Raw genomic sequence first — 115,343 nt, forward strand, 5'->3', positions numbered from 1 at the left:
AAAAAGATTTCGACGTTGTCTATGCAAAGGACGGAACGGGAGTGGTTGAAATGGGTTTTGGTAGCGGTGTAAAATTATTGCAGTACGACGGTATGTATGTTTTTAAAGAAAAACCACTAGATGTTTTGAAGCATATCGTAGGGTTGGGAAACAAGCCTTATGAAAGTCTTGGATTCTTAATTTTTTTTTAATGTTGGTATCACCTTCACGGGATTTCATGATTTGGATGAAGATGATGAAGACGACGATAATGGCGAGAAAGCGGTAACGGTATTCAAGCTCGGTAGATGGGATGATGCGCGGTATCCAGGAGGGTACATGGTATAAGCATAAAAAAGGTTTGGGCCGCTAGGTAAACCGACAAGCAATCGGGCTTTCACATACTTTTTTCAGAAAAAAAATATTTTTTTGGGAGTTTGCTCCTGTTCTGCGACATATACATAACGATCGCCTATAAATTGATGTATATGTCTTCACCTAAAAACAAAGTAAGATCAATATTGCAATCTGCATTTTTGCGATACCTGCGTCGTGAATCGAATCCGGATGAGCGAAACTTGATTGATCAATTTTACGAGAATGTACCTCAGAAGCTCATTTCCGATCATGATTTGCGTCGTATTGGGTCCGAAATGGAACAGGAAATAGCTTCACAAATCCAAAGCCAACCACAGAAGGCAAAACGCAAATACAAATTATATATACCTACAGCGGCGTGTATTGCCCTATCATTTACGTTCCTGACAATCTATGTACTTCGTTATAAGGGTGATGATGCTCTACCCCAACAACGGTCTAGAACCATAGTGGGCGCGACACTTCGCATCGGAGACGATCGTTTTAATATTCAAGACAGTTTGCCGAAAGGTGGTTCACTGGAAACCTCAGGAGGGGAAACGGTATTGAACCTCGCAAATATTCAACCGCAGTATTTGAAGGATACCATCACGGTGAGCAACCCCTCTAATGAAATTTGTACTGTGATATTGCAGGATGGAAGTGTCGTAAAGCTTGCGCCGATGGCACTTGTCCAGTATGTATCCGCCGTTGATGGACATGAGCGACGCGTGTTGGCGAAAGGCATTGCTTCTTTTGCCGTTAAAAAGCTGTTGAGAAATGGCCAGCGCATTCCATTCATTGTAGAAACTCGCCTCCAGACCATAGAAGTACTGGGAACCCGTTTTAACGTTGATGCTACTGCCGAAGCAGAAGAGCATATTCATCTTGAGGAAGGAAGTGTCCGCCTGACGCACAATCTCAGCAAAAATGAAGTTTTACTTGTCCCGGGGCAAGAGGCCTTTTTGGCAACAGGGGAAAGTAGAATTTATGTAGCTAACAATGGACATGATGGAAAAGTTAACGCTTGGAGAAAGGGCCTATTTATCTTCGATGAGGAGAAATTAGAGGATGTAATGCATGAATTGGCTAACTGGTATGGTCATCGTATTCGTGTGATGGGATCCGCCAAAGATTTGCCTATTACCGGCACGGTTAGTCGATATCAACAGATAGACGATGTATTAGACATCATAGAAATGACAAATAAGGTGCATTATTATAAAAAGAAAGGAGTGATATATGTGACAGCACGGTGACAAAAGTAAGGGATGCTGTAACACCCCTTACGACGAGCCTTAGAAGGCGCTAACAAATTAATTATCTGACTAATCAATTTATCTCAAATGTATGCATTAATTATTAAAAATTGTAGGCGTTCGCTGCTTGCAGGAAGGCCTCTTTTGTTTCTTTTTGCGCTATCCTTAACGGTAACCACTGCCCGAGGAACGCCTTCCAAACGGTTACAAGAAAGGGTAACCATCACCTTCAGCGATGTATCATTGAAGCAGGCGTTTAAAAACCTAAACGCAAAAACGGGATTGAAATTTATGTATTCGCCGGAAGATCTAGATGATAACAAGAAAGTGTCTGCTCGTTTTACTGATGCGTCCCTTGCAAACGTGCTGCAACATCTACTTCCGAAATCGGTTTCGTATACCATAAAGGATAATACCATTATTTTAAGGAAAATACCTGTACATGTGGCCGATCAGCAGGAACGCATGGTTAACGGTGAGGTTATGGATGAACGAGGTAAGCATCTTTCAAACGCGACGATCGTAAGCGGAGTGAGTAAAAATCAGGTGTTTAGCGATGATGAAGGACGCTTCACTATTGCGGTAACTCCGCAAGATCTTGATTTGCGTATAACGCTATTAGGGTATGTTGAAGAGCGATTGGTTTTGACGAATCGGGCGAACTACAGAGTCGTGTTAAAGGATAGTACGAATGCGCTGGATGAAGTGGTCGTTGTCGGCTTTGGTACCCAGCGAAGCGCCTCGGTAGTTGGTGCGATAACAACCATACAGCCCCAGTTACTTAAACTCGGTACCTCGCGATCTTTGAGTAACAACTTGGCGGGGCAGCTGGCTGGTGTCATCGCTGTACAACGGACAGGAGAACCAGGCTTCGATAACTCAACCTTCTGGATCCGGGGGGTGAGTACGTTTGGACAAAATCGACAACCATTGATCTTGGTAGATGGTGTAGAAAGATCATTAAACAATATGGATCCGGAAGAGATTGAATCATTTTCCATTCTTAAAGATGCTGCCGCAAGCGCCGTGTATGGCGTGCGTGGAGCAAATGGTGTTATTTTGATTAATACCAAAATGGGGAAGGTTGGAAAGCCGACTGTGACCACGCGTTTTGAACAGGGGATAACTTCGCCGGTGCAATTGCCAAAATTTATCGGTGCAGCGGATTACTTGGAGGTGTTGAACAGCATTCAGCGCGAAAGTGGTCGGAATCCGGCATATAGCCAAGAGCGTATTGATAACATTCGAAATGGAGTAGACCCTGATCTGTATCCGGATGTGAACTGGCTAGACGCTATCCTACGTGACCAAGCAGCGAATACGAGAGCGAATGTCAGTGTGAACGGTGGCTCAGATATTTTACGGTATTCCTTAGTAACATCCTTTTACCAAGAGCAGGGCTTGATCGAACGCGATAGAGCACAAGCCTGGGACTCCTCATCCAAGCTATCTCGCTATAATGTGAGGTCGAATGTTGATGTTAACGTTAGTCCGACAACCCTCTTTAGATTAAATATAGGAGGCTATCTGCAAAATAGGAGCCGTGCACCACAGCGAGTTGATGAGCTGTTTCAGGAAGCTTTCATAATTCCACCTTTCGTCCACCCTACTATCTATTCCAGTGGGCAAATCCCACGTACATCGCAACGAACAAATCCCTGGGCACTGGCGACGCAGCGCGGTTATGAGCGCTTTAGTGACAGCCAAATCGAATCCCTATTCGCGGTAGAACAGGATTTAGCTTTTTTTTTAAAGGGTTTAAAGGTAAGAGGTTTATTTTCTTTCGATCGGTTTTCGGGCAACTCGGTTGTGCGTAGCAAAAGTCCCGATTACTACAATCCTGCTATAGGTCGTTTACCTGATGGAAGTTTAGATTTAGTTATTGATACCTATGGGCAGGAATTTTTAGGTTACGATAGAGGCTCCGAATGGGGGAGCAATAGTATGTACCTGGAGGGCGCCATCAATTATGCCCGTATTTTTGGCAAGCATAATGTGGAGGGGATGATCCTTTACAACCAACGAAATTTAGATACGGGGGATTTATTGCCATTCCGTAATCAGGGTATCGCATCGCGGTTTTCGTATAACTATGGTAACCGCTACATAGCTGAATTTAATTTCGGATATAATGGGTCAGAAAATTTTGCGCGTGGGAAGCGATTCGGTTTCTTTCCGTCTTTTGCAGTAGGCTGGTATCTCTCCGAAGAACCATTTATGTCGAATATGCGTCATGTGTTTTCCAAGATTAAGTTCCGTGGATCATATGGACTTGTGGGCAACGATCGCCTAGATGGTCGTCGGTTTGCGTATATCACGACGATTAATCAGGGTAATGGCTACACGTGGGGTCTTGAAAATAATTTTTTCAGGGCTGGGCGCTGGGAGGGAGATCAGGGTAATCCAAATTTAACATGGGAAACGGTGGCCAAAACAAATCTGGGCCTAGAACTAGGGCTTTGGAATGCTGTGGATTTGCAGCTTGATCTATTCTCGGAGAAGCGTACGGATATTTTCATGCAGCGACGATCTATTCCCGGCTCGAGTGGTTTTACGACCATGCCCTGGGCGAATTTTGGACAAGTAAATAATAGGGGAGTAGATATTTCGCTGGATGCTAAAAAAGCTTTAAGCGAACACTTTTTTCTATCCGTTCGTGGAACATTTACCTATGCAGCGAATAAAATAGTCGAGCAGGATGAGCCAAGTGCTGTAATTGGAACACCGCGTTCGTCAACGGGCAGACCAATAGGGCAGTTATTCGGCTATATTGCGGAGGGCTTATTTACCGAGGGAGACTTTGCTGATGTGGCGAACGGCGTACTGCGCGAGGGAATCCCAAGGCATACATTTGGTGTGGTTCGACCGGGAGACATACGCTATCGTGATCTGAACAACGATGGCGTCGTTGATGCCTTGGACTTAACCGCTATTGGCAAGACGGTTGACCCACAGATCGTGTATGGCTTTGGAGCGAACGCACGATATAAATCTTTAGATTTTGGATTTTTCTTTCAGGGCTTGGCTAACACCTCCAGAATTATTGGTGGGCCAAACTTTATCCCGGGTAGTGCCAATGGGGCTTTGGGAAATATATTTGATAATGTAGCCGATAGATGGACGGTAGATAATCCCCGGCAAGACGTTTTTTATCCACGGTTATCCGATTATCAAAGCGCCAATAACAATGTACCTTCTACTTGGTGGTTGCGGGACATGAGCTTCTTGCGCTTGCGGAATGTAGAGCTTGGCTATAGCTTCCCATCAAGCTGGCTTGACCGGGTGCAGGTAGCTTCTTTACGCCTTTTTGCACGGGGCAACAATTTATTGACATTCTCTGGCTTTAAACTTTGGGATCCCGAGCTGTCTGTCACTAACGGGATGCACTACCCGATCATGAAATCGGTATCATTTGGATTGGAATTAAATTTTAAATAGTAAAGCTTATTCGATATGAACGCAATTAAAATAAAGATACTGGCTGGCTTAGTGGGTGGATTGACCACTTTGGTGTCTTGTAGCAAATTCTTGGATCGTATGCCAGATGATCAGTTGACATTAGAAATGGTTTTTAACGATAAAACACGTACAGAGGATTGGTTGGCAGGTGTTTATAGCAATGTCCCGGATCCCTATTTTGGTTATGCAAATGTGTTGGAGGTGGATCCATTATCGGATGACATGGCGCCGTCACCGGGTCTGGAACAATTTGGATGGGCGGTAATCGCGAAGCAAGTTGGTAATTGGAACCCCAGCACACCTTGGGCAGCCAATTACTGGGTGGAGCTACCCCGACGAATCCGATCGGCCTATATATTTATAGACAATGTAAGGCCAAACGATGCCCAGCTTGTGCCCGAAAGTGAGGTGGCGCTTATGAAAGCAGAAGCCCGTTTCATGATTGCCTATTATTATTCGCTGCTATTGGAAACCTATGGAGCCATTCCTTTCCAACTTGGCATCACGAATTCGCAAGCGAGCGAAGACGAGCTTATGATTGGACAGACACCTTTTGATCAAGTTGTGCAATGGATAGACCAGGAACTATTGGATGTTTCGGCACTACTGCCTGCCCGGTACGCCGCTGCGCAAAAATATGGCAGAGCCACATCCATCATGTGCCTCGCTGTTCGGGCGCGGCTTTTGCTCTTTGCCGCTAGCCCCTTAGTGAATGGCAATACCGAATACATAGGCTTCGTGAACAATAACGGGGAGGAAATATATAACAGCACCTACGATGCAAATAAATGGGTGAAAGCGGTAGACGCTTCGAAACTGCTGCTCGATGAAGCTGCGGCTGCCGGACATCGTCTTTACTACGAATACAACGATGATGGCACTATTGATCCTTTTCTTTCCTATCAAAACATGATGTTTCGTCGGCCGCAAGATGGAAATAATGAGATTCTTTTTGCGCGACCACAATCCGATGTACAGAATTACGATCGGTTTGCGCAGCCTAGGGGGACGGGTGGGAATGGGAATTATGGCGTTACACAATCGTTGGTCGACGCTTTTTTTATGGAAAATGGAAGATCGATTGATGACCCGCAATCGGGCTATGTGGAGAAGGGATTCTCCACGCAGGATGAGGTACGGAACACAAAATGGGACGAATCTCAAGGGGGCGGCAGGGTGACCCTAGCGGGCACGTATAACATGTATACCCATCGCGAACCCCGGTTCTACATATCGGTACTCTACAATGAAGCATGGTTTAGACGCGAAGGAAGAAAGACACAGTTTTATAGTGGTGCGCAGGATGGCGGTCCGACACATGATGCACCGCAGAATGGCTATTTGATCCGTAAAAAAGTGCACCCAGATCACGACCCGCGAAATGGGATCAATCCCTATCGCCCCGGTATTTTATATAGGCTTGGTGAGGTGTATCTCAACTACGCGGAAGCACTTAATGAGACTGATCCCGGAAATCCAGATATTCTAAATTACCTAAACCAGATCCGTGTACGGGCCGGTGTCCCTCCGTTTGGGGTCGGAGCAGAGGCATTGCCTATACCAACATCTCAGGCAGAAATGCGTGAAGCAATACGCAAAGAGCGCAGGGTGGAGCTAAACAATGAGGGCATCCGGTTCCGGGATATTCGGCGATGGAAAATCGGCGAAACAACATTGAACGGTGACTTTTGGGGAATGAATTTCTCGGGCACCGAAAAAGATGATGATGAAAGTAACCCCTTGGCGTTTTTTAAACGATCGGTTTACCAAAGGCGGATCTTTACGGCCAAAAATTACTGGTATCCTGTGCCACAAACAAAGATCGATAAAAATGCTAATTTGGTGCAAAATCCGTTTTGGAATTAAAACCTTGTTGCAGTAGGGCGTATTCTATTGGTATTCCGACGAGCTGATGATAGAAAAAGCAAACAGAGCTTCTTGAGCGTCTGTTTGCCTTTTTTCTTTTACGCCAATCATGTTTTTAGGGTGAAAAAGAGATGCTGAAAACTTTTGCGGTTTTCGAAAGTTATTAAAAAGACCGCAGACATAGTCTTAGGGACTTTGCAATTTTTCATATTATACTAAAAGATAAACATGCTCAAGGGATATTTTACGCCATGCTACATTCGGATTGTTTCAGCAATCGCAATTTTTTATGCATCAGTCTTCGCATCATACGCACAAACAGACTCATCGGCCTACGCCTATCGCGCATTGATCGACGTCGGATATAAACCATCGTCGGGTGTAGACTCCACACGATTGGATCTTTTTTTGCCTGGCGTTGCGCAAACGACAAAAGTTCCGTTGGTTATTGTTATACATGGGGGTGGCTGGGCTTTTGGCGATAAAGAGATGGAAAGCATTTACTACATGCGAAAGCTGAAAGAAGAACTTCTTCGAAACGGATTTGCCGTCGCGAGTATTGGCTATAGCCTGCTTTCTGATAGCGTTCACTTCCCACAACCCCTTGAAGATTGTAAAGATGCAGTACGTTGGCTATATAAACACGCCAGCAATTACAACCTGGATACAACGAATTTCGGAATGTGGGGTGCCTCTGCGGGCGCACATTTAGGTCTGTTGATTGCGTACTCCGGTGACGACGAATATAAGGGAAGGGAGGAGCTAGCTAATTATCCCGTGCGGCTTAATTACATCGTGGACAATTTTGGCCCTACCGACCTTAACGAATTATTTAAGGTGGATCTAAATGGCTTCTCTACCACGATGTTTAAATTGTTTGTACCTAAGCTGCACGATATTCGCGAAAAGCTAACGCTAGCAATGACAGGCACATCCTTTAAGGAAGACAAAGAAAAGGTAAAGGAGGTCAATAAAATCTATTCGCCACGGTATCGCGTCACAGCCAAAGCGATTTCAACCCTCATCATCCATGGCGACAAAGATAAGATCGTCTCTCTTGCACAATCGCAAAAGTTAAAGACATCGCTGGACAGCTGTGGCGTTGCAAATGAAATAGTTGTTGTAGAAGGCGGTGATCATGGTTTTGGTAATATGCCGAAAGAAAAAATCGACGAGGTGGTCCGCTTGACGATAGCGTTCGTGCGGGGTAAAAGTGAGAAGTCAAAAGTAAAAATTGAAAAGTAAAAAGTCAAAATTCAAAATTGAGAAGTGAAAAGTAAAAAGTTAAAAGTCAACATTATCTTCGATGAGCAGGTAAGTCTACCGACACGCAAGATTGCCGCGCCCTCGTTCCTCAGGCTCGCAATGACGTTCGCCTCCATCGCATCACGCACTACGCCATACTCATTACTCACTACTCGACACGCAAGATTGCCGCGCCCTCGTTCCTCAGGCTGCCAATGACGGTCGCTCCATCGCATTACGCACTACTCACTACACAATACCCTCTACATACTAAGTACTATAATCTACATACTAATACTGCACTACCCACTACCCACTACGCACTCCGCAACACCCTCTACATACTAAGTACTATAATCTACATACTAATACTGCACTACCCACTACCCATTACTCACTATGCAATACCCTCTACATACTAAGTACTATAATCTAAATACTAATTCTGCACTCTACCCATTACTCGTTACTCACTACCCATAAAATACTATATGCCAAAAACAGAAGAAGGGCTTATGAAATCAATCATAAGCCCTTCTCTTTAAGAAGCTTAGTTTTTGTACGTGTCTGACTAGAAGCCAAGACCGATACTAAAACCTGTTACCGCCACTGGAATATCGCGCAGCGCTGTTGCTGCTCCTGTAGATGTATTCACTTGGTATAGTTTCGTTGTTGATCCCGTCGTACCGATCATATATGCATTTCCGCTTTTGCTTCCAATGTCAAAGCCGTTTGATGCGGTAAGCGCCACACCGAGGGCCCCAATTTCGGTAAGCTGACCATCGTTCGGTGGTGCTTGCGTATACAATTTGCCCGCAACATGGTCCATAACAAGCAAAGTCGTGGTACTGGTTCCGGCAACATTGTTCGTGTAGGCTGCTGCACTGACCGCTGGACTACCTGGCTTTAAATTCCCGTCTACACCGGCGATCATCCCAGTCGTGGGATTGACACGGAGGTTTTGCCCGGTGTTGCTTACGATGCGGATAAGGTCAACGGCAGGGTTAAAATCAAATCCAAAGCTCGTGCCGGATAGTGAAGGGATTATCGGTACCGTACCGATTCGAGCCGCCGCTCCCGAGCTTAAATTAATGGTGTATATGCGGTTGGTGCTTCCTAACGCGTACAGCTGTCCCGTCGCTGGTCGGAAATCAATCCCTAAAATAGCCTCGCCCGATGTCAAACCTTCGATAGCTTTGGTGACCGAACCGTCTTTCTCTGGGTTCATGATGTGCAGGTTATTGCTTGCATCAACGGCATAGGCAACGGGATGTGTAGGAATAGCAATATCCATCAATTCCAAGGCTAAATTGCCTATTCTACTAGCTTTTCCATTGTCTAGGTTCAACATATATAGCGCATTTGTGTTGCCACTGCGGGCAGCGATAAGTGCAGCTTGATTGTCGGGGCTGATGTCGAAGGCGACTTGTCCTGTAACCGGCATGCCTAGGCTACCTACTTCTACCAATTTTCCGTCATTCGGCGGGTCTTGCTTAAATAGCATACCGGAAGTAGCGTCAATATCGTATAACGTAGTTGACGATGCGCCAGCGACACTATTCGTGTATGCGACGCCCGTAATACTTACAGGACTACTATGGCTGATATCGCCATCCTCCGCTGCCAAGGCACCTGTTTCGGGATGCAGGCGTAAATTTTGTCCTGTGTTCGATACTAGACGGATACGGTCAACGGTAGGATTGAAGTCAATGGATGCTATGGCCCCTTCGATAGCAGGTGCGAAACTAGCAGACCCAACCACCTGCGCCACTGCTGACTCCGTATGCACACGGTATAGTTTAGATGCGCTTGAAAGAGCGTATAGTTCTCCCGTAGCAGGCCTGAAATCAATGCTCATTAACTTTTCGCCCGATCCTAACCCAGTAATCATGATCGTGCTTTCCATATTACCCGGACGATTGGCATTAAATGCGACCAGCTCATTGTTGTTGGTGAGGCCATAAACCATCAAGTCTGGTCCCTGCATGTCGCCGTCGTTCATGCCATTGTCATCCTTACAAGATGAAACCAATGCCACAGCGAACACGGCGAGCATTAATTTAGTAAATGTACGTCTTACATTCATAATTTAAATTTAAATGAATTATATGATAAATAATGTTTAGACATCTAACCGCTAAGATTGTCATTTCGTTTTAAAAAAAATAGATTTAGGTATTTGACCGTATTCTTCTTTGTTGATTCGATGTTGGAAAAAGGTTGGTCTATGCGTGAGCACCGATAGTAGATGATGTATGTGTTTACAAAGGCGGGATCCCGTGCAAACATCAATATAAATCAACTTATGTACCCTTGTTTGAAATTAAATTTGTGCATATCAAATAATCTTACTAAACTTGTACTATACAAGTTGATTAATACAAGATGAGTAGATTGAAACAGGCCGATATAGACGAATTGCTGTCCGCTTGGGAAGAAACCTACAAAAAGGGGCAACTAACGCTTTGGATATTCTTAGCGCTGAAGGAAGGGGAGAAGTATGTAGACGAAATCAGGACATTTGTCGTTGAGCGCTCCAAGGCGACCATGCGTTGCGAAGAGCAAAGTCTGTATCGTGTGTTGCGAAAATTTGAACATGTCGATATTGTGAGCCATGTTTTACGTAAAGGAAACAAAGGTCCCGATCGTAAGTATTATCGTTTAACACCGCTTGGTGTATCGCTTTTCAGCCGTTTTGTAGACAGGAATATCAACCTTTTTTTTCAACCCGATATCAAAAAAATATTATTATCATGAAGACATTAACTCCTTCTTTACGTCGGTTCGCAATCGTTGCGATCTTGTTGACGTTCAGCTTCCGGATAGCGCTAAGTACGCTGCTATGGTCGCGGGACTATAATTTTGTTATGCCGATAGCGATTCTTTTCGCAGTGCTCATGTTCATCGCAGGGCGATACTACGGTCAAAAAGATCAGGCATACTTGCCCATTTTCGATATTGGATTCCGTTTTCATCTTGTTACATTTCTTCAATTCAATCTTGTCTCTTTCGCTTGGCAATTGTTTGGAAATCCGAGTGTCCACGAGCCTATTCGCATTTTGTACTGGACACTTACGTATTGGGGCTTGGTGTTAGCTTGTCATTTTTATTACTATCGGCAGGTGAAGAAAAGCACCATAAAAGATATACACCGAGACGATTTATTCGAGTAGGCTCAGCATTGCCCATGCCGCAAGCTACAGCCATTTACTGACCTGTTCGGCAGGGTCCGCAAACTGCGCCGATAGTGATTTTAGCCGAGCCTGCAACAGTAATCGTCTGCCTGCTATGGAACGTGTAAACAGCAAGCGCGTCTGTCCAACCCGATTTGCCCATTGCTGTTCGAAATACATGGCATTATCCCGGTTTTTGCCGATAACTTCGGGCACGGCGTGGTAGTCAATCCGTTTTTTTTCACGCACCGGACTATGTTCGCGCGTAATCAGGTATCGCGGGCCTTCTATCGGGTCAACTATTTCTTGAAGAGCCTTGATAAAAATAGATTGCTCGAAGGTAGTCCCTCCATTCAGATGGCAATAAACACCGCCATGTTTATCGACATGCGCATCTACGGAAAGCTGTGATGCTTCCAAAATGCATCATAGTTCTAAAAAACACCAAACCCCGTGCACGCTTCGATAACGAGCACGGGGCGTAGCCGATCTCAAAGGTTCGTTCTCGATTACGATGTTATGGATAGGTCGTTACAATTTTACTGACTTTCCAGCCCTCTTCGCCGCGGCTTAAGGTAATGTAGTCTACCCGTACGAAGTCAGGGAAAGTCAGGGTTGCTTTCGCTACGCAGGTTTGTCCGCTTTGATCTAAAATTTCGTAGCCCGTTGTGCAGTCAAATTTAGCACCCGCCCCCTGCTTTAAGAACTTCATATATTCTTTCTTGCCAAAGCTATTGTTGTTCGCCGTGTTGCGGTATTCGAAGTCATCAGCAAAAATATATTTGTTCAAGCTCGGATTGCCCATGGCGGCCGACTCTAGGTAAATGCCGATAATGCTGGTCGAATCAAATTTTTTAATAGGATTGCTGCTGTCGGCAGCGAAAGCACTGCATGATGTAATAAAAATAACGGCAGCGATGATGGTTGTTAATGTCTTTTTCATGGTGATGTGTTTTTTATGTTTTTGTTTTATGTTCTTATTTGATACTTCAAAGGTAGGGGAGGTTTGGCGTTTGGCCGAGAGCAATTAGATCAGTTTGCTCGTTTTCTCGGTGAATAGGGGAAAAGCCTCGGCCAAAATTTTTCTGGCCTATAGAAGCAGGCGAGGGCAGGGGCTAGTAACTGTTCGTCGATAGCGAAGTTGATGATTGCTAGACGCTTGAAAAAAAACCTTTGCAGCGTGTTCCAGGGAATGTATGACGAGGCTCTGGAGATTTTCAAAAGGGGCATATGAGGCCACCCGTGATTTTAACAACGGCTTATGAGAATTACGCTTTAGAAGCCTTTCAGCATCAAGGCTGCGCCTATCTATTGAAATCACGTAACATTGACGATCGGGACATAGCAAACCGTGGCAGAGCTCCTTATTGCATTACCGCTATCAGCGCACAGCTTGCTCCAACACTTCTTTATTACCATCAGCCGCAAGTTCGTAAAGAGTCAATCAAACGCGATGTGCCGACTTTTAGCTTTTTCTAAAGTTAGCTATGTCTGCGCGAGACGTGGTTATCTTGTCGTCTCATGAAAAAAATACTTTTATTTAAAATTTTTTATCAGCAAATACATGTTTACTGTTTAATTATTACCTTTGTGTGTAAAATAATTAAATAGGTAGCGCGTAGAGAATGGTTTTTCGTGACTGCCTGTCGTTAACCTTTATGTTTTACATATCAATATGAAAGAAAAAATTTTGGCAGCAGCCATATTTGTTAGTATCAGTACAGGGGCATGGGCGCAAAGTGCATTTGGTATTCGAGGGGGGCTAAATCTCGCAACGGAGTTTTCGCGGCAGGATAATCGATCTGGTACAACTAAAATCGCACCCTCATTTCATTTTACAGGATATTATGACGCACCAATATCGCAAAGCTTCTCTATTCAGCCCGGCCTTTCTTTGCAAGGAAAAGGGGGAAGGTATGATTTGAATAGGGAATCTTTTACCGATAAGCTCCTATACATTGAAGTTCCCGTTAACTTTCTGGGAAGGATTGAAGCTGGAAATGGCGATATGTTTTTCGGGGGCGGACCTTATTTCGCTTATGGCGTTCGTGCAAGAGTATCATCTCGAGGAAAATCGCAGCGCGTGGATTTTGGACAAGGCCCTCATCAACTCAAGCGTTTTGACACCGGAATAGGATTTTTGGCAGGTTATCGATTTTCAAACAGATTAGTGCTGAGTATAGCCAGCTCGGCCGGGTTCATAAATATTGGCAATACCGACGAGGCGAAATTGCTAAACCGCGTGACGTCTTTTAGTGTGGGGTACGAGTTCGGGAAGCGCTAGCTGACGTTTTTGATCTGCCGTACGTTGTTTGAGAACCTGTTTTTTAAGAAGATGCTTACAAGCTATGGTGTGGCAAAAAACTGTACATGTAGAACGCGGTGCACAGTCTGCTCGCTGCGGCAAAGCGTCACATGATCTGCATAGCATGCTGTGCTATGTAGACGCGCAAATAGATAATAAAGAGTTCAAACGCTGAAAAGATGGGAAAGATAATAATAGGAGTGGCTTTGCTTTACGCCACGATGCTAGGGTCACAATGCACTGTCGTTAAAAACAACGTAGCTGCGAGGCCAAAAGTCAGTACGCCGTTGGGCGTGTTGGAAGGAATCCAGGATGGAGATGTGGAAGCCTTTAAAGGAATCCCTTATGCTGCGGCTCCGGTTGGACCACTACGGTGGCGCGCGCCGCAAGCCGTCACGCCGTGGGCAGGTATCCGGGATGCCAGTAAATTTTGCGACGAATGCGCGCAGGTGACCTGGCCCTATGATGCTGGCAAAATTAAAGCGAATACCTCGGAAGACTGCCTTTATATCAATCTTTGGCGTCCAGCCAAGCGAAGTAGAGGTAAGCGTTTGCCGGTTATGGTTTGGATCCATGGCGGGTCGTTCGTTGGCGGAGGCAGCTCTGATACGGTAACGTCCGGAGCAGCCTTCGCTAGGCAAGGGGTCATACTTGCCAGTATCAACTATCGTTTAGGGAGGTTTGGCCACTTTGCTTTCCCAGCCCTTTCAGCAGAACATCCCGAAGAACCCAAGGGCAGCTATGCGCATATGGATCAGATAGCAGCATTGCAATGGATTAAAAACAATATTGCATCATTCGGTGGCGACCCTAATAATGTTACTATTTTCGGTGAATCTGCAGGGGGTTTATCCATTCATTCGCTGTTAACGATTCCTGCAGCAAAAGGCTTGTTCCACAAAGCGATTATCCAATCGGCCGGGGGGCGGAATGCCGGGCTAACCGGCAGGCCAATACAGGAAGAAAATGCCGACCCGCACCATCCTGTTTCCGCACAAACGATAGGCATTAACTTTGCGCGGAGCCGGGGCATACAAGAAACGGATGCGGCCGCATTAGCGCAACTCCGCGCACTTCCGTTCGAACAGGTGGTAGGGGGAGGCGAAGAAATTTACAGCCCTAAGCCTCATGCTGTAAGCACGTATGCGGGACCTATCGTGGACGGTAAGCTGGTTGTCGAAACTCCGGAGCAGGCATATGCAACCGGGCGCCAGTCAAAAGTTCCACTCTTGATCGGTTTTAATAGCGCAGAGATCCTTGCTGGAGTGGTCAATGCGCAATCTAAGGAGGAACTTTTTTCTAAGTTTGCCCCCTATAGTGAAGAAGCAAAAAAGGCGTATGACCCGGAAGGCAACCGAACATTGGAAGCCTTGTTGCCCATGGTGAACACCGATAAAGGATGGGCGGAACCCTCACGCTTCACGGCAAGATCGTTCACCACAAACGACTCGGATGCGTTTGTTTACCTTTTCGATTACGTTCAAACCGCGTTTAGACCCTATTTTCCTTACGGCGCATTCCACACCACCGAGATACCTTTTGTTTTTAATAATCTTCCTGGTGGGAATGGCGTTAAGCTAACGGAGACCGACAAGCAAGTCGCTGCCATGATGAATACGTATTGGGCAAACTTTGCGAAAAATGGAGACCCTAATAGATCCGGACTTCCAAGATGGGAAAAGCACGATGCAGGAGATGATACGCTGTTGGAAATTCGCAGCGATGGCACAGCGAGCTCTAGACCGGACCCATCAAAGCTGCGCCTTAATGTGATAGAAAATACAATTCCGACCTGGAAATAAGCATGAAAACAAGGGCGACATCAGTTAGCCAAATAGACGAGCTAGAAAGCCCTTTTTCCGGTTCTTAAGTACCCATAGTAATTCATCGGGATGCCGCTGAACAAGTTGGTTTGGGCCAAATTTTCCCCAAGCAAACCCAACGCCATTTTCACCGGCCGTGAGGTCGGCGATTGTCCATTCATCGCCTTCAAACTCCGACAGAAACGCTTCAAATTCAGGTTTGTTTTTTAGGAAGTCGGTTTTCGGAACACAGCTTCCGTTATGCTGCCACACCTCCGAAACGGTATTGATCTGGAAATCGTTGATATAATTTTTGCCGGGGTTTTCGTGGAAATTTAAAAGATGCTCAAGATATTCATGAAGATCTTGAGAATGCACCATAAAAACCGCTGGGTCGTGACAAGCAAAAAACACCTTGCCGAGATTTCCACGGCTGTCGATATCAAGCACCCAGTAGTTTCCGAAACCATCGTGGCCCAAAGTAACAGAGTTTGGTGACAATTCCCAAAATCCAAACTCATCGATCGAGTCAAAATAAACCATGTTGAATGCGGCACTGTCCCAACCACGGGTCACCTGTAAAATTTCTAGCAGTTCGTCAGCGATGTGTTTACCCGGAAACGATTCGCGGAGTTCCCGTATTTCGGCTTCGCTAAGTGGATCCAGGAAATCTAAGGTATAGCTTTCCCCATCTTCGTCTATAAACGAATTGGTTTTCAATGTGTTGATGATTTCGAGGTTCGTCATATCGTTTCGCTATAGGGTCTTCATCATAAACAGACGCATGAATTTGCGATCAGCTTCTAATATACGAAATAGCGGTGTTTTCGCCAAAAACGGACGGTCATCGTCTATTGCTTAAAGCCGCTGAGGCACTTTGCAACGCACATTTACTTTTTCCAGGGGATACGTTCTTATGAAGGTAGACAGGGCGTAGCTGTGAAAATAGATACGATTCTGTTATTTATTGAGACTGTTTAACTAACCAGGGGAGTTGCTTACTCTTAAATTTGTGTCGACATCCAATTTCGCAGTTGCGATATATCTAAATAACAGAAAAAAAATAGTTCAATAGAGCATGAAAAAAAACACACTTATAGTCAGAACTGTGCTAGCGTGTGCACTACTGCTTGCGTCCTGCAATACCCAAAAACGCGATCAGGTCAGTACATTAGCTCTTGCAGATCCCTTTATCTTGCAACATGATAACCGCTATTTTGCTTACGGAACAAGCTCTGACGATGGTTTTGAAGTGTACCAATCCGATAATCTGCAATCGTGGACAAAACACAAGCAGTTGCTGCTGAAGAAGGAAGACTCTTACGGAAACAAGTGGTTTTGGGCTCCTGAAGTCTATTACCATCCTAAAACAGCTAAATTTCACCTTTTTTACTCTGCAGAAGAACATATCTGTGTGGCAATGGCTGATTCGCCGCTAGGCCCTTTTAAGCAAGTTGATAAGAAACCCATGCGAGCCGAGAAGGGCATTGACTCTTCGCTTTTTATCGACGAGGATGGTAAGGCTTATCTGTATTTTGTGCGCTTTACCGATGGGAATGAGATCTGGGTGGCCGAATTGGAAGATGATTGGCAAACGGTGAAAGAAGAAACATTGACGAAATGTATCCAGGCGGCCACACAACCATGGGAGAACGCGTTGGGTAAAGTTGCCGAAGGCGCTTCGGTCATCAAGCGTAAAGGAACGTATTATCTCCTTTATTCCGGTAATGATTTTCGCAGTCCGGAGTATGCTGTTGGTTTTGCTACGGCGAGCGCTCCGACCGGTCCTTGGGTAAAGTCTACGCAAAACCCCATTTTGCATCGACCGGAAAAAACGCTCGTTGGAACGGGGCACGGCGCTTATTTTACAGATAAAAAAGGAAAGTTGAAATACGTTTTCCATGCACATAAGGATAGCTCGAAGGTTAATCCGCGACTTCTTTACATTGTTGATATGGCGATCGAAAACAAAGAGGTAACCATGGATAAGAGCAGTATCATTCGCCCGCAGGTGGTTGAATAAAACGGCCAATGAAATGCGCGCAATGCTGTAATCTTCAAAAGCTGGAGACGCTTTTGTCTTTCCTGTGGTTTTCAGCCGTTGTGTACAAAAAATGTAGCTGGGCGTAATTGTTTTCTGAGCGTAATAAAAATGTTTTAGCTTCCTTTTTGTTGCGTAGTATTTTCTAAATAATATGTACCTTTGCACCATCAATTCAAGCTATGAGTGACGCTATAAAACATGAGTGCGGTATAGCACTTGTTCGACTACTGAAACCCCTATCTTATTATCAGGAAAAATACGGAACGCCCTACTATGGCATTAACAAGTTGTATCTTCTTATGGAGAAGCAGCATAATAGAGGCCAAGATGGAGCGGGTATTGCAACGATCAAATTTGATGTGAAACCGGGCAACCGATACATTTCCCGGTACCGTGCTATGGGGTCTTCTGCTGTCGCCGATATTTTCGAATACGTGCAGAAGAAGTTTGCTGCAGTGAATAAGGCTTATCCGGTGGAATCCAAGGATACCGATTGGTTGAAAGAGCATGTGAGCTTTACGGGAGAAGTCCTTCTGGGGCACCTTCGCTACGGAACACATGGTAAGAACAGTATCGAAAGTTGTCACCCATTCTTACGCCAAAACAATTGGATGACACGTAACCTGGTCGTTGCCGGTAACTTCAATATGACGAATGTTGACGAGCTGTTGCAACAGCTGTATGAATTGGGTCAGCACCCGAAAGAGCAGGCCGATACCGTAACCGTATTAGAGAAAATAGGGCACTTTCTGGATGATGAAAATCAGGAACTTTTCGATCAATTCAAACAAGAAGGCTACTCGAATATAGAAATCAGTGCGCAGATAGCAAAGAACCTCGATGTTGCCAAAATATTGACCCGTTCCGCAAAAACATGGGACGGTGGATATACCATTGCTGGTATCTTCGGTCATGGCGACGCGTTCGTGATGCGCGATCCAGCGGGTATACGTCCGGCATTTTACTATCAGGATGATGAAGTGTTGGTAGTTGCCTCAGAGCGCCCCGTGATTCAAACCGCATTTAACGTGCCTTTGGGAGCCGTACAGGAAATTAAACCAGGACATGCGTTGATCGCTAAAAAAGACGGTACGATAACGCAAGAGATGTTCCGCCAGCCAGCAGAACAAAAATCCTGTTCGTTCGAACGGATCTATTTCTCGCGCGGGTCCGACGCCGATATCTATAAAGAACGTAAAGAATTAGGACGCTTACTATGTCCGCAGATTTTGGAAGCGGTAGGGAGTGATATTAAAAATACGGTCTTTTCTTTTATCCCGAATACAGCAGAAGTTTCATATTACGGTGTGATGGAAGGGATCAATACCTACGTCCGTAAATACCAAAAAGATGTATTATTGAAACGAGCTGATAAGATCTCTGACGCCGAATTGGAAGAGATGATCAATATCACGCCCCGATTTGAGAAGCTCAATGTGAAGGATGCAAAGTTGCGTACCTTCATCACGCAGGATGCCGATCGGACTGATATGGTGCAGCATGTATATGATACCACGTACGGTATTGTGAAAGACCATCAAGATACAATCGTAGCGATTGATGATTCGATCGTGCGGGGTACCACGCTTAAGCAAAGTATCTTAACTATTCTAGATCGTTTGAATCCGAAAAAAATTGTGATTGTCTCTTCAGCACCGCAGATTCGTTACCCAGACTGTTACGGGATTGATATGTCCAGAATGGGCGAATTCGTAGCCTTTGAAGCGGCAATATCCTTACTCAAACAAAATGGTTTAGCCCATATTGTGGATGAAGTATATCAACGCTGTTTGGCCTCGGTTACGAAGCCAAAAGACGAGGTAGAAAACTACGTAAAAGCAATTTACGAGCCCTTTACCGATGTAGAGATCTCTGCAGAAATTGCACGCATCATCCGCCCACATAATTTGAAAGCCGAACTTGAGGTCGTTTATCAAACCTTGGACAACTTGCATAAAGCCTGTCCAAACCATTTGGGCGATTGGTATTTCTCTGGCGATTATCCGACACCTGGTGGTAACAAGGTGGTGAATAAAGCCTTTATGAACTGGGTAGAGGGGAAGAACGTAAGAGCGTATTTTAGTAGTTAAACTATTGTACTTAGATTATAGTACTAGATTATAGTACTTAGAAAAGTGTAGAGCGTATTGAGTATTGCGTATTGAGACATGTGTGTGAATAGATTGCAGTACTTAGATTGTAGTAGTTAGATTATAGTACTTAGAAAAGTGTAGTGCGTATTGAGTATTGCGTATTGAGACATGTGTGTGAATAGATTGTAGTAGTTAGATTATAGTACTTAGAAAAGTGTAGAGCGTATTGAGGTATGTGTATGAATAGATTTTAGTACTTCGTTATGTAGATTTAGTGTGGCGCCAAGTCAGTGATGCCTGATGCATGTTAAAGTGAGATCCTACAAAAGGCGGGAAGGAGCGTCATTGCGAGCCAGAGGAACGAGGGCGCGGCAATCTTGCGTGTCGGGAGACTTATGACCCTTAAATTTTGACTTTTTACTTATCACGTTCGACTTCTTACTTTTTTTACTTTTTACTTTTTCGTTTTTACTTTATTTCATATCTTTGCAGCTCATTAAATATTAACAGATTTATTATATAACAATGTACGCAATAGTAAATATAGCAGGACAGCAATTTAAGGTTGCAAAAGACCAATATCTTTTTGTGCACCGTTTACAAGGAGACGAAGGCGCTAGTATTGAATTTGACAATGTATTGTTAGCAGAAGACGGTGGTAAATTCACTGTAGGTACACCAAGTATTTCAGGTGCTAAAGTTTCGGCTACTATTTTGTCTCATTTGAAAGGTGATAAAGTTATCGTTTTCAAGAAAAAACGTCGTAAAGGCTACAAAAAGAAAAACGGTCACCGTCAACAATTCACTAAAATCCAGATTACTGGTATCAGTTTATAATCGAGTTTTTAATCTGACTGTTTCCAACAGTCATAAATTAGGATAAAGAAATGGCACATAAAAAAGGTGCGGGTAGTTCCAAGAACGGCCGTGAGTCACATAGCAAGAGATTAGGTATTAAGATTTTCGGTGGTCAGCTAGCTATCGCTGGTAACATCATCGTACGTCAACGCGGTACATTGCACAACCCTGATGCTAACGTAGGTGTAGGTAAAGACCACACATTGTACGCACTAGTTGATGGTACTGTTGTTTTTCGTAAGAAAGCAAACAACAAATCTTATGTATCAGTAGTTCCAGTTGCTGCTGCTGAGCAAAACTAATAAGGTTTATACCCATAAAAAAGCCGTGAAGAGTTATTTCTTCACGGCTTTTTTTGTGGGGTATTACGTTGTTATATGAGGTGTGGTGAGCCATGTCGCGGGTTGTTGGATGAATCACCGCTTTTCGAGCAGGAGTGTCAGCGATTTTATTTAGCGTGTGCTCATTCGCTCCCTACGCGATGCAAAGGGCTTACACAGTGCTTTTCGCTCAAAGTAGCTTAGGAAAAAAGTCTTTTCGCCCTGAAATAAAAGTAGAGTCCTAGCGCGAAAACAGGTGCGCTTATCGATAAGTACAGCGCAGCGGGCATCGGTGCATCTGCTACCCCTATAGACTGGCTGTTGAATTGCGATAGATAAATAAACCCAAATACAATTCCTACCATCATTAAAAGTTTTCCAATATTACTCATCTGTACGCATTTAATTGGGTGAATATAATAAATACCGGGCATAACTACCAGATGTTGTGGTCGACGTAACCTTGCAAAGGAACATGCTGCCGCGGTGAGGGCGCTGTATAATCAGCGTGGATGGAAATCGGTGGGGCTTTGTTCGGCGTGTTTCCCCATATACTGAATTTTAGATACAAAAAAACAGGTCATCGTATTATTACCCGTTTTTAAAATCAGCTACTTCTTCCAAATAAAAAAAGGAGTTTTTGACCTACAAAAACTCCTTTTTAACAACTAGTATTATTGTTCGTTTAGACGATTAGCATCGCATCGCCGTACGAATAAAATCTATACTTCTCTTTGACAGCTACTTCGTAAGCATTCATGGTGTTTTCATAACCTGCGAAAGCCGCAATCATCACTAATAACGTAGATTCTGGTGTATGGAAATTCGTAATCATTGAATTTGCAATGCTGAAATCATAAGGCGGATAGATAAACTTACTGGTCCAATCGTTGGCAGCCTTGAGGTGCTTATCTGCGGAAACAGACGATTCAATTGCGCGCATCGACGTCGTTCCGACAGCGCATACGCGTCTTTTCGCATCGATTCCCTTGTTCACCACGCGAGCCGCTTCGTCCGATATGATGAACTGCTCAGAATCCATCTTGTGTTTCGTTAAATCTTCCACTTCAACGGTACGGAAGGTGCCCAAACCAACGTGCAGCGTGACCTCAGCAAAATCAACCCCTTTTAGTTCTAGGCGTTTCATCAGCTCGCGAGAAAAGTGAAGACCCGCTGTTGGAGCCGCTACAGCCCCTTCATTCTTTGCATATATGGTTTGGTAACGGAATTTGTCTTCCGGTGTAGCTTTCCGCTTGATGTATTTAGGTAATGGCGTCTCGCCTAATATTTCGATGTTACGGCGAAACTCTTCGTCCGTACCTTCAAACAAGAAACGGATGGTTCTCCCACGAGACGTCGTATTGTCTACCACTTCAGCGACCAATAAATCGTCATCTCCGAAATAAAGCTTGTTGCCTACACGAATTTTGCGTGCTGGATCTACCAAAACGTCCCAAAGACGCAATTCTTTGTTTAATTCTCTTAATAAAAACACCTCAATGGTAGCACCCGTTTTTTCCTTATTGCCATACATACGAGCAGGAAAGACTTTGGTATTATTCAATATCATGACGTCTTTGTCGTCAAAATAATCCAATACGTCCTTGAAAATTTTGTGTTCTATCTTTCCTGAATCACGGTGCAAAACCATCAAGCGAGATTCATCCCGTTGTTCCGAAGGTTCTGATGCCAATAAAGACTCTGGTAAATTGAATTTAAACTGTGATAATTTCATCTTTTGTATCTATGTTTTGTTCCACTGAAACCGCTAATTAACTGCATGGTTAAGGGTTTCAAAAGCTTACAAAGCTACGTATTATAAATCTAAAAAGTGCTATTTTTCGCGGTATATTCGTTGGCAATCATTAATTCTGCTATATTTATAGGCATATATGTTTTTAGTTTTCACCCTGATTAAAGAGAGTTTCTTGTTTGCGGTATCAGCGTTAAAAGATAACCGCACGAGAACGTTATTGTCTCTGCTGGGGGTGACTATTGGGATCATGACCATCATCGGTGTGCTTTCTGCGGTGGATACGCTGCGAAACAATTTGGAGGAGTCTGTCCGGAAAATAGGTAGCCGCGTGTTGTACATTGAAAAATGGCCGTGGGATGGAGGGCCTGACTTTCCCTGGTGGAAGTATGTAAATCGTCCAGAATCCCGATATGCCGACTTTGAGTCCGTAAAAGCGCGTATGACCACAGCAGAGGAAGTGGCGTATTCGGTAAATATTGGTGATGCGACCGCTAAATACAAAAATAACTCAGCGTCTAATATCAGTGTGGTGGGCGCAACGCACGGCATCTTAAAAATAGGAAACCTCGACATTGTGGATGGCCGCTATTTTACCGAACAAGAATCACGTGCCGGTTCAAACAGCGTGATTTTAGGTGCGACCATTGCCGAAGGATTGTTTCCGGTAGAAGAACCAATCGGTAAATATGTTACCCTGATGGGGCGAAAGCTTCAGGTCATTGGCGTGTTGAAGAAAGAAGGCTCCGGTATATTGATTGATGTTTCTAACGATGATGTGGCATATATCCCGTTCAGCTTGGCCAGAAATTTGGTGAACTACGAAAAGTATTCCCCCAGTATTTCTATTGAAGTAAAACCCCATATCACGCTGGAAGAAGCCGAAAGTGAACTGATAGGCATTATGCGGTCAATAAGACGTTTGCCACCTGCTCGGGAAAACGATTTCTCCGTCAACAAAACTACGCTTATTACGGCGCAGCTCGATCAAATGTTTGCTGTTATCAACCTCGCCGGTTTTTCCATCGGAATCTTTTCTATTTTGGTGGGCGGCTTCGGTATCGCTAATATTATGTTCGTGAGTGTGCGTGAACGAACAAACCTCATCGGTATACAAAAGGCACTTGGTGCAAAGCAATTCTTTATACTCGCTCAATTTCTGATAGAAAGCATATTACTTTGTCTGATCGGTGGCGCTATCGGTTTGCTATGCGTCTATGGCCTAGCAGCCCTCGTGCAGGCACTCTTAGACTTTAAAGTAATCGTGAGCATGCAAATGGTGGTTCTAACGACCACGCTCTCCACTGTAATTGGCCTAGTTGCCGGAATAGTGCCCGCTATCAACGCCGCTTCGATGGATCCTGTGGAAGCTATACGGAGCAAATAAGAAGATTTTTTGATGAAAGCCTAGCTTTTATTTCGCTTTTGCGTTCCGGATTACTCGAAAAAATGTTGTATTTTAATTCCGGTAAATTGCAATGCGAATTTTTAACAAAAGAGTAAATTATGGCTGAATTAGACAAAAAAGAAGAACTTGCTTCAGAAATTCTTACTGAGGAATCATTAGATAATATACACCACGTAAACAATCCCGTCCTTGATGTACCCGCAATAGAAAAGAAGTACTTGGGTGGGCCAATTTCGTATATAAAGGATAGCAATCGATTTCTATTTACAGATGGGAAAGCAAGCGTAGAAATAAAAATATTTTCGGATGAAATCATCCGTGTGCGTTTGGCACCGCAGGGATCTTTTCTGGATGATTTCTCGTATGCGATCCGTAAGGATCTCGATCTGCACCCGACATCTTTTACATTGGAAGAAACGCCAGATGCGTATCTGTTGAAGACTAGCTTGGTCGTTTGTAGGTTGCAGAAGGAAGATTTTCGTGTCGCCTTTGAGGACGTGCAGGGCAAGGTTTTCAACGAAGACCACAAACCGCTGCATTGGGAGGAAAACGTCGATTTCGGTGGATATTATGTGTATTGCACGAAGAAGGCTGCCGAAGATGAAGTATTTTTTGGTCTTGGTGACAAGTCGTCCAACTTAAATTTGCGGGGTCGCCGTTTCAGCAATTGGAATTCCGATACCTACGGTTTTGGTTTTAACCAAGATCCGCTGTACAAAACTATTCCTTTTTATATTGGCGTCACCGGTGGCGACGCTTATGGTATATTTTTCGATAATACCTTTAAAACCTATTTCGATTTTGCAGCCGAAGAGCACGATAGGACAAGTTATTGGTCTGAAGGCGGCGAGATGCAATACTACTATATCCATGGTCCACAGATGATGGATGTGGTAAAACGTTACCACGAGTTGACGGGCACGCACTTTATGCCGCCGCTTTGGGCTATAGGTTACCATCAATGTCGATGGAGCTACTATCCAGAATCCAATGTGCGTGAGGTCGCTGATCAATTTAGAAAAAGACAAATTCCTTGTGACGCCATTTACCTCGATATCGATTACATGGACGGATACCGTTGCTTCACTTGGAATAAGCGCTATTTTCCTGATCCGAAAAAGATGATTGCTGACCTAGCTGCCAATGGATTCAAGACGGTGGTCATGATTGATCCCGGTATCAAGGTCGATGAGGACTATTGGGTATTCCAGGAAGGTAAAGAGAATAGGTATTTTTGCCGGCGGGGCGATGATTATTTTATGGAGGGTTACGTTTGGCCGGGGCGCTGCCAGTTCCCGGATTATACAAACCCAAAAGTAAGAGCATGGTGGGGTACCTTGTACCGTGGGCTCGTGGAAGATGGTGTCGCAGGTGTGTGGAACGACATGAATGAGCCGGCCGTCTTTGGACGGGGCACATTTCCGGGCGATGTTCGCCATTATTATGAGGGATATCGAGGATCTCACCGAAAAGCCCACAACATCTATGGTATGCAAATGGTGCGCTCCACCTATGATGGGCTTAAAAAGCTGCAGCACAATAAACGTCCATTTACCATCACCCGTGCAGCTTATGCCGGCACGCAGCGCTATTCCTCGGTGTGGACGGGTGATAACATAGCTACTTGGGAACACCTTCGCATAGGTATTTTGCAGTTGCAGCGCCTCTCGGTATCTGGACTTTCATTTTGCGGTACAGATATCGGCGGATTTACCGGCGAGCCTGATGGTGAGCTTTACACGCGCTGGATGCAGTTTGGTGTTTTCTCGCCATTTATGCGCGTGCACTCGGCTGGCGACACGCGCGATCGGGAACCCTGGAGCTTCGGCCCGGAATGGGAAGCTATCTGTAAAAGCTTCATCGAGTTACGCTACAAGCTACTTCCCTATATCTATAGTGCTTTCTGGCGTCAGCATAAGTACCGCGAGCCAATATTAAGACCCATCGCCATGCTGGAACAAAAAAAGAAAGAGAATTTACAGCGGGAAGAAGAGTTTGCTTTTGGTCATCATATCCTGGTGTCGCCTGTCCTGCATCCAGGCCAACAATCTAAAATCGTTTACCTTCCCGAAGGCGATTGGTACGATTATTTTGATCATACCCTGTACGCGGGCGGTAAAGAGCATCAGGTTGATACGCCGTTGGATAAAATGCCCATTTTCGTTCGTGGCGGAAGCGTTATCCCCGAGTATCCCGTGATGCAATATACAGGCGAAAAAAACATAGACTGCCTTCGGTTAAACATCTATTACGTAGATGGACGTCAGGATTCGGATGTGTATGTAGACCATGGCGAAACGTTCGCCTACGAGCAAAGTGTGTACAGCGAAAAACATTTCATTGTAGAAGGAAACAAACAAAGTTTGATCGTGACGCAGAATCAACAAGGACTATACAATGAACGGTTTGATACCTATAAAATTTATTTGATTGGACTGCCCTTTGACGTGAACAAAATCGACGTCGATGGTGTTATCATACATATAACGATGGATGAAGATAACTCGCCTTATTTTTCCGTAGAAAAGGAATTCAGAAAATTAACGATTGGATAATAACAAAATATAATGAGCGAAAAGGTAGGAGTTTATTCTTTATTTACGGAGTTCGATATTAGCCTGTTTCGGTCAGGAAAACATTTTAAACTTTATGAGAAGCTGGGCTCGCACAGCTTGGTGGTTGATGGACAGCAGGGCGTATATTTTGCTGTCTGGGCGCCAAATGCAGCCAGCGTCTCTGTCATTGGAAATTTCAACGGCTGGAATGAAGACAGTCATCAGTTGCATGTGCGCTGGGATAGCAGCGGTATTTGGGAAGGTTTTATAGGGGGGCTTGACGCAGGCGAGGTTTATAAATATCATATCATCTCACAGAGCGGAGAAAAGCTACAAAAAGCAGATCCGTTTGCCCTTCGGAATGAGTTGCCTCCGCGAACCGCTTCGGTCGTAGCAAACACTTGGTATCAGTGGGAGGACAGCTCCTGGATGCAACATCGTAAAAAGACGAACGCACTGGATCGCCCTTTTTCGGTCTATGAGATGCATATGGGGTCTTGGGCGCGAGATGCTGATGATCCGGAACGATTTTTAAGTTACCGAGAAATAGCCGATCGCTTAGTACCTTATATCAAGGAAATGGGGTTCACCCATGTGGAGTTCATGCCCGTGATGGAGCATCCCTACTATCCTTCATGGGGGTATCAAATAACCGGATATTTTGCCGCATCTTGTCGGTATGGCAGTGCGCAGGATTTGATGTTTCTCATCGAAAGCCTGCATCAACATGACATCGGTGTTATTCTCGACTGGGTACCGTCACACTTTCCGGGCGATGCGCATGGATTGTATCGCTTCGACGGATCCCATCTTTTCGAACATGAAGATCCGCGAAAAGGCTATCACCCCGATTGGAAATCCTATATTTTTAACTACGGAAGGAATGAAGTACGATCTTTCCTGATATCCAATGCCTTCTTTTGGCTGGATCGGTATCATATCGATGGGTTGCGCGTAGATGCTGTAGCCTCCATGCTGTATCTGGACTATTCGCGTGAGGAAGGACAGTGGGAACCCAATGTATATGGCGGACGCGAAAATCTGGAAGCCGTACACTTTTTTCGGGAATTTAACGAAGCCGTATATAGCCACTTTCCCGATGTACAAACCATTGCAGAAGAGTCAACCTCGTGGCCAGGCGTAACCACGCCTACCTTCGCTAATGGATTAGGGTTTGGCATGAAGTGGATGATGGGCTGGATGCATGACACACTCAATTATTTCAAAGAAGACCCCATCAATCGAAAGTACCACCATCATCATATGACCTTTGCTACGGTGTATGGTTTCTTGGAGAACTTTATGCTACCATTATCGCATGATGAGGTGGTGTACGGCAAGCAGTCTATGATTTACAAAATGCCGGGCGATGATTGGCAAAAATTTGCTAATCTGCGAGCACTCTACCTCTATATGTACACGTTTATCGGTACCAAACTACTTTTTATGGGTGGCGAGTTTGCCCAGACTGCGGAATGGAATGTGAACCAATCGTTAGATTGGCACCTTACCCAATACGCGCCCCATAGCGGCATGCAAAAATTTGTAAAAGCGCTAAATGCACTTTACCGGTCTGAGCCTGCCCTGTATGAAAAAGGGTTCAGTAATGAGGGCTTCCAGTGGATTGAATTAGGAGATCAGGAAAATAGCATATTTGTTTATTTACGTCGTGGGCATGACGAAGAAAACGATATTTTGGTTGTGGTTAATCTCACCCCGATAGTCCGGGAATACCGAATAGGTGTGCCATCCTCTGGAACCTGGCAGGTTATTCTTAACTCGGACGATCTACAATTCTATGGAAGTGGATCGCAGCAAGGAAATGTTGAATCAGACGCTATTTCATGGATGAATTTTGAACAATCTATACCATTGAATTTACCGCCTCTAGGAGGTTTAGTTTTAAAACGAGTTTAACATGCATGTGATACATTTAAGTGTGGAGTGTTTTCCACTTGCCAAAGTTGGCGGTCTGGCCGATGTCGTAGGCGCCTTACCACGTTATCAGCGAAAGTTCGGCGTGGATGCTTGGGTTGTAAGTCCATTCTACGACAAGCCATTTACCAAAGAACGGCAGTTTCAACTTGTGCATGGCGGGACGTTTACACAAGGAGCAGAAACATTAGCCTATGAAGTGCTTAAGGAGGAAAACGATCCATTAGGTTTCCCGCTATACCTTATCCGTATACCCGGTAAACTCGATAGGGAGGAAGTATATTGTTATCCTGATGAAGCCGAGCAGTGGATCGCTTTCCAGCACGCATTTTTACGTTGGATTAGCGACACTGCTATTGTTCCGGATGTGGTCAACTGCCATGACCACCATGTAGGGCTTGTGCCGTTTTTGATGAAGCATGCTACAGATTTTAACCATTTGGCTGATGTGAAGACATTGTTCACCATTCACAACGGTCAATATCAAGGTTGGATGACTTGGGATAAAGGGTCGCTGCTTCCGGCATTCGATACCTGGAAATGGGGACTTTTAGATTGGGATGGGTTGATAAACCCATTTGCTGCTGCGGTAAAGTGTTGCGATGCGTTCTCCACCGTAAGTGAGGGCTATTTAAAAGAACTTTTTGTGCAAGCAAATGGATTGGAAAGATTATTTCAAATGGAAGCTGACAGAGGCTTCGGGATTATAAATGGCATTGACGATGCGTACTGGAACCCCGAGCTCGATACGCAAATTCCAAAAAAGTATAAAAAATCTTCGGTAAAATCTGGCAAAAAATCCAATAAGAAAGAGTTTTGCGACGCTGCCGCACTAGACAGTAATTTGCCGTTATTGGCTTTCATAGGGCGTTTTGCGCAGGAAAAAGGAGCCGATTTGTTACCTGACATAATCACGCATATTTTTTCTACGCTTGAAGATAAAATATGTATATTTATACTGGGCTCTGGCGATGAGGCCGTTGAGGAAGCATTGCAGGAACTGCAAGATCGTTATCCGCAGCGACTAGCAACATTTATCGGTTACAATGAGCAGTTGGCCCATCAGGTGTATGCCGCAGCCGATCTGTTGCTCATGCCGTCGCGGGTAGAGCCATGTGGTTTAAACCAGTTGTATGCCATGAAGTATGGTACAGTCCCTGTCGTACATGCTGTAGGCGGTTTGAAAGATACGGTAATAGACGTTGCAGCAGCGTCTGGTTACGGTTTCCTATTCCAAGCGCCAGAGGCCGAAGCAGCAGCACAAAGCGTCGTGCGCGCGGTTGAAACGCTAAAAGACCCTAGTGTCCTGCAAAAAATTAGGCAAAAAGCAATGTCACTTGATTTTTCTTGGGATAAATCAGCAAACAAGTATATACAATTGTATGACCAATTATAAGTTTTAGCTATGGCACACAAAGTAGTATCCATCGTATTAGGTGGCGGACGTGGAACACGTCTTTCCCCCTTGACAGAACAGCGCTCGAAACCAGCTGTACCTATTGCCGGAAAATATCGTTTGGTCGATATACCCATTTCAAACTGTCTGAACTCAGGCTACAATAAGATATTTGTGCTGACGCAGTTTAACTCCGCGTCTTTGAACAAACATATCAAAAACTCCTACAACTTCAGTATTTTTAGTAAGGGTTTTGTGGATATATTGGCGGCAGAACAGACCGTAGAAGGCGATCGCTGGTTTGAAGGCACGGCAGATGCAGTTCGGCGTACGCAGAAGAATCTCCTCAATGTAGATTACGACTACGTACTGATCTTATCCGGAGATCAGCTTTATCAAATGGATTACTCGCAGCTTATCGATTTTCATGTGGATAGTAAGAGTGATGTAACCATTGCAACAATTCCGGTCAACGCCAAGGATGCTACGGCATTTGGCATTTTGAAAGCTAATGAAGACAATGAAATTGTGTCTTTTACCGAAAAGCCGGATAGCCAAGAGGTACTGAATTGGTCTTCTGAGGTATCCGATGATATGGAGAAACAAGGGCGACGTTATTTAGCCTCCATGGGCATCTATGTATTTTCCAAGGGAGTGCTGAAGAGTATGCTCACCGAAAACCCCGGAATGGATTTCGGAAAAGAGATTATCCCTGATGCTATTGAGTCCAAGAAAGTGTTAAGCTATCAGTTTGATGGATATTGGACAGACATCGGGACGATAAAATCATTTTTTGATGCTAATATCGGGTTGACAGATGATATTCCTGACTTCAACCTATTTAACGAAACTGTTTTTACCCGGGCGCGTATGCTGCCGCCTTCGAAAATATCGGGCACGACCTTAAACAATACTATTGTTTCAGACGGCTGTATTTTGAACGGTGACAAGTTGGAGCGTTCGGTTATAGGAATCCGCTCGCGTATCGGAAAAGGAACGGTCATAAAAGCAACCTACATGATGGGCATTGACTACTATGAGCCGCTAGAGGATGTACTGACCCTCGGAACCACGCAACAACCGCCCCCGGTAGGAGTGGGAGAGCGTTGTTACATCGAAAATGCTATTTTAGACAAAAATTGCCGAATAGGTAATGATGTACGTATTAAAGGTGGACCACATCTGGAAGATGGCGATTACGAAACGCATACTATTCAGGATGGTGTTGTCGTTGTCAAGAAAAATGCCGTCATATCAAATGGAACACGGATTGGCTGTTAGCCTCAAAGCAAGTGCAAACCCCTTCGCATAAAAAATGGCTACTATGATCGAACATAGTAGCCATTTTTTATTGTTAGTTGCCGAACACTTCGGCGATTTATTAAACAAGTTTTCCTAGGGCTTCTTTCATCCGACGCAACGCTTCCTTTAAGTTTTCATCGGAAGCAGCATACGATAAGCGGATATAGTTATCGTTCCCAAAAGAGTCGCCACCAACGGTAGCGATGTGTCCTTCGTTCAGTAGGTACAAGGCTAAATCAGATGAACCTTTGATCGCGTTGCCTTTGCTATCCTTCTTCCCGAAAAACGAACTGATCTCCGGGAAAAAATAAAACGCGCCCTCAGGGAGATTAGTCTTTACGCCGGGGATGTCATTCAAAAGATCATAAACGAGTTGCCGACGGCGTATGAAAGCTTCCTTCATAGTTTGTACACTTTCCAAGCCGTCCTTGTAGGCTACGATACCAGCCCGTTGTGCGATTGAGCAGGTGCCGGAGGTTGTCTGTCCTTGCAACTTATCATTGGCGGCAGCGATCTCTTTGTTCGCAGCAATATAACCTAATCTCCAACCCGTCATCGCAAATGCCTTCGAAAAGCCGTTAACGATAATTACGCGATCTTTAATGCTATCAAACTGTGCAATGGATTCATGCTTGTCCACGAAATTAATATGCTCATAAATTTCATCGGAAAGAATAAAAATATCTGGATGTTTCTCGAAAACCTTCGCCAAGCCTTCTAGCTCTTCTTTGCTATACACTGAACCAGTCGGGTTGCAAGGAGATGAAAACATGAACAACTTCGTTTTCGGCGTGATCGCCGCTTCCAATTGTGCCGGTGTAATCTTGAAATCAGACTCGATATCTGTATTGATGAAGACCGATTTTCCCTCGGCCAATACCACCATTTCCGAGTAGGACACCCAGTATGGCGTAGGAATAATAACTTCATCGCCCGGGTTGATCAACGTCAAAATAACGTTTGAAAGGGATTGTTTCGCACCGGTAGAAACCACGATTTGCGCAGGCTCGTAATCCAGTCCGTTTTCGTTTTTCAATTTATCCACAATGGCTTGACGCAGCTCGGGATACCCCGGCACAGGGGAGTAGCGCGTAAAATTGTCATCCAACGCTTTTTTTGCTGCAGCTTTTACATTATCGGGTGTATTGAAATCGGGTTCACCTACACTAAGACTGATTACGTTGATGCCTTTTGCAGCTAACTCACGGCCTAGCTTTGTCATCTTAAGCGTTGCCGATTCGGATAGATTATTGATCCTATCTGATAAATATGATGTCGTACTCATGATGATACAAATATATTACATACTCTTCATTAATCACATCCAAATATTGATAAAAACGAAATCAAAGACTAAAAAAATATAAATATTATTAACATACCGAAGCTTCGGGTGGGGTGTGGCTTTTTTCCAGTAGATTTGTACCATGAAACTAAAATTCGACGGATTTATACTTGCATTGCTATTTTTTATTGTTCTCGCCTATTTCTTTCCACAGCTTCACCGTTGGGAAAACGGTGAGGTACTGAATTGGATCACATCCATAGGTGTATCGCTTATCTTTTTCTTTTATGGCTTAAAGTTAAGTTTCAAGCAGATCAAAGAGGGTCTTAGCAATTGGAAGCTGCACGTATTTGTGCAACTGGCTACATTTCTTTTGTTTCCCCTGTTGGTTCTGCCGTTCTATCCGCTTGTATCCAATGCAATACAACATGATTTTTGGTTGTCGTTTTTCTTCTTGGCGGCACTGCCCTCAACTGTTTCATCATCCGTTGTGATGGTATCTATTGCTCGAGGAAATGTGCCAGCAGCGATATTTAACGCTAGTATTTCGGGGTTAATCGGCGTTCTCATCACGCCGCTCTGGATGCAGTTGTTTGTGGATTTTGGTCAAATCGATGTATTGGGTGACGTGTACTGGGGCTTGGTAAAAGAAATTCTTATACCCGTGATTCTTGGCCTGCTTCTTCAACCCGTGTTCGGCAAATGGGCATCCAGATATGGTAAACAGTTAAGTTTGTTCGATCGCTCCATTATATTGATGATTGTTTATGGAAGCTTTGCTGAATCTTTTGATAGTGGAGTTTTTGGTACTGTAAGTATCCCGTATATGATCATGGTACTCGTGGTCGTGGTCATTTTGTTTGTGTTGATTTATGCACTTATATATTGGCTATCGAAATCGGTGCTTAAGCTTAATAGAGCCGATACGATTACGGCGCTTTTTTGCGGTTCCAAAAAATCCTTAACACATGGCTCGGTCTTCGGAAAGTTTTTGTTTGTTAATTCAAGCAGTGCGGGCCTTTATTTTCTTCCTTTGATGGTGTTTCATGCGTTCCAAATATTGGTCGTCACGATTATCGCCCAGCGCTACAATACACGTTTTGAAGAGAATAAGTAAGGGCTTGTATCATCTTTTTGTCTGTAGGACATAGACCATGGGAATTTTTCAAATACGTTTCCAGTCGGTTGTTCGAAGGCGTTTTATTTATATAAAGGTAAGGTTAATCGTTCATCAGCTTTGTCGTGTTGCTAAAGTTATCTAAAAGATATAACATGGTTACCACTGCAAAAAAAAACGCGCATAGATCATCAGTCTGTGCGCGTTTTGCGTGTAATGATGATATTAGCTTCCGTAGATCTCGTTAAGCTCTTTCGCTAGGCGGATACCAGCTTTTAGTAAGCAGTCTTCCATGCGATACTTATATTGATAAATATATTCATAGCGCAGGTTAGCATTTTTTGCTACGTCATCGTAAATGATGTTCGCCAGCTGATGAGATTCATACAACCATTCCTCCAAGCTGCTTTCCGTATATTGTCTATAGTGCGCAGCGTTGTATATATCGAGAACGCGTGCGTACTCGGTGTAGCTGTATTTCTCATTATCCACCAAGTCGGAATCCCAAACGCGATGGATATTTGCTTTTCTTCCAAAAAACTCGACCTCAATCTTGTTTCCACCCAAATCTTCTGCCCGACTCACATGCATGGGCTGGTGTGCATCAGCGAGCAAGTGAATGATGAAGTACAGGTTTTGCTGTTGCACTTTGCTGTCGCCGCTTTTTTGTTTAGCCTCTCCTTTGATCCGCAGGTAGGATTTATACAGGTTTTCCGCAGGCGAGGCAGCCAAAGCGGCAGAAAAGGCTTCATAGCTCAGGTTGCCAGCAGTGTTGATAAAGTGAGAATTCCCGGTGCGATTCAAGCCCGGATCAGGGTCTGATTTAATAAAGTCGGCCCAATTTGACCAATAGGCCAATTTCTGGTTGCCGATAAGCTTATGGATGTTTTTCTTTGCCTTTTTATTGAGGTGGTTTTCTGCAATTTCCGCGATGACGCGATGTCCTGTCATGCCCCAAGCGGCGGCCCAATTATGGTGTAAGAAAAGAATGCAAACGATAGCAAGTCTTAAAAAATTCTTCATGCGAGTTGATTTTGAAACGTCGACACAAAGGTAAGGAAAGCTAGTTTATCCCAAGCGATGTCACTTAAAAATTTCGAAGCCATATTTGGCCGTCGACCAAAACTGATCCAGTGCGATGATCCTTGGTTTGAAAAATGAAATGAGAGTCGGCCAGTCGGCTTGATTAAAGATGGATGCTTTTTCTTCCATGGGTTGGCTCACTCGTGCTATTTCTTTTCCATACATATCTTGGTAGGCATCTTCCCATATCCACTCTTCTTCAAGCTCAGTGTGTAACACGGTTTTGTAGGCCAGTAGTTGTTCATACATCAACGATCGTATGCCGGCATCAGGATGAGTGAGTTCGATACCTATGTGGGCAGATTTTCCCTCCGCTTCCATACGGAAATACAGATGCTTCACACCCGTTTTATAGTTTATCCAGTTTATTTTCGTCCCTTCTTCGCCGGGCACCAAGGTCATAAACTGACCAAAGCTGGTCCAAAATTTTTCCTTCAATTTTTTTGCTTCGTCTCGGGTATACAAGGTGTTCTCCTTTGCTTATTTTTTCAAAACTATTAAATTCAGCCCAAACTTTTGCATGGGCTATGCTGTTTACTGAACATGATGGATCGTAAAAAATCATTGTTGCTCCTTACCGCTGTAGCGGCAGGGACAACACTCTATAATCTTTTAAAACCTGTAAGGTCAAATGTTCCTGTCATACAAGGATTTGAGAAGGAAAAATATCTAGGCGATTGGTATGAAATCGCTAGGTTAGATTTTTTCTGGGAAAGGAACCTGAAAAATGTTATGGCTTCTTATGCACTCAACGACGACAGGAGTATTCGCGTCATCAACCAAGGTTATGACGTCGTAAAAGAAAAGTATAAGCAAAGCAGGGGGAAAGCGCTGTTTGTGCGCAATGAAGACGAAGGCGCACTGAAGGTTTCTTTTTTCGGGCCATTTTATGCCGGCTACAATATTGTCATGATCGACGAAGACTACCAACATGCATTGGTTTTCGGTCAGAATCTAGACTATATGTGGTTGCTATCGCGTGAGAAGAGTATGCCCGAGGAAATTAAAACTAATTATCTCGCGTATGCGCAGAAATGCGGCTATGCGATCGAAAAATTGGTGTGGACGAAGCAAGATTAAGAACACTTTCAGCAATAAATCGATCCTGCCAAATGCCACAAAAAAAGCCTGGAGCATACCAGGCTTTTTTGTGGAGAATATCGGAGTCGAACCGATGACCTTTTGGCTGCCAGCCAAACGCTCTAGCCAGCTGAGCTAATCCCCCTTTTTTCTAAAATCAAGCAAATATAGGATTTAAAATGGAATAATCAATTGTGCGATCAGAAATAATTAACGTCGAAATTTCGTCCAAATCATCGGCTGTGATGCGGTTTCCCATGCCGGCGTTAAATGCTTGGCTGAGAATCAGCGCCGTATCTTTTCGTTCTGACTCTTTGATAAGATTAGATCCCTGATAAAAATTGATCAGGGATGTAGAAAAAGAAATAAATATATCGAATGAAAACCCTTGTTCGTGCTGTATAGCATTACGCATAAACTTTTCGAAGTCTTGGATTGCCATGTCCCGTTGGTGTACAGTCATACTACAAAAGTAATTCTTCAGTACGTCAAAAACAGCACTGGCTAATTTTTTTTGATCTTTTTATTGCACAGTTGATGTGTCCGTAGCTGTTTCCGTTGATGATTGTCCGGTACAGCCTCTGCCGAAAACGACCCATAGCGCCACGATAAAAACAAGAATCAGCAACCACCAAATCCCTTTGTTCTTTGTTGCTTTTTTTACAGACTCTGGCGTATGCACGGGCGTTGGTTCTGTCGTGGCATGTTGTGGCGGCGACGTATGCGTTGGATCCACGATGGCATCGGCTGGCGTTGCTGGCGGAACGCTATTGTGCAATCCGGAGTCGCCATCGGTATTGACCACCACAGGCGCAAGATCTGCTGGTACCTGTGCCAAGAAATCGTCCTGATTGTTGTCCAATAAACCCTTTACATAGTCGACATCCCACTGCTGTCCTCCTTTACTGATAGCCGAAAATATGGCCGGAAGCACCGCAATAACAAGCGTGTGAACGTTTGCTCCTTCAATACCCAAATATTGGTGCAGGCTATCGCTTATGTAAGCGGAATTATTTGCCGTGATATCTTCCAGCAGCTCCTGTTCTGCGTTTGCGCTAATAGCAGTTGTATCTATCGAGGTCGTAGAAGGAAGTGGCGGATCCTGCGCCGTAAAGCGTGCTTCGGCTTTCATCAGGATGCTTTGCAACTGATTTTTGTCTTTACGTTGGAGTGCGACAAGTAAGATAGGAATGATGGCATCTAAACTTTGATCCACCCGCAGGGGAGTTTCTCCCATCGTATTTGCAAGTGCGTGTCTCCGGTCTTCTCTGAAAATGCTTTTTACAGCATTGATTAACGAATTATCCATAGTCGTCTCTTTATCGTTTCAAAGAAGGAACAATTCGGTCCACCTTTTGTTTTCGCGTTTGCCGCCCGGAGTTAACACTAAGTTTATATAAAGATTTTATCTTTACGGACACAAACGAGATAAAATGAAGAAGAGCTTATTTTTACTATTTCTATTCATCGCCACATCGAGCGCATTGTATTCCCAACAGAAGCCGAAGTACATTTTTTTTATGATCGGTGACGGAATGGGGCTGAATCAAATTAATTTGACGGAGGTTTTTCTGGCTGCGCAGGCCGATCGAAATACCGTGTTTCCGTTGGTATTCTCTACCTTTCCGCATGCTACCTTCGCCACATCCTATTCACTTTCGCACGGCGTTACCGATTCTGCAGCCGGCGGAACGGCGCTAGCGGTAGGCAAGAAAACAAAAAACGGCGTTCTGGCTATGGATAGTAGCGGTACGATCAGCTATAAAAGTATTGCCTATGCGGCCAAAGAAGCTGGCCTTAAAGTCGGGATTACCACCTCTGTCAGTATAGACCATGCGACACCGGCTTCATTCTATGCAAAACAACCTAACCGCGGTCGCTATTATGAAATAGGTCTCGATCTTGCTGCTTCCAATTTTGATTTCTTTGCTGGCTCAGGCTTCTTAAGTCCAGACAAAAACGTAGATAAGAAGTCGGTACCATCGCTGTTTCCGAAGTTTAAAGAAGCAGGCTATACATTGGCTTATGGCATCGACGATTTCAACAGTATAAAGGGTAAAGCCAATAAGATCATTCTGATGGGTGCAAAAGGTTCGGACAATGAATCGTTGAAATATGCTATTGATCAAACACCCCAGGATTTAACCCTGGAGCAGATCACACAATCGGCGATCGCATCCCTTCAGGATAATGAAAAGGGATTTTTCCTGATGGTTGAAGGCGGAAAGATCGATTGGGCATCGCATGCCAATGATGCGACGACGACGATCCGCGAGATGTTAGACTTTAATAAAGCCGTGAAGCGTGTATATGAGTTCTATAAACAACATCCAGACGAAACTCTTGTTATCGTAACTGCGGATCATGAGACTGGCGGTGTGGCTATTGGAAATGGAGGTAGCAGACTGCAGACGAAATTGCTAGGAAACCAACGTATCTCACAAGGTGAGCTATCAAAACGTATCGCCGCGTTGAGAAATGCCAAACAAAGCGCGAGTTGGGCGGATGTGAAAACACTGTTAAGCGAAAACGTTGGTCTTTTTGATAAAGTTAAGGTTAGTCCTGAAGAAGAGGCTTCGCTGGTTGCTATATACCAAAAGAGTTTCGTCAACCATGAAGAAGAGACCGCAAAAAGTCTTTACGCCACAGACGACAAGTTGGCTAGCGAAGCAATCAAGATTTTGAACAAAGCTGGATCGATCAGCTGGGCATCAGGAAATCATTCGGCAGCCTATATTCCTGTTTTTGCGGTGGGCGTGGGGGCGGAGCGCTTTTCCCATAAAATGGAAAATACCGATATCCCAAAAAAATTAGCAGATATCACTGGTTTTGTTATAGAATAATCATCCTTATCGCCCAAAAAACGCCACCTGTACCATGTTGCTACAGGTGGCATTTTTTTAAAAAGGCAGGTCTTCTTCCTGTTCCGCGCTATCTTCCACGCCTACTTTTTGACCATTATTGTTGTTGTTTAAAGCCATAAACTGGCTTACCCTAATTTCACAAGACTCCCTCTTGATACCATTGACATCCACATACTCTTGGTAGGTTAGTGATCCCTGCACCAGTAAGCGCGTGCCCTTTTTGGCGTGCTTTTCCAGCTTTTCCGTTAGTTTTCCCCAAAACACCAAATTGTGCCAATAGGTGATCTCGAGCCATTCGCCCTGTGCATTTTTCGTATACTCGTTTGTTGCAAAACGAACATTTGAAACCTTCGTCCCCTGATTTGTGGATTTGACCTCGGCATCGGCACCTAGCCGCCCGATTAGCTGTACAGAATTAATTAGCATGTTCATAATTTTAACTTTTTAATTGTAAATATGTATTTCTTATGTTAAATTTATATCGCATCATTCTTAAGCTCACGATGTAAAATTGCAAGGATTGGCTTAGGCTAATCGGTAGTTAATCAATTATAGACGTTTATAAGCGATTGTAAACGGTTAAAACGGGTAATGAATTATGGAAAAGAAATTTTGCTTAGCGTGTAGTGCGCTTATCCGCGGGAGGTCAGACAAAAGGTTTTGCGACGACGGCTGTCGCAATGCACACAACAACAAAATTAATAGCGTACCCAATAATTTTGTTCGGCAAATCAATACCACCCTCCGAAAAAACAGACGTATACTGGAAACGCTTCTCGGTGAGGAGAAGATGCTAAAAATTTCGCGAGAAAATCTACTTAAGACAGGTTTGGATCTGGATTACTTCACCAATCAGCTTTGTAATGCAAAAGGTCAGGTTTATTGTTTCGTCTATGAATTTGGTTATTTGGCTATAGCGGACGACCTCTATTTATTGGTTAAGCAAAAGCTGCCTGTTTCACCCCGCATCGATGTAGCTAAGCCGACTAATCGAATGCCAGACCTGGATCACATCATCCGTTGATGAAGCAACGCCGATAGGTGTTACTCAGAAAGGGCGCTATCGGTGAGCGTTCGATATGTCTGTAGGTGCAACGCAGTCCGCCTGTGCTACGTCATGCATGTGTAGTTTTTGGTTTTGCAGCATTATTTTCGTTGCGTTAAACGTAATTTCTGATGATCTTTGTCTGGAATTCAGCTTTCGGTATAGCCATAGAGCAAACGGACTGGAAGCTATTAGCACTATAAAAATTTATAAGAAATGACATTGATAGACGGTTTAAATTGGAGACATGCAACGAAGGCTTACGATGCAACAAAAAAAGTGAGTCAGGAAGATTTAGACAAAATAATTGAGGCCGCACGGTTAGCGCCTAGCTCTTCGGGCTTACAACCGTTTCGTTTGGCCGTGATCTCCGATCCGGAAACGAAAAATAGGTTGGCCGAGGGGGCATTTAACCCGGAGTGTATGCGGGAGTGTTCGCATGTATTGGTATTTGCTGCGTGGGATGAATACACAGAAGCGCGGATTGATACCATATACAATAAAACCACCGATGAGCGGGATATGCCGCGAGGTAGATTTGATCGCTATACGGACATGATCAAGGAAATGTATGCAGCACAGACCAGTGAGCAACATTTTATTCATGCTTCCAAGCAAGCTTATATCGCTTTCGGCTTGGCTTTGGCGCAGGCCGCCGAGTTGCGCATAGATTCGACACCTGCGGAGGGTTTTGATAACGACGTTGTGGACAAGGTGCTTCAATTGAAGGAGAAGGGCTTGCGTAGTGTTTTGGTAATGTATGTGGGGTACCGCGATGAAGAACGGGATTGGCTGGCGCCGATGAAGAAAGTCCGCAATGATGTAGCAGATTTTGTATTGACTTACTAAACAAAAGGGGAGCCGCTGCTCCCCTTCGCGTATATCCACTTTTAACGATGGTCTTTAGCCTTCAAGTTCCATGATTTCCTCGGCTAGCGTTTCCCATTCCTGTTGGAGTTTTTCTAGCGCGGCTTTATCCGAGTTATAGGCCCTAGTCGTTTCTTGCAGTTTGCTAGCATCGGAATAGATGTCTTCCTGCGCAAGCTGCAATTCGAGATCTTTTAGGCGTAGCGTGCCTTCATTGATTTTCTGTTCCAGGCTTGACAACGCTTTGTGCTTGCGCTGCAGCAAACGATTCGTGTCTTCGCCCAAAGGTGCCTTTTCTTTTTTAGGTTCTTCCTTCACGACTTTCTTCTCCGGCTTCGTCTCATTCTTTACCGGCCGCTTGGCATTCCATAGCTCATACTCTTCGTAGGTGCCGGGATACTGTTTTATCTCTTTATCTTCGATAAACCATATTTTGTTAGCCACATGGTCCAAGAAATAGCGATCGTGGGATACCACAATGAGGGTGCCTTCATACTGTTGCAAGGCTTGGATCAGGATATTTACCGATGCCATATCCAAATGGTTGGTCGGTTCATCCAGTACCAAGAAGTTGGCATCTGCAGTCAAGGCTTTGGCAAGGGCCACCCTCGATTTCTCACCACCGGAAAGCACTTTTATTTTCTTGAATACATCGTCGCCAGTGAATAAGAAACAGCCCAAAATAGACCGCAATTCCGTTTCCGTATGTTTCGGTGCAAAGGCGACCAACTCTTGTAACAAGTTATTCTCCAAGTGGAGCGCTTCCAGCTGGTGCTGCGCAAAAAAGGTTTGTGATACATTATGGCCTTTTGTACTGCTACCGCTGTAGTCTTGGTCGGCATCGGCCACAATACGCAGGAGCGTAGACTTTCCTTTTCCGTTAGCCCCAATAAGTGCTATCTTGTCACCCTTTTCTATAATGGCGCCTGTATCGTGTAGTATGTCGAGATTGGGATACGACTTGGAAAGATGTTCCAAAGTCACGACATGTCGACCCGAGGGCTTAGAGAATTTAAAGCTGAAGTTAACCGATGGATTATCATCATCTACATCATCTATCTTTTCCATTCTGTCTAGCGCTTTAATGCGTGACTGCACCATTTTTGCTTTGCTAGCTTTTGCACGGAAACGCTCGATAAGCTTCTCTTCTTGCTTTATTTTTGCTTGCTGATTTTTAAACTGATTGCCTTGGATCTCCTCCCTTAAGGATTTCTCCTCCAGATAGAAGGAGTAATTGCCGGCATATACCGTTAATTTGCCCTTGCGAGATTCGACCGTCTTATTGATAATTCGGTCAAGGAAATAGCGGTCATGCGATACGATAACAATTGCACCTTCAAAGGCTTGCAGGTAGTTTTCCAACCATTTTATGGACGGAAGATCCAAGTGGTTGGTGGGCTCATCCAAAAGAAGGATATCGGGCGTTTGCAACAGGATGCGCGCTAGCATCACCCGCATACGCCAGCCTCCCGAAAATGTGGCAAGAGGGCGTTGCTGCTCTTCTTCCGAGAAGCCCAGACCCGCTAAGATCTCGTGTGCGCGAAATTCGATGCTGTAGCCATCCAAGGCTTCAAACTCCATTTGTTTGTCGCTCAATTTGTTCAGAATATCATCTGAATAGTCGGTCTCCAATTTCTGCAAAAGAACTTCAATCTCCGCATGGAGCTGGTTTTGACGTTCAAATGCTTCCATGGCTACATGGACAATACTTTTATCCGAGTGGTAGGAGAGCAAATCTTGATTGAGGTAGCCGATCTTTAGATCTTTTGCCATAGAAATGCTTCCAGAAGTAGGCGAGTAGTCACCTACGATTAATTTGAGTAAGGTAGATTTTCCTGCGCCATTTGCACCGATCAAACCCGCCTTATCTCCCGGTTTTATATGCCAATTGGCATCGTCATACAGTGCACGCGATCCAATCTCGAATGTTAAATTGTTAATTGATATCATTTGCTACAAAAGTAATGAATATTTCTGCTTCTTTGGCTACCTTTGCAGATATGTACAAACTAGTCAAACCTTTGTTCTTTTCCATGAATCCTGAACTGGCCCACCACCAGGTAACGGGCGGCTTGCGTAAATTCAATAAGATTTGGGGCTCTAAGACATTGCTCAAGGCGCTCTATCGTGTCGAAGACAAACGTCTTGAACGGGAAGTATTTGGTCTGACCTTTAAAAACCCGGTCGGCCTTGCTGCCGGATTTGATAAGAATGCGGAATATATCGAAGAGATGGCGGGTCTAGGCTTCGGTTTTATAGAAATCGGAACCGTCACGCCGCGTCCGCAGCCCGGTAATGATAAGCCACGTATGTTTCGGCTGGTGCCCGATGAAGCCCTTATTAACCGTATGGGCTTTAACAACCAGGGAGCAGATGTCGCGGCAGGGCGCTTACAAAAGTTGAGCAACCGAAAGGATTTGATCATCGGCGGCAATATCGGTAAAAATAAGCTGACACCTAATGAAGATGCGGTGCAGGACTATATCTATTGTTTTCGCGCGCTGTTTGATTATGTAGACTATTTTGTGGTAAATGTGAGCTCTCCAAACACACCGGGACTTCGTGATTTGCAAGAGAAGGAGCCGCTAAAAAATATTCTCCATACGCTTCAGCAATTGAACGGCGAGAAAACGAATCCTAAGCCTATTTTATTGAAAATAGCACCTGATCTGACAAACGCGCAATTGGATGATATCGTTGAAATAGTAACAGAAACGAAGATAGCTGGTGTGATTGCCACAAACACAACGATTTCTCGCGAAGGCTTGCAAAGTGAAGCCGCGCTCGTCAGCGAGATGGGCGGCGTGAGTGGTAAACCTTTGACCAAGCGTTCAACAGCGGTTATCAAATATTTGGCAGATCGCTCCAATCGGTCATTTCCGATTATTGGCGTGGGCGGCATCCACTCCGCTGAGGATGCGATTGAAAAGTTAAACGCGGGGGCAAGCCTCGTTCAGCTGTATACTGGATTCATTTATGAGGGCCCTGCTTTAGTCAGTAAAATATGTAAAGCGCTGCTGCGCTAGTGTTTTCATCCCTCTATTCGCCATCAAAAAACGATCTGCAAGAAGAAAGCGCTCAATTTAGTATGAAGCGCTTTTATTTTTTTTCCGAAGGATCTTTTAAAAAGAGATTATCTTAAAAGCACTACTTTTAAAGCACTACCCTTGTAGATACCATACATCAGTCTTATTTTAGTTTAACAAGTTCTACTCTTCGGTTTTGCGCTTTGCCCTCCTCCGTACCGTTGTCAGCTATCGGATCTTCTTGTCCGAAACCTTTTGATGTTAGTCGGTCTGCACTTATTCCCGATTTTGTAATTTCATTTTTTACTGCTGTCGCACGGCTCTCGGACAGTTTTTGGTTGTGCTCTTTGGTACCGACATTGTCGGTGTAACCATGAATTGCGATTTTTAATGCTGTGTTTTTCGAAAGCACTTTGATAATTTCCTGTATTGCTTCGGTGCCTTCCGGTTTAAGCGTGGCTTTATCTGTTTCGAAGTTGATGTGCAGAACAGACTTACCGGTTTCTGTAAGGTCGCTTTCGATCTTATCCGATGTTATTTTTTTAATCGTCTGCTCGAAAGGCTTTTCTTGCACAATCTGTATGGAGGTGGAATTGCCTTTGTCTTTGTCAAGGGCTATATAAACGTTCCCATCGTCTCGGCGGATTATATAGGTTGCCATGCTATTATTCCATATATCAATGCTGCCATTGCTTCCGGCATACGTACAAAGTTCGGTATATTTGTCTTTTCGGGCGTCGAGCAAGCGGCCTTCGAATACTTTAACCCCTCCAGCGTTTACGATAGCGTCTTCAAAGCTCTTGGTGAGATAGCGTCCGCTCACTTCGTTCTCACTTTTGTTCTTTCTATCGGGATGTACGTGCGCGCGGAACGTTTTTCCCTCGACTTCGTAAATATCGTCCGGGGTGACGAATACAATGAAATCAAAATTACTAACCTTGGGTTTGTTGATGTATAAAGAACCCTCAGGTGCGGTGAAGAATGGAAAATCACCGATATCAACGGTAGAAACCGGAATCCTGGTTATATCAAAGGCAGCATGTTCTGAGCTAACGCTTGCTGTCGCCGCTTGATCCAAAGCTTCGCTTTGTTCAGTAGAAACGCTGTCGGTATTGTCAGTTTCCGTGGTTTTAACAGGGTTGCAGGCGAACAGCAAATGGGCTGTGACGCATATGATCGATATTCTTTTCATGAGTGCAATGGTTGTTATAATCCGATAAAGAGTTGTTAACAAAACGTTTATTCTTTTCAAATGTATGAAAAATACATGCACGCTTGCTGAAATTCTTCTCAAAAAATTGTGTAATGTTTTATTGGATCATCTTACCTAACCTTAACTAAGTGCTTCCCAAATACCGCTTATTCCGGTCCATGGCGATTCGTAGTATGCAAAAAAAAGCGACCAAACTTACGTCTGATCGCCACTGTTATGGTTTGTTTTAGATAGGTGATTAATCAAACCAAGTAGAGACATCATCTTTGCTAGGCATAGCGATGTCAAGTTTCATCTTTTTGCGTAATCCGCCGAGGTCATTAAATACTTTATTTGGATTGGCTTCCTTTAATAATTCGATCGTTGTTAAGCCCATTTTCTGCAAAACGGGTACCCATTCAGCGGGGACACCCTCTGCTACGAAGTCTTCTACAGATGCCATTTTCGCCACTTTTTCCGGGCGCATTTGCGGAAAGAAGAGTACTTCCTGTATGGATGCATTGTTTGTTAAGAACATAATCAATCGGTCCATTCCTATACCGAGGCCCGAAGTCGGCGGCATACCATACTCGAGTGCTCGTAAGAAATCCTGATCAATAAACATGGCCTCGTCATCGCCTTTTTCAGATAAACGCAGCTGATCCTCAAAACGTTCGCGTTGGTCGATTGGGTCGTTTAATTCGGAGTAGGCGTTGGCGATTTCCTTACCACATACCATCAACTCGAAACGCTCTGTAAGTTCGGGGTTGTCTCGATGCTTTTTTGTCAATGGAGACATTTCAATCGGGTAGTCGGTAATGAAGGTAGGCTGTATATAATTTCCCTCACATTTTTCGCCGAAAATTTCATCGATTAACTTGCCTTTCCCCATTGTTTCATTCACCTCGATGCCCATGCCTTTCGCCGCTGCACGAATTTCATCTTCGGTTTTACCGATGATATCAAAGCCAGTGAAGTCCATAATGGACTGCGCCATCGTGACACGTTTGTAGGGGGCTTTAAAATCAATATGGTGTTCGCCAAAGGTTGCTGCTGTGCTGCCATTAACCGCTAAGGCGCAGTGCTCCAACATGCGTTCGGTGAAACTCATCATCCAGTTGTAGTCTTTGTAGGCTACGTAAATTTCCATGACTGTAAACTCCGGGTTATGGGTTCTATCCATACCCTCGTTACGGAAGTTTTTAGAAAACTCGTATACACCTTCAAATCCGCCAACGATCAGTCGTTTCAGGTACAGCTCATTCGCAATACGCATGTATAGCGGGATGTTCAATGCATTATGGTGCGTTGTAAACGGACGTGCTGTTGCACCTCCCGGGATGGACTGCAGGATCGGCGTTTCTACCTCCATATAGCCTGCGTTATTGAAAAAGTCCCGCATTGCTGTAAACAGCTTAGTACGCTTTATGAATACATCACGGTTTTGCGGATTAACAATAAGGTCTACGTAGCGCATGCGGTAGCGTTGCTCCGGATCAGTAAATGCATCAAACGTTTTGCCTTCCGCTTCCTTCACGATAGGGAGGGGGCGGAGCGATTTCGTTAAGATGGTTAACTTTTCTACGTGAATTGATATCTCTCCCGTTTGCGTGGTAAAAACATAACCTTCAACACCAACAATATCACCGATGTCTAACAGTTTTTTAAATACCGTGTTATAAAGTGTTTTATCTTCGCCTGGGCAGAGGTCGTCACGTTTTACATAGGCTTGCACGCGACCGGTAGCATCCTGAAGTTCCATGAAAGATGCGCTTCCCATCACCCGACGGCTCATGATGCGCCCTGCCAAGCGAATGCTCTTATAATTTAATTTATCTCTGTCGTAATTTTCTAAAATGTCGGCTGCGGATGCATTGACTTCAAATTCGTCTGCCGGATAAGGATTAATTCCTAAATCGAGTATCGCTTGAAGATTCAGTCTGCGCTGTTGTTCCTGTTCGGATAATACAGTACTCATGTATTAATATTTAAAATGCTAGATAAGAACGCAAAAATAATAAAAAAAGCTAATCTTGTACGCTGGCTTCCAAAAAAAGCAATGGGTCTGCTTATTCGCCAGAAGCTATCTCCGCGTTTCAAAAAGCCCTTTTTCAGGGGATATGTAGCTAGAAATACAAGCCCCGATAGCGTTTTACCTCAGGGTGGGTTAATGCGGTAAATAAAAGACATTCGTTTTTCGTACTTTGCGTAGGGACGCCTTAGCAAAAATATTGACCGGAGAATGATTATTATTTTGTTTTTTTTGAAAATATAAATTATCTTTGCACCTCGATTGTTGAATATACGTAATCATAAGATAAAATGAAAAAAGATTTGCATCCATCAAACTACAGATTCGTAGTTTTTAAAGATATGTCTAATGACTATGCTTTCTTAACAAAATCATGTGTAGACACGAAAGAGTCAATTACATGGGAAGATGGTAATGAGTATCCATTAGTAAAATTAGAGATTTCTCATACATCACACCCATTCTACACGGGTAAAATGAAATTAGTTGATACAGCAGGTCGTATTGACAAATTCCGTAGCCGTTACAACAAGAAGTAATTCGCTGTACAGGCAAAACAACTTTGTCCCGATAAGTTCGCTTATCGGGATTTTTTTATGTAATTTTATCATCAACTATGTTGGAAGTTGTATTACATGATCGCGCTGAATGGCGGGAACATTTGCTGCCTTTGGTTTATACGCGCCCAGTGAGTGACCTTCGGGTTGGCATCCTCACACTGAGTGAAAAGTGGAAACTTAGGCTTTCAACACCTATCTATTTCTATACTTCTCCCTATCTTCAACAAAAATTTCCAGCAGCTCCGCATTCTGTATGTTACCTGGTTATTCGCGGTAACTTACTTCCATCCGAATCGTTGATTCAAGTGCTTCAAGGATTGTCCTCACAAAGCGTTCTCATGAAAGACGGGCAATGGATTGCTTACAAAGTTGATCATTGGATGGATGAGCCTGATCTCGCTACCTTCAACAGGATCGATTTTACAGACTACTTGGCTCAAGTTTGTTTCTTAGAGGATATTTATCGGCTGAATGCGGTCGAGTTGGCAGCCGATTACGCCCTGCTCTGTGCAGGCAAAACATCCGCGCAACTGGATGATTCGAACCGCGTATTAGGTGAACAGCTGTTTGTCGGGCAGGATGTCGCTTCGTTATGCAGTACTTTCAATACGCAAAGTGGGCCCATTTATATAGGTGATGGCGCGATTATAGAAGAAGGGTGCTTTCTGCGGGGTCCGATTGCTATCTGTGCAGGAGCGCGTGTCAAGATGGGGAGCCGTTTGTATCCAAATGTGACCATAGGTCCAAACGCCACCGTAGCGGGCGAGGTGAATAACAGTGTGCTTTGGGGAAATTGTGCAAAGGGCCACGATGGCTATCTCGGTTGTTCTGTTATCGGAGAGGGATGCAACATAGGGGCAGGTAGCAGTAATTCCAATCTGCAAAATAACTGGAGCAACGTATCGATTTACGATTACCAGGAGGCGGGCTTTCGGGATACTCGGGTTCCTAAAGTAGGCACCTTTATGGGCGACTATGCAAGCTGTGGTATTAACTCTTCCATCACCACAGGTAATATTATTGGTGTGGGAACGCAGATTGCAATGTCAAATATTATTCCCAAATTTGTGGCTGACTTTTGCTGGGTAACCGATAGAAAAAGGGAATCTTACCGCTGGCATAAATTTGAAACCATGCTGCGTGATAGGGCAGCAATAAAAAAAGAACATCTGGAAGATCTGGACGTTCAGATATTACACGATGTATATAGCCTCACGGAGGCTCAGAGACAACGATATTTAGAAACAGAATAAAATATAGAGTATTATGCGTAAAAACATTGTAGCAGGAAACTGGAAGATGAATCTTGACTATGAAAAAGGCTTAAGTCTTTTTTCAGAGATTGTTAATATGGTGAAAGATGAAGTTGTGGGCAACCAAGAGGTTGTTGTATGCAGCCCAGCCATTCATTTGTACAGTATCGGTAAGCTGGCATCGCCGGTAAGCAATGTAGCCGTTGGTGCCCAAAATATCCACCAGGCCGAGTCGGGGGCTTATACTGGAGAAATTTCAGCAAGCCAGGTTAAGTCGGTAGGAGCGAGCTACGTCATCTTAGGCCACTCGGAGCGTCGGGCTTATTTCGGCGAGACAGAAGCTTTACTGACGGAAAAAGTGAATGCGGCCCTTGCCCACGGATTGGCGCCCATTTTCTGTATAGGTGAAACGAAGGAAGAGCGGGAAAGCGGAAAATTTTTCGATGTCATCAAGGCACAGTTGGAGGGAGGCGTTTTTCACTTGTCGGGTGAAGAGTTTGCCAAAGTCGTGTTGGCTTACGAGCCTGTTTGGGCAATTGGTACGGGTCTTACGGCTTCACCGGAGCAAGCGCAGGAAGTGCATGCCTTCATTCGTGAACGTGTTTCCGCGAAATATGGCGAAGAGCTAGCGAACAATACGACGATTCTTTATGGCGGAAGCTGTAACCCAGGTAATGCCAAAGATCTCTTTTCTCAAAAAGACATTGACGGCGGATTGATTGGCGGAGCTTCATTGAAGTCACGTGATTTTCTGGATATCGTTAAGGTGTTTAACGACTAACAATGAGATATTCATCCGTCACGTTTACCTCGTCCAATATGGAGGATTGGCAGAAGGATTTGTTAATCTCTTCGCTGGGCGAGATTGGGTTTGATACGTTTGAAGATACGGATCAAGGTTTTGCGGCTTACATTCCAGCCGCAAACCTTGATATACAAGCGTTGGAAACGGTGCTGTTGGCTGAAACCGAAGGTTTCGACGTGGCATATACCGTGAAAGAAGTCGAAGACCAGAATTGGAACACACTGTGGGAAAGCAATTTTAACCCCATTGTTGTGGACGATTCTTGCTACGTTCGGGCTACCTTTCATGAGCCGCGCCCAGACATACCATACGAAATCGTAATCGACCCAAAAATGTCATTCGGTACGGGCCATCACCAAACCACGTCCATGATGTTATCCTACATTCTAGAGCATGACTTTCTAGACAAAGAGGTGTTGGACATGGGCTGTGGCACAGGTATTCTAGCAATTTTGGCTATTAAGCGTGGTGCCAAAAGCGTCTTGGCAGTGGATTATGATGATGTGTGTGTGGCCAGTGTGGAGGAAAATAAGCTACTTAACGACACCCCAATGATTACGTCCGCTTTAGGATCGAAAGAGGTGCTCGAAGGGCAGGTATTCGATGTTATCTTGGCAAATATCAATCGTAATATATTGTTGGATCAGCTTGATCAATACAGCGCGAGTACACGAATTGGCGGCGTGCTCTACATCAGTGGTTTTTACGCGGTGGAAGATTTAATGATCCTTCGTGAAAAAGCCGAATCCGTTGGGTACACCTATGAAAGTATGAAAGTGCTTGACGCGTGGTGTTCGGCGAAGTTTAATAAAATTAAATAATGCGCATTCATTTTATTGCCATCGGTGGTGCTGTGATGCATAATTTGGCTATTTCCTTAGCTGAACAGGGGCATCAGGTTACGGGATCAGACGATCAAATCGTTGAGCCGTCCCGATCGAGGTTGAAAAAGGCAGGCTTATTGCCTGCGAAGGTGGGGTGGTTTCCCGAAACTATTGCAGAAGACATTGATGCTGTGATCTTGGGTATGCATGCCGAAGTCGATAATCCCGAACTTTTGCGCGCACAAGAACTGAATATAAAGATATATTCTTTTCCAGAATTTATCTATGAACAAAGTGTCAACAAAACGCGTGTAGTCGTAGCGGGTACCTATGGCAAAACAACCATCATGAGTATGGTGATGCATGTGCTTAAAAAATTGGGTAAAGATTTTGATTACCTAGTGGGCGCGCAGTTAGAAGGTTTTGATTCGTTGATCAAGCTTACTGTACACAACAAAATTATCTTATTGGAGGGCGATGAATATTATGCATCGCCGATTGACCATCAATCGAAATTCCATCTTTTTCATCCCAATATTGCGTTAATAAGTGGCGTGGATTGGAATGCAAGCCGTACGAACATCAGCCGAGAAGATTACTTTCAACAATTTGAGACATTTATCGATACGATTGTAAAGAAAGGAACATTGATTTATAATAAGGATAATGAGCATCTTCGAGAAATTGTAGAAGAAACGTCTGACTGTAAAATTAACCGACATGGCTATCGGTTACCCGAGTATTCGATCAATAAAGGAGTTACCTATTTGCATCTGGGAGAGGAACGTATACCCTTACAAGTTTTTGGTAAATTAAACCTGTCTAATATTGCTGGCGCCTACACCGTGTGCGAATGGCTAGGCGTAAAGCGACTAGAATTCTACGATGCCATTCGCGATTTTAAAAGCTCAATACGCTATCTTGAATTTGTTGCAAGTGACAATGAGCGGGTCGTTTATCAGGACTTTAATTACTCCTCATATAAGCTTCAAACCAGTATCCATGCGGTCAAGGAGCAATTTCCCGATCAAGGGTTGGTGACCATCATTGAGCTGAACCCTTACGATATCTCCAATCCCGGTTTTCTTGAACAATATCACGCCTCTATGGATGAGTCAGATTATGCTGTCGTTCTCGTAAACAAGGACGCTATTAAGGACAAAAATATATTAATAAGTAATTTAGAAGTGGAAATTGAGCGTGTTTTTAATCATAAAAACTTCACTTTTCTAAAAGACGTTTCTTCCTTAGAAAAATACCTGGAAGGCTTCAAATCCTTGGGTTTTAATCTATTATTTATGATATCTCCCAATCATAATTCAATCAATGTAGCAGGATTTGCAGACAAATTTTTTAAAAATTATTAATTATTTTTTTTCTTAGTTTTTCTTTAATATTTTTTTTATTACTTTTGGAATAAGAAAAACAATTTACCCATGAATGCATTAGGAAAAAAAATTCGTCTACTGAGACATCAAAAAGGTTGGAGCCAAGAGGACGTGGCGAAACGTTTGGACATTTCGATCCCAGCTTTCTCAAAAATTGAGACTGGTATTACTGACGTGAATCTTTCGAGATTAAATCAGATTTCAAAGCTTTTCGGCCTTTCTCTTGTCCAGTTGCTATCTACTACTGATTCTGAAGAGGAAAAACAAATCCAAGATGAAATCAACGTATTGAGCAAGAAACTTCAATCTAGAGATAGCGAAGTGATTGATTTGCAGAAGAAGGTAATTGATTTGTACGAACAATTACACAAAAAATAGTCTGCATCAAACGAATTTATGCAAAAGGCAGCGCAAAATTATTGACGCTGCCTTTTCTTTTTTTTTCTAATTTTGTCCGGTTGATTCGAATAGTTTACTTACTTCGATTAAAAATCGTCATCATCAAAATCATCAAGATCTCCGATAGAATCGATCTCATTTAATTCGAAATCGTCATCATCATAGACATCATCTGCATCATCCTCTGGACCGTTAAAGTTGATGATCTCATCCACTAAAACCTCTTGTTCTGCCACTTGCATCATAGTCTTTTTGTGTTAAAATTGATAAATCCTCTGTTTGTTACCAAGCGTAAAAATAGGTAAGAAAATTCGTACTTAAAATTTTTTTTATTTTTTTAGAGCTTGTGCCTCAGGTGTTTAAGTTTTAAGCTAGCTACTCTATGACTTCACCAATACTATTCTCTTCAGCAACGATATCTTTTAGTTGCGGAAGGTCTTTCGCTGTGTTAATTCCAAAATGTTGCATGAACTGATCACTCGTAGCATACAATAGGGGCTTACCAATGGTTGTGGACTTGCCTGCGATCTGAATTAACTTTTTCTCCAGAAGACGTTGAATAGAATAGTCGCAATTAACGCCCCGGATTTGCTCTACCTCCAACTTGGTTATGGGCTGTCTATAGGCAATAATAGCTAGGGTTTCCAAAGCCGACTGACTTAATTTTTTTCTATCTTTATGGGCCTGTAGCTGGTTGATGGCCTCATGATACCTTGCCTTCGTTAAAAATTGATATTGCCCATTAATTTCCCTGAGCTCAAAAACCTGATCGTCTTGCGCATATTTTTTCTGTATTTTATCAACGAGATCGATCACTTCCTGCTTGTTAATTTCTATGGCCAAGGCGTCTTGCAAAATTTGTTTAATCTCGCCTGCGCCAATACCTTCTTCCGTTGCAAAAATAACAGCCTCTATATTTAATACGATATCTTTCAAGGTGAAGTTCTTTAATAGTTAATGATCTGTTCCTCCATGCTCGGTAGCTCCCGGAAATCGTATTTCTGCGTCCGCAGTTGCGGTTCGAATCCTGCTTCCACAATGGCATCCTGAATGGATTTCGACGTAAAACGATGTGGTGCCCCAGCTGCCGAAACCACGTTTTCCTCAATCATGATCGAGCCAAAGTCGTTTGCGCCGGCATGTAAACACAATTGAGCCGTACGTTTTCCGACCGTTAGCCAAGATGCCTGAATGTTTTTTACGTTGGGCAACATGATACGGCTAAGCGCAATCATCCGAATGTACTCTTCACCTGTGATATTGTTTGTAATTCCTCTTAAACGTTTCAGGAGCGTGCCATCATCTTGAAAGGGCCAGGGAATAAAGGCGATAAATCCATGCGCTTCTGCAGGCTTCTCTTGTTGCACTTCACGTATCCAGACCAAATGTTCAAAACGCTCTTCAATGGTCTCGATATGGCCGAACATCATGGTCGCCGAGGTCGGCAGGTTTATTTTATGTGCAGCGCGCATAACATCGAGCCACTCTTGTCCGCCACATTTCCCTTTCGAAATAAGGCGGCGTACGCGATCATTCAGAATTTCTGCGCCGGCGCCTGGAAGAGAATCAAGTCCAGCTTCTTTCATAGCGCTGAGCACTTCGATATGGCTCATGCTTTCCAGTTTAGCTACGTGGGCAATCTCGGGGGGGCCTAAAGCGTGTAACTTTAACGCCGGATATAGGTCTTTAAGCTGTTTAAACAGCGTGGTGTAGAACGATAGCCCCAAATCGGGGTGGTGCCCACCTTGCAAAAGGAGCTGATCGCCCCCGTATCGGAATGTTTCTTCGATCTTTTGTTTGTACGTATCTATATCGGTGATGTAGCTCTCATCGTGCCCCGGTCGGCGGAAAAAATTGCAAAATTTGCAGTTGGCAATACACACATTCGTGGTATTGACATTACGGTCAATTTGCCAAGTCACCTTCCCATGTGGCACTTGCTTCTTGCGAAGCTCGTTGGCTACATAGCTTAAATCCGATGTAGCCGCATGATAATAAAGGTGCATTCCCTCTTCTTTGGTTAGAAACTCAAAGTCCAATGCGCGGCCCAATAATTTGTCTACATTCATTGCTAACAAAGATACATAGGATTTCTTGTAGTGTGAAATGTTTCCCAGAAACCTACCTGGCGATTCTGGCGCAAAAGTCGATCTGTATGCTTTCTCGCGTGCGGTTATTTGTACACAAATATCTATTTTAAAGCGTTTTTTCATTTTCGGATGTGCCATTTGTTTGCACTTGACTTGGTCTGCTTGGTTCGCATATTTTCCTCTGATAACGATCCCACAGAGACGATTTTTTTAGGGTTTCTTTTTTCTTGAGGGCTTGAAACTATTTGTTCCCGATTTTTGTTACATTTATTGAAAAACAATGGAGGTTATGAAAAAACTTGCCCCAATCTTAGTCGAACGAACTTATGCTGCTAGTCCTAATCAAATATGGGAAGCTCTTACAGATAAAGACAAGCTGACGCTATGGTACTTTGAGATACCTGATTTTGAACTAAAAAAAGGTGGGCAGTTTGATTTCTACGAATCGAAAGGATTGAACCGCTATCATTATCGCATCAAGATCTTAGATTTTAAACCGAATGAGTTACTGCAGTACGCATGGAGTCACCCTTCGGAAAGCGAAGGTACATCGGTAGTAACTTGGTACTTGACGCCACGCGGTAATGCTACGGCGGTTCGCGTTATTCACGAGGGCATCGAGAATTTTAGCGATGCCGGTGTTTTGTTGGAGCGGGGCAAGTATGAGCGTGGCTGGGACAGTCTTATGGGAACCTCATTGGCGAATTTTTTAGAAGATAATAACTGATTAAAATGGAATTAATACATATGGAGGATCAGAGCAAATGGCTAGCTCTGAACGATGAGGTACAGATTGGCGAACTACAGTATGAGCGTGATGAAAAAACAATCACGATTGTGCATACGGAGGTTGAACCGTTTTATCGAGGCAATAAGGTAGCAGAGGATTTAGTGTTAGCAGCTATCAAGCTGGCGCGTGATAACCAGCTTAAGGTAGTTCCAGCTTGCTCGTTTGCGGCTACGGTATTTGAGCGCTATCCGGACGAACAGGACGTGCTAGCATAAGCAAAGCGGTCTACCAACGATGCTTTCTACAGTAAAAAAAACGTCATGGCAGGCCTTGTTCCTGCTATGACGTTTTTCTTTGTGCCGCCTCCGACCTTTACTCCCTAGGCTATGTTTAAAATGTTATAAGCAGCACTGCGGAGATCACAACTAAACTTAAGATCAATATTCGGAATTGTTTTTCGGGTAAAATTTTTACCAGTTTTATCCCGATCACGCCGCCAACGACGATAAATGGCAACGCCAATACATTCAGAAAAAATCCATTCCAACTTAGGTTATGCCAAATAAAGGCTTGAAGTGGAATTTTTGTGAAGTTTAACATCATAATAAACCAAGCGGATGTTGCCGCAAATGTTATCTTATCGAGTCGCTTGGAAAGCATATAGACGGATAGAGCCGGCCCGGCGGCATTGCCTATCATCGTGGAGAAGCCTAAAATAAAGCCAAAAAAAGGCGCATACCATTTGTTTTTAATGAGCCCATCGCGCTTTACTTGCGATGTGCGGTCAAGCCAGACCATGATCACCGCTCCAAAGAGGATGCAAATGCCGATCAGCATTTTGAACATCTTATCCGGTACGTTGTCACCGAGGAGGAGGCCGATGCAAAGCCCCACTAACGAAGCAGGAAGTAGCTTTTTAACTTCTTGCCATAGGAATGCCTTTCGGTAATAAACAACAGCGAGTACGTCGGCAAAACACAGTAATATCAGCACGATGCCGGTAGAGTATTTCGCACCAAAAAGCAAAGCGAAAAATGGCACCGATAAGGTGCCAATATTTTGTATGCCTGTTTTGGACATGCCGATCAATATGGCGCAAAAAAAATATAACGCCCAACCTTCAGGACTCGAAATCAATTGCAGAGCCTCACGCATGTACTAGTCTTCTTTCAAGATGCTTTTAATCATTGCTGCGTCGATGTTCTTATAATCGTCGATATAGGCTACGCAGGGTGGTAAATGCTCCTTTGTGTGGGAACTTAAAACACCCACAACTTTCATTCCTGCATTCAGCCCAGCAGTAACGCCTGAAAATGAGTCTTCAAATACAACACAGTGTGCGGGATCTACGCCAATATTTTGCGCGGACTTCAAATAAACTTCCGGATGGGGTTTATGTAGCGACACATTTTCACTGGCCAGCAGGGAGTCCATTTTATCTTCAATTTGTAACACCTCCAGGATTAATTCCAAATTTGCACGCGGTGCAGAAGTTGCTACTGCCGTTTTAAAGCCGTTATCTTTTAAATCAGTCAAAAATTCAAGATAATGGGGGAGAGTCTTTACCTCCGATTTGTAAATATCCCTAAAGAGCGCTTCTTTTTCGAATTCCAATGCCGCCAACTCTTCACCAAGAATATCTCGTTTGAAGAAATGCGTCATGATATAGCTGTTGTGTTTGCCAAACATATGGTCTTCAAATTCTTTGTCGGTATAGGCAATCTTGTATTTGTCAAAGAAAACGGCAAAAGCCTTCGCATGGTAGGGGTTGGTATGACAGATTACTCCGTCCATGTCAAAAATGACAGCGTATTGATTCATGGGGCAAAGATAATCAAAACTATTTTACGGCTCGAGCTGTTAGCTGTAAAAGCGAGTGTACACAAAGAAAATTACCGTTGGATGAACTTATTGTCAGTAAATGAGTATGGTCTCTACTGCAAGCAGGGCGATTTCTATATTGATCCCTGGAAGCCAGTACATACAGCGTTAATTACGCATGGGCACAGCGACCATATGCGCTGGGGCATGTCCCATTACATTTGTCACCATCACACCGTTCCGATTCTGCGGTTGCGGCTTGGGGAAGACAATTCCGTCCAGGGCGTCGCCTACGAAGAGGAGCTAGAAATAAACGGTGTAAAGATCTCTTTTCATCCTGCTGGACATATTATCGGCTCGGCACAGATACGCCTGGAATACCAGGGCGAAGTGTGGCTGTTCACCGGCGATTATAAGCTCGAGCCGGATGGGGTCAGTCAACCCTATGCGTTAGTGAAATGCGACCATCTTATTACTGAAAGTACTTTTGGCTTGCCGGTTTATCATTTTCCTTCCAATGCCGCTATCTATGCAGATATCAATGCCTGGTGGCGGTCGAATGCTGCAGAAGGCATCAATACCGTTTTACTGGGTTATGCTTTGGGAAAGGCGCAAAATATCTTAGCACATGCGGATGAGCGCATTGGTCCTATTTTTCTGCATGGCGCGGTAGATAATGTAAATAATGCCCTTACCGAAGTAGGCTATCGCTTTGCCGGCACGCGCATCACGGCAGATACGAAACGCGATCAGATTCGCGGTGCGCTCATCGTAGCACCCCCCTCTGCTATGGATACGCCTTGGCTACGCACACTAAAGCCGTACCGAATTGCTATGTGCAGCGGTTGGATGCAGCTGCGGGGGGCGCGGAGGCGAAAAGGTGTAGACAGGGGCTTCCCGTTGTCTGATCATTGCGACTGGCGGCAGCTTAACCAAGCCGTTATACAAACAGCCGCTAAGCATGTATATGTGACCCATGGGTACGAGCATAACTTTAGCAAATGGGTTCGCGAGGAATACGGTATTGGCGGATCGATCTTTAAAACGTTGTACAATGACGCCGAGGAGGAAAACGTATGAGGGATTTTGAGCATCTGTTTGAAGCTATCGACAGCACGACAAAGACATCCGCTAAAGTCAGTGCAATTGCCCGTTTCCTGCGCGAGGCTAAGGAGGAAGATAAGCTTTTTGCTATCGCCGTGCTGATAGGAAATAAGCCTAAACGACCAGTGAAAACAACAGATTTGCGCTTATGGGCATCCGAGCAAGCGCAAATACCGCTATGGCTTATCGAAGAAAGTTATTATATCGTGGGTGATTTGGCCGAAACCATATCGCTTATTCTTCCGGTACCTGCTGTGGATACGACGCCTAACGATCCTTCGCTACGGTTGATATTTGAAGATATCATCCGTATGCGAAGCCTTTCATCGTTGGATCAACGTGATATCGTTATCCGTTACTGGATGGGGCTACAGGGAACGGGACTGTTTCTCTTCAATAAATTGTTAACCGGAAATCTTCGGGTCGGCGTTTCACGAAAATTGGTTGTGAAGGCCGTTGCCAGTTACCTCCATATGGAAGAAACCGAAATCGAGCATCGCTTAATGGGGAAATGGACCCCATTCGAAGAAACCATGCAATCTCTTTTTCAAGATGATGTGCAAGAAACGAAACATTTCTTACCTTATCCGTTTTACCTTGCTTACGCGCTAGATAAAGATCCTGTTGAGCTTGGCGCCATCACTGATTGGGTGGTAGAAGCTAAACTGGATGGCATTCGAGGGCAGCTTATCGTGCGCAAAAGTGAATTATTTGTCTGGAGCAGAGGTGAAGATCTGATGACCGATAAATTTGTTGAATTTGAACCGTTGCGCGATATTTTGCCGGATGGAACCGTTATCGATGGCGAGGTTATTCCTTGGAAAGATGGTAAGCCACTCGATTTTGCTGTTATGCAAACCCGAATAGGCCGCAAAAATGTATCGAAAAGCAGTCTCGTGATGGCTCCGCTTGTGATGGTTTGCTACGACCTGTTGGAGTGGGAAGGTAATGATATTCGAGACTGGCCGTTGAGCGAAAGGAGAAAGCAATTGGAATTGCTGTTGAGCAATTACCCGGTGAGCCATGTTTTAAAACTATCGCAGAGGCTGGATTTCGAGGATTGGACCGCCGCAGAAAATTACCGGAAGGATGCCCGACGGTATCAGTCTGAAGGCTTGATGCTAAAGCATCGGGATAGTGCATATGAAGTGGGCCGCAAGCGGGGTAACTGGTGGAAATGGAAGACCGACCCGATGACCATTGATGGGGTGCTGATATACGCACAATCTGGGCATGGACGCCGCGCTAACTTATTTACCGACTATACCTTTGCCGTTTGGGACGATGGCGAACTGGTGCCGTTCACCAAGGCTTATTCGGGACTTACTGATAAGGAGCTTCATGTAATTGATAACTGGATCAAGCGCCATACGGTCGAAAAGTTTGGTCCTGTCCGCAGTGTGACGCCTACTTTAGTTTTTGAGCTGGCGTTTGAGGGGATTAATCTCAGTAGTCGGCACAAGTCTGGCGTGGCCTTGCGTTTTCCCCGCATCTTGCGGTGGAGGCAGGATAAGCCCGCTAGCGAAGCGAACACGAAAGAGGATTTATTAAATTTGATTGCCGCCCGAGATGAATCAATTCGCTGACGTATGGTTTCATAACCAAGGCTGGGAGCCACATACCTTTCAACGCAATGCCTGGAAAGCAATTGCCAAGGGAAAGTCGGGGTTGCTCAATGCGCCCACCGGCTTCGGAAAGACCTTTGCGATTTGGTTTGGCGTGCTTGCGCACTACTATGAAGACAGCAATTACCAAAAACGTAAAAGCAAAAACCGACAAACGAAACTGCATGCCCTTTGGATCACGCCTTTGCGCGCGCTGTCCAAAGAGATTTACAAAGCGACAAACCAAGTAAGCAGCGATCTCGAACTCGATTACAAGATCGAGCTTCGCACGGGAGATACTAGCCTCAGTCAGCGTCAGAAGCAACGTAAAGCACCACCACAAGCATTGATCACTACGCCGGAAAGCGTGCACCTGTTGCTTGCTTCGAAAGGTGCTACGGACTATTTCAGCCAGCTGGAGTTCATCGTTATTGATGAATGGCACGAACTCCTCGGTAGCAAGCGCGGCGTACTGGTCGAACTGGCTTTAAGCAGAATAAAAGCAATCAATCCACGCCTGAAAATTTGGGGTATATCTGCCACCATCGGAAATCTTAAGCAGGCGCAAGAAATTTTGTTAGGCGTGAACCACAGCGGCGTGATGGTCCGTGCAGACCTCAAAAAGAAGATTGAGATCGAGACGGTTTTGCCAGATAGTCTGGAGAAATTTCCGTGGGCAGGGCATCTCGGCATACGGCTATTGGATAAGGTTATCGATATTGTAAACAAGCATCAATCCACCTTAATCTTTACCAATACGCGCTCGCAGTCGGAAATTTGGTATCAACAAATTATCATGCATTACCCCGAGTTTGCCGGCATTTTAGCCATTCACCATGGTTCGTTGAGTGACGAAGTAAGGTTGTGGGTGGAAGACGCTCTGCATGAGGGGCGGCTCAAGGCGGTGGTGTGCACCAGCAGCTTAGATCTGGGGGTAGATTTTCGTCCAGTTGATTGCGTTATCCAGGTGGGTTCACCAAAAGGTGTGGCACGCTTTTTACAACGAGCAGGCCGCTCGGGGCACCGTCCACATGAAACGTCCTATATCTATTATGTGCCTACCAATTCGTTAGAGATTATTGAAGGCGACTCCTTAAAATATGCTGTAAAGGAACATATTATCGAACAGCGTATTCCCTATATTCGGAGTTTTGATGTTTTGATTCAATATTTGATGACCCTCGCGGTAGGCGATGGCTTTATCGCGGATCAGGTTTTTACGGAAGTAAGCAGCACGCATTGTTTCGCATCGCTTAGCAGAGGGGAATTTGATGAATGCCTCTCGATGCTGATCCATGGGGGCAAGAGCCTCAGTGCGTATGATGATTTCCACCGATTGGTGTTAGATGATGGGCGTTATAAAGTAGAGTCTCGCAAACTCGCGATGCGACACCGGCTAAGCATCGGGGCTATCGTGTCTGATGCGATGATGAAGGTCAAGTTTATGTCTGGCAAATATCTGGGCTCTATCGAAGAATCTTTCATAGCGAAGCTCAAAGGCGGGGATGTATTCTGGTTTTCCGGCCGACAACTGGAGTTGCTCCATGTACGAAACATGGAGGTCGTGGTACGGCCTACAACAAAATCGAAGGGGGTGGTTCCATCGTGGATGGGCGGGCGGTTCTCTATCTCGCCCGACTTGGGGGTTGCCATTCGGCATAGCTTTAAAAGTATACAGCAGTCGAGGCAGGCCAGTAGGGAAGTGAGTTTCCTTCGTCCACTCTTTAAAGAACAGGAAAGACGTTCAGGATTGCCCCGCGAAGACGAGTTGTTGGTTGAATACATCTCTACCAAATATGGTTACCACTTGTTTGTATATCCTTTTGATGGCAAACTGGTGCACGAAGGTATGGCGCAGGTACTGGCCTATCGCTTGGGCAAAATCAAACCCGCAACTTTCAGTATCGCGAGTAATGAATATGGCTTTGAGTTGCTCTCCGCTACGAAATATGATATGGACGATGCGCAAATCAAAGAATTGCTATCGCCCAAAGGACTGCACCAAGACATTACATCAGGCATTAACGTACAGGAAATGGCGCGGCGGCGATTTCGGGATATTGCCGGAATTGCTGGCCTTATCTTTCAAGGTTATCCAGGCAAAGCCATGAAAGCAAAACACCTCCAAGCTAATGCGGGCTTATTTTTCTCTGTATTCGAGGATTACGACCCGGATAATTTGCTGTTGCGCGAGGCTTATGATGAGGTTTTTGATTTTCAGCTTGAAGAGGGACGAATGCAGCTCGCCTTTGAGCGTATTGCTGATCACGCCATCATATTAACGTTCCCCAAACAGCTAACACCATTTTCTTTTCCGATCTTTTCGGAATCTTTCCGCGAAAAATATAGCAATGAAGATTGGCAAAGCCGATTGGAACTCTTAAAATTGCAACTGGAAGGAAAGATGGAGTAATGGCGAAAAAAATAGTGATGAATGGTCTGGAGATTTATCTGATGCCGCAAAAGGTGGCCTACATTCCGGAACATGAAATGGTGGTGGTTTCGGATTGGCATATAGGCAAATTGGGGCATTTTAGAAAGGAAGGTCTTTTTGTACCACCGATGCAGCTGGAAGAGGAATTTGCACGCTTAGCTATACTTATTCGCGATTTGCAAATTAGCCACGTCGTATTCTTGGGGGATTTATTCCATTCGGTCTGGAATTATGAGTGGGATCAGTTTCAGGTTTTTTTACTTCGGTTTCCGCATGTTAACTTTACCTTGACCTTGGGCAACCACGATGTCCTACCGGAGTCTATTTTGCAAGAGTCCGTCATTCAGGTTAAAGACTACGTGCTGCTTTCGGCAGGCATCGTGCTATCGCATGAGCCGATCAAAAACCTAGATAAGGGACTTTATAATATTGTTGGCCACATTCATCCCGGATGTGAAGTGGCGCTGCGCGGCCGGCAATACTACAAGCTACCCTGCTTTTACTGGGAGGATGAGGTGCTTACGCTGCCGGCATTCGGGCGTTGGACGGGGCTTTATATGATTTCCAAACGGCAGGAAAACAGAATTTTTGCCATAGTGGGCGATGCTGTCGTGGAAATGAAAGGTTAACCGACATTCGGGTGCGACGGTAGCATCCGTCGGCACGCGAATATTAAAAATATTTTTTCCGAATGGTGTCTAAGTCTTCGGGGTGATCAACCGCTATGGTATCAAACTCGGTCTGCGCTACCTTGATGTTGTAACCATGCTCTATCCAGCGTAATTGCTCGAGAGCCTCCGCTTTTTCTAACGATGAAACAGGTAGTTTCGTGATCTCCTTTAACACCGCGACGCGGTAGCCGTATATGCCGATATGTTTGTAAAAAATATGTTTGCGGAGCCATTCTGAACGGTCTGCGCTGCGAAGAAAAGGGATAGTTTGCCGAGAGAAATAAAGCGCTTGTTGTTTGCTGCCAATGATCACCTTGGGCGTATTTTCACTGAAGAGATCCTCTTCGTTTTCTATTGTTTTTACCAACGTTCCGATATCGGTTTTAGGGTCTGCAAACAAGGAGCAAAGCAGATCGATTTGCAGTGGATTAATAAAAGGCTCATCGCCTTGTATATTGATCGCGACATCAAATCCATTGATTTTGGAGACTACTTCTGCACATCGATCCGTTCCCGATTCGTGGTTCGCAGCGGTTAGGATTACGTTTCCAGCAAAAGACCTGACATGTTGTTCGATGCGTTCATCATCCGTGGCTACGACTACTTCTGATAAACTTGAGCAACCTTTGACTTGCTCGTAAACGCGCTGTATCATTGATTTTCCAGCGATATCAACCAACGGTTTGCCCGGAAAACGTGAGGAGGCATATCGTGCCGGAATTATTCCTATAATCTTCATGATTCAAATTAACGAGTAAATATTAATACACAAAAATATAAGCATTGATTTTTGAAGGAAAATCTTACTGTTGTTCTATTTTAACCGTTCAAGGTTACCTTTTCGCCTGACTATGTTTTTGTAGTCCCACTGTATATCCCGTGCTTTATCCAACCATCGATCCAGATCTTGTTCGCAGATCTGCCCCAGCTCTTTATACCGTATTTCTGCTGCTTTAAACTTGCCTTCGGTGGAGAGTCCGGGTTCATCGAACGATTGTCCACTCCAAAATAGTAGTCGTACAGAATCTTTCAACTTGCTATAACCAGCGATAGGGTTATGATCTATAAACCAAACAGGATGCGCATGCCAAAGTTTGTTGTCTGCTTCAGGTAAACTCTCGCTGATATGCCGCGCCAGCCGAGTACAGATTACTTGATCAGCTTCGGCTTGTTCTGCATTGTATTTTAGTACATCGGGATGTATCATAGACATTTGGTTGGTTATCTGTAAAAGCTACACGTAAAGCTCGGAAAATGTTTCGAAAAAAAAGGTCTATTTTTTGCTATCTTGTCCTTATCGATTGTAACATTATAGTCTGTTTTGATTTATGTTTTATACGGCATTAAAATATTTTGTTCGGATAGGTCTCCATTGGTATGCTCCAGATTTACGGCGAAAAAAATTACCCTTAGCGACCTTTGCTGGGCCAAGCGTTGTTGTCGCTAATCACCCTAACTCCCTGTTTGACGCGCTGGTTATTGCGGCGTATTGTCCTGCGGAGTTATGGTTTCTGACGCGTGGCGATCTGTTTAGGCATCCCGTAGCGAATATGTTGCTCAGAAGCCTTTACCAGTTGCCCATATACAAGAAAAGTGACGATGATGAGTTTGCTGTAAAAAATGATTTCACCTTTGACGAGTGTATTCGTTTATTAGCGAGTGGGAAGCATGTGTTGATTTTTCCGGAAGGACGTTCACTCAATATCTGGGCGCTACAGCCCTTTATGAACGGTGGCCTTACCTCTTTATTGGAACGCGCCTATCGTGCAGATGTGCCGCTACAGCTGCAGCCCTATATGCTAAATTACAACTCCTTTCAGCACGTTCCAAAATTGGTAGAAATTACTGCCCTGCCGCCTTTGGATAGTACAGACTACATCGAAAACAATCTTATACAATCTCCGGCACTGATTGCCGACCTCCGCGCAAGCCTGCGTGCTGCGATGACCGAACAGCCGCTGGCTGGAAAATTGTTGACCGACCGGGAGGAGTCGTTGCTGAAAATTCCTGCCAAGATAGGCTACTACACACAGTTCTGGTTTTATCGTGTTTGGCGAGACTACATTCGTAAGAAGACTGCTGGTACGATCTTTTATGATTCGCTATTATTTACCGCCTTATTGTTTTCGTATCCCATATTCGTCTTTCTAGTTAGTTTCCTTGTTGGAAAACTAGCGGGCTTTTGGATAGGTTTGCTATGTTTCATGTTGCTTCCGGCTACTGCTTATTGCATGGCACGCTACCAGCAGATTAAGACGGAGACGGATTTAGATTCGAGAAAAGTAAATACGCTGGGGCAGAGCAGATAATTTTGGTGATTTGGGTTGTGAATAAGGTTATCCATTAGTAGCACCTTTACGTTTTACCCCATAACGTCAACGCATAAAAAAATCCCTCTTTGCGGTTTTGCAAAGAGGGATTTGAACTCCTGTTTGTTTACGAATTAGCCGTTTTTTCGATCCACTCGCGCGCGTTCACGAAGGCTTCAATCCATGGCGACACTTCGTCTTGTCGGCCAGCGGGATAGTTGGCCCAATTCCATTGAAAGATGGAACGTTCGATATGCGGCATGGTAACCAAGTGCCGTCCTGTTTTATCACACAGCATAGCGGTGTTGAAATCCGACCCGTTTGGATTATGCGGATACTCCTCGTAGCCATATTTAGCAACAATGCTGTATTGGTCTTCCGTGTGCGGCAGGTTGAATTTTCCTTCGCCGTGTGAAATCCATACGCCTAATGTCGTACCTGCTAAGGTCGACAGCATTACCGAATTATTCTCTTGCACGTTTACCGAAACGAAATTAGATTCGTGTTTCTGAGAAGTGTTGTGCTGCATCTTCCCATGTATTTCATGGTCCGGATTGATCAGCTCCAATTCCATAAAAAGCTGGCAGCCGTTGCAAATTCCTACCGATAACGTATCGGGGCGTGCAAAGAAGTTTTCCAAGGCTGTTTTCGCTTTCTGATTGTATAGGAAAGCGCCAGCCCAACCTTTTGCTGATCCCAAAACATCAGAGTTTGAAAAACCGCCTACAGCGCCGATAAATTGTATATCTTCTAACGTCTCTCGACCCGAGATAAGATCTGTCATATGCACATCTTTCACATCAAAGCCCGCTAAATACATGGCGTTCGCCATCTCGCGCTCCGAGTTCGAACCTTTTTCGCGAATGATGGCTGCTTTTGGCCGAGCGGATAGGTTGGTGGTATCTGGTTTTTTGCCGGTGAACTGAGCGGGGAACTGGTACTGCAAAGGTTGCTTTTTATAATTTGCCAACCGGGCGTCCGCCATGCCATTCTTGGACTGTTTCTGATCCAGCAAGTAGGATGTTTTAAACCAGGTATCGCGCATTTCTTCTACGTCAAACTGGAAGCTGTCATCGTGATTGGTGAAGCTCACGGTTGTTCCCTCCACCGCTGATCCGATTTTTATTGCTTGTATGCCTGCTGCATCCATTGCCGCCTCAAACGACGCATCGTTCTTCGCTTGAAGCACAAGTCCTATATTCTCGTTGAATAATGCTTTCACCGTATCGATTTCCTGAAGTGCGGTAAGGTCATAGTGCGCAGCTAGGTTGACATCTGCAAAAGTCAGTTCCAATAGGGTAGTGATAAGACCTCCAGATCCCACATCGTGTCCCGCCGTAATCTGCTCAGCCTTTATAAGCTGCTGAACCGTGTTGAACGCCGTCTTGAAATAGTTGGCGTCCTTCACATCGGGAACTTCGTTTCCGATTTTGTTGTTGATTTGTGCGAAAGCAGAACCGCCCAACTTAAAACGATCTTGCGAAAGATTGATATAGTAGATGGATCCCGCGTTTTTCTGCAAAACAGGCTCCACTACTTTACTAATGTGGGTACAGTTACCGGCCGCGGAAACAATGAGTGTCCCTGGGGCAATCACGTGGTTGCCGTCCGGATACTTTTGTTTCATGGATAGGGAATCTTTTCCTGTAGGAATGTTAATGCCCAACTCAATAGCGAAATCAGAACATCCTTTCACAGCTTGGTATAGACGAGCATCTTCGCCTTCGTTATTGCATGGCCACATCCAGTTCGCCGACAGGGATACACCTGCTAAACCGTCTTTTATAGGTGCAAACACTAAGTTAGAAAGCGATTCGGCAATGGCATTGCGCGAGCCTGCAACGGGATCTACCAGGGCTGTCAGTGGCGAGTGTCCTACGGTAGTTGCAATGCCTTCCGTAGATTTGTAATCGAGCGCCATCACACCGACGTTATTTAATGGAAGTTGTAGCGGGCCTGCACACTGCTGTTTGGCAACACGGCCCCCAACACAGCGATCCACTTTATTGGTCAACCAATCTTTAGACGCCACGGCCTCCAGTTGCAATACCTGCTTGAGGTAAGTAGGCAGGTTATGCACGTTGTAGCTCAGCTCCGCATAGGTGCGATCTACAGTTTTATCGTTCATGATGGTTTTCGGCGAAGAGCCGAAAAAGTCTGCAAGATCGTAATCCATGGGTTTTTCGCCCGTGGTTGATGAAGCAAAAGTGAAACGATGATCGCCTGTGACGTCACCCACGGCGTACATAGGCGCGCGCTCTCGATCGGCTACCTTTTTCAGCTGTTCGATATCTTGATCAGCAATGACAAGCCCCATTCTTTCCTGCGACTCATTACCTATAATTTCTTTCGCCGAAAGCGTAGGATCGCCCACAGGGAGTTTGTCCAGATCGATCAGTCCGCCCGTAGCCTCTACGAGTTCGGAAAGACAATTTAGATGTCCGCCGGCGCCATGATCGTGTATAGACACGATGGGGTTGTGGTCGGCTTCCACAAACGCACGAATAGCGTTTGCTGCGCGTTTTTGCATCTCTGGATTGGAGCGCTGAATGGCGTTTAATTCGATACCCGACCCGAACGCGCCCGTATCCGCAGAGGAAACGGCTGCACCGCCCATACCGATGCGGTAATTTTCGCCTCCTAAAACCACTATTTTATCGCCTACCTGCGGCTCGTGTTTTTTTGCTTGATCCAGCTTTCCGTAGCCAATGCCACCCGCCTGCATAATCACTTTGTCGTATCCTAGTTTCCGTCCTTCTTCCTCGTGCTCAAACGTTAAAACTGAACCGGTGATGAGCGGTTGTCCAAATTTATTCCCGAAATCAGACGCACCATTCGACGCTTTGATCAAGATGTCTACCGGTGTTTGGTAAAGCCATTGGCGTTCCTGGACAGCATGTTCCCACGGACGTTCTTCAGCAAGGCGTGAGTAGGATGTCATGTATATTGCTGTTCCGGCAAGGGGCAGCGACCCTTGTCCACCAGCGAGGCGATCGCGGATTTCACCACCTGATCCGGTAGCGGCGCCCGCAAAGGGCTCTACCGTGGTTGGAAAATTATGTGTTTCCGCTTTCAAAGAAATGACGGAGTCAAATAGTTTCTCGCTATAGAAATCGGGTTTATCACCCGATAATGGTGCAAATTGCGTTACCTGAGGCCCTTTGATGAAAGCGACATTATCTTTGTATGCCGAAACGATTTCATTAGGGTGTGTTTCTGACGTTTTTCTGATTAGTTTGAACAACGATGTCGGTTGTTCCTGACCGTCGATGACGAAGGTACCATTGAAAATTTTGTGGCGGCAGTGCTCGGAATTAGCTTGGGAGAAAGCGAAAATCTCCGCATCTGTCAGCTTTCTTTCCAATTTCTCGGCCAATTTGTTGAGGTACTCCACCTCTTCGTGACTTAACGCCAAACCCTCTTGTTGGTTGTAGGCCGCAATGTCAGATATCTTCAGAATAGGCTCGGGCTTGATCGCAATGGTGTAGATTTCTTGTGTCAAACCGGCATATTTTTGCGCGATCATCGGATCAAAATCATCGAAGTCTGCGTTGACTTTATGAAATTCCTCGATGCGAACGATACCCGCTATACCCATATTTTGCGTGATTTCCACCGCGTTGGTACTCCACGGTGTGATCATAGCTGCCCGAGGGCCTACGTAATGATCGCTCAGCGTATGTTCTGTAAGTTTTTTAGCGTTTCCAAAGAGCCAGTTTAGTTTAGAAATATCTTCTTGAGATAGTTCTTGTTGCGTTTGCACACCGTAAACAGTGTTGCTGGGGTTCACGAAGAAATGAATCATTATAACTGTGTATTTTGAACGTTATTCAAATCAAAGCACAAAGTTACGGAATATTTTAATGAGAAATAGCGAAATTCTAAAATCTGGAGGAGCTGATAGGAGGAAGAAAATGATGGGGATAGGCGCTAAGAAAAAATTATTTCACTATTCCTCCACATTATCCGTAATCAAAAGAAGAATCTATTGATCATCGGCGCGTTCCGGCAAATAAACGCGTACAAGTTCTTCGGGCTGTTTTATGCGATGACAACTGCCATTTTGTAATAAAAGTATCTGTGTTGCAATAGCGAGCACATCACCGTAACTGTGGTCGGTTATGATGAAGCCCTTTGTTTTCGCGAAAATTGAAATTAGGTTGGATATACGCTGTACGGCTATGGGTTCAAGACCCGTAAAAGGCTCGTCTAGAAGCAGGAAATCTGTAGGTTGGTACATCAATAGACAAATTTCTAAATATCTTCGCTCGCCACCTGAAAGTTGATACACCTTCTTATCGATCAGCGGTTTAATTTTTGCATCACATGCTAGCGTATGCCTATTTGCTTGATCTTCAATCATAAGGGTGATTAATTTCGATACTTTTTCACTGGTCGGGAGGAAAGAGTCTTGCGGGAGATACCCTACTTTACCACTGAGGTATGGTTTCACGCTTTTTCTGCCATTTATTAGCATATGGCTATGCTGTGCCTTAATAGATCCAAAAAGTATCTTGAGTAAGGTTGATTTTCCTGCTCCATTACGTCCTAATAAGCCAATAATATCGCCAGTTTGACATGTCAAATAAATGCCCGTAAGAAGCCGTGATTTTCCTGCATAGCCGAACTCGATAGAGTCAGCGTATAATTCTTTTACTTGGTCCATGCCATTTTCAAAATAATATGTAGCAGTAATACCAACGCTATGTTGGCGATAAAGCCATAGCCATACAATCGAACAAGTGAGATTTGCCTATTGAAATATAAGTATCTCGTACGCTTTCCAAAGTAATGGAAGGCTAGCAAAGTCATTCCATAACCTAGCGTAATAAAGAAAAATGAAAATGATACAAAGAAAGGCACTGGGTGATAAGACGGACGCAACGGAACTAATGCGGAAAAAAGGAAAGAAATAAAAAGGTTGACGAGAAGTGTGCTTTTAAAATAGTATAGGTAAAGTTTATATCGCATGATAGTTATTTTTGATACTCCTTCAACTGCTGGGCATGGAGATGTTATTCAGAAAGTGCCGTATCTTATCACGTAAATATAACAAAAAATGATTAGCAGCAACGTTTGTCAGTCGAAAGATTAGTTCTGAAACCTGATGAGGAAAGAATAGCTTGCTTAAAAAATCTTGATGCTAAATGGGAGGCAACGCTCTAAAATTCTATCTTTGTGCTTTAAACAGAAATTCAAGATGAATATTTCCTATAATTGGCTAAAGAATTATATCAATACCGATAAAACTCCGCAAGAGCTCTCGCTTATCCTGACAGACATTGGGTTAGAGGTTGAACTGCTGGAAACCGTTCAGCAAATTCCGGGAGGTCTTGAAGGTTTAGTTGTTGGAGAGGTTAAAACCTGCGAGCAACACCCCAATGCAGATAAGCTAAAAGTGACGACGGTGGATGTGGGTGCTCCTGAATTACTGCATATCGTTTGTGGTGCGCCAAATGTGCGGGCGGGTCTGAAAGTAATTGTTGCTACCGTAGGCACCACATGTCATCCTACAACAGGAGAAGCATTTAAAATCACCAAATCGAAAATCAGAGGTGAGGTTTCGGAGGGCATGCTTTGTGGAGAAGACGAGATTGGCTTAGGAACATCGCATGCGGGCATTGTGGAGTTAGCAGACAGCGCCTTGATAGGATCATTAGTCAAAGATTATTTCGATATACAGGACGACTATAAATTTGAGATCGGTCTCACGCCAAACCGCGCTGATGCTGCATCTCACCTTGGTGTGGCCAGAGATTTGGCAGCGTATTTCCGTACAACGTATGCAAGTAGCGATGTTTCTGCATTTCAGGAGGGTAGTGCCGCAGGCGTATCGGTGGAAGTTGTTGATGTTGCGTCAGCACCGCGTTACAGTGGCGTCACTATTTCTGGACTTACAGTGAAAGAATCACCCGATTGGTTAAAGGAACGGTTACATACGATTGGCGTACGACCAATAAATAATATTGTCGACGTTACGAATTACATTTTGCATGATTTGGGTCAACCCCTGCATGCTTTTGATGCCGATAAAATCAGCGGGAACAAAATCGTGGTCCGCAAAGCGGATGAAGGCGAGCTGTTCACGACCTTGGATGGGGTGGAACGTAAACTATCTGCGGAAGATCTGGTCATTGCAGATATAGAAAAGCCGATGTGTATAGCCGGTGTCTTCGGCGGCGCGCATTCTGGTGTATCGGAAACGACTACGCAAATCTTTTTGGAATCTGCCTACTTTAATGCCGTTTCCGTTCGGAAAACCTCGAAAAGACATGGCCTAAAAACAGATTCATCTTTCCGCTTCGAACGTGGTACAGACCCCAATATGCCATTGTATGCTTTGCAAAAAGCAGCCTTATTGATTCAGGAAGTAGCAGGCGGCGACGTGCTTTCCAGCGTGACGGATCATTATCCGGATCCCGTATCTCCATTTATCTTCGAGGTGAGTTATGCGCGCGTGCAAAAGCTAATCGGACAGGCTATCCCAGCGGAAGAGATACGTGCGATCATCATCGCATTAGGCATTGGTGTGACACCTGTGAGCGAGGATCTTATTACGGTAAGTGTACCAGCGTACAAGGTCGATGTAACGCGTGAGGTGGATGTTATTGAAGAGGTATTACGCATTTATGGCTACAACAATATTACCCTTAACACACAGATCAAATCTTCCCTGAATACCACCGAGAAGCCCGATAAAGAAGTGCTGCTCAATCAAATTGCGGATATGCTGATCGGTAATGGATACCGGGAAATTTTGAACAATTCGTTAACGAAGCTGGCTTTCGTAGAGAACGAAGAGACGGCTGTTCGTATCGTGAATCCGCTAAGTTCGGATTTGGACACGATGCGTCAAAACTTGCTTTTTTCCGCGTTAACAAGTGTGTCGTATAACCAGAAAAGAAAAAGTCCACATGCCAAATACTTCGAATATGGGAAAACGTATTTCAAGGGCGAAGACGGATATACCGAGAAGCAAAATCTAGCGATCACCTTAGCCGGGAACCAAGTTCATGAAAACTGGATTTCCGGGGATAAGAAAAGCAGTTTTTACCATATCAAAGGCGCGGTAGATCAAATTATTCGTCGGCTTAACATCTCCGGATTGCAGCTTGTTGACGCAGAAGGCCCTTATTTTGATTACGGTTTGAGCTATATGAAAGGGCAGAAGGCATTGGTGACTGTGGGTGCGGTGTCGGTCGCAAATCTGCAGAAAGCGGATGTGGAAGGGCCGGTTTATTTCGCAACATTTGATTGGGACTTGGTTGTTAAAGTGATTCGGAAGAACAACATAAAATACCGCGAAATTTCAAAGTTTCCTGCCGTGAGACGAGATTTGGCCCTATTGGTGGACGAAGCGGTTACTTTTGAACAACTGCAGACGGTGGCGAACAAAACAGAACGCAAACTTCTCCAAGAAATCAATATCTTTGATGTGTATAAGGGCGATAAATTACCAGCGGGCAAGAAGTCATATGCATTGAGTTTTGTGCTTCAGGACGAGGAGAAAACGCTAAACGATAAGCAGATTGACAGTATAATTAAAAAATTAATGCTTAACTTTGAGAAAGAAACGGGCGCTACGATACGCTAGTTTTGATTCATATAATTGCGAAGTAATAATCTATGGCTACACTATCTACACAAATGAATATAATCGTTGAAAAAACGAAGAATCTTATTCAATTGTGCGATGCGCTGAACGAAGAGAACGATTTGCTGAAATTGGAAGTACAGTCGCTTCAGGTCGCTTTTCAGACCAGTACAGATAAAGTGCAGCAACTGGAGGAAAAGCTTAAGGCTATGGCAGTTGCAAAGACTTTTGAAGAGTCGAGCGTGGATAGCGAAGCAATAAATGAAAAAATACTTGACACAAAGCAAAAAATTAACGATTTTGTGCGAGAAATAGACAGGTGTATAGGGCTATTGAAGTAGTTTCACTCTTTAAAAATCCTATACGTTATTTAAGCTCAACAGAGATGGGAGAAATTTCCATAAAAATAAATATTGCTGATCGTGTTTATCCGTTACGGGTGGATATAGAAGAAGAGGAGGTGATTAGACACGCAGCAAAACTGATAAATGAAAAGATAAAAGAACTGCAGGATAACTATGCCGTTCGTGATAAACAAGATTTACTGTCCATGTGTGTTTTGCAGTATGCTACCGGGATGATCAAAGCGGAACGTAATGCGCAACAGCACGAAGAAGGATTAGAAGAACGTATTCACGAATTGGATCATGTTTTGACAGAGTTTTTTAAGAAATAAGCATATCGTTCTTTATTTAGAGCTTTATAACGACGAATTTGCCGCAGTTAAATTCGGGTTGTCACTATTTTAAACTTAACGCTTCAATATCACGAGCGAAAACAAGATGTAGACCATTTTGCGTAAGCCATCTAGGTCATGATCAATTGCTCAAATCATGTGTAATCGAAGTTTAATAATACATGGGACCTGTACATTTAATTGCGGTTTTTTTTTGACCAAAAAATAAATAAATATATAATATACATACATATACACAAATGGAGTTATCTACAACAATTTCGATTATAATTTCGCTTATCATAGGTGTTTTTATCGGTCGTTTTTTGTTACAATTAGTATTCAAAAAGCAAGAGCAGTCAGCGCAGGAAAAGGCAGATCGGATTATCAAGGAGGCTGAGCAACAAGCCGAACATCATAAAAAGCAACGTGGTTTAGAGGCAAAAGAAAAGTTTCTACAGCTCAAAGCCGAGCATGAGAAAGAGGTCAACCAACGTAATAACACGATGGCGCAGAAGGAAAACACGCTACGCCAAAAGGAGACCTCACTGAACCAAAAGCTGGAAAGCATCAATCGCGAAAAGCAAGAGTTGGACAACAAAAACAAAAAGTTGGATCAGCTGGTAGAGCTTAATGAAAAGAAAAAAGAAGAAGTTGACCAACTTAAGAATCAGCACATCAAGCAGCTGGAAACGATAGCGGGTCTATCTGCTGATGAGGCCAAAGAGCAACTCGTTAGTTCATTGCGGGAGGAAGCTCGTTCGCAGGCTATGATTCAGATCAAGGATATTGTCGATGAGGCGAAACTGACGGCATCTAAAGAGGCGAAGAAAGTTGTTATACAGACCATACAGCGTACAGCAACAGAGTCAGCCATCGAAAATACGGTTTCGATATTTAACATTGAAAACGATGAGATTAAAGGGCGTATTATCGGTCGTGAAGGGCGTAATATTCGCGCGCTGGAGGCGGCTACAGGTGTAGAAATTATCGTCGACGATACGCCGGAAGCGATTATCCTTTCTGGTTTTGATCCCGTCAGGCGAGAGATTGCCCGCCTGTCGCTGCACCGTTTGGTAACTGACGGACGTATACACCCGGCTCGAATCGAAGAGGTCGTTGCTAAAACACGCAATCAGATCGAAGACGAAATCGTAGAGATTGGCGAGCGTACCGCAATCGATTTAGGTATTCATGGTTTGCATCCTGAATTGATCCGCATGGTTGGACGTATGCGTTACCGTTCATCTTACGGGCAAAACCTGTTACAGCACTCGCGTGAAGTAGCAAACTTTGCCGCAACGATGGCCTCTGAACTTGGTCTTAATGTGAAGCATGCAAAACGTGCCGGACTTTTACACGATATTGGTAAGGTGCCTGATGACAATCCAGAATTGCCACATGCGATCTTAGGCATGCAGTTGGCCGAAAAATACAAGGAGCATCCAGACGTGTGTAATGCCATCGGTGCTCACCACGACGAGATCGAGATGACGTCCCTTATATCGCCAATCGTACAAGCTTGTGATGCAATCTCAGGAGCACGTCCGGGAGCCCGCCGCGAGGTTGTAGAGAGCTATATTAAACGCTTGAAAGAGCTGGAAGAACTTGCATTGTCTTATCAAGGGGTTGAAAAAACATTCGCCATCCAAGCCGGACGGGAGCTACGCGTAGTCGTGGAGTCCGAGAAGGTATCTGACGCGCAAGCGGAAATATTAGCGGCCGATATTTCCAATCGTATCCAGACAGAAATGACCTATCCAGGACAGATTAAAGTAACGGTTATTCGGGAAACCAGATCGGTTTCCTACGCGAAATAAGATCCTGTTAGATGATTTTGAAGGTGCTCTATGTGGGCACCTTTTTTTTGTCCTTCTAGTTTTTGACTTCTCACTTTTGACTTTTAAATGTTGACTTCTCAATTCTAACTTTCGATTTCTAACTTTTAACTTCTCACTTTTGACTTTTAACTTCTCACTTGTCACTTTTAAATGTTGACTTCTCACTTTTTCCAAAATTAAAGCTAGATTAGAAAGCGTGGTGAGTTATACGTCGATAGCGATAAATTCCTATTTTTGTCTAAATTAAATTTTATGCAAATTCTTGTAGTTGAAGATGATAACCGTATAAGCAACTTTCTCATCAAAGGGTTAGAGGAATTTGGCTATTTGGTCACGCTGTGTAAAAATGCGGAAGATGTCCTTTCGCATTACATGCATGTAGAGTGGGATTTGATTATTTTGGATATTATGTTGGAGGGGATGGATGGCGTACAGTTGCTCCAAACGCTGCGTTACAAAAAAGTGTATACGCCGATCTTAATGCTAAGTGCCTTGAACAGTGTTCAGGATAAGGTGTCTGCACTGGATTATGGAGCCGATGATTATCTCACCAAGCCCTTTCATTTTGATGAGCTTTTATCTCGCATCAAAGCCCTTACGCGGCGGCAGCAATATCAACAGCAGGAGACGCCAAAAGCAGAGCTATCTTTTGGCGATCTGCATATCAACTTGGAACAATACAAAGTGACGCTTGGGTCGGAACCCATCGAATTGTCTCCACGAGAGTATAAGCTTTTGATTTATTTGACCGAAAATATAGATAAAACTGTAGGTCGTATACAAATACTCAACGCTGTGTGGGGAATAACTTTTGACAACCATACCAATGTGGTAGATGTGTACATCTCCTATTTGAGGAATAAAATTGAAAAAGGCGATCGCAAGTATATTTATACCGTCAAGGGCGTGGGCTATATGTTCAAAATATAAGACATGAAGTTAAAACATCGGCTGTCCCTGTATTCTGTTACCAGCTTTAGCGTAGCGATGCTTTTTTTTTCCGGCGTAATCTATTTCTCTTATTACGCCCAGATGAAAGATAAAGAATATCAATCGCTGGAAAGTAAATCATTACTGGCTGCCATATATTATTTAGAGCAAGACGAGCTGTCGCTGAAAGAGCACGCTAACGTCAAAACGCAGTTGCAAAAAACCATTTCGCGAACTAACATTGCTGTTTTTGATAGTTTGAATAGCAGGCAGAATGGCGATATGAAGTCGCTTGAGGATATTTCCGAAGACTTTCTAAGCAAGGTGCGTTCGCAACAAGTGGCATCATTTGATAGTAAGGACTACTTTTATAATGGTATTTTTTACCATGACAATGAAGGAGATTTTGTCGTCGTGACACGAGAATCTAAAGAAGATTTTAGCGCGCAGATGTTGTCTTTATCCCATATTTTGCTGTTGGTGTTTTTGCTCGGGGTCGTATTCATCTTTTTGTTTTCACAATACCTGAGCTACATCGCCTATCAGCCGCTCGTACGCATTGTCAATCAAATTAAAAAGAAGGATACGCAGAATTTTAACGAACCTTTAATTCTCACAGAGACGTATTCGGAGGTGGAAGACTTAGTGAAAACGTACAATCATTTCATCTCCCGAATTGCCGAAACCTTTAACGTCCAAAAGAATTTCATCGATTACGTTTCGCATGAACTTCGTACACCGATCACGGCCTTGCTAGGTACATTGGAGGTCACGAATACGAAGCGCAGGACGATACAGGAGTATGAGGCCGTCATTACAGAGTTGAAGCAATATACATCCGATCTGCAAGAGACGCTAGATCAAATGATGTTGTTGTCTGGTGCGAAAACGAATTTTGAGTTTCAACATATTCGTGTGGATGAGGTCATATGGCAGTTGGTAGAGAATATGGTGCTCTACCATCAAGCCAAGGTAGAAGTTGATATTCGGGTCAATGACCAGGCTCTTTTAACAATGGACGGAAATGATAAATTGTTGGAATTGGCCATTGGAAATTTATTGGAAAATGCGATTAAATATTCGGATAATCAACCTGTGAAAATTTTGTTTACCGAAGTGAGAGGGCGATTGCAGCTTTCCATCATGGATCAGGGCATAGGTATATCTCAGCACGATCTTCGATACATTCGGCAGAATTTTTATCGCGGCAACAATACCCAAAATTATCAAGGTAAGGGAATAGGCTTATCCATTGCCAACATCATCTTTACCTTGCACAAAATCGATATGCAAATCGTTTCTCAACAAAATGGCACTACGGTCATTTTGCTTTTCTAATTGAATTCTAATCTACCTTAAAATTCCCCTTAATGCCTGTCTGCTAGCTTTGCAGGAAACGATGTAACAGGTGAAGTATATATTTTTAAGCATTCTATCCACTTTCTTATTCTTAGTTGGCCATGGTCAGTCATACTCGCTACAACAACTGGAAGCGAGTTTTCTGGAGAACAACTACGCGCTACTGGCCAGCAAGTTTGACATTAGCCGTGCAGAAGCAGAGGTTATTCAAGAACGGGTCTGGCCGAATCCTACAATTTATATCGACCAGGTTAACTTATGGTCTAACCGTACTGTTGATCTGTTGCCTAGATTGATTGGTGAATATGGCCGAAAGCAACAGCTTGTTGCTGGTTTGGAGCAGCTTATCGAGACAGCAGGCAAACGAAAGAAACGTGTGGTGATCAAGCAGCTCGAGCAAAAAACGTCCATATATGAGTTTGAAGAGTTGACGCGTGAACTCAAGAAAGAACTGCGTCAAGCCTATTACCGGTTGGCCAGTTTATCGCAAGAACATCAACAGCTCGAAGCTATTGTGGCATTATTTAAACAGTTAAATGAGCAATACGAGCGTCAAGTCGTGTTAGAAAACGTTTCCCGGGTGGACTATCATCGTGTGCAATCCGAGTATGTTTCCTTGCGAAAAGAGCAGGTAGATTTGGAAGACGATATAGCCGAAGATCTTGAAAAATTGCGCGTGTTAACGCAGTTGGAAGGACTTAGGCTTTCCCAATTGGTTTTTGATACGCAGGAGCAACAACGGATGAAGCCCTTACCTGCGGATATTCTTGAGCTGGCAATGGGGCAAAACATCGGCATAAAACGTCAGGCTACGGAATTAGAAAAGGCAGGGACGCAGTTGATGCTGGAGAAGGCGCAGCGCAAACCCGATCTCACCTTGATGTTGGGCTATGATCGTGGCGGAAATACCATGCAAGATTTCATTGGTGTAGGCGTCAGTGTAGATCTGCCTGTTTTCAATAAAAATAAGGGTAATATCAAAGCCGCGGAATTTCAGGTGAAGAAAGAGGAAGCTGTACAGCACGCGCTAAAATGGGAATTGGAAAGCGCTGTTATTCGGTTGAATGGGCAACTACAAAAGTATCAACATTCGCTATCAGATTGGCCCACCGATGCTTCAATGGGTAGACAAGATATGCTCGATGGCTACAAAAAACATTTACAATCGGGACAGGTTACGTTGATCGAATTTATCGATTTCACGCAGGCATCACGAGATGCACATAAGGCTTATTTAGACACTTGGGAAAATTACAATATTACGTATGAAGAGTTACAATACTTGGTGGGGAAAGATTTCTAGCCAGCAGATGAGAAGCAGCAAGAACTTATTGTCCCTCGCGGGATTTATGCTGCTCGCTGCCAGCTGCGGGCAGGGGACTGGCCAGACGGCGGATGGCGCAGCAGACTCGCTCGCACAGCATGCATTTTGTTTGAACGATCAGTTGAAGAAATCCACCGAAATTATTACGGTCAGTGAACAGCCTATCAACGAGCAGCTCAGCTTGTCGGGTAAGATCGAATACAATGAAAATGACATGGTCGCGTTTCGCAGTCTTCTGGAAGGGGTGGTTGAAAATGTTCAATTTGAATTGGGGGACTATGTACAGAAAGGACAAGTTTTGGCGAGCATTAAGTCGACCCAAATTCAAGAATTGTACCAACAGCAGCGTAGCCAGCAGAGCCAGATTGCGCTATTGGAGAAGCAAATTCGTTCGAAAAAAGAATTGGCGACAGATGGCTTACTCAGTATGCCAGAGGTGCGTATTGCCGAGCAGGAATTGGAAGGAGCCCATATCGAATTGGATCGGATACAGCAGAGTCTGCAGCTTTACCGTGCTGCCGGGAACGGTAGCTTTCAGATTTTAGCACCCAAAAATGGCTACATCATTCAAAAGGCTGTTAGCTCGGGGCAAAGCATCACCACCGAGAGTGAGCCTATCTTTTCTATATCCAACCTTAAAGAAGTATGGGTAATGGTCAACATCTACGCCAACAACCTGCGGTATGTGAACGAAGGCGATGAGGTCAAGGTGCGAACAATAGCCTATCCAGACAAGTTTTACACGGGGAAAATTGACAAGATATACAACGTGTTTGACTATAACGAGCACGTGCTCAAAGCTCGCGTGGTGCTGGCCAACCAAAATTTGAACCTCATGCCGGGACTTAGTGCAGACATCATTATCAACACGAAAAATAGCTCGGGTAATGCTTTTGCGATTCCTAATAGAGCCAAAGTCTTTAGTAACAACAAAGAGTATGTTGTGGTGTATAAAGATGATTGCCATATGGAGCTGCGTCGGATACGCGGCATTGCAGAGAATGAAGAATACACGTTTGTGAAAGAAGAGTTGCAAGACGGAGAAAAAGTTATTGGGACAAATGCATTGCTGATTTTTGAGCAAATGAATCCATAAGTAGAGAGGAACGGAAAATGAAGAAATTAGTACAAAATGTAGTGACCTTTTCGCTGCGCAATACCACATTCATTTTATTTGCTGTTTTTGCTTTGCTGTTTGGCGGCATTTATGCCCTCAAGCATACGGCCATCGAGGCATTTCCAGATGTTACGAATACGCGTGCTCGCATCATTACGCAATGGCCAGGGCGCAGTGCCGAGGAAATGGAAAAGTTGGTAACCTTACCCATTTCGAAAGAGGTTAATAGTATTCCTCGAAAATCCAACGTGCGCTCCATTTCCTTATTTGGGCTTTCCGTGGTTACGGTACAATTTGAAGATGGTGTGGATGATTTCTATGCGCAGCAATATGTCTCCAATAAGGTGGGCGGCGTGGAACTGCCGGAAGGCGCTGACGCGTCCATCGAGCCTCCTTCAGGAGCTACAGGAGAAATCTTTCGGTATGTCGTTAAAAGCGATTTGCCTATTAAGGAAATCACCGCCATTCAAGATTGGGTCATCGAACGCGAACTGCTGGGGGTTCAAGGTGTGGCCGATGTCGTGAGTTTCGGCGGTGAAGAGAAGATCTACGAAATAAAGATTAACCCTACAGAACTCAAAAACTACGATCTTTCCCCACTGGATATTTATGAAGCGGTGTCCAAATCAAATGTTAATGTGGGTGGGGATGTTATCCAGCAGGGCGATCAGGCATATGTTGTCCGTGGAGTAGGTTTGTTGGATAAATTGGACGACATTGGCAATATCACGGTAAAGCTGAACGGATCTACGCCGGTGCTGATCAAAAATGTGGCAGATGTAGTGGTTTCTGGCAAGCCACGCTTGGGACAGATGGGCTTTAACGACGAGAGCGATCTCGTTGAGGGCATTGTCATTATGCTGCGCGGTGAAAATCCATCGGCGGTGATCGAGCATATTAAGGCGAAAGTTGACGAGCTAAACACCCGGATCTTACCAAAAGGGGTGAAGATAGAAACCATTGTTGATCGTACCAAATTGGTAGACAACACGGTGCACACCGTGTCGAAAAACTTGATTGAAGGTATTTTATTGGTATCGTTAATCGTGTTTGTCTTCCTATATAATTGGAAGTCTACGTTGATCGTTGCCTCGGTAATCCCCTTATCTTTTCTGTTCGCCATAATTATGTTGCGGATTCAGGGATTGCCAGCCAATCTGATATCTATGGGTTCGCTAGACTTTGGCTTGTTGCTGGAGGGCACCTTGGTGATTGTGGAAACGGTATTTGTGGCGCTAGCGGGGCTATCGCACCGCGTGGGCGCGGCGAAGTTTGCAAAAATGAGCAAGCTTGGTGTCATTAAAAAAAGCGCAGGTAGCGTAGCATCTTACATCTTCTTCGCATTGTTGATCTTAATCGTGGCTTTGCTTCCTATTTTTTCTTTTCAAAAAGTGGAAGGTAAAATGTTTACACCGCTGGCTTTTACATTGGGCTATGCCTTATTAGGTTCGCTAATCTTGAGTCTAACCTATGTTCCGGCGATGTGTAAATTACTCTTCACAAAAGGGATCGAAGAAAAGGAGAACTGGGTTACCCGTTTCTTCCAACGGACGATCTATGGGATGTTTAGTGCCGCTTTTCAATACAAGAAGACGACGGTGGCAATCTTTGTAGGCCTGCTAGCCGTATGCTTTCTAAAGTTTATGCATTATGGATCAGAGTTTTTACCGAAACTGAACGAGGGAGCGATTTACATTCGTGCAACCTTACCGAATAGTGTGAACTTGACGGAATCCACCCGTTTAACAAAGGAGATGAAAAAGATTATGGTCGATAATTGCGAAGAGATTGAATTTATCTTCACGCAAACCGGCCGACCAAATGACGGAACGGATCCTACTGGCTTTTTCAATATAGAATTTAATGTACAGCTGAAGGATGAACAAGAGTGGAAAGGCAAAACGACCAAGGAGGAGATTATTCAGCGTTTGCGGGAGCAACTTCAACATTATCCGGGAATCAACTTTGGTTTTAGCCAACCGATACAAGATAATGTAGAAGAGTACGTGGCCGGTGTGAAAAGTGCTTTGGTAATCAAGATATTTGGCGATGACCTGTATGATTTGGAAAAGTATGCCAACCGCGTGGCTGGCGCCATTAACAAGGTAGATGGCATTACCGATATTAATGTCTATAAGAACATTGGTCTTCCAGAGCTACGTATCCAGCTCCACGATGCAAAAATGGCAAAGTATGGTGTGTTTACAGCAGACGTTCAGGCGGTCATCGCGATGACGATAGGCGGTCAGGCCGCTACCAAGTTTTATGAGGGAGACCGCCAATTCGATATCGTATTACGTTTTAATGAAGCTTATCGAGACACGCCGGAGAAGATTAAAAATATCCTTATCCCGACGAGCAGCGGCCAGAATATTCCTTTACAGGAGATTGCCACGGTTGGTTATCAAACCGGTCCTGCCTTTATCTACCGGGAAGGTAATAGTCGTTACATCGGTGTTGGATTTAGTATTGAGGGGCGAGATCTTGGTAGCACGATTGCGGAGGCCAAACGTGTGGTGGCCAAGGAAGTTTCCCTTCCATCCGAGAACCTCATGCTTTGGGCAGGCGAGTTCGAAAGTAAGGAACGCGCTGCCAAACAATTAGCACTGGTAGTTCCCATTTCATTGGCCTTGATATTATTGCTCCTTTATGCCAATTTCGGTAATGCAAAAGATACGCTTATTTCCTCATTGACGCTAGCCTTTGCGTTTATCGGCGGCTTCATATCCTTGTGGATTACGGGCACAATTTTCGGCATTTCCGCAGGTATCGGATTTATCATCCTATTCGGTGTGGCAACGATTGACGGGATTGTACTGATCGGCGTGATACGGGACAATATGAAGCACAAAATGCCATTACTGGAAGCAATCAAGACGGGCGTAAGAAGTCGTATACGGCCGGTGGTGATGATCGCGTTGATGGGTTCTATGGGTCTGCTGCCCGCGGCACTGTCTACCGGTATGGGGTCGGAGATACAAAAACCGCTAGCCATCATGATCGTCGGTGGATTGATTATTTGTCTGGTACTTAGTTTTACGGTTATCCCGGTGGTATTTTATTGGATGAATAGAAAAGAAGCGCAGGCGGGTAAATAAACTGAATATTATTTACCTTTGTGCCATGAAAAAAAGAGACAAAGAAAAGAGCCCAACCCCAACTTTCGATAGACCAGTAGACCGTCATTTCTATGAGATGGATCGGCAATTTACACAGGTCAATAAAGGTGCTTATGCACTTGCGTTGGGGATGGCTTTTTTCGGTGCGTTGGGTTTGGTCTGGATGATTCCCTTTCCGCAGCTCGCCTTTCTGCAAAAGCTGAATATGCAAACCTTTCTGAACTGGGGATCCTTTTACATTGCCGTCCTTATTTACCTTTATTTGCGGTTGGCACCTACATTATCTTACGCTATGCTCTTCACTATAGGAATTATGAGCTTTTTTATTGTGCAGCTGGAGTATGTAGAGCGCGCTGGCGGCCTGTCGGTGTGGTTTGTTTCGCTGCTATCTCTTAGTATTGGCGTAGTAGGAAGCTACCTTCTTGCTCGGAAAGAAGCAGGTGCTTTATCACCGCAAGTCTTTTGGCGCCTGCTTACATTAGGTCCAATCTGGCTTTGGTCGAAAGTGTTTAAAAAGCTCACTATCAAATATTAAAGCGTTTAGTCACTAACTATAAATGCTGCTCGTGAGGCCTGTAAACGTATATATGAAAGACCAACCTAAACAATCCACGTAAGTGAAAAGATTTTTTATAGAATGACTTGCCTGCCCGTACAGATGCCGGACACTATTTCGAAACCTATATTTCCCATTGATATTAGTTAAATTGTATTAAATGGCATAATGTGTTTATGTATTACTACAATCGGTTTAGGCTATGTACCACATATTGGCTAACTTTATACCGTATATTTAAATAAGCATGTTATGTTAAAAGGATTTTTTAATGTTCCTGCACCCGTAAATGAGCCGGTAAACTCATATGCGCCAGGGACAAAAGAAAGAGAATTATTGGAAGCTGCCATTCAGCGCGCGCGCGCGGAGGAAGCAGATATTCCAATGTATATAGGTGGTAAAGAGGTTCGTACAGATAAAAAAGGAAAATTGGCTCCGCCGCACGATCATCAACACACCTTAGGATATTATCACGAAGGTGGAAAAGAACATGTTGCCCAAGCGATTGATGCAGCATTGGCTGCAAAAGCAGACTGGGAAAACTTGCAGTGGGAACAACGTGCGGCTGTTTTTTTGAAGGCGGCAGAACTTGCTTCAACAAAATACCGCTATAGAATAAACGCCGCTACGATGCTCGGTCAATCCAAAAATGCATATCAAGCAGAGATCGATGCAGCATGTGAATTTACGGACTTCCTACGCTTTAATGTGGCGTATATGAGTGAGATTTATGCACAGCAGCCACCAGCCAATAGCAAAGGTGTTTGGAATAGAGTAGAGCAGCGTCCGTTAGAAGGTTTTGTGTTTGCGCTAACACCGTTTAACTTCACCGCCATTGCAGGTAACCTACCAGCATGTGTGGCGATGATGGGCAATGTGGTTGTATGGAAGCCTTCAAACACGCAAATTTATTCTGCAAATGTATTGATGGAGATCTTTAAGGAGGCTGGTCTGCCTGATGGCGTCATCAACTTGATCTATGTTTCGGGACCTGATGCAGGCGATGTGATTTTTAAACACCCTGATTTCGCCGGTATACATTTCACGGGTTCGACAGGTGTGTTCCAAAATATTTGGAAAACCATTGGCGAAAACATCCATCAATATAAAACGTATCCACGTATTGTTGGTGAAACAGGAGGTAAGGATTTTATCTTAGCCCATCCATCAGCAAATTTAGCCGTTTTGAATACAGCTTTAGTGCGCGGTGCATTTGAATATCAGGGACAAAAGTGTTCGGCAGCATCACGTGCCTATATCCCGTCTTCTCTATGGGATGACTTAAAGTCGCGCATGGAAACAGACATTCGGTCTTTCAAAATTGGTGGCACCGAACACTTTGGAAACTTCATCAATGCTGTCATCGACGAAAAAGCGTTTGATAAAATTACCTCTTACATCGATCGTGCGAAGGACAGTGCTGATGCCGAGGTGGTGATTGGTGGTGAGTATGACAAATCGAAAGGTTATTTTATTCATCCTACGGTTATTTTGGCAAAGACGCCTGATTATGAGACTTTGTCGGAAGAGCTTTTTGGTCCGGTTTTAACCATTTACGTCTACGAGGATGCAAAATGGGCAGAAACGTTGAAATTGGTGGACAGCACTTCTATTTATGCATTGACGGGCGCTATTATCGCGCAGGATCGTTATGCCATTGAAGAAGCTACGCATGCGCTACGCAACGCAGCAGGAAACTTTTATATCAATGATAAATGTACGGGAGCCGTAGTTGGCCAACAGCCATTTGGCGGAGCGCGAGGATCGGGTACAAATGACAAGGCGGGGTCCATGATCAACTTGCTTCGCTGGGTGTCTCCGCGAACAATTAAAGAGACATTTAATCCAGATACGGACTACCGGTATCCGTTCTTAGGATAAGATCTATATAGTTTTGTTTTGTAATTGGGCATCCTTGTTTTGGGTGCCCATCTTTTTCTACAGCACGTTTTTTCCATGATCAAATCGCTCGATTACAGGAAACCTATAGAGTTTACGGTACCCGCCCATGGCGATGGTGCTTTCTATGTTATGGAAGATGTGGGTCAAGATTTTTACGGCTATTACCATCGTCATCGCGAGTTTCAGATTACGTATATTGTGGAGGGGGATGGTTCTTTTATGCTCGGTAACCTGTTGCGACCCTGTAGCGCAAACCAAATATTCCTTATCAAGCCGAATGATCCGCATTTGTTTTACAAAGACGAAAGCAAAGATGAAAACGCCAAGATCCATGTCGTGCATTTATTTTTCTCGTTGGAAAAGCTGGCGCCCTTTTTTGATATGGCCGAGCTGCAAAGTATACGTAGCCTATTTTATAATATTCCCTCCAGCAAGCTCTTACCTGCAGAACAAGCTTTGGCGGTTAAAGCGCTCTTTTTGAGATTGGATCGGGAGGGGGGTGTAGAGAAATTGACCTGTGTCCTGGAGATTTTTGACTACCTGCGCCAGCAGGAGAACCAACTTATTTCGTTGTATTCCGGGCTGCATAAAGTCGATTTTCATGACGCCGATGGCTTGCGCATCAATACAGTTGTTAAATACGCCATCGAACACTATAAAAAAAACATCAGCATCGAGGAGGTGTCGTCGCTTGTTCATATGACGCCCACCGCATTTTGTAAATTTTTCAAGAAGCGTACTAAGAAAACATTCGTGTCTTTTCTCAATGAGATCCGGATAGAGAAAGCCTGCCAACTGTTGGTGAATAAGCGGGTAGAGAGTATTGCGGAAGCAGCTTATCAGTGCGGATTTAACACGGCGGTACACTTTAATCGGGTGTTTAGGACCGTTATGCACGTTTCGCCCACAACATTTTTGGCGCAGCGCGCTGTCGGTAAATAAAAGCAGCGAGATCCACGTCGCTCGCCGCGAGCTTTACGTTTTAGTTGTGAGCCTATTCTGTTTTTCCACTTCGTTTTAGAATCATAATCGCCTCATATTTTTTGCCATCGTAATGGGGCGGGTCGATGCTGAGTTCGGTGGGGTAAGGCTTGTTTTTATCAAAGAAGTAAATCTTAGTTAAGCTCCCAAAATCGTTGGTTGGAAATAGATCGGCACAAGCGTCATATTTTGCATTTGCCATATCGCCCACAGCGACAGCATACACGCGGATGATGCTGCCTTTATTTTGCTCATTACGAACAAAGGCTACTTCTTCAAACGCTCCGGGGAGGTCTTTTATAGAAGGCTGATTGAATGCCTCCCAAATACCATAGCTCAGGATGATTACCAATCCCAGCGCAATCCACCATATTTTCTTATTTCTTCGCATGTGAATAACAGGTTTTATACGTTAACATTTTAATAGGCTACTGATTTTGTTCCGCTTTTTGCTTCAGTAGCCGCTTTGTCTTACGAACTTTTGCTTCCAGCTGGCTGCGCAGGAGCACATTGGTGACGCCTTTGCCTTCTTCAAAATTTTGATTGAACTCGGGCAAGCTAAATGTTTCCAATAGTTCAGCGCCATCGTATGGGAGCCGTAACGTGGCGATCTCTAAAACCCCCATTCCACCACGCCGCCCTGGGCTAGTCGCCATCAGAAAAAGTGGTTTGCCGTTGAAGATTTTGCGTCCCGGAATTCTTGATATCCAGTCGGTTATGCTTTTGTAAGCTGCATTGTAGTTTCCGTTGTTTTCTGCTAACGATAGCAGAATGAAATCAGCTTCGTCAATCTTTTCAGCAAATGCTAATGCTTGAGCAGGGATGCCATGTTCACGTTCGTAGTCTACCGAAAAGAGTGGCATCTCGAAATCGTTAAGATCGAGTATTTCAACGATATCGTCTGCTTCCTTATAATATTTGCTGACGCTGCTCACAAATTTTTTGTTAATGGAGCGGCTGCTGTTGCTTCCCGCGAATGCTAGTATCTTCATATAAAATCTTTTTTTATGAGCTCGTCGCGCTCGCTTGTCGGCTAACAGCGCGTCGTCAATAGGCAACACCCCAATTTTCATTGGTCAGACGGTTGTCTCGCAGCATCGGCACGTTATGCGGTATGCGCTGCTGCTTATGAGCGAGTTTCCGCAATATTACCTACTTGTGTGTTCCGCTAACCATCCGTACTTGAAACCCTAAAAGTAGGATAAAAAAGTGACCTCTAAAAATGGATTGATCGAATAGCGCTTTAAAAAAAAGGCATCCAACAAATTGCTGGATGCCTGATCTATTAATAGGTGGTTAGTAGTATGTGTTATATGCTTAACGTAAGAACAATAGTTCACGTAATTTTGGTAATGGCCATTTGTTGTCGTCCACGATTTTTTCCAATTTGTTTACGTGGTAGCGAATTTCATCAAAATATGGTTTTACCACTTCATCATACGCAATTGATTTCTCGCGAACATCTTCCACGTTATTCGCTGTTTTACGCGATTGGCGCATTTCTTCCGCTTTTTCTAAGATCAAGTTTGTATGCTTGGAGATACGTTCTACCAAATTCAGTTGCGAACTGTAAGCTTCTTTTGCTAGACCCAGGTCTTTCAAACCTTTAACGTTCTCAATCAATTCATTCTGATAGACGAAACATGCAGGAGCAATCTGGCTGGTTACTACTTCTTCAATGACACGTGCTTCGATTTGCAACTTCTTATAGAAATTCTCCAGTAAGATTTCGTGTCTTGCTTCTGACTCGCGTCTAGAGTAGATACCTAATTTTTCAAAAAGAGCTAAGCTTTCTTCTTTTACATAAACATCAAGCGCTTTTGGCGTCGATTTGATGTTGGATAGACCACGTGCTTCCGCCTCTTGCGCCCATTCGTCGCTGTAGCCATTACCTTCAAAACGAATTGCTTTCGAGTCTTTGATGTATTTGCGAACAACGTTTAAGATAGCAAGATCTTTCTTTGTTCCTTTTTTGATTTGTTTGTCAACCTCTGCTTTGAATTCGATTAGCTGCTGCGCAACGATAGCATTCAAAATTGTCATTGGAAGTGCTGAGTTTGCCGATGAGCCTACCGCACGGAATTCAAATTTGTTACCGGTAAAAGCGAAAGGCGACGTACGATTACGGTCGGTATTATCCAACTTCAATTCTGGAATTTTAGGAATACCATGCCATAAGTTCGTTTCGTTTCTCACTTTTTTCGCTACGCGGGCAGATTCTACTTCTTCCAGGATTTCATCCAACTGCGATCCTAAGAAAATGGAGATAATTGCTGGAGGAGCTTCGTTGGCACCTAAGCGGTGATCGTTACTATGGCTCGCAATGGATGCACGCATAAGATCAGCATATTCAAAAACAGCTTTGATGGTGTTCACGAAAAATGTTAAGAACATCAAGTTGTTCTTAGGCGTTTTACCGGGTGACAATAAGTTTACGCCTGTATTGGTGATTAGCGACCAGTTGTTGTGTTTTCCTGAACCGTTTACACCACTGTATGGTTTCTCGTGCAGTAGCACTTTGAAATTGTGGCGAACGGCAACCTGTTCCATCAGGTTCATCAACAATTGGTTATGATCAATAGCCAAGTTGATTTCTTCGTACATTGGAGCACATTCAAATTGTGAAGGCGCTACCTCGTTGTGACGTGTCTTTAGTGGAATACCGAGTTTTAATGCTTCGTTTTCCAAATCCACCATATACGCTAATACGCGCTCTGGAATAGCACCAAAATAATGATCTTCCAATTGCTGGCCTTTTGCAGACATATGTCCAAAAAGCGTACGACCTGTCAGCTGTAGATCTGGGCGGCCATGGAATAGGGAAAGGTCTACTAGGAAATATTCCTGCTCAATACCTAAAGAGGCATTTACTTTGGAAACAGATTTATCAAATAAGTGTACAACATCTGTTGCTGCTTTATCAATGGCAGCAACGGCTTTCAACAAAGGTGCTTTATAATCCAAAGATTCACCGGTGTAAGAAACGAAAACCGTAGGGATACATAATGTTTTTCCGGCTACTGTTTCGAAGATAAACGCTGGTGAGGATGGATCCCAAGCCGTGTAGCCACGGGCTTCAAATGTATTACGGATACCGCCATTTGGGAAAGAAGAAGCATCAGGTTCTTGCTGAACTAAGGCATCGCCTGTAAATTTCTCGATGGCCTCTCCGTTATCATCCGGCTCGAAAAAGGCATCATGTTTTTCTGCAGTAGATCCAGTAAGGGGTTGAAACCAGTGCGTATAATGGGTAGCACCGTTTTCAAGTGCCCAAGTTTTTACGGCTTGTGCAATATGATCTGCAATATCTCTTGAAATCTGTGATCCATCTTCTACAAGTTGGACTAACTCCTTATAGGTGTTTTTAGAAAGGTAATCTTTCATTTTAGCAATTGTAAATACGTTTTTACCGTAAATAGAAGTTGCTTTTAAAGATTCCACTGCTGTACCATGTACCAGAGGGCGTGATACCGCTGACTCTGCTGCTTTAAATCGAAGGCTTGACATTTTCCGTTTTATAGTTTTATTATTTTATACAGTTATTGGTTGTTTTGCTTTGTAAATGTACGCTTATTTTTAAAAAACAAACAAAAAAAATGAAAAAATTATAAATTTTACGTGTTTTTAATGTGATTAAAATTAAAATGCGCCGTTATTTTTTAATAGCGACGCATTTTAATTCAATTTACTGTTCTGTTTTATTCAAGTCCCCAATCGATACCTTTTTCGACGGCAGGAACACCAGATGTTATCCATTTGGTAGCTGGCTTTCCTTTTAGAAAATGATCGAAAAACTGCGCTTGGCGAATCTGTATATCTTTACGATTTTGTCTTTTTATCAAGTTATGTTCATCACCATTATAGTTGAGCATCCACACCGGTTTTTGCAACCTTCGTAGTGCAGTAAACATTTCGATTCCTTGGTACCAAGGCACAGCACCATCGTTGTCGTTATGCATAATAACAACGGGTGTGCTAACCTGATCCAGGTAGAACAGGGGCGAGTTTTCAAGATACAGATCTTGGTCTTCCCACAGCGTCTTACCTATTCTAGACTGCGTATGCTCATACTGAAACTGTCTCGACATACCCGACTGCCAGCGAATACCACCATATGCTGATGTCATATTAACGACAGGGGCTCCTGTCCATGCTGCGGCATACATAGGGGTACGTGTGATGAGGTGGGCTACTTGGTAACCGCCCCAGCTCTGTCCCTGGATAGCCATTTTGGTGGAATCTACCCAAGAATTTTTCGCCAAATGACGCATACCCGAATTGACGTATTCTTCGGCTGACTTGCCGGGATGTCCGATTTCGTAACGAATATCCGGAGCAAAGACCAGGTACTCATTACTTACATAGTAAGGAATGTTGAGGCGTGACGGTGTCGGCGCAGGTGCTTGATAGTTGTACAGACCATCTGTTAACTTCTCGTAGAAATAGGCGATGATCGGGTATTTTTTATTGGGGTCAAAATTTTCCGGTTTGTATAGAATACCTTCTGCCTCTTTACCGCCGGGTGTTGTCCATTTTACCAACTCTGCCGTTCCCCAATTGTATGATTGCTGTTGCGGGTTTACGTCAGTCAACCGTTGCTCGTTCTTAAAGGCTTTGCTGACATAGAGGTTTGGCGATTGGCTGTAGTTTTCCTTTGTATAGATAAAGGTGTCTTCGTTTTCGGATGCTTTAAAGCCGCGGTACACGAAGCCTGCAAGTACAATTTCACTTGGGCGGCGGCTTTTCGAACTGTGCGCTTCGAATACGCCATTTTGTTTTGTCGCTTCATCAAGGGCGCTTAGATAAATGCGCTTGTTATCCGGAATGCGTGTGGTGCGGTAGCGCGGGTTCTCTTGACGATCAAGATCAATATAACGGAAGGACTTTTTGCTGGCGCGGCCTTCTCCATTGGTGATCAGTTGTTTCGATTTGCCGCTTAGATCAAAGCGCCAAATATCATATCGGTCGTAGAGGTATACGCTTCGGTTGTCTGTTGACCAGCCCGCAATGCCATATGCACCGGGTAGTGTAGGTGAATCATTTTCTTCGTCGACAAAGCTGACAGGCATTCCATCATTAAGCAAAGCGTCGCTACCACTTTTGATGTTGTAGCTGTGCCAATTGCCCTGCTCGCGATCGAAATACAACACATAGTCGCCGTTTGGCGATAGGTATGGGTAGCCATTCAAGTCTTTCTTTACCAACTTCTTTTGGCCTGTCTGCGTAGAGACAATGTAAACATCCGATTTTGTAGAACCTTGCCATTGTCCTTCAACCCGTTTCCCAAAATCTGTGCTGGTCAAGATCCATTCGTTGTTCGCGTCGTCTGTCATGCTTGTTCTGGAAAACGTATCGTCTAGCAATGCGATAATACGATTGCCCTTGGTGGGGTAAACGACGGCAGCGTACGATTTGCTAAGATCTCTTTTTAGGTTGACAAGCTGTTGAGGCTGTAGGTAATCATCTTTCCAATGCCAGACATCTAGTTGCGCATGTTCAAAATCGACCAAGGTCGTATCTTTGACGCGCGGAATAGGAGCCAAGCCGAAATATAACTTTTGTCCATCTGCGCTGAAGTTAAGTGAGGCGTCTCCGCTTACATACCACTGTTGTGGAATGCCTGTGCTCTGTTGGCTCGCGATGATATGCGCGCTGTCTAACTTTGTCGTGTAATAGTATAATTTATAATCTTTCAGGAGGGATTTCTCGGGCGACTTATCGGCTAAAAAGGCTACCTGCATGCCTTTATCATCGAAACTCAATTCTTTGTACGTTCCCCGGCCGTTGCTTATTTTCTTTACCTGCTTGTTCACGATATCGTAGAGGTAAAGCCCTGCATCCGTTGCGGTAGAATCTTTCGCTTCGTTCTTTTTCGAAAAGAGGAGGTAGTCTTCATTTGGACTAAGCGCATATTGGTCTGCTTTCCAAAATTTTACCGTATCGCCCGTGCTCAAGTTTTGGAGATACAAAACTGTTGCATTTTTCGATTTGTCGTTTGATTTTTTAGCGCTGGTTGCCGTGTCTGCGGGCGCTTTCGTTTGGTTTTTCTCCTCGGTAAGGAAAGCAAGGTATTCATTTTTATTTTGCGCGAGCTTAAATGATTTTACCTGTGGAAATTTCCACTCTTGCTTGTTTTGCAGGTTGACAATCAGGAGCGAATCCTTAGGCATGTCGTCCGCCTTCTTCTTTTTAATTTTTGCCTGTCGTGTTTCTTGAAACGTAGATTTGATAGCGGCTATCAAAAAGGTTTCGTCCTTCGTGAGTTGCGCAGAAGCGCCTCGAGGTATACTAAGAAGCAGTGCGTTATCCGGTTTTTTAAGCTGGAATAGCCCATCACCTTCTTGCGGCATGATTTGATACGAAATAAACTGTCCACTTTTGCTGATTGCGGTGTTGCTGATGCTTTTCCAGTTGTCGTATACGCTGTGATCCAGCGGCCGCTTCTGTGCAAACAAGGCGCCGGTTAATAAGAGGGACGCGCCAAGGCTAGCTATTTTAATGTGCATAAGATGAATTAAATTTTGATTTTTGGTGTAAAATAGCTAAAAATGCGTAATTTGAACACGATGTTATAATAATTTTACAAGAAGAGAGGGTTATGAAGTCAACAAATATCATCATTGCGGCAATCTGCGGGTTAGCTATGATCGTTTTCGCGGTGATTATCGGGAATGCCTATACTTTTAAATTCAAAAGCGCTAACACCATCAACGTTACTGGCAATGCAAAGAAGGATTTCGAGTCAGATTTGGTGAAATGGTCGGCATCGTACAGTCGGAAATCTATGGATTTAAGCGCTGCGTCGGAACAATTGAAAAAAGACCGGGAACTGGTGCGCACATTTCTGGTAGGGCAGGGGGTCAACCCGAAAGAAATACTATTCAATGCTGTCAATATAAATCGGGAATTTTCCTACCACGCGGATGGTAACGGCAACAGCTATAATACGTTCACCGGGTATAGCTTGTCGCAAAGTGTTCGTGTCGAGTCGAAAGATTTGGATAAAGTGGATAATGCTTCTCGCGAAATCTCGACACTAATATCACAAGGCATCGAGCTGAGCTCCAATTCACCAAATTACTATTATTCAAAATTAGAGGATTTAAAACTTGAGCTCATCTCCCAAGCTTCAAGCAATGCTAAACAGCGTGCGGCAAATATCGCACTGGAGGCAGGATCTTCGCTCGGCAACCTGATTAAAGCAGATCTTGGAATTTTTCAGATCACCGGCCAAAATGATAATGAAGAATACAGTTATGGCGGAGCGTTTAATACAACATCTCGTAGCAAGACAGCTAATATTACGGTAAAAGCCAGTTACACCGCGCGTTAACGTGGGTTTGCTGTAAAGGAGAAATGCTCCACGCTACCCCCACGGATGAATAAGAAGGATTCACGATCAAAATTCGATGCTGCCCTTCTTTTCCTCCACTTCAAACACGGAATCAATCTTCCAATTGGCTTTATCTTTTGACGCTTTAACAGCCAACTGATCGCAGCGCTCATTGAGCGGATGCCCGGCATGCCCCTTCACCCAGACCAGTTTCACTTGGTGATGCTTGTACAAGTTCATCAGCCGAAGCCAAAGATCTTGGTTTTTTTTGCCCTGAAATCCTTTTTGCATCCAACCGTATACCCAACGTTTGTCAATCGCGTCGATAACATATTTTGAGTCGGAAAATACAGTCACTTTTTGGTTGATACTTTTTAGCGCTTCCAGCCCAATAATGACAGCCAGCAGTTCCATTCTATTATTGGTTGTTTTGCGGAAGCCTCCGGAAAATTCTTTTTCAATAAGTTTTCCCTGAAACGCCTCGTTGGTACCCTGATAGACGGTTCTTAATATTGTACCATAGCCGCCTGGTCCGGGGTTGCCGCTGGAGGCCCCATCTGTATAAAGTTCAATCATCGTTCAAAATTACATAATATCTTTTTATCCTTTTACAAGATATGCATATCTTCAGCAGCAATTTTAAACGTAGATCATCATGAGAAGAGGTTTAGCGATTACCGTGCAGCTGCTTTGCGCTAGTTTTTACGTACTGCACGCGCAAGATAAGTCTGCCCAAGATAAAATGGCTTGGTTTGAAGATGCCAAGTTGGGTATTTTTATCCATTGGGGTATCTATGCGGTAGACGGTATTTCAGAGTCTTGGGCGTTTTTTAACAACTATGTCAGCCACGATCGTTATCTGAAACAGCTAGATGGTTTTACCGCGACAAAATACAATCCGCAAGAATGGGTAGATCTAGTTAAAACCTCGGGAGCGAAATATGCCGTTATAACGGCAAAACATCACGATGGTGTAGCGCTTTGGAATTCCCAAGCTTCGGAAGCTTTGACCATAAAAACGCATGCAGCAGCTAAAAAGGATGTACTCAGCCCTTTTATCGAAAAACTGAAACGAACGGGAATGAAAACTGGTATTTATTTTTCATTGCCGGATTGGAGCCATCCTTATTATGATGTACATACGCGTATCAGGAAACGGTATGAAATTGCGGCGGACCCAAAGCGATGGGATCGTTTTGTGCATTACTACCAACAGCAGCTGCAGGAGTTATCCAACGCATACCGTCCTGACCTCTTGTGGTTTGATGGCGATTGGGAACACAGCTCCTACGAATGGGACGCGCCTGGTACCTTGCAATTGCTACGTAGATATAATCCGAACATTATCGTCAATTCGCGCTTGAATCATCATGGCGATTACGAAACACCCGAACAGGGGGTGCCTGTGGTTAAGCCTGGCAGCGCACATTGGGAGTTGTGTTACACGATGAACGATTCCTGGGGCTATCAGCCTTTTGATCGCCATTACAAAACGCCTAACATGATCGTTCGGACGCTTATTGACTGCATAGCTATGGGCGGCAACCTGCTGTTGGATGTTGGTCCGAAGGCTGATGGTACTTTGCCCAAAGAGCAGGTCGCTATCCTTCAGGAGTTGGGTCGTTGGACAAAAAAACATGGGGAGGCGGTTTATGGAACGCGAGCAGGCTTGCACAATGGGCAGTTGCGCGAAAAGAATTCGTTTTCCAAAGATGGAAGAACGCTATACATCTATTTGGATAATAAACGTGAGCGGTATTGTCTGCCACATGTGCTTACTCCTGTGAAAGATGTTAGGCTAATTGGCTCCCAAAGCCCACTGACCTTTAGCCAAGAGGCAGGTCGATTGATGGTTACTTTGCCGCCGGATGCTTTTGACCCTGTAGCATCGGTTTTGGCCATCGCGTTCGATGATTCGCCCCAGTTTGCTCCAGCAGATCGGGGAGCGCCCTACAGTATAGCAGCGCTACTGCAAGAGTCTGATGTTCAAATGGCTGTCGAACGGATTGCTGCCAGCAGCGACGCCGGTGACAATATCTTTGCAGACAAGTTGACAGCAGATGGCAGTTTCTTGACGCCGGAATTGAATGCTGCCGATACGGCACTAAAGCAATGGATTGAAAAACACGCGGAGGTGCTAAGTTTTACACGTGAAGGGCTGCCTCCCGGGCATTATGCAGGCTACTCCGCACTATCAAATGATAGGAAAACGCTTTATCTTTTTGTGAATGGACAGCCTTCGGGGCCTATCGCGCTGAAAGGATTAAACAACACTATTGCGCGGATCCGTATTGTTGGAGAAGGGTCTATGCTGAGCCATCAAGTCTTTAATAAATTGTATTGGAGTGTCATACCTGGCATCGTGTATATCGATATTCCGAAGGAGCGGTTGGATAAAAAGATGACGGTGATTGCGGTTTTACTCGATAAGCCTGTTGACCTCTACCGAGAGAAAGTGGGTGCTATTGAAAATAATTTATAGCAGGCGTGTTTCTCTGGCGTGCAATGCTCATGCTTATTGGTCGATGAAGATTCCAAATTTCTTACGCAACTCGCGGAGTACATAGGCTGATGAAACCACGATGGTTAGGCCGATAAGGCATCCCATCGCCACCGATAAAAAACGGAATATTGGTGTATAGGAAAGTTCTTCTTGATGCGGCTGAATCATAATGATGAGCAGAGCGACAACAGCCACACGCGCCATGTTCATGATATGGAAAAATCGGCAGACCAATATGGTGATGATAATCCCGATAACGATCATGTACAACGCGTTTCCGTTGATGATGATACATAGCAACGCAACAAAAGAACCGACAAAGTTTGACTTGAAGCGTTCGATGGAGAGGCGTTTTGAGTCCGTCTCTTCTGGAGAAATAACCAAAATGATGGATAGCAAAGACCAAAATAGCTCGAAATGGGCAAAATTTCTATACAAAACATACCCGATGGAGAAGCCAATAAGGCAGCGTAGTATGTAGACCAGCACGGGCGAAGATATGGCTCTTCTAAATAAACGATCAATCATTTCCTTATAACTTGCTAGGGATGGGAATCCCGAAATGTATTATGGGGCACAAAGCTAAGTCATTTCGCTTAAAATTGCCAATGAATGGAATGGAGATTTTGCAAAAAAAATGAAGAGCAATGTGGAAATAGGATTGGAAGCATTCGACATGTTTGTAGCCCAAATCCTTCGAGAAGGACAGGGAGCCTATAACAAGGATACCAATCTTCTGTTTAAATAAACGAAGATTGGTGTCCTACAGTGTTAATGATGTATTTCCCAAAAGATGCGGTTCGTTTTCAAAATCCCGCCTTATGGGCCATGCTCTGCTTACGCTAACTTTAAAGTCAAGTCTTTAGGCTTTTTGACTTTATTTTTCAGGAGCGCGAGGTCAATAACTTCAGACATTTTGGTTACGTAGTGGAAGGATAAATCTTTCACGTAGTCTTCTTTTATCTCTAAAATATCTTTCTCATTAGCCTTGCAGAGGATAATCTCCTTAATATTAGCCCGTTTGGCAGCCAGTATCTTCTCTTTGATACCGCCCACCGGGAGCACCCTTCCGCGAAGCGTGATTTCACCGGTCATCGCTAACTTTTCTTTTACTTTACGCTGTGTGAATAGCGAAGTAAGTGCCGTAAGCATCGTAATACCGGCGGATGGGCCGTCTTTTGGCGTCGCTCCGGCAGGAACATGTATGTTCACGTCCCATTGATCAAATACTTTGTAGTCGATACCAAAATCTTCGGCATGCGAACGCAAGTAGGCCATAGCAATTGCTGCCGACTCTTTCATCACGTCTCCCAGATTACCAGTAAGGCTTAGTTTTCCTTTCCCTGGACTTAGGCTTGACTCAATGAATAGGATGTCGCCACCAACGGAGGTCCAAGCTAAACCGGTTACAACGCCCGCAACTTCGTTGTCCTCGTAAAGATCTTTATCGAAGATTGGTGCGCCCAAAATCTCTTCTACCATAGCAGGTTCAATTTTTGAACTGTGTTCTTTCTCCATAACAATACGGGTCGCAACACCGCGAACGATAGAGCCAATTTTTTTCTCCAATCCTCGGACGCCGGATTCCCGCGTATATTCCTCGACAATTTTTTCCAACACTTTATTGCTGAGGCTAGCATCTTTACGCGTTAAGCCGTGCACCTCAAGTTGCTTAGGTAGCAAATGTTTTTTTGCAATTTCTATCTTTTCTTCAATGGTGTAGCCATTCACCTCGATGATCTCCATACGATCGAGTAAGGCAGGCTGAATCCCATTCAGCGAATTTGCTGTAGCGATAAACATCACCTTGGACAGGTCATACTCCATCTCCACGTAGTGGTCGTAGAAATTGGTATTTTGTTCTGGATCCAGCACTTCCAATAGGGCAGATGACGGATCACCTTTAAAATCAGAACCCAGCTTATCGATTTCGTCGAGGACAAATACGGGGTTTGATGCACCGGCTTTCTTCAGCGATTGGATGATACGGCCGGGCATAGCGCCGATATATGTTTTGCGGTGACCACGGATTTCCGCTTCATCACGCACACCACCTAAAGCCATACGTGTATATTTGCGACCCAAGGCTTTTGCTACGGATTTTCCCAATGATGTTTTTCCAACGCCCGGAGGCCCTACTAAACAAAGGATCGGCGCTTTCATATTGTTCTTTAGCTTTAATACGGCGAGGTACTCAATGATACGCTGCTTCACCTTCTCCAAACCGTAGTGATCTTTGTCTAATATTTTAACCGCTCTGTTTAGATCGAAGTTATCCTTTGTGTAATCACCCCACGGTAAATCTAACAACAGTTCCAGGTAGTTAATCTGTACGGAATAGTCTGCCGCTGCCGGGTTTATACGTCCTAGTTTCTCCAGTTCTTTTGTGAAATGTTTTTGAACATCGGCCGGCCATTTTTTTGATCTAGCCCGTTTTTCCAACTCCTGCATTTCTAAATCAGGCGTATTGCCACCAAGCTCTTCTTGGATTGTTTTTAGTTGCTGATTTAGAAAATAGTCGCGCTGCTGCTTGTCTAAATCAATTCGCACCTTATTCTGTATCTGGTTTTTTAGTTCCAGCAGTTGAATCTCTGTTGTTAAATGTTCCAGCAGGTTTTTCGCGCGCTTCACAAAATCTTTGGTCTCTAAAAGGCTTTGCTTCTGCTCGGTTTCCAAAGCCATATTGGACGAGATAAAGTTCACCAAAAAGGTAGGACTTTCAATGTTCTTAATAGCCAGCCCGGCTTCGCTAGGTAAATTTGGAGAAAGCTGTATAATTTGTAAAGCAAGTTCCTTTATCGAAGAGATCAACGCTTTGAATTCTCGATTAGCAACTTTTGGCTTTTCTTCGGGCACGCGTTCAACGCGAGCTTTCAAGTATGGATCACTATTTACAAGCTCTGTTATTCTGAAACGTTGTTTTCCTTGAATAATGACGGTTGTATTCCCGTCCGGCATCTGCAAAATCTTGATGATATTCGCTACAGTACCTATTTTATGCAATTGGTCTACTGTAGGTTCTTCAATATTCATATCTTTTTGAGACACCACACCAATGGTGCGGTCACCTTTATAGGCTTCTTTAACAAGCTTTATGGATTTATCGCGGCCAACCGTTATCGGAATTACAACACCAGGAAACAATACCGTATTTCGTAAAGGAAGTATAGGGAGTATTTCTGGAATATCAGCTTTGCTCATTTCCTCTTCATCTTGTGAACTCATCAACGGGAAAAACTCGGTGTCTTCGTTTATGACAGAAAGTACTTGATTGAGGTCAAATGTGTCGTTTTTGTTCATATATATTGTGTTCATCCGACAATATGTCAGATTATTAGATAATTTTGCGTATACTAAAATACTTCCTCTATAGTTGCAAGAGGGATGCCAACTTTAAAAATTGGTACTATTTATGTTAAGAAAGAAAATACACTGCAAAAACGACATCATCCGGCGCCGTGGCGAGCGAACAATAGCTAAAATGTGGAAATGTTAATAAATTTACATTGTAAGCTTAAACTATTTAACAGAGATTTATGTCAACTGTTTTAGTGTAAAAAACAAAAAAGTAGAATTAATAAAAGAGAACATATGAAACGTAGATTTTTAAGTAACCAGTGGAAAGCGGTAAAGTTGGGTTTGGCGTCGACTGCCCTGGCGTTATTTACAGTGGCCGTTCAAGCGCAAGACCAGTCACAACATAGTAATCCTAATGTCCGTCTTGGTCAGAAAGCTTTGTTAGATGGTGATTTTAAATCGGCAGCAACACATTTGCAAAAAGCATTACCTTCAGAAGCTAGCGATCCCGATGTGCAATACTTGCTTGGCTATTCACAATTCCACAATGGTGACTACGCTAAAGCGATTGAAACTTTTAAAAAGGTAATTGCATTGGATGCAAAACATACCTCAGCCTATTATTACAAAGCGAAAGCGAGCAATAACATGGCCGTAAATGCAGCAAACAAGGTGAGCAACGGCGCCAAGGAGCAATTGCTTAAATCAGCCATTGATGATTACAGCAAAGCGATAGCTATCAATGCTAATGATGCGAAATTGTATCAAAACCGTGCTATCGCGTATCGCGATTTAGGTATCTTGACGGGTACAAGCGGCGCGGCTAACTACGACAAAGCAAAAGCTGCTGATGCTTACAGCAAGGCTGTTACCGATTACGAGAAGGTGTTGACGTATGATGCTTCTCGTAAAGACATCCAAACGGAAGTTAAGAAAGCAAAAGTTTACCGAGATAATCTTAAATAGCAAACTTTAGGTACATATGGAGACGGCGAACATGATTGTTCGCCGTTTTTATTGAAGCTCGAAGCTTACTTGCCTATTCGGAAATTTTACCAGACATGTTGGAGAGCAGTGCAGCGAAACGCTAGCCATATTCATCGTATGATAAATATCCATGAAAGCTGTACTTGGCAATTATTTATGATTATTTTAGCGAGCAGTATATGATCTCGATCAGCGTACATAAATTACCATGCCGGATATGAAATTTTCATGTTTGGAAAAGCAACAACATGAATGAAAATAAAGCGGCCATAGCGAGTTTATCGAAAATAATTTGAACATTCGAAACGGGTTTAAAAACAGCTTAGTTACATATGAAAAATAGAAGAACGTTTATTAAAAATAGCCTAGGATTGGCAGCGGGTTTAGCCGTTGCCCAAGCAGGGTACGGAGGTGCCGTATTTCGTGATTTGAGCCTGCAGGCCTTTCAGTTTAAGCTGGAGACCTTGCCCTACGCATATCAAGCATTAGAGCCCGCGATTGATGCGCAGACCATGCAAATTCATCACGAGCGTCATTACGCGACCTACGTGAAAACGGCCAATGAAGCGATTCAGGCGGAAAACGTACAAAGCGCTAACGAAAAAGATCTTTTTAAAGCAATCGATACCTATAGCGCTAAGCTGCGAAACAACGCCGGCGGAGCCTATAACCATGCTTTTTTTTGGAAGACTTTACGCGCGCCGCAAAAGGACAATAGGCCAACGGGGAGCTTGGCAGCCGCTATCGATAAAGACTTCGGCAGCTTCGCCCAGTTCCAGGATGCCTTTACTAAGGCTGCGACACAGCAATTTGGCTCGGGATGGGCATGGTTAGTGCTGGATGCTGGAAAGCTCAAAGTCGGCGGAACACCCAATCAGGACAATCCATTAATGAAAGGTGTTGCTCTTCAGGGCCAGCCACTTTTGGGTTTAGATGTATGGGAGCATGCCTATTACCTAAAATATCAAAATAAGCGTCCGGATTACGTTGCCGGTTTTTGGTCTATCGTTAATTGGCCGCAGGTGCAAAAACATTTTGATGCAAAGTGACGGAAACAAGTAGCGATTAAAGAACGCGCTTATCCTTTCATATACCGAACAGCCGCAACTTAAGGGAAATAGAAATTCACCTTGGGTGCGGCTTTCTCATTTCGATGCGGCTACCTCTTTCGGATCGGGCAAAGACAGGGTTGCGTATCTAGTTCAAGCAGCCCTTTGTCGGGTTATCCCTTCTTTTCAGTAGCAGCCGAAAGCTGTTTAGGGATGATGTTGCTGGCTGGCAATCCACTTCCTTATTCGGAAGTTCCGCTGGAACTGGATTGTCTGGCGATTTGGTTCGCATCACGTAAGTTTTCTGCAAACAGCGAAACGGCTTTTCTTCTTGATAGTACATACGACTTTCGACGATGTCATCTTTCGTAGCACCCTCTGTTGCTCCACTTTCAAAAGCCCAGGACGTAGCCTTCTCGAAACCGAAAAAAAGCTGATTGTTCCGTACGAAATATTCCTCCTCATACTCATGGTGGCTATACTCCCCATACACATGTCGCACCAGTACAAGTTGCCCATTTTCGGTGAAATACGTTACGCGCCCGTTTCTTTCCCCATTACAGTCGTATTCGAAGGTTGTGCTATCCAATTGTCCAGATGCTCGTTTCTCTACTGTTGCCACATAGGCGTCTTGAATAGCTGCAATATTTTCCAGCGATTCACTTGTGTTGGCCATCGCTTGTGCGGGCGCATCACGATGCGCCTTTGCTACAGCTACAGTATCGCCAACTCTATCGTTCTTTTTGGTGGACTGGCAGGAGATGCATCCTAAACCAATAAGTAAAAGTATATTACAATTTCGTATCATCATCGACAACTTTACCAAAAGAACCGTGATGATCTTGTTTTTGTTTTTATGTCCGGATCGCTCAGCTGTTACTGGTGGGAGTGATAGGTGGACACCACCCTTCTAGGTTCGCGATTGTGTTTCGTAAAAAACTTTGTATCTTGTGGTTGATACGCAGCGACATGTTGGCTACTGTTTGCTGATGAAAAGGGAATAAGCCGCTAGCGCGAGGTCATGAGGGCGCCGTGCACTGGTCCATTTTTCAATATCCAATTATAGTATATGATGTATTCTCCGGGTCTTCGTTTTAGGGAGGCAATGCAAAACGAAAAACCTTTACAGGTGGTTGGTGCTGTTCATGCAAACCATGCGCTGCTGGCACAGCAAGCTGGTTTCCAGGCGATTTATCTATCGGGTGGTGGCGTAGCCGCTGGTTCTCTGGGTGTGCCTGATTTGGGGATCACGACATTGCAGGACGTACTGATCGATGTCGATCGCATTAGCAATGTTTGTGATTTGCCATTGCTGGTAGACATCGATACTGGTTTTGGTCCATCGGCATTTAATATAGAACGTACCGTGCGGTCCTTGATCAAAGTGGGTGCCGCGGCAGTCCACATCGAAGATCAGGTTGGCGCAAAGCGATGCGGTCACCGTCCCGGAAAAGAGTTGGTGTCGCAAAGAGAAATGTGCGACCGGATTAAGGCTGCTGTCGATGCGCGAACCGATCTCAACTTTGTGATTGGAGCGCGGACCGATGCGGTAGCGACGGAAGGTCTTGAGGGTGCACTAGCTAGGGCAGTGGCATACAAGGACGCGGGTGCAGATTTTATCTTTGCAGAAGCAATCGGACATGTAGACGAATACAAGCAGTTTGCTGACGCGACCGGGCTTCCTGTATTAGCCAATATCACAGAATTTGGGCAAACCCCGCTCTTCACGCTCGAAGAGCTGCGCGAGGCCGCGGTATCCATTGCGTTGTACCCGCTGTCCGCATTTCGTGCCGCCAACAAAGCTGCGGAGCACGTGTATAGCAGTATCCGACGGGATGGTACGCAGCGTGCCGTGATGTCGGCCATGCAGACGCGTGAAGAGCTATACGCCAGTATCAATTATTACGCCTACGAAAGGAAATTAGATCAACTGTTTAATAATAATCGCGATGAAAGAGACCAATGAATCAGGTTTTAAACCTAAGAGAAGTGTTGCCCTTTCTGGTGTAGCCGCTGGAAATACCGCCCTGAGCACCGTCGGAAAAAGTGGCAACGATCTACATTATCGGGGTTACGATATTTTGGACTTGGCATGGCAGGCTTCATTTGAGGAGGTCGCGTATTTGCTTATCTATGGTGCCTTGCCCACGGAAGCGCAGTTGCATTCGTTTCAAACGCAGTTGGGAAGTCAACGGGGCCTGCCAATCGCTATCCAAAAAGTGCTTAAGCAATTGCCGCCAACAGCACATCCAATGGACGTGTTGCGAACGTATGTTTCCGTCTTCGGAAGTTTACAACCTGAAAAGGAGAGCCAATCGCTTGCCGGAGCCCGTGACATTGCGTGCCGGCTAATGGCGTCTATGGGGTCTGCACTATTGTACTGGTATCATTTCAGTCAAAATGGTCGTGAGATCTCGGTAGAGACAGATGATTTAACGGTTGGCGGGCACTTCCTTCACCTGCTTCATGGGCATGCGCCGTCTGCCTCCTGGGTAAAAGCGATGCAGGTGTCGCTTAATCTATATGCGGAGCACGAGTTTAATGCCTCCACTTTTGCAGCGCGCGTGATTGCCGGAACAGGTTCAGACATTTACTCCTGTGTTGCTGGTGCTATCGGTGCCCTGCGCGGCCCAAAGCATGGTGGTGCCAATGAGGTGGCATTCGACATACAGAGCCGCTACGCCGATGCAGACGAGGCCGAAGCAGATATACGGAAGCGATTAGCAAACAAAGAAGTGATCATCGGCTTTGGGCATCCTGTCTACACTATTGCTGATCCGCGAAATGAGGTTATTAAGCGCATTGCCCGAGAGCTTAGTGAAGAAGCCGGCGATATGACTTTATATTCCATAGCTGAACGACTAGAATCTGTGTTGTGGGAAGAGAAGCGGATGTTTCCTAATCTGGATTGGTACTCTGCCGTATCGTATCACCTCATGGGTGTGCCAACGGCGATGTTTACGCCGTTATTTGTGATCTCCCGGATCACGGGCTGGTCGGCGCATGTTTTTGAGCAGCGTCTGGATGGTAAGATTATCCGCCCCAGTGCAAACTATAATGGACCGGAAAACCGGGATTTCGTGCCGCTTTCAGAACGGTAGGGATTGAAAAGTAAAAAGTAAAAAGTAAAAAGTTAAAATTCAAAAGTAAGAAGTCAAAAGTTAAAAGTGAGAAGTTAAAATTCAAAAGTGAAAAGTAAAAAGTGAAAAATGAGAATGGAAAAGTTAAGAAGTTAAAATTGATTGGTGAAAATTAGGGGTGAATCATAGAAGGTGAGCAATAACAAATAAAAATAGATAAATAAAAATCATGGCAGCTGTAATTCCCAGTAACAGGCCTGAGGCGGATCAGGTACTGAAAGATATCGTAGCGTATGTATTACACTATAAGGTGGAGAGCGAAGTGGCGCTGCAAACCGCGTTCTATTGTTTCTTAGATACGATGGGCTGTGGATTTGAGGCCTTAACGTATCCCGCCTGTACGAAGATGCTTGGTCCGATTGTGCCGGGAACTGTCGTGCCCCACGGAGCGAAGGTGCCGGGTACCACTCACCAGCTCGACCCGGTGCAGGCAGCTTTTGACATTGGTACCATGATCCGCTGGCTGGATTTTAATGATACTTGGCTGGCAGCAGAGTGGGGGCACCCCTCCGATAATCTTGGTGGGATTTTGGCGACGGCCGATTGGCTTAGCCGAACCCGAATGAGCCGGGGTGAAGCGCCCTTGAAAGGAAGCGACCTTTTGGAAGCGATGGTTAAAGCGCACGAGATCCAAGGTGTACTGGCCTTAGAAAACTCCTTCAATAAGGTAGGACTAGATCATGTGCTATTGGTTAAAATTGCCTCAACAGCGGTCGTGGGAAAAATGATAGGTTTGACTTACGATGAGCTGATCAACGCCGTGTCGCTTGCCTTTGTGGATGGGCAGGCCCTGCGTACCTATAGGCACGCGCCCAACACAGGTAGCCGAAAATCGTGGGCAGCTGGCGATGCTACCTCCCGCGGGGTGAGATTAGCCCTCATCGCAAAGACCGGTGAGATGGGCTATCCATCTGTCTTGACCGCACCTATCTGGGGTTTTTATGATGTTTCTTTTCAGGGTAAACCTTTTACATTTCAACGGGCCTATGGCAGCTATGTGATGGAGAATGTGTTGTTCAAGATTTCGTTTCCGGCAGAATTTCATGCACAAACGGCAGTGGAAGCGGCGATACAGCTGCATCAGCAACTGAAAGAGATGGGTAAGACAACGGATGACATTGCTCAGATATCCGTGCGAACGCATGAAGCTGCCATTCGTATTATCGACAAAAAAGGTCCGCTAAACAACCCCGCCGATCGCGACCATTGTCTGCAATACATGATCGCTATTCCTTTGCTATTGGGCCGTTTGACAGCGGAAGATTACGAAGATCATATCGCGCAAAATCCAAAAATTGATTTGCTTCGGGATAAGATGGTATGTCACGAAGATCCGGCCTTTACCGTGGATTACCATGACCCGGATAAGCGTGCTATAGCGAATGGCCTTACCATCACATTGCAAGACGGTACGGTACTTCCCGAGGTTGTCGTCCATTATCCGGTTGGGCATCCGCGGAGACGAGCGGAGGGAATTCCGAAGTTGATCGATAAATATCGGCGAAATTTAAAACGGATATTTTCGGAAAAGCAGCAGGCACAGCTCTTGCAGAACACCCTGGACTATGACTCCTTTATAAATCTTAATGTGCCGTATTTGGTCGATTTGATGATAAGGTAGAAGTTAAAAGTGATAAGTAGTACAACCTATGCACTTCCTACCCAACCTCAAAAAATCCCTTCCCAAAGCCTTTCCGTCCCTGCCGGGACAGGGCCTTCCTTTTTTTTCTAAAAAAAGGAAGCAAAAAAATCGTCGCTGAATTTTTGTTGCATCCCTGTAGGATAGTGCAAAGGCTTATGTCTACATACGCAACAAAAATAAGGCGACATGTTCCGTTAAATTTGGGTAAGTGATAAAAGAAGTCAAAATTTAAAAGTGATAAATCAAAAGTTAAAAGTCAAAAGTGAAAAGTTAAAAGTGATGAGTCAAAAAAAATCAAAAGTTCTAAACACTACAATCTAACTACTACAATCTAAAGACTATAATCTAAGTACTACAATCTAAGTACTACAATCTAAAGACTATAATCTAAGTACTACAATCTAAGTACTACAATCTAAGTACTACAATCTAAGTTCTACAATCTAAAGACTATAATCTAAGTACTACAATCTAATTACTATAATCTAAGTACTATAATCTAAGTACTACAATCTACAATCTAAGTACTACCCGCTACCGTGAAATCGTTATAAAACGATAGACGTGCTGCGGCGCGTGCTTTCAAGGAGTTTGGAACTAGCCACTGTTCGCCATATGGTACAAAGGAACTACATTCTTCTGCAAAAGTTTGAACACCTACTTGATCGATGTGTCCGAATACACCACCTGTGTGGGGGGCATAGCCAACGCCGAGCACGGATCCTAAATCCCCGTCCTTAGGGCTTGACAAGATGCCTTCGTCCAGACAGCGGTAGCTGTCTAGCGCCATGATATGTAAAAGACGTTTACGGATGATGACATCGGATAGGGGCATGTTGTGCTGCGGAAGCGTCAGATCATTCCATATTGCTTTTTTGCCGGTATCCTTGTTGTAGCCATAAAAGCCGGCGCCGGTTTTTCTCCCGTTTCGCCCCTGCCCGATAAGGTTTTCAAGGTAGGCATAAGCGCGTCGCTGGGAGGAATGCAGCGAAGGAAGATGATCGTAAACCTGCAGCATCAATTTCAAGGAGATTTCGTCGAGCACAGCCAGGGGGCCTACTGCAAAGCCAGCATTTTTGGCCTCGCATTCAATCGATGCGGCAGGAATTCCTTCGAGCAGCATCGTTATGGCTTCGAGTAGGTAATTGAAAAATATGCGTGATGTAAAAAAAGCAGGTCCATCAAGAACGACGATAGGGACTTTATCGAGCTTACGTGCTACTAAAAGGGCCTTTTGAAGTGTGGCATGACTGGTTTTTGCTCCGCGAATGATCTCGACCAGGGGCATCCGATCTACCGGAGAAAAAAAGTGCATGCCGATAAAGTTTTCCGGAGCCGTCGACACCGATGCAAGCATCCCGATGGGGAGGGATGTGGTGTTGCTGGCGAAGAGGCCATTGGCGCTTAGGAAAGGCAAGCTTTCCTTCGTCACATAAGCTTTTAGGTGTTTATCTTCAAAAACGGCCTCAATAATGATGTCCGAATTGACAAGGTCAGACGCATTTTCTGTGGGATGAATATGCTGGAGCAGCGACTCCCGGTTTCCGGCAGAGATACTGCGCCCCGCCACGTGCTTGGCCGTAAGCGTTTCGGCATATTTTTTTCCACGCTCGGCGTAGGCAAGTGTGACATCTTTCAAATAAACTTGCAAGCCAGCACGCGCAGCTTCATAGGCTATGCCAGATCCCATAATGCCTGCACCGAGTATGCCCACTTTATTGATTGTAAACCCCTGTGCAACGGCTTGATCGACGGGGGCGGCTTTAGCCTCGCGCAAACTGTAGTATAGTGTGCGAACCACACTGATCGTTTCTTTCTTTTGCCACAAGGATAACCACGCGTTAAGTTCGCGTTTTAGGGCATCTTCCAACGATCCCTGATCGATATCGGCTAAGAGGTCTATAAAGATGGCATGCGCAGGTATTAATTTACTTTTTCTATGAATGGCTTGTATCGCATCGCGATCTTGCTCTTCGGCGATTAGCGCGGATGAAATAGAGCGAAGCGATGCGCTCTCCTTCGTAAGGATTACAAGCTTTGCAGCAGCTATCGCAGCATCGAGGCTTGGAACAACGTCGTCTATAAGTCCTAGATCACCTGCTTCATGCGCGGATATTGCATTTGCTTGGAGTAAAAAAGGCAACGCTTTGTTTACGCCCAATTTGCGGATACAAAGCGTGGTCGCACCGAATCCCGGAAATAATCCATACTTAAATTCGGGGAAACCAAGATTGGAAGAGGTTGTTGCAACGCTGTATTCGGCCCAAAGTGCGGGAGCGAGACCAATACTAAAGCAATCACCATCTATTACCGAGACAATCGGTTTTCCAAGTTCACACAGCGCACTCCATTCGCTAAATAAACGCTCCAGGCGGTCCGCAAAATCTGGGGTGTTGCTTACCTCGTTGTAGATGTGTTGCCAGTCGATATCTACGGTTCCTAATGGACTCGTGTAGATCATTCCTTTGTTATCTTTTTTGTCTACGCTATGTCGAGCAGCTGACACAAATTCTTCCAACCGTAAAAGGTAATTTCCTTGATCGGTTCTTTTACGCGGCTCAAGCAACACAATGCCTTCGCTAATCTGTCTTACCGTAATATAGTGGTACGTGCTGTGTTTTAAGTCCTCCATCAATCGTGTTTTTTTGTTTGCAATAGACGGGTTGATCATCTATCTATAAACAGTTTCGTTTACTTCGCGTCGACATGACGTTGCTGATAGTCAACATGGTCAATGGTCATCTTAGCGATGATTTCCAGCATAATCTCTGAGGTTCCTGCAATGATGGTTCCCACGCGCACATCGCGGTATAAGCGTGCAATCTTATAGTCTTCGGTGAAGCCATACCCGCCGAAAAGCTGGAGGCAGTGATTGACCACGTCGATAGCAAGTTCACTCGCTTTCAGTTTGGCTATCGAACATTCTTTTACGGCATATCTTTTTTGTGCTTGCAAGTCGCAGCAATGGTAAATGAAGGCTTTGGCCACGGCTATGCTGGCGGTCATATCGGCAAGACGATGCCGCAACACTTGAAAGTCGGAAAGCTTTTTTTCAAATGCTTCGCGAGTGGAAACGTAATCCAGTGTATATTGAAGTGCGGAATCTGCAGTGGCGAGGCTATGGATAGCTGCCGTTAGTCGTTCGAGTTGCAAGCCATCCATTAAGTACTGAAAGCCTGCTCCCTCCAAGCCAATGAGGTTTTTAACAGGCACTTTTACCTGGTCAAAGCTAAGCTCAGCTGTGTCTGAAGCATGCCAACCCATTTTTTCAATCTTTTGCGTATGTACCCCTTCCGAGGAACGCTCGATCAGCAACAGACTTATGCCTTTACTGCCTTTACTGGAATCCGTTTTTACGGCCGTGATAAAGAAATCACCGTAATGCCCATTGGTGATAAAAGTCTTGGACCCATTGACGATATAAAAATCTCCTTCACGCTTGGCCGTTGTTTTCATATTTTTTACATCCGACCCTGCGCCAGGTTCGGTGATGGCTACGGCACTGATACGCTCTCCCGCAATTATTCCAGGTAGATAGCGACGCTTTACATCGTCAGAGCCATATTTCAGGATGTAAGGTGCCGACATGTATTGGATGACTAATGCAGATATGGTAAAGCCGCCGGAGTAGCAGTAGGATAGTTCTTCGCAAAAGATCATGGAGTAATAAAAGTCCAGGTTCAGCCCGCCATATTCTTCCGGATAGTTTAGCCCCATGAAACCCATGTCGCCCATTTTTTTCCAGATAGCCGGATCAATTTTTCTGTCGTTCTCCCATTGATCTACATGAGGGGCAATTTCTTTTTTTATAAATGTTCGTAAAGTTTCGCGAAAGGATTGATGCTCATCTGTCAGTAATGTTGCCTGCATATGCGCTAAAGTTTTATACTGGTTATTATTAATCTTCTGCTTTTGGCCAGAAAAGTATAGACGAATATACTGTAAAAATCCGAGTTACGGAAATGGGAAGATGGTGAAAAACTAAAGAAGTTAAAGTTATTCTATCATGCTGTTTTGGGTTGTCAAGTTCCTTCCTTTTATCCTACGCTGATATGCTGAATGCCTTAAATTATATTTGTTTATATATTAAAGTATAGAAATGTTTTTTGTTTTATACGTATTAAATTGTTTGATAATCATGGTTTTATTTTTATATTAGACGAATGCTGAATAAATCTTTTATGAACAATTTGTATTTCTTGCTGCTGCCGTTGGCATTGCTGGGCGCTTCTTGTAATGGATCTGTAGCCGATGACTTTGCACCGATAGAGGAGGATAGTTATCGTATCAGCAAGGTGCTGTTCCTCGAGCAGGGAAGTAAAATAGATTCCGTTATACATCGCTTAGATACTATTACCTACACTAATTTTGATAGTGTCAGCACTGTGGATACGGTGTTTCATCTATACGCAGGTTTTAAGGATAGTGTTTTCATCAGCATGAACACTCAAGGGCCGCCGGTTGAGGCGATTTTAGACTCGATAGCTGTGCAAAAGCTGGTTTTGAAAGATGAATTAACCTATACAGAACGGTTACTCTTGGTATTGCGAGATTCTATTTATTTGAAGGGCGAAGCTACCCGTACCGGCATAGCACCTATAAGCGAGCCCAGGCTAACGCAAGAATTACGTGTGACGCCCTGCACAAGGTATGACATCACTGGCGAATATTGGCGGATCAACTACACGGTGGACTTCGATCTAGAGCTTACGAACGCGCTGTCGGGAGAAAAGCAATTAAAAAGTGGAACACTCGTATATAGTCGGTTCAGTTTGAGTTATCAGTCTGGCCAAGATCCCTATCCGCAAGCTTCGAAAGTGTTTATTTCGGAATGGAGCCCTTGTACCCCGAAGTTTAATTAGTGAAAGTTGCAACATTGCATCATTCGATCTTTTGCGATGTACACTGAAAACTGCGATTGACCTTAAAGAATGCGAATAGACATTTAATGGTGTCCCTGAACATGTTGCTCTACGCGATTCATTTTGTCTAAAACATCGCTAATAGGAAAATCTCCTCTAAAGCCATACGTTTTAAACCGTAAATATTCTCCCCACACGAGTTTTCGCCCATGCGCTGTCATATACCAATTGTCTATGGCGATCGATATACTTGAAATTTCTGAAGGGATTTTTATGTGACAATTGCCCACTTTCGATAGTTTGAAATACTTTTGCAGGGTTAAGTAAGAACGCATCGACGCATAGCAATGGGATAAAAAGCAGATATGTCTAACTGTAGAAAAGTCAAAATGTACTCTAGAAAACGCCACATTTTCGAGGGTGTTTTTCGATTTATTTTCAATAATGAAATCCGTAGTCGGAAAATTAATTTTTTCAATGTGGGAAAAAATTAATTCAGACTCCGCTAAAGGTTCGAAGCTTGAAGCCTCGTAGTTAGCTATGCCCCCTGAAATAATTACAGTCGGGATGGTACATTCATTTAAAAAATAGGTGATTTGGTTTGCTATAGCAGCATGAAGAATATTGGATCCAAAGACAAATAGCAGGTCGCAATCAGTCATAGGTGATTGGTAGAAGCAAAGATCCGTTAAGGCTTCGATTAAGCCATCCGTCAGATTGGGGGTGTCTGGCAGTTTTGCAATTTCCCGCACTTTATTTTCCTTATTACGGTTTCGATGCATACTGAATTTCTTCTATAGACAGGATGATGAACAACATCCGTCATCCGGGTAATTAAGTGGAGCGATATATTAAATTATAGGTAAACGTACAAAAAAAATTACACAGAGCAATGCGTATAAAAATGGAGCAAAATGCACGATATAAAATGGTTTTGGATATGATAAAGTGAGCAGCATAAAAAGTTAGGAATAATAGGTATATTTAAGTCGTAAACTTATTTTATATCCAGTATAACGCTCCATGTACAACAGGACCACATGTTTAATGCTACACATATATTTTCTCTTTTGGCGTTGAATAGGCTTCTAAACGTTGAGCGCTATACAGTATGTATTTAACTACCTATTTATGGTCAAAAAGCGCGTGTTTATAGTAGCTGCCAAGCGTACGCCTATTGGCAGTTTTGGTGGTGGCCTGTCGAGCCTGTCCGCGGTGGAGCTTGGTGCAAAAGCGGTCGGTGCGGCTCTACAGCAATCGGCTATTGATCCGGCCGAAATAGATGAAATCCTGATGGGCTGTGTGTTGCAGGCCGGCCTTCGTCAGGCACCTGCCCGGCAAGTGGCAAAGTTGGCCGGGCTTCCCGATAGCGTGTCGGCAACGACGATCAATAAGGTTTGTGCAAGCGGCATGAAAGCGGTGTCATTAGCAGCTCAATCTATTCTATTGGGTGATGCTGACGTTGTTGTCGCCGGTGGCATGGAGAGTATGAGCAAGGTGCCGTACTACGCCTCGTCAGCGCGCTGGGGAGCAAAATATGGAAGTGGAACCTTACTGGATGGACTACAGGAAGATGGATTATCCGATGCCTATAATGGTGAGGCAATGGGTGTCATTGGCGAGCTTTGCGCCGATCGTTATCAAATAAGCCGCGAGGAACAAGATCAATATGCTATTTCTTCCTATCAGCGCAGCCAACAGGCCTGGGAAACCAATAAGTTTGAAGCGGAGGTGATGCCGGTTACCTTGAAAACCCGGCGGGGAGAGCAGGTGATCGCTACGGATGAGGCGTTTAAGCTTGTTGATTTTGATAAGTTGCCGCAGCTTCGTCCTGTATTCAAGGATGCCGGTACGATTACGGCTGCTAATGCGTCGACGATCAGCGATGGTGCGGCAGCAGTGGTCTTGGTGAGCGAGGAGAAACTACACGCTTTAGCGCTCACGCCATTAGCAGAGGTGGTCGCCTATGCCGATGCCGAACAGGATCCGGACTGGTTCACGACCAGTCCTAGCGTTGCTACAGAAAAGGTGCTGAAGAAGGCAGGGTTGTCACTGGCCGACATCGACTTTTTCGAATTCAATGAAGCATTTGCTGTCGTGGCACTGGTCAATGCGCAGCTACTAGGTATTCCGTTGGAGAAAGTTAACCGCTATGGTGGTGCGGTTGCGCTGGGACATCCGCTGGGCTGCTCGGGCGCACGTATTCTGGTCACGCTCAGCAGCATCCTAAAACAAGAAGAAGGTACCTACGGGCTGGCTGCGATCTGCAATGGCGGAGGAGGAGCATCTGCGATCGTTTTGAAACGCGTGTAAGCCAGGATCGTTAATACATACCATACAAACAAATGGACTACGCAGGCAAGCCCGCATAGTCCATTTGCTCAAGATTAATGTATGCTAGGTCAAGAGACCTGCGCGTTTCAGCAAAGCATCCACTTGCGGTTCCTTTCCGCGAAAGCGTTTGTATAGCGTCATCGGATGTTCGCTACCGCCTTGCGACAAGATGTTATCCTTAAATTTTGTAGCCACTTCTTTATCAAATATACCTTTGTCTTGGAAATAGGCGAAAGCATCCGCATCCAGCACCTCGGCCCATTTGTAACTGTAATAGCCGGAGGAGTAGCCGCCGTTGAAGATATGCGAGAAAGATGGGCTCATTGCGTTGTCTGCTACGTCCGGGTAAAACTGTGTGGAGGCGAAGCAGCTGTTTTCAAACGCTTTTACGTCCTGTATGTTTGTCGGATCCTGTCCATGCCAGCCCATATCAAGCAATCCGAAACTCAATTGCCTGAGCGTAGCCATGCCCTCTAAAAACGAAGCGGACGCTTTAATTTTATCTACTAGATCCATCGGAATGGCTTCATTCGTTTCGTAATGTCGTGCGAAGAGCGCCAAGGCGTCCTTTTCATAACACCAGTTTTCCATAATCTGGCTAGGAAGCTCAACGAAGTCCCAGAATACGGAAGTCCCAGAAAGATTAGGGTACGTTGTGTCCGCCAGCATGCCATGTAGCGCGTGGCCGAACTCATGAAACAGGGTAGTGACCTCGTTGAAGGTTAGCAAGGAAGGCTTGCTGGCTGTTGGCCGCGTAAAGTTGCAAACGATGGATACATGCGGTCGTTCATCGTTGCCCTCGATTCGGTATTGCGGTTTGAACGAAGTCATCCAAGCGCCGTTTCTTTTGCCCTTTCTGGGAAAGAAGTCTGCGTAGAATACCGCTATAAACTTTCCTTGATCGTCGGTCACTTCAAACGTCTGCACCTCTTCATGGTACTTGTCTATGGTATCTACTTCGTTAAAATGTAGCCCAAATAACTTGAATGCCACCGTAAATGCACCGTTTAATACTTTTTCCAGTTTAAAGTAAGGCTTTAACAACTCATCATCCAGCGCAAACTTCTCTTGTTTGAGCTTCTCGCTATAATACGCACCATCCCATTTTTCCAATTGCTCTAGACCATCGCGCTTTTTCGCAAAAGCGCTCAGCTCGCCAAACTCGCCACGTGCCGCAGGCTTTGCCTTTACTAGTAAATCCTCCAAAAATACCTGTACACGCTCCGGATTTTGTGCCATGCGCTCTTCGAGAACGAAGTGAGCGTGTGTGGAATAGCCTAAAAGCTGCGCACGTTCAAAACGTAATTTAACAATAGACAAAAGGTGTTCACTATTATCATGCTCGTTTTTTTGGAATGCTTTTCTTCCGGCGGCAAGGCTGATCTCTTTCCGTAGTTCGCGGTTGTTGGCATAGGTGACGAAAGGGATATAGCTGGGGTAGTCCAGCGTAAAGATCCAGCCTGCTTTACCCAAAGACTCCGCAAGACCTTTGGCTGCTTCTATGGTTCCTTCGGGCAGTCCCGAAAGATCTTTCTCATCAGTCAGGTGCAACTGATAAGCATTAGTTTCCGCCAATATATTTTCACCAAATTTTAGTTTTAGTACGGCGAGTTCCGCATCGATCTTGCGAAGCCGATCTTTTTTATCAGCTTCTAATAATGCGCCATTTCGAACAAAACCTTTATAGGATTTGTTCAGTAGCGTTTGCTGCTCTGGCGTTAGGGTTAGCGTATCCTTTTCGGCGTAAACTGCTTTAACGCGTTCAAACAAAGCCAAATTGAGGTTGATGTCATTGGCCAGAGCCGATAGTTTCGGAGCTACCTCTTGTGCGATCTTATCCAGTTCATCATTGGTTTCTGCCGAATGCAGATTAAAAAAAATAGAGGAGAGGCGATCCAGTTGCATCCCCGAATAGGCTAGGGCCTCTATTGTATTGGAGAAGGTAGGTTTCTCTCTGTTTGCCGTAATAGCTTCAATTTCTGTTTTCGTTTTTTCTATGTGCTGTTCAAAAGCAGGAAGGTAATCTTCTGTTTTTATTTTTGAAAACGGCGCAGTATCGTGCACCGTTGTAAATTTTTGATCGAATATACGCATAGGCATAAAAA

Annotated in this window: 94 protein-coding genes and 1 tRNA gene (1 of these 95 running past the window's edge); 59 read left to right on the forward strand and 36 right to left on the reverse strand. The window is 44.3% G+C overall.

Annotated elements, in window-relative coordinates:
- From B0I21_RS00785 to B0I21_RS00805, 5 genes are all read left to right on the forward strand, one after another.
- On the forward strand, positions 1-191 hold the 3' portion of the coding sequence (locus B0I21_RS00785) for a hypothetical protein (protein WP_133638445.1). The gene continues 154 nt to the left of window position 1, outside the view; only the last 191 of its 345 coding nucleotides appear in the window; its start codon lies beyond the left edge, outside the window; its stop codon occupies positions 189-191.
- 276 nt (positions 192-467) lie between these two features.
- Positions 468-1,595 (forward strand): FecR family protein, encoded by a 1,128-nt coding sequence (locus B0I21_RS00790; protein WP_166637743.1) that lies wholly within the window; start codon positions 468-470, stop codon positions 1,593-1,595.
- Between the two features lie 87 nt (positions 1,596-1,682).
- Entirely contained in the window at positions 1,683-5,033 is a 3,351-nt protein-coding gene (locus B0I21_RS00795; RefSeq protein ID WP_133638447.1) for a TonB-dependent receptor, read from the forward strand.
- Between the two features lie 15 nt (positions 5,034-5,048).
- Positions 5,049-6,920, forward strand: coding sequence for a RagB/SusD family nutrient uptake outer membrane protein (locus B0I21_RS00800; RefSeq protein ID WP_133638448.1), 1,872 nt, complete (start codon positions 5,049-5,051; stop codon positions 6,918-6,920).
- A 228-nt stretch (positions 6,921-7,148) separates the two neighbouring features.
- Positions 7,149-8,165, forward strand: coding sequence for an alpha/beta hydrolase (locus tag B0I21_RS00805; RefSeq protein ID WP_133638449.1), 1,017 nt, complete (start codon positions 7,149-7,151; stop codon positions 8,163-8,165).
- A gap of 571 nt (positions 8,166-8,736) precedes the next feature.
- On the opposite strand, the gene B0I21_RS00815 is transcribed toward B0I21_RS00805, so the two are convergent.
- A complete protein-coding gene (locus tag B0I21_RS00815) occupies positions 8,737-10,251 on the reverse strand; it encodes a DUF4394 domain-containing protein (protein WP_133638451.1) in 1,515 nt (504 codons plus the stop codon).
- 299 nt (positions 10,252-10,550) lie between these two features.
- On the opposite strand from B0I21_RS00815, the gene B0I21_RS00820 reads away from it, so the two are divergent.
- Positions 10,551-10,922 (forward strand): PadR family transcriptional regulator, encoded by a 372-nt coding sequence (locus B0I21_RS00820; RefSeq protein WP_133638452.1) that lies wholly within the window; start codon positions 10,551-10,553, stop codon positions 10,920-10,922.
- Positions 10,919-11,338, forward strand: a complete 420-nt coding sequence (locus B0I21_RS00825; protein ID WP_133638453.1) for a hypothetical protein — start codon at positions 10,919-10,921, stop codon at positions 11,336-11,338. Before B0I21_RS00820 ends, B0I21_RS00825 begins: the two co-directional genes overlap by 4 nt.
- A 24-nt stretch (positions 11,339-11,362) precedes the next feature.
- Here the strand turns inward: B0I21_RS00825 and B0I21_RS00830 are convergent, their stop codons facing one another.
- On the reverse strand, positions 11,363-11,758 hold the full coding sequence (locus tag B0I21_RS00830) for a hypothetical protein (RefSeq protein ID WP_133638454.1): 396 nt from the start codon (positions 11,756-11,758) through the stop codon (positions 11,363-11,365).
- Positions 11,759-11,855: 97 nt separating this feature from the next.
- Positions 11,856-12,281 carry a nuclear transport factor 2 family protein gene (locus B0I21_RS00835; protein ID WP_133638455.1) on the reverse strand — a complete coding sequence of 142 codons (426 nt, stop codon included), beginning with the start codon at positions 12,279-12,281 and terminating at the stop codon, positions 11,856-11,858.
- A gap of 287 nt (positions 12,282-12,568) precedes the next feature.
- Here B0I21_RS00835 and B0I21_RS00840 point away from each other — a divergent pair, with 287 nt between their 5' ends.
- The 3 genes from B0I21_RS00840 (at position 12,569) to B0I21_RS00850 (ending at position 15,445) form a co-directional block, all read left to right on the forward strand.
- Positions 12,569-12,817, forward strand: coding sequence for a hypothetical protein (locus tag B0I21_RS00840; protein WP_133638456.1), 249 nt, complete (start codon positions 12,569-12,571; stop codon positions 12,815-12,817).
- A 196-nt stretch (positions 12,818-13,013) separates the two neighbouring features.
- Complete coding sequence (locus tag B0I21_RS00845) at positions 13,014-13,622, forward strand: porin family protein (RefSeq protein WP_133638457.1); 609 nt, start codon at positions 13,014-13,016, stop codon at positions 13,620-13,622.
- Positions 13,623-13,822: 200 nt separating this feature from the next.
- Positions 13,823-15,445: a carboxylesterase/lipase family protein gene (locus tag B0I21_RS00850; protein ID WP_133638458.1), complete on the forward strand. Its 1,623-nt coding sequence runs from the start codon at positions 13,823-13,825 to the stop codon at positions 15,443-15,445.
- 24 nt (positions 15,446-15,469) lie between these two features.
- On the opposite strand, the gene B0I21_RS00855 is transcribed toward B0I21_RS00850, so the two are convergent.
- Positions 15,470-16,192, reverse strand: a complete 723-nt coding sequence (locus tag B0I21_RS00855; RefSeq protein WP_133638459.1) for an SMI1/KNR4 family protein — start codon at positions 16,190-16,192, stop codon at positions 15,470-15,472.
- Positions 16,193-16,523: 331 nt separating this feature from the next.
- Between B0I21_RS00855 and B0I21_RS00860 the strand changes: the two genes are divergently transcribed.
- From B0I21_RS00860 to rpmA, 4 genes are all read left to right on the forward strand, one after another.
- A complete protein-coding gene (locus B0I21_RS00860; RefSeq protein ID WP_133638460.1) occupies positions 16,524-17,468 on the forward strand; it encodes a glycoside hydrolase family 43 protein in 945 nt (314 codons plus the stop codon).
- A gap of 200 nt (positions 17,469-17,668) precedes the next feature.
- Positions 17,669-19,579 carry an amidophosphoribosyltransferase gene (locus tag B0I21_RS00865; protein ID WP_133638461.1) on the forward strand — a complete coding sequence of 637 codons (1,911 nt, stop codon included), beginning with the start codon at positions 17,669-17,671 and terminating at the stop codon, positions 19,577-19,579.
- Between the two features lie 528 nt (positions 19,580-20,107).
- Entirely contained in the window at positions 20,108-20,419 is a 312-nt protein-coding gene (gene rplU / locus B0I21_RS00870) for a 50S ribosomal protein L21 (protein ID WP_037494579.1), read from the forward strand.
- A gap of 50 nt (positions 20,420-20,469) precedes the next feature.
- The gene (rpmA, locus tag B0I21_RS00875) at positions 20,470-20,742 is read left to right on the forward strand and encodes a 50S ribosomal protein L27 (RefSeq protein ID WP_133638462.1); all 273 of its coding nucleotides are present in this window, start codon (positions 20,470-20,472) and stop codon (positions 20,740-20,742) included.
- A 703-nt stretch (positions 20,743-21,445) separates the two neighbouring features.
- Here rpmA and queA read toward each other — a convergent pair.
- Entirely contained in the window at positions 21,446-22,495 is a 1,050-nt protein-coding gene (queA, locus tag B0I21_RS00880) for a tRNA preQ1(34) S-adenosylmethionine ribosyltransferase-isomerase QueA (RefSeq protein WP_037494483.1), read from the reverse strand.
- A 157-nt stretch (positions 22,496-22,652) separates the two neighbouring features.
- On the opposite strand from queA, the gene B0I21_RS00885 reads away from it, so the two are divergent.
- From B0I21_RS00885 to B0I21_RS00905, 5 genes are all read left to right on the forward strand, one after another.
- On the forward strand, positions 22,653-23,900 hold the full coding sequence (locus B0I21_RS00885; RefSeq protein ID WP_133638463.1) for an ABC transporter permease: 1,248 nt from the start codon (positions 22,653-22,655) through the stop codon (positions 23,898-23,900).
- A gap of 119 nt (positions 23,901-24,019) precedes the next feature.
- Positions 24,020-26,476, forward strand: coding sequence for a glycoside hydrolase family 31 protein (locus B0I21_RS00890; protein ID WP_133638464.1), 2,457 nt, complete (start codon positions 24,020-24,022; stop codon positions 26,474-26,476).
- Between the two features lie 12 nt (positions 26,477-26,488).
- Positions 26,489-28,393: a 1,4-alpha-glucan branching protein GlgB gene (glgB, locus tag B0I21_RS00895; protein ID WP_133638465.1), complete on the forward strand. Its 1,905-nt coding sequence runs from the start codon at positions 26,489-26,491 to the stop codon at positions 28,391-28,393.
- 1 nt (position 28,394) lies between these two features.
- Positions 28,395-29,807, forward strand: a complete 1,413-nt coding sequence (locus B0I21_RS00900) for a glycogen synthase (RefSeq protein WP_133638466.1) — start codon at positions 28,395-28,397, stop codon at positions 29,805-29,807.
- A gap of 9 nt (positions 29,808-29,816) precedes the next feature.
- Positions 29,817-31,088, forward strand: a complete 1,272-nt coding sequence (locus B0I21_RS00905) for a glucose-1-phosphate adenylyltransferase (protein WP_133638467.1) — start codon at positions 29,817-29,819, stop codon at positions 31,086-31,088.
- 100 nt (positions 31,089-31,188) lie between these two features.
- Here the strand turns inward: B0I21_RS00905 and B0I21_RS00910 are convergent, their stop codons facing one another.
- On the reverse strand, positions 31,189-32,394 hold the full coding sequence (locus tag B0I21_RS00910) for a pyridoxal phosphate-dependent aminotransferase (RefSeq protein ID WP_243835906.1): 1,206 nt from the start codon (positions 32,392-32,394) through the stop codon (positions 31,189-31,191).
- Positions 32,395-32,536: 142 nt separating this feature from the next.
- Between B0I21_RS00910 and B0I21_RS00915 the strand changes: the two genes are divergently transcribed.
- Positions 32,537-33,511, forward strand: a complete 975-nt coding sequence (locus B0I21_RS00915) for a bile acid:sodium symporter family protein (protein WP_133638468.1) — start codon at positions 32,537-32,539, stop codon at positions 33,509-33,511.
- 225 nt (positions 33,512-33,736) lie between these two features.
- Here B0I21_RS00915 and B0I21_RS00920 read toward each other — a convergent pair whose 3' ends face one another.
- Both B0I21_RS00920 and B0I21_RS00925 read right to left on the reverse strand, forming a co-directional pair.
- Positions 33,737-34,534: a S1/P1 nuclease gene (locus tag B0I21_RS00920; RefSeq protein WP_133638469.1), complete on the reverse strand. Its 798-nt coding sequence runs from the start codon at positions 34,532-34,534 to the stop codon at positions 33,737-33,739.
- A 60-nt stretch (positions 34,535-34,594) separates the two neighbouring features.
- Positions 34,595-35,032, reverse strand: coding sequence for a DUF4268 domain-containing protein (locus tag B0I21_RS00925; protein WP_243835907.1), 438 nt, complete (start codon positions 35,030-35,032; stop codon positions 34,595-34,597).
- Positions 35,033-35,137: 105 nt separating this feature from the next.
- Between B0I21_RS00925 and B0I21_RS00930 the strand changes: the two genes are divergently transcribed.
- Entirely contained in the window at positions 35,138-35,674 is a 537-nt protein-coding gene (locus B0I21_RS00930) for a lipocalin family protein (protein ID WP_243835908.1), read from the forward strand.
- 71 nt (positions 35,675-35,745) lie between these two features.
- Here the strand turns inward: B0I21_RS00930 and B0I21_RS00935 are convergent.
- The 3 genes from B0I21_RS00935 to B0I21_RS00945 all read right to left on the reverse strand — a co-directional run bounded on the left by B0I21_RS00935 (position 35,746) and on the right by B0I21_RS00945 (position 36,983).
- A tRNA-Ala gene (locus tag B0I21_RS00935) sits at positions 35,746-35,819 on the reverse strand.
- A 12-nt stretch (positions 35,820-35,831) separates the two neighbouring features.
- The gene (locus B0I21_RS00940) at positions 35,832-36,137 is read right to left on the reverse strand and encodes a hypothetical protein (RefSeq protein ID WP_133638470.1); all 306 of its coding nucleotides are present in this window, start codon (positions 36,135-36,137) and stop codon (positions 35,832-35,834) included.
- Between the two features lie 60 nt (positions 36,138-36,197).
- Positions 36,198-36,983, reverse strand: coding sequence for a DUF937 domain-containing protein (locus B0I21_RS00945; protein WP_133638471.1), 786 nt, complete (start codon positions 36,981-36,983; stop codon positions 36,198-36,200).
- A 124-nt stretch (positions 36,984-37,107) separates the two neighbouring features.
- On the opposite strand from B0I21_RS00945, the gene B0I21_RS00950 reads away from it, so the two are divergent.
- Entirely contained in the window at positions 37,108-38,517 is a 1,410-nt protein-coding gene (locus B0I21_RS00950) for an alkaline phosphatase (protein ID WP_133638472.1), read from the forward strand.
- Between the two features lie 57 nt (positions 38,518-38,574).
- Here B0I21_RS00950 and B0I21_RS00955 read toward each other — a convergent pair whose 3' ends face one another.
- Positions 38,575-38,970, reverse strand: a complete 396-nt coding sequence (locus B0I21_RS00955) for a single-stranded DNA-binding protein (RefSeq protein WP_133638473.1) — start codon at positions 38,968-38,970, stop codon at positions 38,575-38,577.
- Between the two features lie 166 nt (positions 38,971-39,136).
- On the opposite strand from B0I21_RS00955, the gene B0I21_RS00960 reads away from it, so the two are divergent.
- Both B0I21_RS00960 and B0I21_RS00965 read left to right on the forward strand, forming a co-directional pair.
- Entirely contained in the window at positions 39,137-39,562 is a 426-nt protein-coding gene (locus B0I21_RS00960; protein ID WP_208292233.1) for a hypothetical protein, read from the forward strand.
- 237 nt (positions 39,563-39,799) lie between these two features.
- The gene (locus B0I21_RS00965; protein ID WP_133638474.1) at positions 39,800-40,432 is read left to right on the forward strand and encodes an NAD(P)H-dependent oxidoreductase; all 633 of its coding nucleotides are present in this window, start codon (positions 39,800-39,802) and stop codon (positions 40,430-40,432) included.
- 54 nt (positions 40,433-40,486) lie between these two features.
- On the opposite strand, the gene B0I21_RS00970 is transcribed toward B0I21_RS00965, so the two are convergent.
- On the reverse strand, positions 40,487-42,400 hold the full coding sequence (locus B0I21_RS00970; protein WP_133638475.1) for an ABC-F family ATP-binding cassette domain-containing protein: 1,914 nt from the start codon (positions 42,398-42,400) through the stop codon (positions 40,487-40,489).
- 50 nt (positions 42,401-42,450) lie between these two features.
- Between B0I21_RS00970 and B0I21_RS00975 the strand changes: the two genes are divergently transcribed.
- Positions 42,451-43,476, forward strand: coding sequence for a quinone-dependent dihydroorotate dehydrogenase (locus B0I21_RS00975; protein ID WP_133638962.1), 1,026 nt, complete (start codon positions 42,451-42,453; stop codon positions 43,474-43,476).
- A 163-nt stretch (positions 43,477-43,639) separates the two neighbouring features.
- Here B0I21_RS00975 and B0I21_RS00980 read toward each other — a convergent pair whose 3' ends face one another.
- Both B0I21_RS00980 and lysS read right to left on the reverse strand, forming a co-directional pair.
- A complete protein-coding gene (locus B0I21_RS00980; RefSeq protein ID WP_133638476.1) occupies positions 43,640-44,668 on the reverse strand; it encodes an OmpA family protein in 1,029 nt (342 codons plus the stop codon).
- A gap of 259 nt (positions 44,669-44,927) precedes the next feature.
- Positions 44,928-46,646 carry a lysine--tRNA ligase gene (gene lysS, locus B0I21_RS00985; RefSeq protein ID WP_133638477.1) on the reverse strand — a complete coding sequence of 573 codons (1,719 nt, stop codon included), beginning with the start codon at positions 46,644-46,646 and terminating at the stop codon, positions 44,928-44,930.
- Between the two features lie 344 nt (positions 46,647-46,990).
- Here lysS and B0I21_RS00990 point away from each other — a divergent pair, with 344 nt between their 5' ends.
- From B0I21_RS00990 to B0I21_RS01015, 6 genes are all read left to right on the forward strand, one after another.
- The gene (locus B0I21_RS00990) at positions 46,991-47,239 is read left to right on the forward strand and encodes a type B 50S ribosomal protein L31 (protein ID WP_037494436.1); all 249 of its coding nucleotides are present in this window, start codon (positions 46,991-46,993) and stop codon (positions 47,237-47,239) included.
- 77 nt (positions 47,240-47,316) lie between these two features.
- Positions 47,317-48,513, forward strand: coding sequence for a putative sugar nucleotidyl transferase (locus tag B0I21_RS00995; protein WP_133638478.1), 1,197 nt, complete (start codon positions 47,317-47,319; stop codon positions 48,511-48,513).
- Between the two features lie 13 nt (positions 48,514-48,526).
- Positions 48,527-49,294: a triose-phosphate isomerase gene (tpiA, locus tag B0I21_RS01000; protein WP_133638479.1), complete on the forward strand. Its 768-nt coding sequence runs from the start codon at positions 48,527-48,529 to the stop codon at positions 49,292-49,294.
- Positions 49,295-49,296: 2 nt separating this feature from the next.
- A complete protein-coding gene (gene prmA, locus B0I21_RS01005; RefSeq protein WP_133638480.1) occupies positions 49,297-50,139 on the forward strand; it encodes a 50S ribosomal protein L11 methyltransferase in 843 nt (280 codons plus the stop codon).
- On the forward strand, positions 50,139-51,509 hold the full coding sequence (locus tag B0I21_RS01010; RefSeq protein ID WP_133638481.1) for a Mur ligase domain-containing protein: 1,371 nt from the start codon (positions 50,139-50,141) through the stop codon (positions 51,507-51,509). Before prmA ends, B0I21_RS01010 begins: the two co-directional genes overlap by 1 nt.
- Before the next feature lie 69 nt (positions 51,510-51,578).
- A complete protein-coding gene (locus tag B0I21_RS01015; RefSeq protein ID WP_037494425.1) occupies positions 51,579-51,908 on the forward strand; it encodes a helix-turn-helix domain-containing protein in 330 nt (109 codons plus the stop codon).
- Between the two features lie 107 nt (positions 51,909-52,015).
- Here the strand turns inward: B0I21_RS01015 and B0I21_RS19980 are convergent, their stop codons facing one another.
- From B0I21_RS19980 to B0I21_RS01025, 3 genes are all read right to left on the reverse strand, one after another.
- Positions 52,016-52,174 carry a hypothetical protein gene (locus B0I21_RS19980; RefSeq protein ID WP_166637745.1) on the reverse strand — a complete coding sequence of 53 codons (159 nt, stop codon included), beginning with the start codon at positions 52,172-52,174 and terminating at the stop codon, positions 52,016-52,018.
- A gap of 130 nt (positions 52,175-52,304) precedes the next feature.
- Entirely contained in the window at positions 52,305-52,865 is a 561-nt protein-coding gene (gene scpB / locus B0I21_RS01020; protein WP_133638482.1) for an SMC-Scp complex subunit ScpB, read from the reverse strand.
- Between the two features lie 11 nt (positions 52,866-52,876).
- Positions 52,877-53,998: a CofH family radical SAM protein gene (locus tag B0I21_RS01025; protein WP_133638964.1), complete on the reverse strand. Its 1,122-nt coding sequence runs from the start codon at positions 53,996-53,998 to the stop codon at positions 52,877-52,879.
- A 310-nt stretch (positions 53,999-54,308) separates the two neighbouring features.
- On the opposite strand from B0I21_RS01025, the gene B0I21_RS01030 reads away from it, so the two are divergent.
- Positions 54,309-54,746, forward strand: coding sequence for an SRPBCC family protein (locus tag B0I21_RS01030; RefSeq protein ID WP_166637746.1), 438 nt, complete (start codon positions 54,309-54,311; stop codon positions 54,744-54,746).
- Between the two features lie 5 nt (positions 54,747-54,751).
- Positions 54,752-55,024 (forward strand): GNAT family N-acetyltransferase, encoded by a 273-nt coding sequence (locus B0I21_RS01035; RefSeq protein ID WP_133638484.1) that lies wholly within the window; start codon positions 54,752-54,754, stop codon positions 55,022-55,024.
- Between the two features lie 115 nt (positions 55,025-55,139).
- On the opposite strand, the gene B0I21_RS01040 is transcribed toward B0I21_RS01035, so the two are convergent.
- Both B0I21_RS01040 and B0I21_RS01045 read right to left on the reverse strand, forming a co-directional pair.
- A complete protein-coding gene (locus tag B0I21_RS01040) occupies positions 55,140-55,904 on the reverse strand; it encodes a sulfite exporter TauE/SafE family protein (RefSeq protein WP_133638485.1) in 765 nt (254 codons plus the stop codon).
- Positions 55,905-55,907: 3 nt separating this feature from the next.
- Entirely contained in the window at positions 55,908-56,570 is a 663-nt protein-coding gene (locus B0I21_RS01045) for an HAD family hydrolase (protein WP_133638486.1), read from the reverse strand.
- An 81-nt stretch (positions 56,571-56,651) separates the two neighbouring features.
- On the opposite strand from B0I21_RS01045, the gene B0I21_RS01050 reads away from it, so the two are divergent.
- From B0I21_RS01050 to pdeM, 4 genes are read left to right on the forward strand one after another with little or no spacing between them, the layout of a single operon-like run.
- Positions 56,652-57,650, forward strand: a complete 999-nt coding sequence (locus B0I21_RS01050; protein WP_133638487.1) for a ligase-associated DNA damage response exonuclease — start codon at positions 56,652-56,654, stop codon at positions 57,648-57,650.
- Positions 57,647-59,260: an ATP-dependent DNA ligase gene (locus B0I21_RS01055; protein WP_133638488.1), complete on the forward strand. Its 1,614-nt coding sequence runs from the start codon at positions 57,647-57,649 to the stop codon at positions 59,258-59,260. The genes B0I21_RS01050 and B0I21_RS01055 overlap by 4 nt, the downstream gene beginning before the upstream one ends.
- Complete coding sequence (locus B0I21_RS01060) at positions 59,244-61,691, forward strand: ligase-associated DNA damage response DEXH box helicase (protein WP_133638489.1); 2,448 nt, start codon at positions 59,244-59,246, stop codon at positions 61,689-61,691. Before B0I21_RS01055 ends, B0I21_RS01060 begins: the two co-directional genes overlap by 17 nt.
- Positions 61,691-62,341 (forward strand): ligase-associated DNA damage response endonuclease PdeM, encoded by a 651-nt coding sequence (gene pdeM, locus B0I21_RS01065; protein WP_133638490.1) that lies wholly within the window; start codon positions 61,691-61,693, stop codon positions 62,339-62,341. The genes B0I21_RS01060 and pdeM overlap by 1 nt, the downstream gene beginning before the upstream one ends.
- A gap of 43 nt (positions 62,342-62,384) precedes the next feature.
- Here the strand turns inward: pdeM and kdsB are convergent, their stop codons facing one another.
- A complete protein-coding gene (gene kdsB, locus B0I21_RS01070) occupies positions 62,385-63,122 on the reverse strand; it encodes a 3-deoxy-manno-octulosonate cytidylyltransferase (RefSeq protein WP_133638491.1) in 738 nt (245 codons plus the stop codon).
- A 75-nt stretch (positions 63,123-63,197) separates the two neighbouring features.
- The gene (locus tag B0I21_RS01075) at positions 63,198-63,590 is read right to left on the reverse strand and encodes a DUF1801 domain-containing protein (protein WP_243835909.1); all 393 of its coding nucleotides are present in this window, start codon (positions 63,588-63,590) and stop codon (positions 63,198-63,200) included.
- Positions 63,591-63,711: 121 nt separating this feature from the next.
- Between B0I21_RS01075 and B0I21_RS01080 the strand changes: the two genes are divergently transcribed.
- Positions 63,712-64,692 carry a 1-acyl-sn-glycerol-3-phosphate acyltransferase gene (locus tag B0I21_RS01080; RefSeq protein ID WP_133638492.1) on the forward strand — a complete coding sequence of 327 codons (981 nt, stop codon included), beginning with the start codon at positions 63,712-63,714 and terminating at the stop codon, positions 64,690-64,692.
- Positions 64,693-64,819: 127 nt separating this feature from the next.
- On the opposite strand, the gene purL is transcribed toward B0I21_RS01080, so the two are convergent.
- Together purL and B0I21_RS01090 are read right to left on the reverse strand one after the other, a co-directional pair.
- On the reverse strand, positions 64,820-68,497 hold the full coding sequence (gene purL / locus B0I21_RS01085; RefSeq protein WP_133638493.1) for a phosphoribosylformylglycinamidine synthase: 3,678 nt from the start codon (positions 68,495-68,497) through the stop codon (positions 64,820-64,822).
- 180 nt (positions 68,498-68,677) lie between these two features.
- A complete protein-coding gene (locus tag B0I21_RS01090; RefSeq protein WP_133638494.1) occupies positions 68,678-69,358 on the reverse strand; it encodes an ATP-binding cassette domain-containing protein in 681 nt (226 codons plus the stop codon).
- Positions 69,359-69,892: 534 nt separating this feature from the next.
- On the opposite strand from B0I21_RS01090, the gene pheT reads away from it, so the two are divergent.
- From pheT to B0I21_RS01150, 12 genes are all read left to right on the forward strand, one after another.
- The gene (gene pheT / locus B0I21_RS01095) at positions 69,893-72,286 is read left to right on the forward strand and encodes a phenylalanine--tRNA ligase subunit beta (RefSeq protein ID WP_133638495.1); all 2,394 of its coding nucleotides are present in this window, start codon (positions 69,893-69,895) and stop codon (positions 72,284-72,286) included.
- 32 nt (positions 72,287-72,318) lie between these two features.
- Positions 72,319-72,627: a hypothetical protein gene (locus tag B0I21_RS01100; protein ID WP_037494388.1), complete on the forward strand. Its 309-nt coding sequence runs from the start codon at positions 72,319-72,321 to the stop codon at positions 72,625-72,627.
- Between the two features lie 44 nt (positions 72,628-72,671).
- Positions 72,672-72,962 carry a cell division protein ZapA gene (locus B0I21_RS01105; RefSeq protein WP_133638496.1) on the forward strand — a complete coding sequence of 97 codons (291 nt, stop codon included), beginning with the start codon at positions 72,672-72,674 and terminating at the stop codon, positions 72,960-72,962.
- A gap of 260 nt (positions 72,963-73,222) precedes the next feature.
- On the forward strand, positions 73,223-74,782 hold the full coding sequence (rny, locus tag B0I21_RS01110) for a ribonuclease Y (RefSeq protein WP_133638497.1): 1,560 nt from the start codon (positions 73,223-73,225) through the stop codon (positions 74,780-74,782).
- A gap of 273 nt (positions 74,783-75,055) precedes the next feature.
- Positions 75,056-75,733 (forward strand): response regulator transcription factor, encoded by a 678-nt coding sequence (locus tag B0I21_RS01115; protein ID WP_133638498.1) that lies wholly within the window; start codon positions 75,056-75,058, stop codon positions 75,731-75,733.
- A 3-nt stretch (positions 75,734-75,736) separates the two neighbouring features.
- Positions 75,737-77,071, forward strand: coding sequence for a HAMP domain-containing sensor histidine kinase (locus tag B0I21_RS01120; RefSeq protein WP_208292235.1), 1,335 nt, complete (start codon positions 75,737-75,739; stop codon positions 77,069-77,071).
- Between the two features lie 70 nt (positions 77,072-77,141).
- The gene (locus B0I21_RS01125) at positions 77,142-78,395 is read left to right on the forward strand and encodes a TolC family protein (RefSeq protein ID WP_133638499.1); all 1,254 of its coding nucleotides are present in this window, start codon (positions 77,142-77,144) and stop codon (positions 78,393-78,395) included.
- Positions 78,358-79,512, forward strand: a complete 1,155-nt coding sequence (locus tag B0I21_RS01130) for an efflux RND transporter periplasmic adaptor subunit (protein WP_133638500.1) — start codon at positions 78,358-78,360, stop codon at positions 79,510-79,512. The genes B0I21_RS01125 and B0I21_RS01130 overlap by 38 nt, the downstream gene beginning before the upstream one ends.
- 17 nt (positions 79,513-79,529) lie before the next feature.
- Positions 79,530-82,631, forward strand: coding sequence for an efflux RND transporter permease subunit (locus B0I21_RS01135; protein WP_133638501.1), 3,102 nt, complete (start codon positions 79,530-79,532; stop codon positions 82,629-82,631).
- A 25-nt stretch (positions 82,632-82,656) separates the two neighbouring features.
- Positions 82,657-83,187: a DUF962 domain-containing protein gene (locus B0I21_RS01140; protein WP_133638502.1), complete on the forward strand. Its 531-nt coding sequence runs from the start codon at positions 82,657-82,659 to the stop codon at positions 83,185-83,187.
- A gap of 273 nt (positions 83,188-83,460) precedes the next feature.
- Positions 83,461-85,089, forward strand: a complete 1,629-nt coding sequence (gene pruA, locus B0I21_RS01145; RefSeq protein WP_133638503.1) for an L-glutamate gamma-semialdehyde dehydrogenase — start codon at positions 83,461-83,463, stop codon at positions 85,087-85,089.
- A gap of 75 nt (positions 85,090-85,164) precedes the next feature.
- Positions 85,165-86,052, forward strand: coding sequence for an AraC family transcriptional regulator (locus B0I21_RS01150; protein ID WP_133638504.1), 888 nt, complete (start codon positions 85,165-85,167; stop codon positions 86,050-86,052).
- Positions 86,053-86,104: 52 nt separating this feature from the next.
- Here the strand turns inward: B0I21_RS01150 and B0I21_RS01155 are convergent, their stop codons facing one another.
- The 4 genes from B0I21_RS01155 to B0I21_RS01170 form a co-directional block, all read right to left on the reverse strand.
- Positions 86,105-86,482 (reverse strand): hypothetical protein, encoded by a 378-nt coding sequence (locus tag B0I21_RS01155; RefSeq protein ID WP_133638505.1) that lies wholly within the window; start codon positions 86,480-86,482, stop codon positions 86,105-86,107.
- A gap of 37 nt (positions 86,483-86,519) precedes the next feature.
- A complete protein-coding gene (locus B0I21_RS01160) occupies positions 86,520-87,083 on the reverse strand; it encodes an NADPH-dependent FMN reductase (RefSeq protein ID WP_133638506.1) in 564 nt (187 codons plus the stop codon).
- A 325-nt stretch (positions 87,084-87,408) separates the two neighbouring features.
- Entirely contained in the window at positions 87,409-89,598 is a 2,190-nt protein-coding gene (locus B0I21_RS01165) for a glutamine synthetase III family protein (protein WP_133638507.1), read from the reverse strand.
- A 191-nt stretch (positions 89,599-89,789) separates the two neighbouring features.
- Complete coding sequence (locus B0I21_RS01170; protein WP_133638508.1) at positions 89,790-92,597, reverse strand: S9 family peptidase; 2,808 nt, start codon at positions 92,595-92,597, stop codon at positions 89,790-89,792.
- 92 nt (positions 92,598-92,689) lie between these two features.
- Here B0I21_RS01170 and B0I21_RS01175 point away from each other — a divergent pair, with 92 nt between their 5' ends.
- Complete coding sequence (locus tag B0I21_RS01175; protein ID WP_133638509.1) at positions 92,690-93,424, forward strand: SIMPL domain-containing protein; 735 nt, start codon at positions 92,690-92,692, stop codon at positions 93,422-93,424.
- Between the two features lie 66 nt (positions 93,425-93,490).
- Here the strand turns inward: B0I21_RS01175 and rnhA are convergent, their stop codons facing one another.
- A complete protein-coding gene (gene rnhA / locus B0I21_RS01180; protein ID WP_133638510.1) occupies positions 93,491-94,000 on the reverse strand; it encodes a ribonuclease HI in 510 nt (169 codons plus the stop codon).
- Positions 94,001-94,079: 79 nt separating this feature from the next.
- Between rnhA and B0I21_RS01185 the strand changes: the two genes are divergently transcribed.
- Positions 94,080-95,906: an alpha-L-fucosidase gene (locus B0I21_RS01185; RefSeq protein ID WP_133638511.1), complete on the forward strand. Its 1,827-nt coding sequence runs from the start codon at positions 94,080-94,082 to the stop codon at positions 95,904-95,906.
- A 33-nt stretch (positions 95,907-95,939) separates the two neighbouring features.
- Here B0I21_RS01185 and B0I21_RS01190 read toward each other — a convergent pair whose 3' ends face one another.
- Complete coding sequence (locus tag B0I21_RS01190) at positions 95,940-96,455, reverse strand: FUSC family protein (RefSeq protein ID WP_133638512.1); 516 nt, start codon at positions 96,453-96,455, stop codon at positions 95,940-95,942.
- Positions 96,456-96,764: 309 nt separating this feature from the next.
- Positions 96,765-99,227: an endopeptidase La gene (gene lon, locus B0I21_RS01195; RefSeq protein ID WP_133638513.1), complete on the reverse strand. Its 2,463-nt coding sequence runs from the start codon at positions 99,225-99,227 to the stop codon at positions 96,765-96,767.
- 291 nt (positions 99,228-99,518) lie between these two features.
- Here lon and B0I21_RS01200 point away from each other — a divergent pair, with 291 nt between their 5' ends.
- Both B0I21_RS01200 and B0I21_RS01205 read left to right on the forward strand, forming a co-directional pair.
- Entirely contained in the window at positions 99,519-100,190 is a 672-nt protein-coding gene (locus tag B0I21_RS01200; protein ID WP_133638514.1) for a tetratricopeptide repeat protein, read from the forward strand.
- 353 nt (positions 100,191-100,543) lie between these two features.
- Positions 100,544-101,260 carry a superoxide dismutase gene (locus B0I21_RS01205; RefSeq protein WP_133638515.1) on the forward strand — a complete coding sequence of 239 codons (717 nt, stop codon included), beginning with the start codon at positions 100,544-100,546 and terminating at the stop codon, positions 101,258-101,260.
- Between the two features lie 148 nt (positions 101,261-101,408).
- Here the strand turns inward: B0I21_RS01205 and B0I21_RS01210 are convergent, their stop codons facing one another.
- Positions 101,409-102,068 carry a hypothetical protein gene (locus tag B0I21_RS01210; RefSeq protein ID WP_133638516.1) on the reverse strand — a complete coding sequence of 220 codons (660 nt, stop codon included), beginning with the start codon at positions 102,066-102,068 and terminating at the stop codon, positions 101,409-101,411.
- A 264-nt stretch (positions 102,069-102,332) separates the two neighbouring features.
- Here B0I21_RS01210 and prpB point away from each other — a divergent pair, with 264 nt between their 5' ends.
- The 3 genes from prpB (at position 102,333) to B0I21_RS01225 (ending at position 106,021) form a co-directional block, all read left to right on the forward strand.
- Complete coding sequence (prpB, locus tag B0I21_RS01215) at positions 102,333-103,226, forward strand: methylisocitrate lyase (protein ID WP_262708457.1); 894 nt, start codon at positions 102,333-102,335, stop codon at positions 103,224-103,226.
- The gene (gene prpC / locus B0I21_RS01220) at positions 103,210-104,361 is read left to right on the forward strand and encodes a bifunctional 2-methylcitrate synthase/citrate synthase (protein WP_133638518.1); all 1,152 of its coding nucleotides are present in this window, start codon (positions 103,210-103,212) and stop codon (positions 104,359-104,361) included. The genes prpB and prpC overlap by 17 nt, the downstream gene beginning before the upstream one ends.
- Before the next feature lie 208 nt (positions 104,362-104,569).
- Positions 104,570-106,021, forward strand: a complete 1,452-nt coding sequence (locus B0I21_RS01225) for a bifunctional 2-methylcitrate dehydratase/aconitate hydratase (RefSeq protein ID WP_133638519.1) — start codon at positions 104,570-104,572, stop codon at positions 106,019-106,021.
- Between the two features lie 541 nt (positions 106,022-106,562).
- On the opposite strand, the gene B0I21_RS01230 is transcribed toward B0I21_RS01225, so the two are convergent.
- On the reverse strand, positions 106,563-108,674 hold the full coding sequence (locus B0I21_RS01230) for a 3-hydroxyacyl-CoA dehydrogenase NAD-binding domain-containing protein (RefSeq protein WP_133638520.1): 2,112 nt from the start codon (positions 108,672-108,674) through the stop codon (positions 106,563-106,565).
- Positions 108,675-108,733: 59 nt separating this feature from the next.
- A complete protein-coding gene (locus tag B0I21_RS01235; RefSeq protein ID WP_133638521.1) occupies positions 108,734-109,912 on the reverse strand; it encodes an acyl-CoA dehydrogenase family protein in 1,179 nt (392 codons plus the stop codon).
- 311 nt (positions 109,913-110,223) lie between these two features.
- Between B0I21_RS01235 and B0I21_RS01240 the strand changes: the two genes are divergently transcribed.
- Entirely contained in the window at positions 110,224-110,904 is a 681-nt protein-coding gene (locus B0I21_RS01240; RefSeq protein WP_133638522.1) for a hypothetical protein, read from the forward strand.
- Positions 110,905-110,987: 83 nt separating this feature from the next.
- On the opposite strand, the gene B0I21_RS01245 is transcribed toward B0I21_RS01240, so the two are convergent.
- The gene (locus B0I21_RS01245; protein ID WP_133638523.1) at positions 110,988-111,686 is read right to left on the reverse strand and encodes an ElyC/SanA/YdcF family protein; all 699 of its coding nucleotides are present in this window, start codon (positions 111,684-111,686) and stop codon (positions 110,988-110,990) included.
- A gap of 349 nt (positions 111,687-112,035) precedes the next feature.
- On the opposite strand from B0I21_RS01245, the gene B0I21_RS01250 reads away from it, so the two are divergent.
- Positions 112,036-113,217 carry a thiolase family protein gene (locus tag B0I21_RS01250; protein ID WP_133638524.1) on the forward strand — a complete coding sequence of 394 codons (1,182 nt, stop codon included), beginning with the start codon at positions 112,036-112,038 and terminating at the stop codon, positions 113,215-113,217.
- Between the two features lie 84 nt (positions 113,218-113,301).
- Here the strand turns inward: B0I21_RS01250 and B0I21_RS01255 are convergent, their stop codons facing one another.
- Complete coding sequence (locus B0I21_RS01255) at positions 113,302-115,338, reverse strand: M3 family metallopeptidase (protein ID WP_243835911.1); 2,037 nt, start codon at positions 115,336-115,338, stop codon at positions 113,302-113,304.
- Positions 115,339-115,343 lie beyond the last annotated feature (5 nt).

Source organism: Sphingobacterium paludis, assembly GCF_004364125.1.
GTDB lineage: Bacteria > Bacteroidota > Bacteroidia > Sphingobacteriales > Sphingobacteriaceae > Sphingobacterium > Sphingobacterium paludis.

Coding starts and splice junctions, on each gene's coding strand:
- B0I21_RS01055 (WP_133638488.1), top strand. CDS start 57,647: ATGAGGGATTTTGAGCATCTGTTTGAAGCTATCGACAGCACGACAAAG.
- B0I21_RS01060 (WP_133638489.1), top strand. CDS start 59,244: ATGAATCAATTCGCTGACGTATGGTTTCATAACCAAGGCTGGGAGCCA.
- B0I21_RS00955 (WP_133638473.1), bottom strand. CDS start 38,970: ATGAACATGCTAATTAATTCTGTACAGCTAATCGGGCGGCTAGGTGCC.
- B0I21_RS00990 (WP_037494436.1), top strand. CDS start 46,991: ATGAAAAAAGATTTGCATCCATCAAACTACAGATTCGTAGTTTTTAAA.
- pruA (WP_133638503.1), top strand. CDS start 83,461: ATGTTAAAAGGATTTTTTAATGTTCCTGCACCCGTAAATGAGCCGGTA.
- rny (WP_133638497.1), top strand. CDS start 73,223: ATGGAGTTATCTACAACAATTTCGATTATAATTTCGCTTATCATAGGT.
- prmA (WP_133638480.1), top strand. CDS start 49,297: ATGAGATATTCATCCGTCACGTTTACCTCGTCCAATATGGAGGATTGG.
- lysS (WP_133638477.1), bottom strand. CDS start 46,646: ATGAGTACTGTATTATCCGAACAGGAACAACAGCGCAGACTGAATCTT.
- B0I21_RS00945 (WP_133638471.1), bottom strand. CDS start 36,983: ATGGATAATTCGTTAATCAATGCTGTAAAAAGCATTTTCAGAGAAGAC.
- B0I21_RS01175 (WP_133638509.1), top strand. CDS start 92,690: ATGAAGTCAACAAATATCATCATTGCGGCAATCTGCGGGTTAGCTATG.
- B0I21_RS00845 (WP_133638457.1), top strand. CDS start 13,014: ATGAAAGAAAAAATTTTGGCAGCAGCCATATTTGTTAGTATCAGTACA.
- B0I21_RS01010 (WP_133638481.1), top strand. CDS start 50,139: ATGCGCATTCATTTTATTGCCATCGGTGGTGCTGTGATGCATAATTTG.
- B0I21_RS00920 (WP_133638469.1), bottom strand. CDS start 34,534: ATGAAGAATTTTTTAAGACTTGCTATCGTTTGCATTCTTTTCTTACAC.
- B0I21_RS00940 (WP_133638470.1), bottom strand. CDS start 36,137: ATGACTGTACACCAACGGGACATGGCAATCCAAGACTTCGAAAAGTTT.
- B0I21_RS01235 (WP_133638521.1), bottom strand. CDS start 109,912: ATGCAGGCAACATTACTGACAGATGAGCATCAATCCTTTCGCGAAACT.
- B0I21_RS01205 (WP_133638515.1), top strand. CDS start 100,544: ATGAAAAATAGAAGAACGTTTATTAAAAATAGCCTAGGATTGGCAGCG.
- B0I21_RS00890 (WP_133638464.1), top strand. CDS start 24,020: ATGGCTGAATTAGACAAAAAAGAAGAACTTGCTTCAGAAATTCTTACT.
- B0I21_RS00900 (WP_133638466.1), top strand. CDS start 28,395: ATGCATGTGATACATTTAAGTGTGGAGTGTTTTCCACTTGCCAAAGTT.
- B0I21_RS01050 (WP_133638487.1), top strand. CDS start 56,652: ATGAACTTATTGTCAGTAAATGAGTATGGTCTCTACTGCAAGCAGGGC.
- B0I21_RS00795 (WP_133638447.1), top strand. CDS start 1,683: ATGTATGCATTAATTATTAAAAATTGTAGGCGTTCGCTGCTTGCAGGA.
- B0I21_RS00805 (WP_133638449.1), top strand. CDS start 7,149: ATGCTCAAGGGATATTTTACGCCATGCTACATTCGGATTGTTTCAGCA.
- rplU (WP_037494579.1), top strand. CDS start 20,108: ATGTACGCAATAGTAAATATAGCAGGACAGCAATTTAAGGTTGCAAAA.
- B0I21_RS01155 (WP_133638505.1), bottom strand. CDS start 86,482: ATGCGAAGAAATAAGAAAATATGGTGGATTGCGCTGGGATTGGTAATC.
- B0I21_RS00855 (WP_133638459.1), bottom strand. CDS start 16,192: ATGACGAACCTCGAAATCATCAACACATTGAAAACCAATTCGTTTATA.
- B0I21_RS00820 (WP_133638452.1), top strand. CDS start 10,551: ATGAGTAGATTGAAACAGGCCGATATAGACGAATTGCTGTCCGCTTGG.
- B0I21_RS00995 (WP_133638478.1), top strand. CDS start 47,317: ATGTTGGAAGTTGTATTACATGATCGCGCTGAATGGCGGGAACATTTG.
- B0I21_RS00885 (WP_133638463.1), top strand. CDS start 22,653: ATGTTTTTAGTTTTCACCCTGATTAAAGAGAGTTTCTTGTTTGCGGTA.
- B0I21_RS00965 (WP_133638474.1), top strand. CDS start 39,800: ATGACATTGATAGACGGTTTAAATTGGAGACATGCAACGAAGGCTTAC.
- B0I21_RS01015 (WP_037494425.1), top strand. CDS start 51,579: ATGAATGCATTAGGAAAAAAAATTCGTCTACTGAGACATCAAAAAGGT.
- prpC (WP_133638518.1), top strand. CDS start 103,210: ATGAAAGAGACCAATGAATCAGGTTTTAAACCTAAGAGAAGTGTTGCC.
- B0I21_RS01225 (WP_133638519.1), top strand. CDS start 104,570: ATGGCAGCTGTAATTCCCAGTAACAGGCCTGAGGCGGATCAGGTACTG.
- B0I21_RS01140 (WP_133638502.1), top strand. CDS start 82,657: ATGAAAAAAAGAGACAAAGAAAAGAGCCCAACCCCAACTTTCGATAGA.
- B0I21_RS00915 (WP_133638468.1), top strand. CDS start 32,537: ATGAAACTAAAATTCGACGGATTTATACTTGCATTGCTATTTTTTATT.
- B0I21_RS00865 (WP_133638461.1), top strand. CDS start 17,669: ATGAGTGACGCTATAAAACATGAGTGCGGTATAGCACTTGTTCGACTA.
- B0I21_RS01030 (WP_166637746.1), top strand. CDS start 54,309: ATGAAAAAACTTGCCCCAATCTTAGTCGAACGAACTTATGCTGCTAGT.
- B0I21_RS01035 (WP_133638484.1), top strand. CDS start 54,752: ATGGAATTAATACATATGGAGGATCAGAGCAAATGGCTAGCTCTGAAC.
- B0I21_RS01150 (WP_133638504.1), top strand. CDS start 85,165: ATGATCAAATCGCTCGATTACAGGAAACCTATAGAGTTTACGGTACCC.
- B0I21_RS00860 (WP_133638460.1), top strand. CDS start 16,524: ATGAAAAAAAACACACTTATAGTCAGAACTGTGCTAGCGTGTGCACTA.
- B0I21_RS01120 (WP_208292235.1), top strand. CDS start 75,737: ATGAAGTTAAAACATCGGCTGTCCCTGTATTCTGTTACCAGCTTTAGC.
- B0I21_RS01160 (WP_133638506.1), bottom strand. CDS start 87,083: ATGAAGATACTAGCATTCGCGGGAAGCAACAGCAGCCGCTCCATTAAC.
- B0I21_RS01040 (WP_133638485.1), bottom strand. CDS start 55,904: ATGCGTGAGGCTCTGCAATTGATTTCGAGTCCTGAAGGTTGGGCGTTA.
- B0I21_RS01210 (WP_133638516.1), bottom strand. CDS start 102,068: ATGATACGAAATTGTAATATACTTTTACTTATTGGTTTAGGATGCATC.
- lon (WP_133638513.1), bottom strand. CDS start 99,227: ATGAACAAAAACGACACATTTGACCTCAATCAAGTACTTTCTGTCATA.
- B0I21_RS00970 (WP_133638475.1), bottom strand. CDS start 42,400: ATGATATCAATTAACAATTTAACATTCGAGATTGGATCGCGTGCACTG.
- B0I21_RS01185 (WP_133638511.1), top strand. CDS start 94,080: ATGAGAAGAGGTTTAGCGATTACCGTGCAGCTGCTTTGCGCTAGTTTT.
- B0I21_RS01170 (WP_133638508.1), bottom strand. CDS start 92,597: ATGCACATTAAAATAGCTAGCCTTGGCGCGTCCCTCTTATTAACCGGC.
- B0I21_RS00950 (WP_133638472.1), top strand. CDS start 37,108: ATGAAGAAGAGCTTATTTTTACTATTTCTATTCATCGCCACATCGAGC.
- prpB (WP_262708457.1), top strand. CDS start 102,333: ATGTATTCTCCGGGTCTTCGTTTTAGGGAGGCAATGCAAAACGAAAAA.
- B0I21_RS01130 (WP_133638500.1), top strand. CDS start 78,358: ATGAAGAGTTACAATACTTGGTGGGGAAAGATTTCTAGCCAGCAGATG.
- B0I21_RS00975 (WP_133638962.1), top strand. CDS start 42,451: ATGTACAAACTAGTCAAACCTTTGTTCTTTTCCATGAATCCTGAACTG.
- B0I21_RS00790 (WP_166637743.1), top strand. CDS start 468: ATGTCTTCACCTAAAAACAAAGTAAGATCAATATTGCAATCTGCATTT.
- B0I21_RS01045 (WP_133638486.1), bottom strand. CDS start 56,570: ATGAATCAATACGCTGTCATTTTTGACATGGACGGAGTAATCTGTCAT.
- B0I21_RS01115 (WP_133638498.1), top strand. CDS start 75,056: ATGCAAATTCTTGTAGTTGAAGATGATAACCGTATAAGCAACTTTCTC.
- B0I21_RS00840 (WP_133638456.1), top strand. CDS start 12,569: ATGAGGCCACCCGTGATTTTAACAACGGCTTATGAGAATTACGCTTTA.
- B0I21_RS00825 (WP_133638453.1), top strand. CDS start 10,919: ATGAAGACATTAACTCCTTCTTTACGTCGGTTCGCAATCGTTGCGATC.
- B0I21_RS00980 (WP_133638476.1), bottom strand. CDS start 44,668: ATGAAAAGAATATCGATCATATGCGTCACAGCCCATTTGCTGTTCGCC.
- B0I21_RS01250 (WP_133638524.1), top strand. CDS start 112,036: ATGGTCAAAAAGCGCGTGTTTATAGTAGCTGCCAAGCGTACGCCTATT.
- queA (WP_037494483.1), bottom strand. CDS start 22,495: ATGAAATTATCACAGTTTAAATTCAATTTACCAGAGTCTTTATTGGCA.
- pdeM (WP_133638490.1), top strand. CDS start 61,691: ATGGCGAAAAAAATAGTGATGAATGGTCTGGAGATTTATCTGATGCCG.
- rpmA (WP_133638462.1), top strand. CDS start 20,470: ATGGCACATAAAAAAGGTGCGGGTAGTTCCAAGAACGGCCGTGAGTCA.
- B0I21_RS01135 (WP_133638501.1), top strand. CDS start 79,530: ATGAAGAAATTAGTACAAAATGTAGTGACCTTTTCGCTGCGCAATACC.
- tpiA (WP_133638479.1), top strand. CDS start 48,527: ATGCGTAAAAACATTGTAGCAGGAAACTGGAAGATGAATCTTGACTAT.
- B0I21_RS01025 (WP_133638964.1), bottom strand. CDS start 53,998: ATGAATGTAGACAAATTATTGGGCCGCGCATTGGACTTTGAGTTTCTA.
- B0I21_RS00800 (WP_133638448.1), top strand. CDS start 5,049: ATGAACGCAATTAAAATAAAGATACTGGCTGGCTTAGTGGGTGGATTG.
- B0I21_RS00815 (WP_133638451.1), bottom strand. CDS start 10,251: ATGAATGTAAGACGTACATTTACTAAATTAATGCTCGCCGTGTTCGCT.
- B0I21_RS00910 (WP_243835906.1), bottom strand. CDS start 32,394: ATGAGTACGACATCATATTTATCAGATAGGATCAATAATCTATCCGAA.
- B0I21_RS01100 (WP_037494388.1), top strand. CDS start 72,319: ATGGCTACACTATCTACACAAATGAATATAATCGTTGAAAAAACGAAG.
- B0I21_RS01200 (WP_133638514.1), top strand. CDS start 99,519: ATGAAACGTAGATTTTTAAGTAACCAGTGGAAAGCGGTAAAGTTGGGT.
- B0I21_RS01075 (WP_243835909.1), bottom strand. CDS start 63,590: ATGATACATCCCGATGTACTAAAATACAATGCAGAACAAGCCGAAGCT.
- B0I21_RS01165 (WP_133638507.1), bottom strand. CDS start 89,598: ATGTCAAGCCTTCGATTTAAAGCAGCAGAGTCAGCGGTATCACGCCCT.
- B0I21_RS00835 (WP_133638455.1), bottom strand. CDS start 12,281: ATGAAAAAGACATTAACAACCATCATCGCTGCCGTTATTTTTATTACA.
- B0I21_RS01255 (WP_243835911.1), bottom strand. CDS start 115,338: ATGCCTATGCGTATATTCGATCAAAAATTTACAACGGTGCACGATACT.
- kdsB (WP_133638491.1), bottom strand. CDS start 63,122: ATGAAGATTATAGGAATAATTCCGGCACGATATGCCTCCTCACGTTTT.
- B0I21_RS01090 (WP_133638494.1), bottom strand. CDS start 69,358: ATGGACCAAGTAAAAGAATTATACGCTGACTCTATCGAGTTCGGCTAT.
- B0I21_RS00850 (WP_133638458.1), top strand. CDS start 13,823: ATGGGAAAGATAATAATAGGAGTGGCTTTGCTTTACGCCACGATGCTA.
- B0I21_RS01190 (WP_133638512.1), bottom strand. CDS start 96,455: ATGATTGATCGTTTATTTAGAAGAGCCATATCTTCGCCCGTGCTGGTC.
- B0I21_RS01105 (WP_133638496.1), top strand. CDS start 72,672: ATGGGAGAAATTTCCATAAAAATAAATATTGCTGATCGTGTTTATCCG.
- B0I21_RS00930 (WP_243835908.1), top strand. CDS start 35,138: ATGATGGATCGTAAAAAATCATTGTTGCTCCTTACCGCTGTAGCGGCA.
- B0I21_RS01230 (WP_133638520.1), bottom strand. CDS start 108,674: ATGGAGGACTTAAAACACAGCACGTACCACTATATTACGGTAAGACAG.
- pheT (WP_133638495.1), top strand. CDS start 69,893: ATGAATATTTCCTATAATTGGCTAAAGAATTATATCAATACCGATAAA.
- rnhA (WP_133638510.1), bottom strand. CDS start 94,000: ATGATTGAACTTTATACAGATGGGGCCTCCAGCGGCAACCCCGGACCA.
- B0I21_RS01245 (WP_133638523.1), bottom strand. CDS start 111,686: ATGCATCGAAACCGTAATAAGGAAAATAAAGTGCGGGAAATTGCAAAA.
- glgB (WP_133638465.1), top strand. CDS start 26,489: ATGAGCGAAAAGGTAGGAGTTTATTCTTTATTTACGGAGTTCGATATT.
- B0I21_RS01240 (WP_133638522.1), top strand. CDS start 110,224: ATGAACAATTTGTATTTCTTGCTGCTGCCGTTGGCATTGCTGGGCGCT.
- B0I21_RS01080 (WP_133638492.1), top strand. CDS start 63,712: ATGTTTTATACGGCATTAAAATATTTTGTTCGGATAGGTCTCCATTGG.
- purL (WP_133638493.1), bottom strand. CDS start 68,497: ATGATTCATTTCTTCGTGAACCCCAGCAACACTGTTTACGGTGTGCAA.
- B0I21_RS19980 (WP_166637745.1), bottom strand. CDS start 52,174: ATGATGCAAGTGGCAGAACAAGAGGTTTTAGTGGATGAGATCATCAAC.
- B0I21_RS00905 (WP_133638467.1), top strand. CDS start 29,817: ATGGCACACAAAGTAGTATCCATCGTATTAGGTGGCGGACGTGGAACA.
- B0I21_RS00960 (WP_208292233.1), top strand. CDS start 39,137: ATGGAAAAGAAATTTTGCTTAGCGTGTAGTGCGCTTATCCGCGGGAGG.